Below are 114376 nucleotides of genomic sequence, written 5' to 3' on the forward strand. Positions count from 1 at the left end.
ATATGTCCTTCCCGAGAGAAGGGTGACAGTTCATACCGGAGACATGGGTTACACTTTTGGCCTTTGCGAGGAGAGCGAAGGTGCCTTGGCAGGAGTGTAACCGCATGGACGAGCGTCTCAAATTCGTTGCGCGGGTTCTGGATGGCGAGAAGATCGCGGCGCTATGCCGCGAGTTCGGCATCTCCCGCAAGACCGGCCACAAGATCATCAGCCGCTATAATGCCTGCGGGCTGGAAGGACTGACGGATCGCTCGCGGCGTCCCTACCGGCACGCCAATCAGCTTCCTTTCCAAATCGAGAAGCTGATTGTGCGTGCCAAGCAGGAGAAGCCGAACTGGGGCGCACCGAAGATCAGGGAACGACTGGCGCGGCTTTATCCGGACGTGCAAACGCCGGCGATCTCGACCGTGCATGCGGTGCTCGACCGCAACGGGCTGGTCCAGCACCGCAAGCGACGGCGCAACAGGGCGGAAGGCACGCCGCTCTCCCAACCCCGCCAGGCCAACGACCTGTGGTGCGCCGATTACAAGGGCGAGTTCATGCTCGCCGACAAGCGCTACTGCTATCCCTTGACGATCACCGACTTCGCTAGCCGCTATCTCCTGGCTTGCGAAGCGCTGCACACGACGAAGGAAGTTTACGCCTTCACCGTGTTCGAGAGCGTCTTCAAGGAGTTCGGCCTGCCCGGAGCGATCAGAACCGACAATGGCGTCCCCTTCGCCAGTCCCAACGGCTTGTTCAATCTGTCGCGACTGGCGGTCTGGTGGCTCCGGCTCGGTATCGACATCGAACGCATCAAGCCAGGCAATCCGCAGCAGAACGGCCGCCACGAACGCATGCATCTCACACTCAAGCTGGAAACCACCAAGCCGGCCGGCGCCAATTTCCTGCAGCAGCAGGCCCGCTTTGACGACTTCGTCGAAGAATTTAACACCGAGCGGCCACACCAGGCCCTCAATATGGCTTGCCCGGCAGAGCGCTACCACGCTTCATCACGACCTTATCACGGCCTGCCGGAGCTCGACTATCCGTTCCACGACCAGACCGTGACCGTCACAACATGCGGCCGCATCTGTTACAAACGAAAGAAGATCAATCTCAGCCTGGTTTTTGCCGGACAGGCCGTTGGAATCAAACAGGTCGAAGACCATATCTGGCTCGCAAGCTTCATGGATTACGATCTGGGATACTTCGATGACGAGACATGCAGGCTCGAACCACTGCCGAACCCCTTCGGCCCAAAGGTGTTACCTATGTCTCAGGAATAAACCGTAACCTATGTGTCCAGAACGGACCATAAGAATCTGGCGCACCCGACAGGATTCGAACCTGTGACCTTTGGAATCGGAATCCAACACTCTATCCAGCTGAGCTACGGGTGCATGCCTTGGGCGGTTTGAATCGCCTGTCCGATGGCTGGTTCTTAGCCCAGGAAAGGCTTGGCTTCAATGCGGAAAATTCAGGAAAGCGTGAGATCGGGCGTTTTGTTGGGATAAGGCCGCGGGCTTTGGGCGCGCGGCCTTGGTGTCATCGGCCGTTCCGGCTCATTCCTTCATCGCGCCGGGGCCGGGGGTGGCCTTCGGGGGGACCTTGCCGAGGATGATCATGCCAAGGACTTCGTCCTTGGTGACGTCTTCGGTGCGGGCGTGGCCGACGACCTGACCGTTTTTCATGACCGAGACGCGGTCGGCGAGGTCGAAGACATCGTGGATGTCGTGGCTGATGAGGAAGATGCCGATGCCTTCCTTCTTCAGCTGCTTGATCAGCTCGCCGACCTGCGCCGTCTCCTGGGGGCCGAGTGCCGCGGTCGGCTCGTCCATGATCAGGATGCGGGCATCGAAGAGGATGGCGCGGGCGATCGCGACCGACTGGCGCTGGCCGCCGGAAAGGGCCTTCACCGGCTCCTTGAAGCGTTTGAAGTTGGGGTTGAGGCGCCCCATGACCTCGCGGGCCTTGGCCTCCATCGCGACGTCATCGAGCGTTCCCCAGCGGGTCTGCAGCTCGCGGCCGAGATAAAGGTTGGCGGCGGCGTCGACATTGTCGGCGACGGCGAGCGTCTGGTAGATCGTCTCGATGCCGTATTTCTTGGCGTCGCGCGGGGTGCGGATATCGGCGGGTTCGCCGTTGATCAGGATATCGCCGCTGTCGCGCTTGTAGGCGCCGGAGAGAATCTTGATCAGCGTCGATTTGCCGGCGCCGTTATGGCCGAGAAGTGCGACGACTTCGCCGGGGTAGAGATCCACCGAGGCATTGTCGACCGCGTGGATACCGCCGAAGGAGATGGAAATGTTCTTCATTTCCACAAGCGGAGTGGTTTGATCCGTCATGGTTCAGAATTCCTTTTACTTGGCGCGCGAGCGGTAGACGATGTCGAGCCAGACGGCGATGACCAGGACGACGCCGACGACGACGTTCTGGATCGGCGTATCGACATTGGCGAGCCCCATGCCCGATTGCAGCGACTGCATGACCAGGGCGCCGAGCATGGCGCCGGCGATCGTGCCGCTGCCGCCGGCAAGCGAGGTGCCGCCGATGACGGCCGCAGCGATGGTGAAAAGCTCGTAGGTCGTGCCCTGCGAATTGGCGGCGGCGTTGAGGCGGGCCGTGGAGATAGCCGCGGCAACCGCCGCAAGCAGGCCCATCAGCGCGAAGATGCGTACCGTCACCCAACGGGTCTTGATGCCGGCGAGTTCTGCCGCTTCCGGATTACCGCCGATCGCGAAGACGTAACGGCCGAAGCGCAGGCGGGTGGCGATGAAGGTCATGACAATGCCGATGCCGACGGCGATCAGCACGGGCACGGCAATGCCGTAGGGGATATCGAGCCCGGTTTCCGGCCAGGGGATATTGTGCTCGGTCGCGTATTTCTTCGCGATGCCGACAGGCCAGTAATAGATGTTGAAGACGTAGATCGTCACAAGGACGAGGGCTGAGCCGAGGACGGCGAGGAAATATTCCGCCCAGAGCGGCCGGCGCGGGAAGTTGAAGCGCTTGCGCTGGTGGCGCCCGCCGACGATGCCGAGAACGATGAACAGGCAGGCGAGCCCGCCGAGGATCCAGCTCCATGTCGCACCGATCGAGCCCTCAGCGCCGCCGCCCATGATGCGGAAGGTGGCATCGAGCGGGGCAACCGTCTGGCCGCTGGTGACATACCAGGCAAGGCCGCGCCAGGCGAGGAAGCCGCCAAGGGTGACGATGAAGGAGGGAACATTGAAGAAAGCGATGATCACACCCTGGAAGGTGCCGAGCAGCGTGCCGACGGCGAGGCCGCAGAGCAGCGTGATGACCCAGGTCCAGGAGCTGTCGAAGCCGAGATAGGCCGGCAGATATTTCGCCTGGACGACGCCCATGACCATGGCGACGAAACCGAGCAGCGAGCCGACGGAAAGATCGATGTTGCGCGTGACGATGACGAGCACCATGCCGGTGGCAAGTACCGCAATTTCACAGGTCTGGACGGAAAGGTTCCAGAGATTTCGGGGCGTCAGGAACAGACCGCCGGTATAAAGATCGAAGCCGATCCAGATGATCAGCAGTGCGCCGACCATGCCGAGCAGGCGGGTATCGATTTCGGTGGCACGCAGGAAGCGCGTGATGACGCCTTCCTCTGCATTGCGCGGACCGCTCGATGTTGTGGAATGCGTCAGGTCGGCCATCGCTTTGCCGTTCTCCCACTGTTGGGCGCAGGCCAGCGAATGCTCTTTCTCGATCGCTGGGCAGTATCCGCGCTGGTCACAATAGACGTCATCGCTCGCCCATCCGGGTTTCCCGGTTCCACGACCGCCATCCGGCAGGCCGATCGGATATGCGATGACGCAACACATGCGGGAAGCCTTGTCCCTCCATTCTGGGTGGAGTTGCGGGCCTCTTATCCGCATTCGACGCCGCAACGGAGAGCCCCTTGCGGCGTCGGCATTATCTTCGGGTCAACCCGTCAGCCAGATGCTTACTTGCAGGCAGCGACGCTGCCGGCCTTGACGCCCTGGCAGGCTTCAGCCTTGCTGATCCAGCCGGCGTCGATGACGACGTTCAGGTTGTCCTTGGTGATCGGGATCGGGGTCAGGAAGACCGACTTCATCGCAACGTGCTTCGGGCCGCCGTTGAAGGTCTGGACGCCTTCGATCTGGTCCTGGGTCTTGCCGCCGGCAAGAGCGATGGCGATTTCAGCAGCGCGCTTGCCGAGTTCGCGCGAGTCCTTCCAGACCGAAACGGTCTGCGTGCCGAGCGCGATGCGGTTCAGAGCTGCCTTGTCGGCGTCCTGGCCGGAAACCGGAACGGAACCGGCGAGGCCCTGGGCGTCGAGTGCTGCGACAGCGCCGCCGGCGGTGCCGTCGTTGGAGGCGACGACCGCATCAACCTTGTTGTTGTTGGCGGTCAGGAACTGCTCCATGTTGCGCTGCGCGTTCTGCGGCAGCCAGCCGTCCGTGTAGGCTTCACCGACGTTCTTGATCTTGCCGGCGTCGATGGCGGACTTCAGCACTTCGATCTGGCCGGAGAAGAGGAAGTCGGCATTCGGGTCGGACGACGAGCCCTTGATGAAGACATAGTTGCCTTCCGGCTTTGCCTTCAGAACTTCGCGAGCCTGCATGCGGCCCACTTCCTTGTTGTCGAAGGTGATGTAGAAGGCGGCCGGATTTTCGATCAGGCGGTCGTAGCCGACAACCGGAATGCCTTCGTCGGCAGCCTTCTCAACGGCCGGGCCGATGGCGTCGGAATCCTGCGCCAGGATGATGAGGGCATTGGCGCCCTGCGAAATCAGCGACTCGACATCAGTCAGCTGCTTGGAAGCAGACGATTGGGCGTCGGCGGAAATATATTTGGCGCCGGCTGCTGCAAGCGCCTTCTTGATGGCTGCTTCATCGGTCTTCCAACGCTCTTCCTGGAAATTCGACCAGGAAACGCCGACGACGAGATCCTTGGCGAATGCGGCCGTCTGCATGGTCAAAACGATGGCCGCGCCCGCAGCCAGCTTGATGAAAGCTTTCATGTGATCCTCCCGATTGAATGCGACCGCACGTATCCTGAACTCCCGTCGGCCGCGGCGAAAATGCTGACAAGAAAAGCTTTGGACTTTTTTCTCGACAGTCGAGAAATTTAGTGTCAGAGATTTTTTCAGCTGTCAACACCCGCGCCGCCAGGTTTCATCGGTCGTCCGAAAAAGCTATCAGGGGCTGCGGAGGAGGAGGGTTGAATGAGCAGGGAGTTTGCCGATGCTGGCCAAATCGAGCACCGAATTGGTCCGTCAAAAGAACAGCGCCTTGGTCTTGTCGGCGCTGCGCCGGCACGGCCCGCTCGCCCATACGGAGCTCTCTGATTTCACGAAGCTTTCCTCCGCGACCGTGTCGGTCATCACGGCCGATCTCGAACGGGCGCAGATCATCGAAAAGGCCGAGCAGCAGGCGGCCAGCGGCCGCGGGCGGCCGCGTGTTTTGTTTTCACAGCGGCGTGACTGCGGCTATCTGATCGTCGTCGTCATCTCGTCGGATGCCGTGCAATATTCCCTTGTCGATTATACCGGACGCCTGATCGATCGTTTTACCGAGGATCGGCAGCAGAATGTCGTGGGTGTCGACCGTTTCGTGGCAGGATTGCGCGATGCCTTGGACCGGATCGTCACCCGTTCGCAATTGCCACGCGACAAGGTGCTGATGATCTCGATCAGCAGCAAGGGGCTCGTCGATACCTCGGAGCCGGTGCTGCGCTGGTCGCCGATCTTCGGGCGTGAGGAAATCGATTTCGCCGCCGTGCTTCGCGACGAATGGTCGGCGCAAGTCATTCTCGGCAACGAAACACTGCTGGTGGCCGCAGCCCTCGGGCGGCAGGAGGAAATCAGCACGCATGGCGGTTTCCGCGCAATGGCGGCGCTCTCGCTTGGTCATAGTATCGGGCTCGGCATCGTGCGCCGGGATCAGGAAGGCAATCATCATATATCGGCGCCGAATTTCGGGCATATGATGCATGTGCCGGGCGGCGGCCTTTGCCGCTGCGGCGCGCGCGGCTGCATCGAGGCCTATGCCGGTTTTTACGCCATGCTGCGCACGGCCTTCGATGTGCCGCTCGACACGATCCCGGCGAAGTTCGTTCCGATTGCCGAGCTGGATAAGATCGCCGCGAGCGCGCGTCATGGCGGACGCCGCAATGTGCTGGCCTTCCGTCAGGCCGGTCTGGCGCTCGGCAATGGTCTTTCGCGTGTGTTGAGCCTGCACGAGCGGATGCCGATCGTCATCACTGGGCCGGGCGTACGCTACTATGATCTGCTGATCGAGGGCATAACAGAAGGCCTGGCGGAATCGCACGTCGTGCGCATGGAAGGCATGCCGGAGCTGCGGGTCATCGCCGACGAGCCGACGCTTGTCTTCGAAGGGCATCTGAACCGCGCATTTTCGATCATCGACAATGATATCGTGAAGAGGGGAGCCTCGGTCGTCGAGCTGCGCGATCAGGCGGGTTGAGAGGTGAGGGCGGGGCAAGGCTTGGCAATGCGGCTGGCCGCAGGGTCGTCATCCCGATCAATCTGACAGGCCCAAGGGCTGTTCGTCTTCGCGGACCTGAAGAATACGGTCGATCAGCCCCCATTCCAGAGCCTCTTCCGCCGTCATGAAGTGGTCGCGATCCATGGCGCGTTCGAATTCTTCGTAGGAGCGTCCGCAATGCTCGGCATAAAGCCGCGTCATGCGATGCTTCGTTCGCCTCATTTCTTCCGCGTGGATAAAGATGTCCGATGCCTGTCCCTGGAATCCGCCCAATGGCTGATGAATATGGATGCTGGCATTTGGAAGCGCGGTGCGCTCACCCGGCTGGCCGGACATCAAGAGGAAGGAGCCCATCGAACGGGCGGTTCCCATGCATAGCGTATGCACCGGCGCGCGGATGTAATGCATGGTGTCGTACATTGCGAGACCGCTGGTCACGACGCCACCGGGTGAATTGATGTAGAGATGGATCGGCCTCTTGGGATTTTCGGCTTCCAGGAAAAGCAGTTGCGCGCAGACGAGGGCGGAGACGTCATCGTTCACCTCGCCATTCAGGAAGATGATTCTCTCGCGCAGCAGGCGGGAATAGATGTCGAAAGACCGCTCCCCTCTGCTGGATTGTTCGACAACCATGGGGACGAGTTGCATCGCTTCGCGCATCGGCGAACTCCAATGTTCTTGAGATTTGAGGTGTGGTCGATGCCGTCAGGCGGCGCGCATGACGGTCAGGCTGTTATTGTTTGCCGCAGCCTTTTCAGCCGTGCGAAGCCGTACATCATCCAGTTCGTGGATGATTCGCAGGCTCGTGCCGCCATTCGCATTCGGGGCTATCCTGAAGGTTACGGTACTTTCGAGGAATGGTGGTGCGTCGTCACGCAGGCGGTAGCGCACCTCTTTACCCGGTGTGACGGAGATTGCCTGAGGATCGGCCAGGGCTTCGTTCGGCAGCCAGTTTTCGCGAAGTTCGGGGGTGCTGACCGCGCGCCAGACCTTCTGGGGAGGCTCATCGAGATCGTACTCAAGTTGGACGCCAGGTTTTCGCAGAGCTGTCTTCAGGTCATTCATTGATCCATATCCTTCAGCAACACCTTGAGAGCTTCGATGCGGGCGGGCCAGTAGGCGCGGTATTTCGCCAGCCATTGCGCGATGAGGGCCAGCCCCTCCGGATCGACTTCATAATTCACGAACCGCCCCTGCCGTTCTTCCCTGACCAGCCCGGCGCCCCGCAGAACGGCGAGATGCTGGGACATGGCCGGTTGACTGATATCAATGCCTTCGCGCAGAGCGCTGGCGTTCATGCCGCCCGCAGCCAGCTTTTCAAAAATGGCGCGCCGGGTCGGATCCGCCAAAGCCCGGAATATCTCGTTCTCTATCATGAGAACAGATAAGCATGTACTTATGTGATTCGCAAGAAGTTTCGGTGAGGGAACGGCGCAACCTCGAAGGGCAGAGATGCTTGGGCCTTGCTGCCAAAGAAAAAGTCCGCCGCGAAGCGATTCGCGGCGGACTTTTGGGAGGATTGTATTCCTGCGGGAATAGGGGACTGCTTAGCCGATCTTTACCAGACGGCCTTCCTTTACCGACTGCAGGGCGGCATCCGCCAGCTTCAGTGCGGCAAGACCATCGGTGCCCGAGGGGGTGATGGTGGCACCCTTTTCGATCGCGGCGATGAAGCTCGCGATCTCGTTGGCATAGGCTTCGGTGTAGCGCGTCATGAAGAAATCGTGCAGAGGCGGGCGGGTGTAGCCATCGCCGTTGGCGACTTCGATCGAGAAGGGGCGCTGGTTTTCGGCCGATACCATGCCCTTCGAGCCGTGAATCTCGATGCGCTGATCGTAGCCATAGGTGGCGCGGCGGGAGTTGGAGATGATCGCCTGCTTGCCCGACGCGGTCTGGAGGATGACGGAAACGCTGTCGTAATCGCCGGCTTCGCCGATCGCCTTGTCGACCAGCACGGCGGCGGTGGCGGTGACGGCCACGGGCTCTTCGCCGAGCAGGAAGCGGGCCATGTCGAAATCATGGATGGTCATATCGCGGAAAATGCCGCCGGAGCGCTTGATGTAATCGACCGGCGGGGCGCCCGGATCGCGCGAGGTGATCGTCACCATTTCGACCGTGCCAATGCGGCCTTCGTCAATGGCCTTCTTGACGGCCATGAAATGCGGATCGAAGCGGCGGTTGAAGCCGACCATCAGCTTGCCCTTGGTTTCATTGACGACCTTGATGCAGGCCTCGACACGGGCGACGTCGAGATCGATGGGCTTTTCGCAGAAGACGGCCTTGCCGGCGCGAGAGAAGCGCTCGATGAGATCGGCATGGGTATCGGTTGGTGTGCAGATGACGACAGCATCGATATCCTTGGCCGCCTCAATCGCCTCGATGGTGCGTACTTCGCAGCCATAAGCGGCCGAAATGGCTTCCGCAGCCGCCGGAAAGGCATCCGCGACAGCGACAAGCTTGGCGTTGGCATCGCCGCTAACGGCCTTCGCATGCACCTTGCCAATGCGTCCGGCGCCGAGCAGACCAAATCTGACAGTCATTTTTACCTCCCTGGATTCGGAACAAATGAGCCGAATATCAATTTCTTCGGAATTTTCATTCCATTTTCCCGGGAAGCCGTCAAGCCGCCCGGACTTCACAATTCCGAAAATCATAGCGCCCTGCCGGCATATCCGGAATTTGCCCGCGACACCTTATTTTATCCAGGCGCTTCACAATTTTCCCGATGATGCGCTAAAGACAAGTCTTCTTGAACAGGCAAAAGAGACCCATGCAACTGATCGATCCCAGCCACCCACTCTATAAACCGCTTTGGGTACGCATCCTCATCGTGGCCGTCTGTTTTGGCTGGGCAGCCGTCGAAATCCTTGGCTCGCAGCCGTTCTGGGCGATGCTGTCGGGTGCGCTCGGCGCCTATTCGGCCTGGATGCTGCTTCTGAATTTCAAGCCGCAGCCGCCTGCGGCAACCAGCGACGCGCCCGCGCAGGATGATGCCGCCGGAGATGACGAGCCCACCGAAGACAAGAAATAATCATTGCCTGAGGCGGCGGATGGCTTCGTCGATCAGCTGATTGGCAAGCGTCATGCGGGTCGTTGCCTGTTCGCGGAACAGGGCTGCGACGCTATCGGGATGATTGGCCTTGGCGAAGCTGCGGCGTTTTTCCTGCAGGGCTTCACGTGTGTGTTCGAGAGTGATTGCGAGTTCCGCGGCGATCTCTTCCCGTGACGTCCGGCTCAGATATTCCGGCATGGTTGGCGGCTCCGGCTCTTGCGGCGCGGATTCGGGTTCCGGTTCAGGCGGGATGATCGTGTCGCCGAGATTGTCGCGATAGGCTTCGTCGGGCCGATGGGCGTCCGGCGTCTCGCCGCCCAGCACCGTCGCGGCAAAGCTGACGTTCAGGCCGCGGATGCGATGTGCGGCCTCTTCCTCTTCCGCAGGCTCCTCTTCGCTGTCGAGGCGATCGAGCACGGATTGAAACAATGATTGCTTGAACAGCATGCGTGGTCTCCACGCCACGTTTCATAGGAGCGGAAGTTGGCGCGGAGCTTATGGCGCCAGCGCTTCTTCGTTCAGCTCAGCGAGAGATGCCGGCTCTCTTCCAGGATCATGTCGTGTAGCAGCCGTGCGCTCGGCGGCATGGCGCGTTCGCGGGCGGTGATGAGGCTGTAGGGCCTTACGTCGATATCGAAATCGATCGGCAGGATAGAGGATTCGCCGGCCTGGGACGTTTGCCCGCAGATGAATTGCGCCATGTCGAGGGCAACCGGCGCGATCGCATCCGTCTTGCAGACCACGGCCAGCGTCAGCAGCAGCGACGAGGTGTTGACGACGTTTTCGGGCAGGGGCACGCCGGCGGCGAGAAAGATGTCTTCCACCTTGCGGCGAAGCAATGTGCCCGGCGGTTGGAATACCCAGTCGTAACCGGCCAGATCGTGCAGGCTGGCCACACCTTTTTCAAGCAGCGGATGTCCGTTGCGAACCACCAGGCATGCCTTTTCGACACCGATTTCGTGGGTGGTAAAGAGGCGCGGATCGAGGTCGTCGGGAATGCGGCTGATGATGAAGTCGTGACGGGCCGCCAGCAGCTCGCGCGCGAGCACATTGCTGTTTTCCACTTCGATGTTGATCTCGATGCCCGGATAGGTGCGTGTCACGCGCTGGATCGCCGGCACGACAAGGCTGATCGCCGGCGCGGTCACAGCCCCCAAAAAAACGGAGCCGCCCTTGCCCGTTCGCAAAGCGCCAAGCTCCCGACCTGCCTCGCGCAGCTCCAGCAGGATCTTGCGCGCCCGTTTCGCGAGCGCAAGGCCGAATGGGGTCAGCACGACGCCCCGGGCGACGCGCTCGTAGAGCGGACTTTTAACAATCGACTCCATTTCTGAAAGCATGCGCGAAGCCGCAGGTTGTGACATGTTCATGGACTCAGCGGCCGCGGAAATTTGCCCGTGATCCTCGATCGTAACGATCATTCGCAGGTGATTGAGCTTCAAACCGGCTTTCAGCAACGTGTCGTCGCGAAAATTGTCGGAATGAATCTCAATGCCTTCGCTCAAATAATCGTTATATATTTTCTCCATGGCGGCCAAATTTCCCCTTCATCGGCAAAAAAGTACTATTTTTTAACATTATATCAAACTTGGTATATGTTTTACCAGTTATTCTATTTGACAGTTATACGAAATCGTACGAGTTTGCCGATCGTGCGCTGGTTACAGCTCACAAACCGTGAGAGCGTGGAGGAGACCTACTTCGTTTCTCACAATTAGAAGTAAACCATTCCTTCTACGGAACCTGCCGCAGTTTCGGGCGGGCATTTTTTGTCCGCCGCATTAACAACAAGGGAGAGAGTAATGAAATCCATTATCTCATTGATGGCTGGCGCTGCGTTCGGCGTCGCTACGCTGGTGGTACCTGCCTTCGCGGCGGATAAAGGCACGGTAGGCATCGCCATGCCGACCAAGGCTTCGGCCCGCTGGATCGATGACGGCAACAATATCGTCAAGCAGCTCCAGGCTGCCGGTTACGGCACCGATCTGCAGTATGGCGATGACGACATTCCGAACCAGCTCTCGCAGATCGAAAACATGGTCACCAAGGGCGACAAGGTTCTCGTCATCGCTTCGATCGACGGCACCACGCTGTCCGACGTCCTGCAGAAGGCTCACGATGCCGGCATCAAGGTCATCGCCTATGACCGCCTGATCCGCAACAGCCCGAACGTCGACTATTATGCGACCTTCGATAACTTCAAGGTCGGCGTCCTGCAGGCAAATTCGATCGTCGACGCTCTCGGCCTCAAGGATGGCAAGGGTCCGTTCAACATCGAGCTGTTCGGCGGTTCTCCGGACGACAACAACGCCTTCTTCTTCTATGACGGCGCAATGTCGGTCCTGAAGCCGTACATCGACAGCGGCAAGCTGGTCGTAAAGTCCGGCCAGATGGGCATGGACAAGGTCGGTACGCTGCGTTGGGACCCGGCAACGGCCCAGGCTCGTATGGATAACCTGCTGTCGGCTTACTACACCGATTCCCACGTCGATGCCGTTCTGTCGCCGTATGACGGCCTGTCGATCGGTATCCTCTCCTCGCTCAAGGGCGTTGGTTACGGTTCCGGCGGCGTGAAGCTCCCGATCGTTACCGGCCAGGACTCCGAAATTCCGTCGGTCAAGTCGATCATCGCCGACGAGCAGCACTCCACGATCTTCAAGGACACCCGTGACCTCGCCAAGGTCACCGTCAACATGGTCAACGCGCTGATGGAAGGCAAGACGCCTGAGGTCAACGACACCAAGACCTACGACAACGGCGTCAAGGTTGTTCCGTCCTACCTGCTGACCCCGGTCGCAGTCGACAAGACCAACTACGAGAAGATCCTCGTCGAGGGCGGTTACTACAAGGCTGATCAGCTGAAGTAATTTTCCAACATAGCGGTCAGGGCTCGCCGAAACGCGGGCCCTGGCTTTGATATTTAAGACGATCGCGCGGTCTGCTATGTTCGATCGCGGCGTTGGATACGGACAATGGACAATACCATCCTCGAAATGCGGAGCATTACCAAGTCGTTCCCCGGTGTGAACGCCCTGGAAAATGTCAATCTGAAAGTCCGTCAGGGCGAGATACATGCTTTGGTCGGCGAAAATGGAGCCGGCAAATCCACTCTCATGAAGGTGCTCTCGGGCGTTTACCCGGCCGGCACCTATGACGGCGACATCTACTATGATGGTGCGGTTCGCCAGTTCAGGACCATCAAGGATTCCGAAGAAATCGGCATCATCATCATCCATCAGGAGCTGGCGCTCGTGCCGCTGCTGTCGATTGCCGAAAATATCTTCCTGGGCAATGAAGTCGTCGCCAATGGCATGATCAATTGGCAGGAAACCTTCACCCGCACCAAGCAGCTCCTTGCCAAGGTCGGCCTCAAGGAATCTCCGAACACGCTCGTGACCGACATTGGCGTCGGCAAACAGCAGCTCGTCGAGATCGCCAAGGCCTTGTCGAAGAGCGTCAAGCTTCTCATTCTCGACGAGCCGACGGCATCGCTCAACGAAAGCGATTCCGATGCTCTCCTCAATCTCCTCATGGAGTTCCGCAACCAGGGCATCACCTCGATCATCATCACGCACAAGCTCAACGAAGTGCGCAAGGTGGCCGATCAGATCACGGTGCTGCGCGACGGCATGGCGGTGAAGGCACTGGACTGTCACGAGGAAGAGATCAGCGAAGACATCATCATCCGCAACATGGTGGGGCGCGAGCTCGCCGACCGCTATCCGCCGCGCTCGGTGCCGATCGGAGAGACCATCTTCGAAGTCAGGAACTGGAATGCGTTCCATCAGCAGCACCGCGATCGTCAGGTTCTGCACAACATCAACATCAATGTGCGCAAGGGCGAAGTGGTCGGTATTGCCGGCCTGATGGGTGCGGGACGCACCGAATTCGCCATGAGCGTCTTCGGCAAGTCCTATGGCCACAAGATCAGCGGCGAAGTCCTGGTCGATGGCAAGCCGGTCGATACCAGCACCGTTCGCAGGGCGATCGACGCCGGCCTCGCCTATGTGACGGAAGACCGCAAGCAGCTCGGCCTCGTTCTGACGAACAATATCCTGCACAATACGACGCTTGCCAATCTGATGGGCGTCTCTAAGGGAACGGTCATCGACGACGTACGCGAGCTGCAGGTGGCGACGAATTATCGCGCCAAACTGCGCATCCGTTCGTCCGGTGTTTTCCAGGAAGCAGGCAATCTGTCCGGCGGCAACCAGCAGAAGGTGGTGCTGTCGAAGTGGCTGTTCTCGGATCCGGATGTCCTGATCCTCGACGAGCCGACGCGCGGCATCGATGTCGGCGCCAAATACGAAATTTATTCCATCATCAACCAGCTTGCCGCCGACGGAAAGGGCGTTCTGATGATCTCATCGGAAATGCCCGAGCTTCTCGGTACCTGCGACCGCATCTACGTCATGAATGAGGGTCGAATCGTTGCCGAGCTGCCGAAGGCAGAGGCAAGCCAGGAGAGTATCATGCGCGCTATCATGCGCTCAGGGGAGAAGCATCAATGAGTTCGGCCAACCCAGCCACGGAAAGCAGCCACGTCGTTTCGATCGGCGACCACATCCGCAACAACATCCGCGAATACGGCATGCTGATTGCGCTCGTCGTCATCATGCTGTTGTTCCAGTATCTCACCAACGGCGTTCTGTTCAGGCCGCAGAACCTGACCAACATCGTGCTGCAGAACTCGTTCATCGTCATCATGGCGCTTGGCATGCTGCTGGTCATCGTGGCCGGGCATATCGACCTGTCGGTCGGTTCCGTCGTCGGCTTCGTCGGCGCGGTTGCGGGCGTACTGGTCGTGCAGATGCATATGAACCTGGCGCTTGCGACGGTCATTTGTCTTCTGATGGGGGCCGCGGTCGGGGCCTGGCATGGATATTTCATCGCCTACCACCGCATTCCGTCGTTTATCGTCACGCTCTCCGGCATGCTGGTCTTCCGCGGCTTGACCTACACGATCATCAACACGACCGGCAACGGCAGCAGCATCGGTCCGTTCCCGCCGGCGTTCCAGATCGTCGCGACCGGCTTCGTTCCCGATTTCATCGATATGGGCGGCATCCGTTCGACATCGATCTTCCTGACGATCGCCATCCCGATCGTCATGTTCCTGCTTGCATGGCGCCGCCGCAGCGTTAACGAGAAGCACGGCATCGATGTCGAGCCATTCGGCTTCTTCGTCGGCCAGAATATGGTGGTTGCCGCAGCGACCATCTTCATCGGTTACCAGATTTCCTCCTACAGAGGACTGCCGAACGTTCTGGTTCTCATGCTGTTGCTGATCGCGCTCTACAGCTTCGCGACGCAGCGCACCACGATCGGCCGCCGCATCTATGCCATGGGCGGCAATGAGAAGGCGACGAAGCTTTCGGGTATCGATACCCGCCGGCTGACTTTCTACACCTTCATCAACATGGGTATTCTTGCCAGCATCGCCGGCATCATCATCGCCACGCGCCTGAATTCGGCAACGGCCAAGGGCGGCGACGGCCTTGAGCTCGACGTGATCGCGGCCTGCTTCATCGGTGGCGCTTCGGCCTCCGGCGGCGTCGGCAAGGTGACGGGTGCCGTTATCGGTGCCTTGATCATGGGCGTGCTGAACCAGGGCATGTCGATCCTCGGATACCAGACGGACTCGCAGAAGATGATCAAGGGTGCAGTCCTGCTCGCCGCCGTGTTCATCGACGTCTACAACAAGAACAAGGGCTGATCGCTCAAGCGACCAGCCGAGACTTTAAAAACCAAATCCATGACAGAGTCCGGCTCTCGCTGAGAGCCGGAACGGGAAACTGCATCCGATCTCTGTCTGTTAGGAAAGGATGAAAGACATGCTCATCTCGCAGATCAAGGGTTCGAACGGCGAGATCGTCGTTGCCGTCCGCAATGGACCCGGCGAGGCCGCCAAAACAGTCGTCAACGGCGGCAGCGTCTATGCTTTGGCTATGGAAGCTGCCGACAGCGGCAAATCGCTTGCATCGGTCATCGAGGCACATGGTCTCGGCGAAACGGTCGATCTCGAAAAGGTCTATGCCGAAGGGCGTTTCCTTCCGCCGATCACTCATCCGGATGCTGCCCATCTGCATCTGACCGGCACCGGTCTGACACATCTCGGCTCCGCAGCCACACGCGATTCCATGCACAAGAAGACGACGGAAGCGGCTGAAGAGACGCTGACCGATTCCATGAAGATGTTCAAGATGGGCATCGAGGGCGGCAAGCCGAAGGCAGGCGAGAAGGGCGTTCAGCCCGAATGGTTCTACAAGGGCAACGGCTACGGCGCTGCGGCCCCGGGCGCTGCGCTGGTGTCGCCTTCCTTCGCGCTCGACGGCGGCGAAGAGCCGGAAATGGCCGGCATCTATGTCATCGCCAGGGACGGCACGCCGTTCCGCATCGGCTTTGCCCTGTCGAACGAGTTTTCCGATCACGTCACTGAGCGGATCAACTATCTCTATCTCGCCCATTCCAAGCTGCGCCCGGCAAGCTTCGGTCCGGAAATCCGCATCGGTGTTGCGCCGGAAGATATTCGCGGCACGTCCCGCATCAAGCGCGGTGACAAGGTGATTTTCGAAAAGCCGTTCCATTCCGGGGAGGCGAACATGTCCCACACCTTCGCCAATCTTGAATATCATCACTTCAAGTACGGCCTCTTCCGTGTTCCCGGCGATGTGCATGTCCACATGTTCGGCACGGCGACGCTTTCGTTCGCGGAAGGCATCAAGCCGGAAGCCGGCGACGTCTTTGAAATCGAGGTTGCCGAATTCGGCCTGCCGCTGCGCAATCCGCTGGCCGTCGACGCAGAAGAAGAAGTGGCTGTTCGCCAGCTGTAATGCATCGAGCCCGGCTGCAAGGGATCGGCCGGGCATTTTCAATACGATCCAGGAAGGCATGACGCCATGACCATTCATCAGAACTTGATCGCCGGGGAATGGACGGGGACGAACGGCACCGAGAACATCAACCCGTCGGATACGAACGAGGTCGTCGGCCTCTATGCGAGCGCAAGCGCGCAGGATGTCACGGACGCGATCGCGGCGGCGAAGGCTGCCTTTCCGGCATGGTCGCGCTCCGGCATTCTGGAGCGCCACACGATCCTGAAGAAGGCCGGTGACGAGATCCTGGCGCGCAAGGACGAACTCGGCGCGCTGCTCGCCCGCGAAGAGGGCAAGACGCTTCCCGAGGCGATCGGCGAGACGATCCGCGCCGCGCAGATCTTCGAATTCTTCGCCGGCGAGGCGTTGCGCCTGGCAGGCGAGGTGGTGCCTTCCGTGCGCCCGAACATCGGCGTCGAGATCACCCGTGAGCCGCTTGGTGTCATCGGCATCATCACGCCCTGGAACTTCCCGATCGCCATTCCCGCCTGGAAGATCGCGCCGGCGCTCTGCTACGGCAACACCGTCGTCTTCAAGCCGGCCGATCTCGTTCCCGGCTGCTCATGGGCAATCGTCGATATTCTCCATCGCGCCGGCCTGCCGAAGGGCGTGCTGAACCTCGTGATGGGCAAGGGTTCGGTCGTCGGCCAGGCGATGCTCGACAGCCCGGTTCTTTCCGGTATCACCTTCACCGGTTCGGTCGGCACCGGCAAGCGTGTGGCACTGTCCTCGGTCGAGCACGGCCGCAAGTACCAGCTTGAGATGGGCGGCAAGAACCCGATGGTGGTGCTTGACGATGCCGATCCGACGGTTGCCGTCGAAGCGGCTGCCAATTCCGCCTTCTTCTCGACCGGCCAGCGTTGCACGGCTTCATCGCGCCTCATCGTCACCGAAGGCATTCACGACAGGTTCGTGGCGGCGCTGACGGAGAAGCTGAAGACGCTGAACGTCGACAACGCCATGAAGGCTGGGACGCATATCGGTCCGGTCGTCGACGCCAAGCAGCTGAAGACGGATACGGACTATATCGAGATTGGCCGCCAAGAAGGCGCCAAGCTCGCCTTCGGTGGTGAACTCGTCAGCCGCGACACCCCCGGCTTCTACCTGCAGCCGACGCTCTTCACCGAAGCGACGAACCAGATGCGCATCAGCCGCGAAGAGATCTTCGGGCCGGTTGCTTCTGTCATCCGCGTCAAGGATTACGAAGAAGCCTTGGCCACGGCCAACGATACGCCGTTCGGCCTGTCCTCCGGCATTGCCACGACCAGCCTGAAGCATGCGACGCATTTCAAGCGCAATGCGGAAGCCGGCATGGTGATGGTCAACCTGCCGACGGCAGGCGTCGACTTCCATGTGCCGTTCGGCGGCCGCAAGGGCTCGTCCTTCGGTCCGCGCGAGCAGGGTAAATATGCCGCCGAATTCTTCACCACCGTCAAGACGGCTTACACGCTAGCCTGATCATCGATTTCAAAGCCCAGGCGCGAACGAGGCGGCCTGGGCGACGCAAAGGGTACTGAGACATGAAAAAGAAAGCTGAATGGCCGCGCAAGCTGCGCTCATACGATTGGTTCGGCGGCACCGGCAAGAACGCGATCATGCATCGCTCCTGGATGAAGAATCAGGGCCTGCCGGCCGATACGTTCGACGGCCGTCCGATCATCGGCATCTGTAACACCTGGTCGGAGCTGACGCCCTGCAACGCACATCTGCGCGATCTCGCAGAGCGCGTCAAGCGCGGGGTCTACGAAGCGGGCGGCTTCCCGGTCGAGTTTCCGGTCTTCTCCGTCGGCGAAAGCACGCTGCGCCCGACGGCGATGATGTTCCGCAACCTGGCGGCCATGGATGTCGAAGAGGCGATCCGCGGCAATCCCGTCGATGGCGTCGTGCTGCTCGGCGGCTGCGACAAGACCACGCCAAGCCTGCTGATGGGCGCGGCTTCCGTCGACATCCCCGTCATTCTCGTTTCCGGCGGCCCGATGCTGAACGGTAAGTGGCGCGGCAAGGATGTCGGCTCCGGCACGGCGATCTGGCAATTTTCAGAAATGGTGAAATCCGGCGAGATGTCGCTGGATGAATTCATGGATGCGGAGCAGGGCATGGCTCGCTCGGCCGGCAGCTGCATGACCATGGGTACGGCTTCGACCATGGCGTCGATGGCCGAAGCGCTCGGCATGACGCTGCCCGGCAATGCCGCCATCCCGGCTGTCGATGCACGCCGCCGCGTCATCTCGCAACTGTCGGGCCGCCGCATCGTCGACATGGTCAAGGAAGACCTGAAACCATCAGACATTCTGACCAAGGAAGCTTTCGAAAACGCCATTCGCGTCAACGGCGCCGTCGGCGGTTCGACCAATGCCGTTCTGCACCTTTTGGCGCTTGCCGGCCGCGTCGGCGTCGATCTGTCGCTGGATGATTGGGATCGTCTCGGCCGCGAAGTGCCGACGATCGTCAACCTGCAGCCGTCGGGCAAGCACCTGATGGAAGAGTTCTACTATGCCGGCGGCCTGCCCGTCGTCATCAAGGCGGTTGGCGAGATGGGCCTGCTGCACAAGGACGCCATCACCGTTACCGGCGATACGATCTGGGCCGGCGTCAAAGATGTGGTTAACTACAACGACGACGTTATCGTTCCGAAGGAAAAGGCTCTGACGCAGTCGGGCGGTATCGCCGTTCTGCGCGGCAATCTCGCACCGAAGGGTGCCGTCCTGAAGCCATCGGCCGCTTCGCCGCATCTGATGCAGCACAAGGGCCGTGCCGTGGTCTTCGAAAGCATCGAGGACTATCACGCCCGCATCAACCGCGACGATCTCGACATCGACGAGAACTGCATCATGGTGCTGAAGTATTGCGGCCCGAAGGGTTATCCGGGCATGGCGGAAGTCGGCAATATGGGCCTGCCGCCGAAGGTGTTGAAGAAGGGCATCACCGACATGATCCGCATTTCCGATGCGCGCATGTCCGGTACGGCCTACGGCACCGTCATCCTGCATACGGCTCCGGAAGCTGCCGATGGCGGCCCGCTGGCGCTGGTGCAGAACGGTGACATCATCGCCGTCGACGTTCCCGCCCGCACCATCCAGCTCGAAGTATCGGATGAGGAACTGGCAAAGCGCCGCGCCGCCTGGGTTTCCCCGGTCAAGCCGCTCACCGGCGGCTATGGCGGTCTTTATGTGAAGTCGGTCATGCAGGCCGACACCGGCGCCGACCTGGACTTCCTCGTCGGCCCGCGCGGCTCGGAAATCCCGAACAATCGCGACAGCCACTAAAAACTCATCTTCTGAAATTGGAAAAGGGGCGGGACGAGAGTTCCGTCCCTTTTTCTTCCAGGAGCTGCTAGCTCTGGCTCTGACTTTGCCCCTGGCTTGCCACCGTCACCTTGACGGTAAGGGTTTCGCCGGGTGTGCCGATCCGCATGCCGGAGACGGGAGCGGCGTCACGATAGCAGAGGCCTGTCGCGATGTGGACATAACGGGCATCGGGGCAGACATCGTTGGCGGGATCGAAGCCGACCCAGCCCAGGCCGGGAATATGGGCCTCGGCCCAGGCATGCGTGGCCGCCTGCTCGTTCTTGCCATCCATCATCAGATAGCCGGAGACATAGCGAGCGGGGATTCGCAATGCGCGGGCGCCGGCGAGGAAGATATGGGCGTGGTCCTGGCAGACGCCGCTCTTGGCCTCCAATGCCTGTTCCGCCGTCGTCTCCGTGTCGCTGGTGCCCGGCTTGTATTCCACGGTCTCGTGGATTGCCCTCATCAGCGCGTGCATCTTGCTGAGTTCATTGTCCCCGGAAACGCCGCGCAACAGCTCCTTCGTCAGCTTGCCGGCCTTGGTGCGCGGAGATTCCCGCAAGTAAAGCCAAAGCGGAGCAAAACCGAGATGCTGCCCTACGACGCCATTCAGATCCCGCGTTTCGATTTCGCCTGATGCGACGATCCTCGTCGCGTCCTGCTGGCCGTCGAGCGAGACGAGCGTGATGCGATTGCCGAACTGGTCGTCGTATTCCACCTCGGGCCGGGCGCCCTCGACCGTGAGCTTCCAGTCGATGACCGTTTGCCCGACGCCGGTCAGCGGCGTCAGGCGCAGGCGCTGCAGGGAGAACTGCGCCGGCTCGTCATAGCGATATTCGGTGATGTGGCTGATCGTCAGTCTCATGATATCGCCCGCCTACTCGTAGAACCGATAGCCGTCGGAGATCTCGGCACCCAGCTTGTTATTGCTTGCAACGAAATCCTCCAGGAATTCATGCAGACCCTGATCCATGATGTTCTTGATCGAAAGCCGCTGCAGTGATTGGCGAATGACTTCGGCCGTTTCGTGCGCCGGCAGCCGCTTCTCGTATTCGGTGCCGAGATAGCCCAGATTGCTGACGATCTTCTCGTAGCAATAGGCAAGCGAACGCGGCATCTGTCCGTTCAGGATCAGGAAGTCGGCGATGTTGGCCGGCTTGTATTCCGGATCGTAAGCCCATTTATAGGCTCGGTGCGCGGAAACCGAGCGCAGGATCGATTCCCATTGCGCATTGTCGAGCGAGGAGCCGACATGGGAGACAGATGGCAGCAGGACGTAATATTTCACGTCGAGAATACGAGCCGTGTTGTCCGCACGCTCGATGAAGGTGCCGATGCGGGCGAAATTATAGAGCTCGTTGCGCAGCATGGAGCCGTGAAAGGCGCCGCGGATCAGGCCGGCGCGCTGCTTGATGACGTCGATCATCTCGGGCAGTTCCGCGGTCTTGAGCCGCCGGCCGAGCAGCGACTTCAGCTCGATCCAGCATTCGTTGGTCGCTTCCCAGGTGTCGCGCGTCAGCGCCGTGCGTACCATGCGGGCATTGTTGCGGCCATATTCGATGCAGGACATGACGCTCGACGGATTGGAGCGGTCGCGCATCAGGTAGTCGATTGCGTCGGTGCCGGTCAGCCTGCCATGCACTTCGTCATAGGCTTCGCGCACGCCGGCGCTTTGCAGGACGCCGTCCCAGTCGTCGTCAACGGCGTCGCTGCGCGTCAGCGACATGCGCTGGCCGGCGTCGACCAGGCGGGCAATGTTTTCGGCGCGCTCGATGTAACGGAACATCCAGTAGAGGCCATTCGCGGTTCTTCCCAGCATGTCCGATCAGTCCTCCAGAACCCAGGTGTCTTTGGTGCCGCCGCCCTGGCTGGAATTGACCACCAGCGAGCCTTCCTTCAGCGCCACGCGGGTCAACCCGCCGGGGATGATCCGCACCTTGTCGGAGACGAGGACATAGGGCCGCAGATCGACGTGCCGCGGCGCAATGCCCTTGTTGACGAGGATCGGCACGGTCGACAGCGAAAGGGTTGGCTGCGCGATGTAATTGTTCGGCTTGCTCTTGAGCTTCTCGGCAAAGGCCGCCCGTTCCTTCTTGGTGGCCGTCGGTCCGACAAGCATGCCGTAGCCGCCGGAGCCGTGGACTTCCTTGACGACGAGATCGGCAAGATTATCGAGCACATATTGCAGGCTGTCGGGCTCGGAACAGCGCCAGGTCGGCACGTTTTCGAGGATCGGCTTGCGGCCGGTATAGAATTCGACGATCTCGGGCATGTAGGAATAGATCGCCTTGTCGTCGGATATGCCGGTGCCGGGCGCATTGGCGATGGTGATGTTGCCCGCGCGGTAGACGTCCATGATGCCGGGAATGCCGAGCGCGGAATCCGGGCGGAAGGTGAGGGGATCGAGGAAATCGTCGTCGACGCGACGGTAGAGCACGTCGATGGCCTCATAGCCGCGCGTCGTGCGCATCTTCACCTTGCCGTCGATGACGCGCAGATCCGAACCTTCGACCAGTTCCACGCCCATCATGTCGGCCAGGAAGGAATGCTCGTAATAGGCGGAATTGTAGATGCCGGGCGTTAGCACGGCGACGCGTGGCTTGCCTGTACAGCCGGGAGGGGCGAGTGACGCCAGGCTCTGGCGCAGCAGCAGCGGATAATCCTCGACCCGCTGCACCTTGTTCTGGTGAAACAGCTCAGGGAACATCTGCATCATCGTTTCGCGGTTTTCCAGCATGTAGCTGACGCCGGAAGGGGTGCGGGCATTGTCCTCGAGCACATAGAACTGGTCTTCGCCGGTGCGTACGATATCGGTGCCGACGATATGGGTATAGACCCCGCCCGGCGGACGAAAGCCGATCATTTCAGGCAGGAAGGCGTCGTTCTTCTCGATCAGCTCGCGCGGGATGCGGCCGGCGCGGATGATTTCCTGCTTGTGGTAGATGTCGTCGAGGAAGGCGTTGAGGGCGATGACCCGCTGTTCGATGCCCTGGGCGAGCTTGCGCCACTCACGGCCTGATATGATGCGGGGAATGATGTCGAAGGGGATGAGCTTTTCGGAGGAGTCTGCGTGTCCGTAGACCGCGAAGGTGATGCCCGTTTTCCGGAAGATAGTTTCCGCATCGCGGGATTTGGCAATGAGGTGGCCCCTGTCCTGGCCCGAGTACCACTCGAAGTATTTCTCGTAAGGCGCGCGCGGACTTTCATCCGCAGTAATCATTTCATCAAATGCCAAAGGTGTGGTCCCCGTGTTTTTACCCATTTGAATACAACGGTTTTTACAATGCAAGAACTATGCGCAGTTGCCGTTGCGAATTTCGCAGCCTCTAAAAATGCCGGATTTACAGGCATTTAAGAATAGCCGGATCGTCATCCGCCGGGTTTTGCCGCAATGCTCGGATCAAAATTTGAGCATCTGCTTATCTTGCGGGCCGAACGTCTGGGTAGTGGGTGAAATTCCTGAAACCAGCAATGGCTCGTCAAACGTGAAGAAAAATTGATTGCTGTTTTCAGCAGATCGATTTTGACCGCTCCACCGCCATCGGCTATCAGCCTTCAACCTCTCCGCGCGAAACCCGAGTTCGACCAGGATTCCGGCTCCGACGCGCCAAACATATCGGTCCGATTTCCATGTCCCTCGATAAACTCGCGCCGGCGATCTTCGTCCTTCTCTGGTCCACCGGCTGGATCGTTGCAAAATATGCGTCGCAGCATGCGGGTCCTTTCACCTTTCTGATGATCCGTTACAGCCTGTCGGCGCTCGCTTTCGTGCTGCTTTGTTCGATCGTCGGCGCCCGGTGGCCGCGCGATTGGTCGAGCGTGTTCCGGGCCATCTATTCCGGCATTTTCCTGCACGGCATCTATCTGGCGGGTCTCTGGTGGGCGATCGCCGAGGGCGTGCCGGCCGGCATTGCCGGCGTTATCGCGGCGCTGCAGCCGCTGATGACCGCCATGGCCGCGCCGCTCCTCGTCGGCGAACGGTTGCAGTCGATCCAGAAGGTCGGCCTCCTGCTCGGTTTCCTTGGTATCGCCATCGCGATCTCGCCCAAGCTCCTGACGACGGATACGGCCGATCTCTGGCAGTCTGCCGTTCCTCTCATCGTCAATCTGCTGGCGATGGTCTCCGTGACCTATGGCACGCTCTACCAGAAGCGCCACCTGCAGACCGGCGATCTGCGAACCATCGCGACATTGCAATATGTCGGTGCACTGATCGTTACCGTTCCCTTGGCTTTCATCTTCGAAGGTTTGCATTTTGACGGCACGCAGACGGCGATCCTGTCGCTGCTCTGGTCGGTCTTCGGCCTGTCCATGGGCGCCGTCGGCCTGCTGCTCTATCTCATCCGCCGCGGGCAGGTGTCGCGCGCCGCGTCGCTGATCTACCTGATGCCGCCCGCCGTCGCCATCGAGGCTGCGATCGCCTTCGGCGAACCGCTGACGATGCCGATTATCATCGGCACCGTCATTGTCGTAATCGGCGTTTATCTCACCAACCGGCGCGCGGCGGATGTAGTGCCGGAATAAGCTGGGACGTCTTGCCGATGTCGATATCTCACCGCCATCGCAAGAATCTGCCATCGACAACAACCAGGCTTGAGATGATCAAGGCCAATCCAAAAAACTCATAAAGCTCCAGACGTTCGCCGAGGAACGTAGTGCTCAGGATGATTGCACTTGCCGGAACGAGGAGCGTTACCAGAGATGCATTTGTCGCGCCGGCGGAAGCGATGAGATTGAAATAGAGAATGAAGGCGAAGGCAGTCGTCAGAATTGCGAGAGTGCCGACAGCCATCCAGATCGATATATTCGAGCTTACGATATCCCTGGGCTCGTAAAGAAGAAGGACGATCGGCGTCATTAAGACGGTGGATGCGGTCAGCTGTCCGGTGGCAACGACCACCGGCTTCATATCCCGAAACTGTTTAGCAAAGACAGCTGCAAACGCATAGGAAATCGCTGCACCGATGACAGCGAACTTCGCCCATGTCGGTCCGCCGAAATTGGAGAGGAAACCGGGACCGATCATGGTGGCGGCGCCGACAATCCCGAGTGCCACGCCCGCGAGCTTGCTCGCGGAAAGCTTTTCGTCCGCCGTCAGTAGATTCGCTGTCAGGACCGTCCAGAGGGGCGTCGTTGCGTAGAGGACCGAGGCAAGTCCCGCGCCGATCGCCGTTTGCCCAATGAATATGAGAGAAAACGGAATGACATTGTTCAGCAATGCCAGGATCAGGAACGAACCCGATCTGGCCAGAGCCGGCATGAAGGAAATGCTGTTTATGCGCAACCAGACATGCAGGACAAGCGCGGCAATCGAGACCCGGTAAAGGACCAGCGCCAGAGGCGGAATTTCCGCCACCGCTATGCGCGCAAAGAAGAATGATCCGCCCCACAGCGCACCGAGAAGCAAGAGCTGGCCCCAGTGGCTTGTGGTCATCGGCTGTGTCGCCGTCCTCTGCAACGTGCGTCCCTCCAACTCCATGCACGCTCTAAGCTATGCCGGGGAGGGCCTGGTTGGAGGAAACAGTCATCCAAACATTGCTCGCTAAGCGAAATCGAAATGTCAGGCGGCCATGAAGTTTCGAATTTACACGCACGACCGCGTCGGAAGTCATGCGTACAGGCCCTATTGGCCATGGAACCGGCGATAAAAAGGGGGCCAATCGGCCCCCTCAATTCACTGCATCAGGCGCGTTCGCGGCGCTGGCCGCCATTGCCGCGGCGGCGCATGCGGCCGTTGCCGCCATTGCGTTGTTCGCCCTGGGCGCCGCGCTCTTCATTGTGGCGGCCGGTTGGACGGCCATGGGAATGGCGCTGGCCGCGATGGGCGCCGCCCTCATGCGCGGCGCCGTTGCCGCTGGACTGCCCGTTGTGCTGCTTGCGAGCGGGACGGAAGTCCGAGGTGGAGACGAGATCGTTGTCGGCTTCCGGACGCGGCGTCGGCTCGTTACGGCGCTGGCCGCGGAAATCGGCATTGCGATTGTTGTCGCGCTGCGGACGATCGTCGCGTTGGCGGCGTTCCTGGCGCTCGCCGTTCTCACCACGGGTTTCGCCGTTTTCGTTGTCGAAGAACGGACGGCGGGCCGGGCGCTGCGGGCGGCCTTCGCCGCGCTCGCGTCCCTGGCCGTTCTGGCCTCTGCCCTGGCCGCCATTGCCGCGATTACCGTTACCTTGGCCGCCGCGACTCTTGCCGCGAACGGGACGGCCGCGATCGGCCGGAGCCTCGCCGCTGGCAACGGCGATCTCGATGCCCATCAGGCGCTCGATGTCGCGCAGCAGGCGGATTTCGTCAGGAGCGCAGAAGGCGATGGCGATGCCGTCGCGACCGGCGCGCGCGGTGCGGCCGATGCGGTGGACATAGGCATCCGGCACTTCCGGCAGGTCGAAGTTATAGACATGCGAAACGCCGGGGATGTCGATGCCGCGGGCAGCGACGTCGGTCGCGACGAGAACGCGGACATCACCATCACGGAAACCCTTGAGCGCGCGCTCGCGCTGGCCCTGGCTCTTGTTGCCGTGAATGGAGGCGGCGGCGAAGCCGACGTGATCGAGGTGCTTCATCAGCTTCTCGGCGCCATGCTTGGTGCGCAGGAAGACGATGGCGCGGCCATCCGGATTGGCAGAGATGGTTTCTTTGAGGATCTCGGTCTTGTGGTTCTGGCCGGCAACGAAGTGGACATACTGTTCCACCTTGTCGGCTGCCTTGCCCGGAGGCGAGACTTCGACCTTGACCGGGTTGGTCAGGTAGTCGGAAGCGAGATCGGCGATCGCCTTCGGCATTGTGGCCGAGAAGAGCAGGGTCTGGCGCTTGGCCGGAACCATCTTGGCGATCTTGCGCAGGTCGTGGATGAAGCCGAGATCGAGCATCTGGTCGGCTTCGTCGAGGACGAGGTGGGTGACATGGCCGAGCGACAGGGCGCGGCGGTTGATGAGGTCGAGGAGGCGGCCGGGCGTTGCGACCAGAATATCGGTGCCGCGCTCGAGCTGGAGCTGCTGTTTGTTGATCGACGCGCCGCCGACCACGAGGTTGATCCGCAGCTGCGTCTTGCGCATGAAGAGACGGAGGTTATCAGCGATCTGATTTACCAGTTCGCGGGTCGGAGCGAGGATCAGCGTGCGGACGGTGCGGTTATCGGGACGCTTGGCTTCCTTCAGCAGCATCTCGATGATCGGCAGGCCGAAAGCGGCCGTTTTGCCTGTGCCGGTCTGGGCGAGGCCGATGAGATCACGGCCCTGGAGAACGAGCGGGATGGCCTGAGCCTGGATGGGCGTTGGCGTCGCAAAGTTGTTCTGCGACAGTGTATCGACGATCTGCTTGGAGAGACCAAGCGAGTGAAAATCGGTCAATTCAATACCTTTCGGGGCGCCAAAGCAAATAGGCCGGATCGCACCATGCGGTCCGGTCTGTCTCTGGCGTCAAGAACCCCGCGTGAAGTGGGAACTTGTAAGTTGGAAATAGCTTTCCCAGCGCATCGGCCGCAGCGCCTGGCGCGGCCTCATTCATAAAAGCGCTTTTGTCCTTCTCTTGCGTACAGATTGTCCCGCAGGGCACGCTCACGCGGCGGCCGGAAGGTGAAAGCTGAGGCGCATTTGGTCTTAAACGTCAGGAATGTCAAGAGGTGTAAGCGAAAGCTTTTCATCAGGCGTACAAAAATGCCGCCGAAATCCGGCGGCATCCAAGATCTGATAAGGGCGCATGCCTTCGATAAAGCAGTTCCTGATCCTAGCGGCAAACCTCGACGCGATAAGGGCGGCCCCAGCCATCGTGACGCCATGCCCAATAGCAGCTGGGGTAGGGGCGTACATAGACGCGCTCGTAGACTGGGCCGTCATAGTAGGCCGGATATGCCGGATAATAAGCCGGGTAGGCGGGCCGCGCAGCCCCGGCGATCAAGGCGCCGCCCACAACACCGGCGGCAAGACCGCCGAAGAAGGCACCGCGGCCGGACGCGTTGGCGGTAGTGGCGGTTGCGGTGGCGGCGCTGCCAAGCGTCAGCGCGATCAAACCGGCCGTCGTTAATGTGCGAAGCACAGACATTGACATCCCTTTCCCAAAACACAGGCTGGCTCCTAGCCAAACCCGAGCTTGACGTTGCGCAGGAAAGGGGGCGAAGTCGCGGCCAAAAAGGGCGGCGCGAAATTAAATTTCGTTCATGATCTGGAGTATAAAGCCTTTGATTTTCAATTAGAAATCTGTAGGGACACCGCCCTCTGCCTTGCGCTTAGCGACAAAGGCGTCGAGTTCCTCCTCGATTGCCGGATCGAGCGGGGGCCGTTCATAACGCTCGAGCGTTTCCTTATAGACACGGTTGGCATGATCGTAAGTCGTGGGCCGCCCGGCTTCCGTCCAGGTTTCGTTGTTTCGCCAGTCCGACAGGATCGGCGAATAGAAGGCGGTTTCGTAGCGGGCGAGCGTATGCGCCGTGCCGAAATAGTGGCCGCCGGGACCAACGTCGCGCACGGCGTCGAGCGCCAGCGCATCGCTGCTGACGTCGAGCGGCGTCAGGAATTCGGCGACCATCTGCAGCATGTCGACATCGAGGATGAACTTCTCGAAAGAGGCGGTAAGCCCGCCCTCGCTCCAGCCGGCAGCATGCAGCACGAAATTGCCGCCGCCCTGGGTCAGTGCCCACAGTGATAGCGCCGATTCGTATGCCGCCTGGGCGTCGAGCGTATTGGAAGCGTTCGTATTGGAGGTGCGGTAGGGGATGCCGTAGCGGCGGGCGAGCTGACCGCCCGCGATGACGGCCTTCATATATTCCGGCGTGCCGAAGGCGGGCGCGCCCGTCTTCATGTCGACATTCGAGGTGAAGCCGCCATACATGACCGGCGCGCCCTTGCGCACCATCTGTGTGAAGGCGAGGCCGCAGAGCGCTTCGGCATTCTGCTGCACCAGCGCGCCGGCGATCGTCACCGGCGCCATGGCACCAGCCAGCGTGAACGGCGTCACCACGACTACCTGGCCGCGCGAGGACATTTCGATGATGCCCTGCAGCATCGGTCCGTCGAGACGCAGCGGCGAGGAGGAGTTGATGATGGTGAAGAGCGAGGGCTCGCGCTCCATCTGCTCCATGCTGATGCCGCGGCCGATGCGGGCGATCTCGATGGCATCGAGATTGCGCTGCTTGCCGAGCGAATAGCAATGGAATGCCTTGTCTGTGAGCTTGACGATGTCGGAGAGGCAATCGAGATGGCGGACCGACGCGTGGATATCGATGGGCTCGACCGGATAGCCGCCGGTCATGTGAATGACGTCGTAAGATTGGGCGAGCTTGATGAGCTTGCGGAAATCCTCCTGATTTCCCGCCCTCCGGCCACCCTCGCGGTCGGCGACGAAGGGGGCGGAGGCAACCTGGGCGAAGACGAGATTGCGGCCGCCGATTTCGACGTTTCTCAACGGATTGCGGGCATGCAAGGTGAAGGCCGAGGGGATCGAAGCGATCAGCTCCATGATCATGTTGCGATCGAAGCGGACGCGTTCCTTGCCCGGCGTGACATCGGCGCCGGCCGCCTTCATGCGCTCGCGCGCTTCCGGCAGGATGATATCCATGCCGATTTCTTCGAGAATGGTCAGCGACGCCTCGTGAATATCGTCCAGAGCCTCAGGCGACAGGAGTTCCGTGCGAGCGAGATTGTTGACCAGATTGAGATATTTCGTGCCACTCGGCTTGCGGATGCGCTCGGCGCCGCGCCCTCCGGCCCGCCGCCGCCGTTCGCCCGTCGCAGTCGCGATCTGCGCTTCGTTCAAGGTCAGGCTTTCTTCGTCGCTCATGGCGCTCGCTCCCAATGATCTGTTGACCGATTCTTGGCAGAGTTTCCCTCCGTGTGCCGCCGTCGTTTGCGACCAAGGGATGACCGTTATAGGACAGTGCATAGTCTGAACGCGACGTTGGCGCGGCCGCCAAACATGGTTAAGGCTTTGTTAAAGCCACTTGTGCTAGAGCGTCGTTTCATGAACTATCATGCGCGGTGAAAAGAGAGGCTCCGTTTGACCCTGGACGGTGAACTGCTCGACATAGCGTGCCGCCGGATCGCCAATCTGGACAGGCCCGCCTACATCAAGAACAGCGAGCTTCGGTACGTCGCCGTCAACGATGCCTATGCGCGTTTTTTCGGTCGCGATATTTCCGATTTCATCGGCAACCGCAGCCAGGATCTTCTCGATGCCGGTGAGAGTGCCGATAGGGAGGACAAGGAGCGCCGCGCCCTCGTCTTCGGTTCGGAGGAGGTTGCGCTTTGCTTCGATGCGTCGGGCCGCCAGCGTTCGCGCGTGGAGATCGAGAGCTTTTCCCCGTCGGAAGACCGTGTCTACATATTCGGGGTGTTCTTCGCCGTACCGGCTGTCGCGCGCGATGCCTCCTCTGCCGGGGCAGTGCAAAGCGAGGCTGATGAGCCCGACTTTTTCCGCAGCATTCTGGAAGGTCTGCCGGTTGCCACATTCGTGCGCGATTCCAACCATCGACTGGTCTATGCCAATGCGGCCCATGCCGATATCACCGGGCTCGATCGCAAGGAAATGCTCGGTAAGACCGAGCATGAAATGTTCGACGTCGGCGCCGACGACTTCTTCGTGAAAAACGAAGCCGTGCTGCAGGGCGGGCAGGGCCACGAATTCGAAAGCGAAATCGTCGACCGAAAACAGGTGACGCATCCGGTGAAAATTCGCCTCAACCGAACGACGACGGCGGAGGGAAAGCATTATGCGGTGGGTTCGGTCACCGATACTTCGGCGCTGAAGCAGCGTGAGATGCAACTCATCGAGGCGCAGGCCCGTGCCGAAGCGCTGCATCAGGATCTCGATAACATCCTCCGCTCGATGCCGATCGGCGTGCTCATCCATAATAGCGACCATATTGTCGAATACGTCAACGATGCCTTCTACGACATTTGGGAATATTCGAAGGACGAGCGTTTCGGAGGCCGCCCCTATCGCGATATCATCGCCAAGCACTATTCGCTGGCACGTTTCGGCGCCGATGGCCGCAGCATCGACGACATTTATCAGGCGTGGCTGACCACGCTGCGCAAGGGCGGCGCGCATCTGCAGACGGAAGTGAATTTTGCCGACGGCAAATCCGTCATCATCGATGCGCGCCAGATTTCCAATGGCCGGACATTGATGTCCTACACGGATATTTCGTCCGTGAAGCAGCAATCCAAGGAGATCACCGAGACCCGACTGGCGCTGGAACATCTCGGCGAGTTGATGGCTGATGCCATGCAGGCCATGTCGCAAGGTCTGCTGATCGTCCAGGATGGCACGATCCTGCTGGCCAACGACCGGCTGAAAGACATGCTGAAACTCCCGGCCGAGCTCCTGGAGATCGGCAAGGACTGGTCTGCTGCGTTCGACTATTGCGCGGAACGTGGTGACTTTGGCGATGGTTCCGATGGTCTGCGGGAATCATGGGCGCAGAGCGTTGCGGCGGGCAAGCCGATCTCCTGCGTCTTCCAGGTCGTCGGCGACCGCTGGATACAGCTCGGCGCCGCGATCGGCGAGCATCGCCGCTGGACGGTGGTGTTCACCGATGTCACCGAGATGAAGGAACGCGAGGCGGACCTGCAGCTGCTGCTGGCGCGCAGCAATGCGGCGGACCGCGCGAAATCCGAATTCCTGACCCATATGAGCCATGAAATCCGTACGCCGATGAATGGAGTGCTGGGCATGGCGGAGCTGCTCGGCAAGACGGATCTCGATCCGCGGCAAAAGACCTTTGTCGATATCATCGTCAAGTCGGGCAATGCATTGCTGACCATCATCAACGACATTCTCGATTTTTCGCGCATCGACACCGGCGACATGCATCTGCGCAAGATGGCATTCGATCCCGCCGAAGCTGTCGAAGACATAGCGACGCTGCTGGCCGCCGCCGCATCGGAAAAGAATGTCGAGCTGATGGTGCACATCGCTCCCGGCGTGCCGGCGGCGATGCTCGGCGATGCCGGCCGCTTCCGCCAGATCGTGACCAATCTCGTCGGCAATGCGATCAAGTTCACTGAACGCGGCCATGTGCTGGTGGAGCTGAACAGCCAGCCTGCGCCGGACGACAACATATTGCTCGTGCTCCGCATCGAAGATACCGGGATCGGCATTCCCGCCGAGAAGCTCGATACGATCTTCGACAAATTTTCGCTGGCGGATTCTTCCTTTGCGCGGCGCCTTGAAGGATCAGGTTTGGGCCTTGCCATTACGGCAGGCCTCGTCGATCTTTTCGGTGGTTCGCTGTCGGTCGAGAGCGAATGGGGCAAGGGATCGGTTTTCACCGTCCATTTGCCCATGCCGCTGGTCGCCTTGCGCGGCAAGGCTCCGGAGCTGCCGGCCAACGTGAAGCGCGCCGGGATCCTGATCGTGGAAGATGATGAGATCCATCGGCGCATCTTGACGGAGCAATTGGTGCAATGGGGCTTCGACAGTCATGCGGCCGAGGACGGCAAGACCGCGCTTGCCATTCTGGATGCCGCGTTCAACATGGGCGTATCGGTCGACGCGATCATCGTCGACTACAGCATGCCCGGCATGAACGGTTATCAGATTGCGAGTGCGGTACACGCCGACGCACGTTTCGAATCGTTGCCGATCGTATTTCTGACATCGATGGGTGTCGCCAGTCGCGATAAGGATTTTACCGCCGTCAATGGTCAGGCGCATCTCATGAAACCCGTGCGTGCCAATGTCCTGCGCAACACGATCATTGATGTCGTGCGCGCGTCGCGACGGAAAAACGCGGGCGAACAGCCGGGCTCCACCGCCCGGCCGTTGCCGATTGAGGCGGAGGCCGCAGCCGCAATCGAAGCCGCCGACCGGATGACGCCGGCTATACCTGGCAACACCATCGACGTTCTCGTGGCCGAGGACAACGAGGTGAATCAGATTGTCTTCACGCAGATCCTGCAGGCGACGGGACTTCGCTTTCTCGTCGTGGAGAACGGCCAGGCGGCGGTGGACGCATGGCGTCAATTGCGGCCGTCGTTGATCCTGATGGATGTTTCCATGCCGGTCATGAACGGCCATCAGGCGACGCGCATGATCCGGCAATTCGAGGCACAAGCCGGGCAGGGATGGCACGTGCCGATCATCGGGGTAACGGCACAGGCATTGGACGTCGATCGCATCGCATGCATGCAGGCGGGCATGGACGACTGCCTGTCCAAACCGATCAGCCCGGAACTTCTCGAAGCGAAGATCCAGCGCTATCTCGGCGATGCCGTTTTCCAGGCCGATCGTTCCAACAGCTAGGGTTGAGATCGATGGACCCGGGAAGGTCGGCGAGCTTTCGGCCATTACGTTGGTCGGCGTTCTCAGCCATCGGTCGAAACGGTAATGGATCTCCATGCTTCGATCTCCTGTTTGAGACGCTCGATCCTGTCCGTCACAAGTCCAAGGGCGTCGCTGCCGAGCAGGAGCTGCGGCGGAGGCGCGTCGGATTCGATCAAGTCCAATACGGCGGCCGCGAGCTTGTCGGGATCGCCGAGCTGCTTGCCGCTTTTGGCCTGCCGCGCCTGGCGGATCGGGTCGAACAGCGCGTCGTAGTCGGCGATCGAGCGCTCGGTCCGGACCATCGAGCGGCCGGCCCAGTCTGTCCTGAAAGAGCCGGGGCATAGGGCGGTGACCCGAACGCCGAACGGGGCCATTTCCGCACGCATGACTTCGGAAATGCCTTGAAGGGCGAATTTGCTTCCACAGTAATAGGCGATGCCGGGCATGGTGATCATGCCGCCCATCGAAGTCACGTTGACGATGAAGCCGCTACGCCTTTCGCGGAAGCGCGGTAGGAAGGCCTTTGCGACCGCAACCGCGCCGAAGACGTTCACGTCGAACTGGCGCCGCATCTCCTCGATGGGCGACTCTTCAAGAATTCCCTCGTGGCCATAGCCGGCATTGTTGATCAGAACGTCGACTGGTCCATGGTCTTCTTCCACCTGTCGCACGACGTCGGCTATCCGGTCGAATTCCGTCACATCGCACAAAACGGACCGGGCTGCCGGCAAACGTTCTGCCAGATCTGCCCGCGACTGTTCCGAGCGGACGGTGCCGATAACCTTATGGCCGTTCCGGATCGCGGCGGCTGCGATTGCGAAGCCGAAGCCGGAATTCGCTCCGGTGATGAAGAAAGTCTTCTGTGACATGATAGATGTTCTCTTCTTGATTGGTTGATGCTTATGACTGATAATCTTCCAAATTGTTGTTAGCGATCGCGAAAACTATGACTATCTTGCCAAATCCTATGAATAAGAAGGACCAATGGTCGAGGCGTCGGGAGTTGGTGGAGCTGGCGGGCCTTCTTGCTCCTCGCCAGGGATACAACCCGACCGGGCTTGCCGGCGTGCGCCTTCTTAGAACCGAAGCGGTCCTTCATGACGTTCCCGTGCTCTACAAGCCGGGCGCGGTATTCGTGCTGCAGGGCCGAAAGCAGGGCATGCTTGAGGGCGAAGTCTATCTCTACGATGAGGAGCACTATCTGGCGATATCGGTACCCGTTCCGTTCCGCATGGAATCCTCGGCCAGCCCAGACCGTCCCTTGCTCGCGGTTTACGTCGAGTTCGATATGCTTCTGGCTGTAGAGATCGCCTCGGAAGTGGGGATGAGACGCTCCGAGCCGAAAGCCGGCAAGGTGCGAAGTCTGGTATCGAGCAGAATGGAGCCGGTTATCGAGGATGCCGTGCTGCGTATGCTGCGGGCGCTGTGTGATCCCGTCGAACTCGCGGTTCTTGGGGCAGGCATCTTGCGCGAGCTGCATTACCGGGTGCTCGTCGGCCCGCAGGGCGGCGCGATGATCTCGGCCCTGCAGCAGCGGGGCACATCCGGGAGGATCGTGCGAAGCCTGGTGCGGTTGCGCGAAACCTACGGTTCGGAGATTTCGGTCGCTGCGCTGGCGCATGAGGCGGGCATGAGCATTCCCTCCTACCACGTCCATTTCAAGGCCCTGACGGGCAGCAGCCCGATACAGTATCTAAAGGCCATGCGGCTCCACGAGGCGCGGTTGATGCTTGCGCGCCAGGACAAGACGATCGCCGAGGTCGCTACATCGGTCGGCTATGACAGCCCCGCGCAGTTCAGCCGTGACTTCAAGCGACACTTTCGGCGGACGGCCTCGGAGGAGGCCAATTGGGTTCGCCAGCATCTGGGCGAACTGGCCTGAATGCTCGCGACAATCGTCTTCCGACCTCAGGCCGGCTTGACGCCGCAGAGCATTTCGCGCTTGCCGGCGAAGCCCTTGCGCCGCTCCACGATAAATCCTGCAGCCTGCAGGTTTCGCCTTACGAAACCGGCTGCTGCATAGGTGGCGAAGGTGCCGTTCGGAGCCGTCTTGTCATGGAGTGCCTGCATCAATTCCGGCGACCACATGTCGGCGTTGCGGGAGGGTGCGAAGCCATCGAGATACCAGGCATCAAAGCCCGGTTCGGCGCGACTGACGCCTTCGAGAGCCGGGCCGCAGACGACGCTGAGGCGCGTATTTGCATCTAGCCTCAGCGACACGACACCCTGCGGGTTGTTCGGCCATGCTGCGGCAAGAGCCTGGCGCTCCCTATCGATTTCAGGCCAGTGCGACAGCGCGCGGTCGATCTCCTCTGCTTTCATGGGATAGAGTTCGAACGACATGACGTGCAGTTGTGAGCCCGGGGCTGCCTGCTGCCGCCACTGGCGCCATGTCTCGCAGAAGTTCAGTCCGGTGCCGAAGCCGAGCTCGCCGATGAGGAAATCCTGCCGCCCCTGCCAGCGGGCGGGCAGGCCGTTGCCAGCCAGGAAGACGTGCCCGCATTCCAGGCGGCCGTCGGTCTGGCAATAAAAATGATCGCCAAAAGCCGTCGAATAGGGCATATCGCCGTCGCGCCATTCGAGCTCCGGGCTTGCCACAATGGTTTCGGACGTCTCAGTCCGATCGGAAACTGGATCTGTCATGGAAAGAGCCGATAATCCCACACGACCCGTCGGTCAATCATCTGTCGATCTGTTGATCGTCGGCGGCGGGATCATGGGCCTTTGGGCGGCCGTTCATGCCGAGCGTCTCGGCATTCGCGCCCTGCTCGTGGAAGCCGGCCATTTCGGGCAAGGGGCGAGCGGCGGTCTGCTCGGTGCGCTGATGCCGCACATGCCGAACAAATGGTCTGACAAGAAGCAGTTTCAGTTCGATGCGCTCGTCTCCCTGGAAGAGGAAATCGCAGTATTGGAGGCAGAAACCGGGCTTTCGGCCGGCTACCGTCGCGCCGGCCGGCTGATCCCGCTGCCGAAGCCGCATCTCAGGCAGATTGCGCTTGGGCATTCCCGAGATGCGGAAACGCATTGGCGCCAGGATGAACATGAATTTCACTGGCATGTGCTCGATGCGGCGCCCGTTTCAGGCTGGATCGACCCCGCCGCCGGCGAAAGCGGTTTCGTCTTCGATACGCTTGCGGCGCGGGTTGCTCCGCGGGCCTTGCTGAATGTGCTTCGGAGGTATCTTGCCGGAGCCACGCACGTGCAACTTGCCGAGGGTGTGACCGTCGAAAGCATCGATCCAGCCAGAGGACTGGCGACCATGAGCGAAGGCGATATCCGCTTCGATCGCTGCATCCTTGCTGCCGGCCATTGGTCGTTTCCGATTCTCGACAGGTTGACGGAAGGCCGCAAATCCTCGCTTGGCCAACCGGTGAAGGGGCAGGCGGCCATGCTGAAGGCCGATGTCGACGGCAGCCTTCCGGTTATCTTCCGCGATGGCCTCTATATCGTTCCGCATGAGGACGGATTGGTCGCGGTCGGCAGCACGAGCGAGAATCACTTCGACGACCCGTTGTCGACCGATGGGCAGCTTGACGATCTTCTGGCGGCAGCGCGCATCATGGCGCCGGTGCTGGCCGGTGCGGAGGTGGTGGAACGCTGGGCCGGCCTGCGGCCGAAGGCGGTCGATCGCGATCCCATGGTGGGTGCGCATCCCGACCATCGGTCGTTGATTGCGTTGACGGGCGGCTTCAAGGTGAGTTTCGGATTGGCGCATCGGCTGGCCGAGGCGGCGGTGCGGCAGGCGGCGGATATGGCTTGTAGTTTCAAATTGCCGCAGAGTTTCACTTTAGCAAGTCATATTTCAGTCATATCACATAAAACGTGAAGTCACGCCCCTTTCGGGTCGTTAATCTGTCACGCAAATCACCTATCTCCTTGGCCATCGGTGCCGGTTCGGCCTGTTGGATGTTGCGCCCTGGAGGGAGATTTTATGCGCTATGCCATCTGCTTCACACCGTCTGCGAGCGATCCGCTGACGCTTGTGGCGGCGAATTGGCTCGGGCGCAATGTCTATTCCGGCGAGATGGTCGAGCCGCCTGCGGTCCGAGGGCTCGGTATTCATGAGATTGCCTTCTATACCGCCGTTCCCCGCCGCTATGGTTTCATGGGCTTGCTGAAGGCGCCCTTCCGGCTGGCGGACGATATGTCCGAGGCTGCGCTGTTGCGTGACCTCATGCGGTTTTCCGGCTCGGTCGCGCCTTTTGAAATTCCCCAGCTGGAGGTCGCGCGGCTCGGCGGAGCGCTGGGCCTGGTTCCGTCCACACCCAGCCAGCAGATGCATTTCCTGGCGGCATCCCTGGTTCAAGCCTTCGACCAGTATCGCGCGCCATTGACCGAGGCGGAGATCGAGCGGATCGATCCGGACGGCCTTTCGGCGACGCAATTCGCCAATCTGCACCGCTGGGGCCATCCGCACGTGATGGACGAATTCCGCTTCCAGATGATGTTGACGGGTACCGTCGGCCCGGCTGATCTGCAGCGCATGGAGCAGGCATTGCGCGACTTCTTCGAGCCGGTGCTTGCCGCACCGGTTCCCGTATCCAATATTGCGTTGATGATGGAAGATGGTTCCGGCGGTCCCTTCCGCGTGCATTCGCTGCATCCGATGGGAAAGATCAGTGCCCGGAAAATCGCGTAGGATAGCGCGGCGGCCCACCATTGAAGAGAAAGTGATTTTCCCACTTTCCGTCTCGACTTTCGCTGTGCGGATGCTACCGTCCGCTGATCAGAGAAGGTGCTTCAATGTCGGAAAACTATTCCCGCAATCTCATCGGCTACGGCCGTAACACGCCGGATCCAAAATGGCCCGGTGACGCCCGCATCGCGGTGCAGTTCGTGATCAACTACGAAGAGGGCGGAGAAAGCTGCATTCTCGACGGCGATCCGGCTTCCGAAAACCTGCTCTCCGAGATTGTTGGTGCGGCACCCTGGCCGAACCAGCGCAATCTCAACATGGAATCGATCTACGAATACGGCGCTCGTGCCGGTTTCTGGCGGCTGTGGCGCATGTTCACAGAGCTCAAGGTGCAGGCGACCGTCTATGGCGTGACGCTCGCCATGGCACGCAATCCGGAGGCGGTCGCCGCGATGAAGGAAGCAGGCTGGGAGATCGCCAGCCACGGCTATCGCTGGCTGGAATACAAGGATTTTTCCGAGGATCTGGAGCGTAAGCACATTCTCGAAGCCGTGCGGTTGCACACCGAACTGACCGGCGAGCGGCCCTACGGCATGTACCAGGGCAAGCCGTCGGACAATACGCTGCGGCTCGTCATGGAGGAGGGCGGCTTTCTCTATTCGTCGGATTCCTATGCCGATGATCTGCCCTACTGGGTCGACGGCTTGAATGGCAAACCATTTCTGATCATCCCCTATACGCTTGAGACCAATGACATGCGCTTTGCGACACCGCAGGGCTTCAATTCCGGCGACCAGTTCTTCATCTATCTCAAGGATGCCTTCGACACGCTCTATGAAGAAGGCAAGCATGGCAGCCCGAAGATGATGTCGGTTGGCCTGCATTGCCGCCTGGTCGGCCGCCCCGGCCGCGCTGCGGCTTTGCGGCGGTTCATCGAATATGTGCAGAAGCACGACAAGGTCTGGATTCCGAAGCGTATCGAGATCGCCCACCACTGGTATGAGAATCATATGCCCGGGGGAGAGCGCTAACATGATGTCGCGGGCCGATTTTGTCGGCCGCTTCGGCGGCGTCTTCGAGCATTCTCCCTTCATTGCCGAACGCGCCTACGATGCCGGTGCTATCTCCGAGCCTCTGACCTCGGGCGGCGTGCACGCCGCTTTAGCGCGGTTCTTCCGTGCCGCAAGCGAGACGGAGCGGCTTGGTGTGCTGCGGGCTCATCCGGACCTAGCGGGCCGGCTGGCGATTGCCGGCGAGTTGACGGAAGACAGCCGCAAGGAGCAGGCCGGCGCGGGGCTCGATCGGCTGAGCCCTGCGGAGCATGCGCGGTTCACCGAACTCAATGCCGGCTACGTGAGCAAGTTCGGCTTTCCCTTCATCATCGCGGTCAAGGGACTCGGCAAGGAGGATATCCTGACTGCCTTCGAAACGCGGATCGATAATGACCGGGATACGGAATTTGCGACGGCAACGGCCCAGGTGGAAAAGATCGCATTGCTGCGCCTGCAGGCCATGCTTCCCGAGGGCTGATAGCGCGCTGTTTCCCAAGCCGCTCATGATTGAGTATTTCACAAACTGAGGCTGTGTCATATGAGCCTGGATCGGCTAATCGCCCACCTTGATAACATGCAGCGGGCCGTGTCCGAGGCAGATCAGTTCCTTCGCGGAATTGATCAAGACGCGTTTTTCAAGAATGTCGAGAAGCAGCGCGCCGTCGGGATGACACTCCTGATGATCGGCGAGGCGGCCGCGCGCATTGGAGAGGAATATCCGGAATTTGTCGTTGACCATCCGGAGTTGCCTTGGCATGAGATGCACGACGTCAGAAGCAGAATTGCGCAGGGCTATTTCGACATCGAGGTGACGAACCTGTGGGACATCGCGCAAAAATCTCTTCCGAAATTGTTCTCTCAACTGGATTCCATTCGCCATTGGCGCGCGGAAGGCGAATGATCATCGAATGACACGGCATCTTGAAATTCTTCCACTGACGAAGGCCGCGTTCGCGCCTTTCGGCGATATGATCGAGGCCGATCCCGCAACGATGCGGTTCATCAATGGCGGTACGACGGAGCGTTTTCATGCGCTCTCCAGTGCCGAGGCCATCGGCGACGGTGCGCGGGTCATCCTGAACCTCTTTCGCGGCCAGCCGCGTGCCTTTCCTTTCACCATCGAGATGATGGAGCGCCATCCTTTCGGTAGTCAGTGTTTCGTGCCGCTGAAAGGCCGGCCGTTCCTCGTCGTCGTTGCGCAGGATGAGGGCGGCAGGCCCAGCAAGCCGCAGGTCTTCCTGGCACGTGGCGACCAGGGCGTGAACTATCGGGTCAATACCTGGCATTACCCGCTAATGGCGCTCGAAGAGCAGAGCGATTTCCTTGTTGTCGATCGCGACGGGCCTGGAAACAATCTGGAGGAATATTTCTTCGAAACGCCCTACATCATCGGAGCGCCGACGTTATGACCGGACTGACCACACATGTACTCGATACCGCTCTCGGCAAGCCGGCCGAAGGCCTGGTGATCGATCTCTTCAGGATCGAGGGCGATATCCGCACGCATCTGAAGACGGTAACGACCAATGCCGACGGGCGTGTGGATGGCGGCCCCATCCTGATCGGCGACGGCTTCGTTGCCGGCACCTACGAATTGCTGTTTCGGGCCGGAGATTATCTGAGGGCCAGCGGCGCCAAGCTGCCTGAGCCGGCTTTTCTCGATCTCGTGCCGATCCGCTTCGGTATCGCCGATACGACGGCGCATTACCACGTGCCGCTGCTGATCTCACCTTACGGTTATTCCACCTATCGCGGGAGCTGAGGCATGCGATTTGCCGCCATAGCAGACATCCACGGCAATCACCTTGCGCTCGAGGCGGTGCTTGCCGATATCCGCAGGCAAGGCATTACCGAGATCGTCAATCTCGGCGATTGCTTCAGCGGGCCGCTTACGGCGGGCAAGACGGCCGATATGCTGCTGGAACTGAATGCGCCGACGGTGCGCGGCAATCACGATCGATATCTGATCGAACTGGCGCCCGAGGCGATGCATGTTTCAGATCGAGCAGCGCATTCTGAACTGACGGAACGCCACCTCGAATGGCTGCGCGCCTTGCCCATCAGTACAGTTTATCGGGATGAGACCTATCTTTGCCACGCGACACCAGCCGATGATAATGTCTATTGGCTCGAATCCGTCTCTTCGGACGGTCAGGTCTATCTGAAGCCGATCGAGGAGATCGAGGCACTTGCCGCCGGCATCGATTTTCCGCTGATCCTGTGCGGGCATACTCATATTCCGCGCGCCGTCCGGCTCCGCGATGGCCGCCTGATCGTCAATCCCGGCAGCGTCGGCTGCCCTGCCTATGACGATGACCTGCCTTATCATCACAAGGTGGAAGCGGGAAACCCCTTCGCCTCTTACGCTATTTTGGAAAAGACCGGCAACAGCTGGCTGCCGGTCTTCCGGCAGGTGGCTTATGATCACATGGCGATGGCGACGCTGGCGGCGCAGAATGGTCGCGAGGAGTGGGCGAGCGGTCTGGCGACGGGCTGGCTGCGCTAGAGCATGTCGCGCAGAAGTGTGCAGCGGTTTTGCGGTAACGGCATGCGCTTTTAAAGGTCAGCCAAGATCGACCGATCCACCGCCTTGATATCCTGCTTGCCGCAGAGTGCCATGGAAATATCCAGCTCCTTGCGGATGATCTCTAGCGCGAGCGTTACGCCTTCCTTGCCCATGGCGCCCAGACCATAGAGGAAAGGGCGGCCAATGTAGGTGCCTTTGGCGCCGAGTGCGACGGCTTTGAGCACGTCCTGGCCCGAGCGGATGCCGCCATCCATATGCACTTCAATCTTGTCGCCGACCGCGTCGACGATCCGCGGCAACATGCTGATGGAGGAGTGGGCGCCGTCGAGTTGGCGACCGCCATGATTGGAGACGATGATGGCGTCTGCGCCGGTATCGACGGCCGCCTTCGCATCCTCGACGTCAAGAATGCCCTTGATGATCAGCGGGCCGCCCCATTGCTCCTTGATCCAGGCGACATCGCTCCAGGAGAGCTTGGGGTCGAACTGCGAATGAGTCCAGTGCGACAGCGTCGTCATGTCGGAAATATCCTTGGCATGACCGATGATATTGCCGAAGGAATGGCGCTTGGTCTTCAGCATGCCCATGCACCAGCCCGGTCGCATCGCCATCTGCCAGAGGTTTTTTGCCGTCATTTTCGGCGGCGCGGACAATCCGTTGCGGATATCGTTATGGCGCTGGCCGAGGATCTGCAGGTCTGCCGTCAGCACCAGCGCCGCGCATTTTGCCGCCTTGGCGCGATGGATCAGGTTCAGGACGAAATCGCGATCCTTCATCACATAGAGCTGGAACCAGAAAGGCTGCTTCGTGACCGAAGCGATGTCCTCGATCGAGCAGATGCTCATGGTCGAGAGCGTGAAGGGGATGCCGAACTCTTCCGCCGCCCGCGCCGCCAGCATTTCGCCATCGGCGTGCTGCATGCCGGTCATCCCCGTCGGCGCCAGCGCCACCGGCATGGAGGCCTTCTGACCGACCATCGTGGTTGCGACCGACCGACCGGACATGTCGACGAGCACGCGCTGACGCAGCTTGATCTTGGCGAAATCCGCCTCGTTCGCCTGATAGGTCGATTCGGTCCAGGAGCCGGAATCGGCATATTGGAAGAACATTTTCGGCACGCGCCGCTGCGCAAGCGTTTTCAATTCGGCGATGGTCAGCGGCACGGTCATGGCTCTTTGCCTTCCGGAAGGTTATATGGAGGTGGGTTGGGATTGCCTCATTGCAGGATGGATTTCATCGGCTTTCCAGCAACATAGGTTTCGATGACCGCCCGGTCGTCGCCCATGGTCTGAAGCAGGAACAGCTCTTCGGTAAGGCTCTTCGTCACCTCCATCTTCAGCGCCATGGCCGGCGTCGCGGCCGCGTTGAGGACGATCAGGTCGGCTTCAGTGCCGGCATCGAGCGTGCCGATCTTGTCGACGAGGGAGAGGGACTCGGCATTGCCGCGCGTCATGTAATAATAGCTTTCCAGCGGGTTCAGTCGCTCGCCGAGCAGCTGCTGGATCTTGTAGGCCTCGTCCATCGTGCGCAGCATGGAATAGCTGGAGCCGCCGCCGATATCGGTGGCGACGCCGATGCGAACGGGCTTCTCGCGACGAGCGAGCGCCTTCAGCGGGAAGAGGCCGGAGCCGAGGAAGAGGTTCGAGGTCGGGCAATGCACCGCAACCGCACCGGCCTCGCTCATGGCATCGGCTTCGCGGTCGGAAAGGTGGATCGCATGGCCGAACAGGCTCTTGGGGCCGAGCAGTCCGTAGCGGGCATAGATATCGGTGTAGTCGATCGCGTCCGGATAGAGCTCGCAGGTAAAGGCGATCTCGTCGTGATTCTCGGAAAGATGCGTCTGGATATGCAGGTCCGGAAATTCGCCGGCAAGCGCGGCCGTTGCCTCCATCTGCGCCGGTGTGGAGGTGATCGCGAAGCGCGGCGTGATGGCAACGTGATTGCGGCCCTTGCCGTGCCAGTCCGATATCACCTGACGGGTTTCGTCATAGCCCATCTCGGGCGTATCAAGGAGGCCCTGCGGGGCGTTGCGATCCATCATCACCTTGCCGCCGACCATGCGCATGTTGCGACGGATGGCTTCGGCAAAATAGGCGTCGGCGGAGGTTTTATGGACCGAACAATAGGCAACGGCCGTCGTCGTGCCGTGGCGGATCATCTCGTCATAGAAATGCTTGGCGATACGCTCCGCATGTGCGCTTTCGACGAAACGGCATTCCTCGGGGAATGTATAGGTGTTCAGCCATTCCAGAAGGTTGGCGGCGTAGGAGGCGATCACCTGCATCTGCGGGAAATGCAGGTGCATGTCGATGAAGCCGGGCAGGATGAGATGCGGACGGTGGTCGATCTCGGTTATGCCTTTCGGGGCGTGCGCCTTGATATCGGCATAGGCCCCGGTCGCGACGATCAAGCCGTTTTCGATCAGCAGGCCGCCATCGCTTTCATAAACGTAGCTGTCGGTATCATCGAGGCTTTGCGGCAGGCGCTTGAAGGAAAGCAGGCGGCCGCGCAGAAGGGTGGTCATTGGCTCTTTTCTCCGATGGAGCTTTCGAACCAGGCGACCAGCAGCTTGCGCTCCTCCGGTGTGACGTCGGTGACGTTGCCGGGCGGCATGGCATGGCTGCGGCCGGCCTGGATATAGATCTCCCGGGCATGCATAGCGATTTCCGCGTCATTTTCCAGCGTTACGCCTTTCGGCGCACGCACAATCCCCTCATAGACAGGCTCGGCCGCATGGCACATGGAACAGCGCGCGGAGACCATTTGCTTGACCGCCGGGAAATGGGCGTCCGAGGCGAACTGCTGGAAGGCGGGGGCGATCGCGTTGGCTTCCTTCTCGCCGGTCAGCACCTTCGGAACGGTCGAAAGCCACATGATGATGATGAAGAGGACGATTGTGACAATCCAGGTCCAGGTCGGGCGGCCCTTGCGAGCATGCGTTGTGTTGAACCAGTGGCGGATGGTGACGCCCGTCAGGAACACCAGCGCCGCTATCACCCAATTATAGGCCGTGCCGAAGGCCAGCGGATAGTGGTTCGATAGCATGAAGAAAATGACGGGCAGCGTCAGATAGTTGTTGTGCAGCGAGCGCTGCTTGGCGATGCGGCCGTATTTTGGATCCGGTGTGCGGCCGGCAATGAGGTCGGCGACGACGATCTTCTGGTTGGGAATGATGATCATGAAGACGTTGGCTGACATGATCGTCGCGGTGAAGGCGCCGAGATGCAGGAAGGCGGCGCGGCCGGTGAAGAGTTGCGTATAGCCCCAGGCCATGAAGACCAGGACGGCGTAGAGCACGATCATCAGCCCCCAGGTATTGTTGCCGAGCGGCGATTTACAGAGCAGATCGTAGACGATCCAGCCGCCGGCAAGCGAGGCAAGCGAGATCAGGATGGCGACGGGGACGCTGACGTCGAGCACATGCCGGTCGATGAGGAAGAGATTGGCGCCGCCGTAATAGACGATGCACAGCATCAGAAAGCCGGAAAGCCAGGTGAAATAGCTTTCATATTTGAACCAGGTCAGATGCTCCGGCATCTGCGCGGGGGCGACGAGATATTTCTGGATATGATAGAAGCCGCCGCCGTGGACCTGCCATTCCTCGCCATAGGCGCCGGGCGGAAGATGCGGGCGCTTCACCAGCCCGAGATCGAGCGCGATGAAGTAGAAGGACGAACCGATCCAGGCAATGGCGGTTATGACGTGGAACCAGCGGGCAGCAAAGGCGAGCCACTCCCACGCTATGGCGTATTCATACATTCAGTTCCCCTTTTCTTCCTCCGACTCGACACCTTGCAAAATGTTGAGAGCGTATGGAAGAGGGGTGTTTGATATGTCGGTAAAAAGCCGCGGCCTTGTCTAGCGCCCAGGATGCATTAGATCAGATTGTGGCAGTTTTTTAATAAAATGCCTTCGGCTGCTTGGAGCGGGCCGTGTCCGCGGCGGCCACCTATTTTTTTCGACGGAGAATTGCCCATGCGAGGTATTCTGGCGTTCGTATTTTTTCTTCTCTCTACAGCCTTCGCCCTGGCGCATGAGGCGCCCTCCGGCTGGACTTACGACCCTTATTGCTGCAATGGCGACAGCAAGACAGGTGATTGCGAGATGATCCCGGCGCGCACCGTTACCATCGTGCCTGGCGGCTATCGAGTGACGCTCAATCCCGGCGACCATCGCTACGTAACGCACGCGCACATCTTTAATCTGCCACAGCAGAAAACGATGCGCTCGCCGGACGGAGCCTATCATCTCTGTCTGTTCCCGGATGAAAACACGCCGCGCTGCTTTTATGCCCCCGACATGGCTTACTAAGCACTGGAAAGTGGCGCAGCTATCTCGTTATTTCCGCTGGTTTTGGAGTGATAGCTGCTGCGCGGATTTCCTGGAATTACTCCAGCGGCATGCCGAATTCGCCGAGGATCCAATCCCGGAAGGCGCGGATGCGCGGCGTATGGCGCCTGTTTTCGGGGTAGGCGATCCAGTAGTCGGTATTGTCGGATGAAAGAATATCGAAGGGCTGGATCAGTCGGCCAGAAGCCAGATCATCCGCATAGAATTCCGGAGTGAGGATAGCGACACCCTGGCCGGCCAATGCGGCGCTCGCCTCGAAGGACTGGGCGCCGAGCCTGCTGCGCGGCCGGCCCTGAAGGCCGGGGTCGGGAACGCCGACCTCCCTAAACCATTGGGCCCACCATGGATCGCCTGCGTCGATGATGCGAAGCTTCAGGAGATCTGCCGGCTCGTGAATGCCGCCAACCGTCTCAGCGAGCGCTGGACTCAGCATCGGCGTAAAATAGACCTTCATCAGCAGATGCGCGCGCAGTCCCGGCCACTGGCCACGCCCGGCACGGATGGCGATGTCGGAGGCCTCCCGGGCGAAGTCGATGAGCGAGGCTGAAGTGTCCAGCCGGACGGCGATATTCGGATGCTTGAGCTGAAACGATCCGACATGACGAGCCAGCCATTGCGAGGCGAAGGTGGGTGTCGAATGAATGCGCAGCGTCGTTTCGGCGTCGCCGCTGATGGAGGCCATCGCCTCCTGCAGCATAGCAAAGGCTTCCGCGACTTTCGGTGCGAGTTGTTCCCCGGCCTCGGTCAACAGGATCTGCCGCGGGCGGCGCAGAAATAGAGGCTCGCCCGTCGTCTCTTCAAGCAACTTAATCTGATAGCTGACCGCCGTCTGCGTCATGCCAAGCTCTTCGCCGGCGCGGGTGAAACTGCCGAGCCGGGCTGCGGCTTCGAAGACGCGCAAGGCATTCAGCGGGAAGCGCTTTGAGAGCTTCATGGATAAGTTCTCTTTATGTATCCAGACGATAGTTCGATTGGAATTTCAGCATTTTTCGCGCCAAACTGCAATTCATATCGCTGATCTGACTGAGGTGTTGTCATGGATTGCTATGTCGTGGAACAAGCAGAAACCGCAAGGCCCGGTATTCTGGCTCGTCTTCTGGAATCGTTGGCGCAGGCCCTCGTCAAGCATGCAGAGCCCTCGCTGCATCTGGATCTCGACGACATGCCGGACCGCCTAAAGCGCGACCTTGGATTTCTCGATGGGCGCGAGCCGCATTATGACGATAGGTCGCTGCTGTAAGTCATGAGTGGAGACCGTTGATATGTGGAGAGTGCGCACCCCCCTTCTCCCCAGCGGGGAGAAGGCGCCGCCAGGCGGATGAGGGGTGGCCGCCAAGACCACCAAAATTCATGAATTCAAATAGATAACCCCCTCATCCGACCCTTCGGGCCCCCTTCTCCCCAAGGGGAGAGGAGCTTATGGTGCTCGTCCGCCTCCATATGCGATAGCCCTGCCCACAAGGGGGAGATGTCAGAGGGGGCTGCGTCAAATGTAGCTCCCTCCTTTGGCGGGAGGACAATTACATCCCCTTCAGCCCCTCGACCGCCATCAGCACGCGCTCCGGCGTTGCAGGGGCATCGAGGCGCGGGCAGATGCGGTAATCCGCGACGCTGGCGACCGCCATCGATAGGGCCTCCAGCACGGATATGCTGAGCATGAAGGGCGGCTCACCTACGGCCTTGGAGCGGCCGATGGTCGCCTCCGCATTTTCGGACCATTCCGCCAGCCGGACGTTGAAGATCTTCGGCCGGTCGGAGGCGAGGGGGATTTTGTAGGTGGACGGCGCGTGCGTACGCAGCCGGCCCTTGGCATCCCACCAGAGCTCCTCGGTCGTCAGCCAGCCCATGCCTTGTACGAAAGCGCCTTCGACCTGGCCGATGTCGATCGCCGGGTTGAGGGAGCGGCCGACATCATGAAGGATGTCGGTGCGGTCGATCAGATATTCGCCTGTCAGCGTATCGATCGACACTTCCGAGCAGGCGGCGCCATAGGAGAAATAGTAGAAGGGCGTGCCGCGGCCGGCCTTGCGATCCCAATGGATCTTCGGCGTCTTGTAGAAGCCGGCAGCGGAAAGCTGAACGCGGGCGAAATAGGCCTGCTTGACGAACTCCGCGAAGGGAATTTCCACCTCGCCGACGCGCACGCGGTTGGGAAGGAACTGCACGTCTTCCGCGCCCACATCCCATTTCTCGATAGCGAAGGCGACGAGCCTTTCCTTGATTTGGCGAGCGGCATCGAAGGCGGCCATGCCGTTCAGATCCGAGCCGGATGAGGCGGCCGTCGCCGATGTATTCGGCACCTTGCCTGTTGTTGTCGCTGTGATCTTCACCCGGTCGATATCGACCTGGAAGCTGTCGGCCAGAACCTGCGCCACCTTCGTATAGAGGCCCTGGCCCATTTCGGTGCCGCCATGGTTCAGATGGATGGAGCCATCCTGATAGATGTGCACCAGAGCGCCGGCCTGGTTGAAAGCGGTCATGGTGAAGGAGATGCCGAATTTCACCGGCGTCAGCGCGATGCCCTTGCGGATGAAGCGGCTGGAGCGGTTGAACGCGATGATGGCGCTGCGGCGCGCCTGATAGTCGGATGTCTGTTCGAGCTCGTCGACGACGCGGTTGATGATGTTATCGGTGACCTCCTGGTGATAGGGGGTCAGCGTTCGGCCGGAGCCCGGCTGGCCATAGAAATTGGCGCGGCGGATTTCGAGCGGGTCCTTGCCCAGCGCATAGGCGATCTCCTCGATCATGCGCTCGCCGCCGACCATGCCCTGCGGGCCGCCAAAGCCACGGAAGGCGGTGTTGGAGACGGTATGCGTCTTGAGCGGTTTTGAGACCAAATGCACATGCGGGTAGAAATAGCTGGAATCCGCATGGAACAACGCGCGATCGGTGACTGGGCCGGAAAGATCGGAGGAGAAGCCGCAGCGCGCGGCGTAGGTGGCGTCGACGGCGTTGATGCGGCCGTCGTCGTCAAAGCCGACCTCGTAATCCACGAGGAAGTCGTGTCGCTTGCCGGTCGCGCTCATGTCCTCGTCGCGGTCGGGGCGGAATTTGACGGCGCGGCCAAGCTTCTTGGCGGCGACGGCGGCGAGCGCTGCGAACTGGTTGCCCTGTGTTTCCTTGCCGCCGAAGCCGCCGCCCATGCGGCGTACATTGACGGTGACGGCATTGGACGGGATCCCCAAGACATGGCCGACGATGTGCTGGATTTCGCTCGGATGCTGCGTCGACGACCAGACGGCGACTTCGTCGTCCTCGCCGGGGATCGCCATGGCGATGTGGCTTTCGAGATAGAAGTGCTCTTGGCCGCCGATGCGCATCTGCGCCTTGATGCGGTGCTTGGCGTTGGCCATCTCGGTTTCGGGTTCGCCGCGCTTCAGCGTCATCGGTTCGTAGACAAGCGGTGCGCCATTGACGAGCGCGCCGTCGATATCGCTCCAATGCGGCAGATCACGATAATCGATCTTGGCGAGGCGGGCGGCACGCCGGGCGGCATCTCTGGTTTCGGCGATGACGGCGAAGATCGGCTGCCCGTGGAATTCGACCTTGGTCTCGGCAAGCAGCGGTTCGTCATGCATGCCGTTGGAGCTGGTGTCATTGACGCCGGGAATATCGGCGCCCGTGAAGACCCAGACGACGCCCGGATATGCTTTGACAGCCGAGAGATCGATGCCGGCGATCTCGGCATGAGCACGGTCGGAAAGGCCGAGCGCGCCATGCAGCAGGCCGGCCGGTTCGGGAAGGTCATCGATATAATCGGCGGCTCCGGTGACATGCTTGTGGGCGGAATCATGGCGCAACGAGCCATGCATCGAACCGTTGATGACCTTACGCTCTTCGAAGGTGGATTTGTCCATGGCTCAGGCCTCCGCGGTTTCCCTTCTCCCCAGCGGGGAGAAGGTGGCCGGCAGGCCGGATGAGGGGGATGCATCGCAAAGCGATGCATGTGCCGAAACCAGATGAAAGGATGCTTGCTCTTTGCCGCGTAACCCCCTCATCCGCCCTTCGGGCCCCTTCTCTCCGAGGGGAGAAGGGGGAAGGAAGCGGCTGCCGTCGTCCGGCGAAAGGTGCCATGCCGTGTCCAGGAAATATGGTCGAATAAATTCGCAATTCGTCATCATGCCAGCACCTCGAAACGCTTCAATTCCTGCGGCGCGCCTGATGTCTCAAGATAGAAGCGGATGAGAAGGTTCTTGGCGGTCAGCTGGCGGTATTCAGCCGAGGCGCGCCAATCGGTCAGCGGCGTGTAATCGCTGTCGAAGGCATCGCGTGCGGCGGTAACCGTCGCCTCCGTCCAGGGCTTGCCGATCAATTCTGCCTCGACCGTGCGGGCGCGTTTCGGTGTGCCGGCCATGCCGCCGAAGGCGATACGGATATCTTCGACATTGCCGTCAGCATCCAATGACAGATGGAAGGCGCCGCAGGCGGCCGAAATATCCTCGTCGCGGCGCTTGGAGATCTTGTAGACGGCGAAATGCGCATCTTCGGCAGGATAGGGTACGAAGATATTCTCGACGAACTCGCCGGGATTGCGATCCTGCTTGCCGTAGTCGATGAAGAAATCTTCCAAGGGCAAGCTGCGCGTGCCGGCAGTCGAGCGCAGCGTCACCGTTGCACCGAGCGCGATCAGCGGCGGCGGCGTGTCGCCGATCGGCGAGCCGTTGGCGATATTGCCGCCGATAGTGCCCATGTTGCGCACCTGCTCGCCGCCGATGCGGTCGATGAGGTTGGCGAATGCCGGGATCTTTTCGCCGATCACAACAAAGGCGCGACTGTAGGTGACGCCGGCACCGATGGTCAGCCCTGCGTCTTCGACGACGATCTTCTGCAGATCGGTCAGATGATTGATGAAGACGACCGGGTTCAGCCGGCGCATCTGCTTGGTGACCCATAGGCCGACATCGGTCGAGCCGGCAACGACAGTTGCCGTCGGCTCGTCGGCAAGCACCTGCGCCAGTGCCGAGACGGAGCCGGGCACGATGAGGCGATCCTCGCCCTCGGAAATCTCGATGGTATCGCCGCCCTGCATGGCCCATAGACGGGCGATGATATCGGCTCTGGTCTTTTCGAGAGGATCGAAGAGCGCGCTCGGCCGCTTCTGGCTGACCTGCTCGGCCGCCTTGACGATCGGCTCGTAGCCCGTGCATCGACAGAGATTGCCCTGCAGCGATTTTTCGATCTGAGCCCGGCTCGGCTTTTCCGTCGTTAGCCAGAGGCCATAGAGCGACATGACGAAACCCGGCGTGCAGAAACCGCATTGCGAGCCGTGGCAATCGACCAGCGCCTGCTGCACCGGATGAAGCGTGCCGTTCCGGGCGGCGAGATGCTCAACAGTAACGACATGGGTCGCATGAAGCGAGCCGACGAAGCGGATGCAGGCATTGACGGATTCATAGTGCAGCCCACCATCGATCAGGCGTCCCACAAGCACCGTGCAGGCGCCGCAGTCGCCTTCCGCACATCCTTCCTTCGTTCCTGTCAGCCGCCGCTTGAGGCGCAGGAAGTCGAGCAGCGTCTCGGTGGGGCGCAGGCTGGATAGCGTGATATCCTCGCCGTTGAGGATAAAGCGGATGCTGTCGCTCATGTCGTTCCCGTTTATCATTCGTTTGTCGGGGCCGGATGCGCAGACGAATCCGGCCCTAACCGTCTATGGTTATTCCGCGGTCCAGCCACCGTCAATCGAGACGTGCGTGCCGGTCACCTGACGTGCCTCGTCGCTTGCAAGGTAGAGCGAGAGGGCGCCGATCTCTTCGGCCTTGACGAACTCGTGCGTCGGCTGGGCCTTGAGGATGACTTCGTTCTTGACCTGCTCCTCGGTCATGCCGCGGGCCTTGGCGGTATCCGGGATCTGCTTTTCGACAAGCGGGGTCAGCACGTAGCCGGGGCAAATGGCGTTCACCGTCACGCCGAATTCGGCGAGCTCGAGCGCTGCCGTCTTGGTCAGACCTAATATACCATGTTTTGCCGCGACATAGGCGGATTTGAAGGGCGAGGCGACCAGGCCATGCGCCGAAGCGATGTTGATGATGCGCCCGTATTTCTTCGCCTTCATCAGCGGAATGGCGGCGCGAATGGTGTGGAAGGAACTGGAGAGATTGATCGCGATGATCTGATCCCATTTCTCGATCGGGAAATCCTCGATCTTCTCGACATGCTGGATGCCGGCATTGTTGACGAGGACATCGACGCTGCTAAAGGTGGCGTTGGCGGTCGCGATCAGATCGGCGATCTCGGCAGGTTTCGTCATGTCGGCCGGATGATAGATCACCTTGCCGCCGCCGGAAGCTTCGAGCTTGGTCTTGATCGCGTTGATTTCCTCGGGCTTTCCGAAGCCGTTGATGACGACGTTATCGCCCTTGGCGGCGAAGGCGGCCGCGATGGCGAGGCCGATACCGCTTGTGGAACCGGTGACGACAACTGTTCTTGCCATGATCTTCTCCTTGGACAGCGCAGCTTCCTGCTGCAGTGCAAAACCGTTTCAGCCTAGTCCCAAACCCGCGGAGATGGCAATCGTAATGCTGCCGGCCCTTTGGCCACGATGCCGTGAACAGGAAAGCGCATATTTCAGCGAAAAATTTCGTTTTGCTTTCTTTTCACATTCGTTTTGCTCGCGTATCTGTTGTTTCGGGATGCAATAGGCGGGAGGAACGCATGAGCGGTTATGTCTTGGCGATCGATCAGGGAACGACGTCGACGCGGGCTATCGTTTTCGACGGCAAGATGAAGGTTGCCGGTGTCGGACAGAAGGAATTCACTCAGCATTATCCGAAGCCCGGCTGGGTGGAGCACGATCCGGAAGAAATCTGGTCCTCCGTTCTCGTCACCGTCCGCAAGGCCATTGAGGCTGCCGGCATCACCGCCAAGGACATTGCCGCCCTCGGCATCACCAATCAGCGCGAGACGGTCGTCGTCTGGGATCGCGAGACGGGCAAGCCGATCCATAATGCCATCGTCTGGCAGGACCGCCGCACGGCGGGCTATTGCGAGAAACTGAAGCGGCAGGACCTCGAAAAGCTCTTCACACGCCGCACCGGCCTGCTGCTCGATCCCTATTTTTCCGGCACCAAGCTATCCTGGCTGCTCTCCAATGTGAAGGGCGCGCGTGCCCTTGCCGCCAAAGGCAAGCTGTGCTTCGGCACCATCGATACCTTTCTGATCTGGCGGCTGACTGGCGGCAAGAGCTTCGTTACCGATGCGACCAATGCCTCGCGGACGCTGATGTACAATATCGGCGGAAACGAATGGGATGAGGAGCTACTGGAAATCCTACGCGTTCCCGCTGCCATCCTGCCCGAGGTGAAGGATTGTGCCGACGATTTCGGCGTGACCGATGCCACGCATTTCGGCGCGGAAATCCCGATCCTCGGCGTTGCCGGCGATCAACAGGCGGCGACGATTGGCCAGGCCTGCTTCGAACGCGGCATGATGAAGTCCACCTATGGCACCGGCTGCTTCGCGCTTCTCAATACGGGCGCGGACATGGTGCGGTCGAAAAACCGCTTGCTAACCACCATCGCCTACCGGCTGAACGGCGAGACGACCTATGCGCTCGAAGGTTCGATCTTCATCGCAGGGGCTGCCGTGCAATGGCTGCGCGACGGGCTGAAGGCCATTCAGCGCGCCTCGGATTCCGGCGAACTGGCGGCCAAGGCCGATCCGCTGCAGGAGGTTTATCTGGTGCCGGCCTTTACCGGCCTCGGCGCACCGCATTGGGATCCGGATGCACGCGGCGCGATCTTCGGGCTGACACGCAATACCGGACCTGAGGAAATCGTCCGGGCGGCGCTGGAGGCCGTCTGCTATCAGTCTCGCGATCTGCTGGATGCCATGCACAGGGATTGGCGCAACGGCAACGGACAGGAGACGGTACTGCGCGTCGACGGCGGCATGGTCGCTTCCGACTGGACGATGCAGCGGCTTGCCGATCTGCTCGATGCACCGGTCGACCGCCCTACGATCCTCGAAACGACCGCACTGGGTGCCGCCTGGCTTGCTGGCAGCCGCGCCGGGGTCTGGCCGGATCGCGCAGGCTTCGCCAAGGCCTGGGCGCGCGACCGGCGGTTCGAGCCCAGCATGGATGACAAGACCCGAAACGCGAAGCTCAAAGGCTGGAAGAATGCGGTGTCGCGCACCTTGAGTACACGGCAGGGGTGATCGGCCTTCATCGGCTGCTCACCCCAGGTTATATCGTGTAAGATTTCTTTATTTTGCTTATATAAGGGCACGCAGCGATACTTGTCTTGTTCGTGGCTCAGGGAGGATTCCAGGCCACATTTCGCCGGACCGCACTCCTCGAGGGCGGACGCCTTCTTAAGAGACGATAAAGCGAATAATGGCTGCTCAATTTTCTGAACTGAAGAAACATTACTACCGGCAGATCAAATATCATTTGACTCGGCCGAAGCCGCCAATGCTGGCCGAGCGGTTCGATGGGCCTGTTCTGGTCGTCGGCTCGGCGCCGGTTTCGAACAAGCCGGTGGATTTCGATGAAAGCTTCAAGGTCATCACTATTAATGGTTCACAGACGGTGACGAAGGGCTGGGGGATCGAGGCGCCCGATGTGACGCTCGTCCAGTTTAATCAGATCGAAGGTACGAACACCAATGCCGTCGAGGTGCGCCGCGTTCTGAACGGCGAACGGACCAAGATGCTCTACGTCCTGCTCTGGCGGAAAGAGCTTCAGCGGCTGGAAGAGGGGTTGCGGAGCTTCAATTACAGCTACGACAAGCTGGAGATCGTCAATCGCTACAAGCGTATGGCGCTGCTGGACCGGGTCGGCGGGGTAAAGTGCAGCGAGCTCGGCGCGGACGACAAATGCTCCAACGGCATCAACGCCGTGCTCTTCGCGCTCTATAATGGCGCGACCGAGGTCATCATCACCGGCATCAATCCCGATTCCGGCGGGCATGTCTACAATACGGAGAACCTGGCGCGGCTGCATGTGCGCAAGGACCGCGAGGTTCTCGAGCGGCTTCTCGAGCGCGGCTATCCGGTGTTCACCACAGATCCCGGCGTCTCGCAATCCGTCGGTCTGCCGCTATGGACGGGCAGGGGGAGGGCCGGTCGGACGGTGGATGCCGATGCCAAGGCCAAGCGGCCGGCACCGATAACGGCTGCGGCCGTCATCAACCCTTGAGCTAAGGGCTCGCCAACGGTCAATCTGTAGCTGACGCTGGTCGTGATTCCGTGCCAAGATCGCGGCTTAGAATCACTCGATTGCGCAGAGGTCAGTCCAATGCTGATGCCGCCGCCACTACGGCCGGGCGACAAAGTGCGCTTTGTGTCGCCCGCAAGTTCGCCCGACAGGGATATGGTTCTGAGGCATGCTGAAATCCTGAAAGGCTGGGGGCTTACGGTCGATTTCGGTGAACATGCCTTTCATAAACGAGACTATCTTGCCGGCACGGACGAGGAGCGGCTGTCGGATATCAATGGCGCTTTCCGTGACCCAGAGGTTCGGGCGGTTTTCACGACACGCGGCGGCAAGGGGTCGTATCGGATTGCCGATAAACTGGATTTCGCCGCTGTGCGGCGCGACCCGAAATTCGTCATCGGCTTCAGCGATATCACCGTATTGCATCTCAGCCTCTTGAAGAGTGGCCATCAGATCGGCATTCATGGAGCCTTCTTTTGCGGACCGAATGACGATGGTGTCAGCCCCTACACGCGTGAGGCATTATGCCGGACGATGATGACAACCGAAGATATCGTCATCGAAGCTCGTCCGCATGAACCGACGTTCGGTCTGACGACAGGCGGGACGGCCAGAGGGCGACTGATCGGCGGCAATCTGGATACGGTTGCGACTTCGGCCGGTTGGGCGCTGCCGGATTTGAATGGCGCGGTTCTTTTGCTAGAAGCCGTTCATATGTATCGCGGTCAGGTGGACCGCCAGATGACCATGCTGCGCAAGGCGGGGCATCTAAATGGTTTGGCAGGGGTCGCTATCGGCCAGTTTACTAACTTTGAATTCGACCGCCCTTATTCGGTGATCGATATCCTGCGCGAACATCTGGCCGAACTAAAGGTGCCGATCCTCGGCGGCTTGCCGCTCGGGCACGGCGATAGCCCGGCAAGCGTTTTTATCGGCGCTGTGGCGGAGCTTGATGCGAAGGCCGGTATCCTGGCGATCCGGCATGGGAACATCTGAGGTCATCTTCGATATTTTTTGACGTAGCCTGTCGGAGCAGGTGATATTCCTTCGTCTTTAAAGGGAGAAGGGAATCTCAATGCTTTACGCGATCCTATGCTACAACGACGAAGATACCGTGTTTGCCTGGTCCAAGGAACAGGAAGACGCGACGATGGCGCGGTTGATTGCCGTGCAGGAACCGCTCAGGGAGGCCGGCAAGCTTGGCCCGGTGGCACGCTTGATGCCGACGACGGCGGCTACGACCCTGCGCAAGGGCAAGAACGAACCGATCGTGATCGACGGCCCCTTTGCGGAAACGAAGGAGCAGTTGCTCGGTTTCTACGTCGTCGACTTCGAAACCCTTGACGAAGCCATTGGCTTTTCGAAGGAGCTTGCCGCGGCCAATCCCGGCGTCGGCTCCTATGAAATCCGTCCGCTTTACGTCTTCCGGCCGGGAGCTGTTGCAACATGACCGACATTGCCTGGATCGACATCGCGCTTACCAACGCCCGGCCACAGGTAATGGGCGCGCTTTTGCGCTACTTCCGCAATCTCGACACCGCCGAGGAGGCCTTTCAGGAGGCCTGCCTCAGGGCCTTGAAGACCTGGCCTGATAAGGGGCCGCCGCGCGATCCCATTGCCTGGCTGATCTTCGTCGGCCGCAATAGCGGCATCGATACGGTGCGCAAACAGGCCAGATTGCAAAGCCTGCCGGATGAAGAGGCGATCTCCGATACGAGTGATGTGGAGAGCGATCTGGCCGAACGGCTCGATGGCTCCGGATATCGCGATGATATCCTCCGGTTGCTGTTCATCTGCTGCCATCCGGATTTGCCGGCGACGCAACAGATCGCGCTGGCGCTGCGTATCGTTTCCGGCCTTTCGGTGCAGCAGATCGCCCGGGCCTTCCTCGTCAGCGAGAGCGCAATGGAGCAGCGCATAACCCGCGCGAAGGCGCGGGTCGCCGCCGCTGGAGTTGCTTTCGAGACGCCAGGTGCGGTCGAGCGCAGCGAACGTTTGGCACTCGTCAGTGCCATGATCTATCTCATCTATAACGAGGGCTATTCGGCCGGTGGAACGCATCGCGAGGCTGCCGCCTTCGCCGATGAGGCGATCCGGCTTGGCCGGCTTCTGTTGCGGATCTTTCCCTCGGAGCCGGAGACCATGGCGCTGCTGGCGCTGATGCTCCTGCAGCAATCGCGCAAGGATGCCCGGTTCGATGCCAATGGGCAGATCATCCTTCTGGAAGATCAGGATCGTTCGCTTTGGGATCGGACGCTGATCGACGAGGCGCTGGCGCTGCTCGACAAAGCGATCCGCCACCGCAAGCCCGGCCCCTATCAGGTGCAGGCGGCGATCGCAGCGCTGCATTCGCGGGCGAAGCGTGCCGAGGATACGGATTGGGAGCAGATCGACCTTCTCTACCAGATGCTGGAGCGGTTGACGCCGTCACCCGTCGTCACGCTCAATCGTTCGGTCGCGCTCTCCAAACTGAAGGGGCCGGAGGCGGCTCTGGCGCTGATCGCGACGCTGGAAGCACAGCTCGACAGCTATTTCTACTTTCATGGCGTCAGGGGTGGCCTGCTTGTGCAGCTCGGCCGCGCGCAAGAGGCGCGTGTCGCTTTTGACAGGGCGATTGCGCTCGCCCGTTCGCCTGCCGAGGCCGCCCATATCCGATATCAGCTCGACCGGCTGAGCGCGGATGCTCTTGCAGCTACAAAATAATCGAAAAATTTGCGTCTGTGCTGTCGGGAAACGGCAGGCTCGAACGTCATTCGTGTATGGGCCGAGCAGGCCGCGTCAAACAATAAAGAGGAGCAAGATATGACTGAACAGAGCCAACGCCACGAGCTTTCCCTGACCCGCGTCATCGACGCACCACGAGACAAGATCTTCCGTTGCTGGACCGAAGTGGAGCTTCTGAAGCAATGGTTCGCGCCACTGCCGTGGACGGTATCGGCAGCCAGTATCGACGCTCGATCCGGCGGCTCAAGCTCGATCACCATGCGCAGCCCCGAAGGCGAGGATTATCCGGGTAACGGCGTCTATCTGGAAGTCGTTCCCAATGAGCGGATCGTCTTCAACGACGCTTTCACCAGCGCCTGGGTGCCGTCGGCAAAGCCCTTCATGGTGGTGACGATCCAGCTCGACGATCTCGGTGGCGGCAAGACCCGTTATACCGCGACCGTCCTGCATTGGTCCGCGGAGGATCGCGAGGCGCATGAGAAGATGGGCTTCCATCAGGGATGGAGCCAGTGCGCCGATCAGCTCGCGGCACTGGCGGCCAAGATCTGAATTTCCGATTCAATTCCGGAGGATATGGCAATGTCTTATGTAGCTGATTCATCTTTGCCTTCGGTTACGCGCGCGCAGCGCGTGGCCGGTATGATCCTGAGCGGACTGGTCGTTGCCTTCCTGCTGTTCGATGGCGTGATCAAGCTCGTTCCGCTTCCGGTCGTCACCGAGACGATGGCGGGGCTCGGCTACTCTGCCGATCCGGCGCTGGCCCAGCTGCTTGGTATCATCACGCTCGGCTGCGCCATTCTCTATGCAATCCCGAGAACGTCGGTCCTTGGCGCCATCCTGCTGACGGGCCTGCTCGGTGGCGCAATCGCGACGCATTTGAGGGTCGGCAGCCCGATCTTTTCGCATCTGCTGTTCGGCGTCTATCTCGGCGTAATGGCCTGGGGCGGACTTTATCTTCGTTATGAAGCGGTTCGCAAAATGATTCCGTTCTTTGATCGAAGCTTTTGATTTCGGATTCGATTTGCTAAGGCTCGTCTCTCAATAAGTATGGAGCGCGCCATGCCACAGGTGATCATCGCGCCGGTCAAACAATCCGATGCGGACGAGCTGATCGCCGCCAATATCGCCAGCCGCGCCCATCATGTGCCCTGGGCCTATCCCTTCCTCGATCGCGATGGTTTCGACGCCTGGTTCGGCCAGACGGTGACGGGGCCGAACCTGGGTCTGGTGGCGCGCGATCCCGGCTCCGGCGCCATCGTTGGCGTCGTCAATATCAGCCAGATGGTTTGGGGAGGTTTTCGCAGCGCCTTTCTCGGCTATCACGGCATGGTAGGTTTCGCCGGCCAGGGGTTCATGACGGAGGCGGTTCGGCTGGCCGTGGCGCACGCATTCGATGCGGTGGGCCTGCATCGCGTGGAGGCCAATATCCAGCCGGGCAACCATCCGTCCATTGCGCTGGTCAAGCGGCTGGGCTTCCGGAAAGAGGGGTTCTCGCCGAAATATCTGAAGATCGGCGGCGTCTGGTGCGACCACGAGCGCTGGGCATTGTTGGCAGACGATCCGCGCTCCTGAGCTCTTTCGGAATTCGAAAGTCGCGCTATCTGGCAGAAAGCCCAAAAAGACATTGACTGCGCGAAGGGAAGGGGCGAAAGCGACCTTGAGCCTCTCGCCAAACCGCTGCTGAGAGAGCGAGAGTGCCGGAAGCCGTAAATGATCGTTTCGACCGAAGAAGAACTGACCAAGCTGAAAGATATCGGCCGCATCTGTGCCAATGCGTTGCAGGCCATGGCCGCGGCACTGGAGCCGGGCATCACCACGCTGGAGCTGGACGCGATCGGCCGAAAGGTGCTGGAGGATGCCGGTGCGCAATCGGCACCGGAATTGGTCTACAAGTTTCCCGGCGCGACCTGCATCAGCGTCAACGAGGAAGTGGCCCACGGCATCCCAGGAACGCGCGTGATCCAGGCGGGAGATCTGGTCAATCTCGATGTTTCCGCCGAGAAGGACGGCTTCTTTTCCGATACCGGCGCATCTTTTGCCGTGCCGCCGGTCAAGCCGAAGATCGAGCGCCTCTGCCGCGACGGCAAGAGGGCGCTATGGGTCGGCCTCAATCAGGTGAAGAGCGGTGCGCCGCTTGCGAAGATCGGGCAGGCCGTCGGCGCTTTCGCGCAGAAGAACCGCTATACGTTGATTGCCAATCTCGCCAGCCATGGCATCGGCCGCTCCCTGCATGAAGAGCCCGCCGAGGTTTCCACCTGGGCGGACCCTTCCGAGACGCGGATCATGGAGGATGGCCTGGTCTTCACCGTCGAGCCGTTTCTCTCGCTCGGCGCGAGCTGGGCGGAGGGAGGCGACGATGCGTGGACGCTCTATGCCGAACCGCAGGCGCCAACGGTCCAGTACGAACACACCATCATCGCCACCCGCAACGGGCCGATCATCCTGACATTGCCGGATAAGTGACGTCCTAAAGCGCATCGCGAATCCTTCAGATTCACTTCCCGCGCTTCAGGTCTTTGATTTTGCGCATGCCGTTGTCGCAAAACCGCTGCGCACTTTTGCGCGACATGCGTCGCTCAATCGTCAGCCTTCGGCTCGTCCTGGCCCTTCGTTTCGCCGCGGATGATATCGGCGGCGGCGCGCTCGAGGATTGCCGCGATGCGCGCGCCTTCAGCCTTGCTCCACGGGAATTTCGAACGAAGCGCGGAGCGCAGCAGATGGCGGGCGCGATGGACGTCACCGGCGCCGTGGCGATCGAACGGATTGTCGCGGCCGTCCTCGTCGTCACCGCCGAAAACCTCGCGGACGCGGGCCATCTTCTCGCCGATGGAGGTGAGCTTGGCGAGCGTTGCCTCGACCAGATCGCGATTGTCGTCGACGCGCTTCTGGCCGATTTCGGTGATGCGGTAGAGCTTCTTCGTGCCGCTCACCTCGACTTCAGCCTGCCCCGTCTCTTCGAGATAGGTGAGGGCGGGGTATATGACGCCCGGGCTCGGCACGTAGAAGCCGCCGGAGCGGTCCTCGAAGGTCTTGATCAGTTCATAGCCATGGCGCGGCTGTTCGGAAAGCAAAGCGAGGATGATGAGCTGCAGGTCGGCCGCATCGAACTTGCGGCCGGTGCGAAACCCGCCGCCGAACATGCCGCCCTTGAAGCCTCTCATGAAGTCTCTCCTGTGCTCGCCGCGCGATTCACGGCCTCGGCCATGTCGTAGGATATATGCCTCGACCATGTCAAAGCCATCTCCGAACATGCGATCTCTGAAGCCTCTCATATCGTTTCTCCTTGAAGGGTGAGAGTTTATATCGTTAGTCATGTCGTAAGATATATATCGTAAGATAGTTTTCTGCAAGGGGAGCTCAGTCAGAATAGAGGGTCCGAAAGGGAATGCGTTCCATATGGGGAAGGAATTCATCCAATAGGTGAAATTTCGCAGCTGAACAACTGCATCACGATCGTGGGATAAGCGATTACATCTACGTAAGAATAGGCCTCCGGCGGTTGCCGCTCCCGGCGAACTGTCCTAGGCTCGCCTCAAATTGACGTCATGTGTGGTTTTTAACCGCCCTCATAGGAAAGCTGCGCCTCCCGTGTTTCACTCGTTCTTCCCACAGCCGAAGCTGTTTTTCTCGTCCCTGCTGGTTTGGACCGTCGTTTGCCTTGCTATCTGGTATTTGTTTGGAGCGAATCTCGCGGCAAGCGTCGGCATCGTAACGCCGCCAGAGGGCAGTGAGCCGTATGACCTGACGTTTTTCTTGGTCGCCAGCAATGTGTGGTTCTACAGCTACTTCCTGCTTTGCGTGATCCTGTTCTGCGGAGCGTGGCACATTTTAGCCAGGAATCATCCCTGGAAGAACTGGTCGATCTGGGGCTCGGCGCTGATCGTTCTGGTAACTTATTTTCTGGTTCAGGCCGCAGTCGTTTTGAACAACTGGCGCCTGCCGTTCGGCAACACCTTGCAGAACGCACTCGCCAAGCAGGGCGCGACGACCGCATGGGATTTCTATAATCTGTTCATCCTGTTTGCGCAGTTGGCGTTTCTGAGGATGTTTCTTCTGGTGATGACGGATTTCTTCACCAGCCACTATATTTTCCGCTGGCGTACGGCGATGAACAATTTCTACATGTCGAAATGGGAAAAGCTCCGGCATATCGAGGGCGCTGCCCAGCGTGTTCAAGAAGACACGATGCGATTTTCGACAATTCTCGAGGGCTTGGGCAGCAGCCTGATCAATTCAGTGATGACGCTGATTGTCTTCCTGCCGATCCTTTTCGCGCTTTCGAGCTATGTCACGGATTTGCCAGTCATCGGCCAGATTCCGCATACGCTTTTTTGGCTGTCGCTGTTTTGGTCTGTCTTCGGCACGCTTTTGCTCGCAATTGTCGGTGTCAAACTGCCAGGGCTCAATTTCCGCAATCAGCGCGTCGAGGCCGCCTATCGCAAAGAGCTTGTCTACGGTGAGGATCATGCGGATCGCGCTCAACCCGCAACCGTCACGGAACTTTTTGCCAATGTGCGGCGCAACTATTTCCGATTGTACTTTCACTATCTGTATTTCAACATCGCCCGCTATTTCTATGTTCAGGCCGATGGCATCTTCCTGACCATCATGCTCGTGCCCACGATCGTGGCGGGAAAGATCACCTACGGCATCTATCAGCAGATACTGACGGCCTTCGGGCAGGTCAGCGATTCCTTCCAGTATCTCGTCAGTTCCTGGACCACGATCATCGAGCTGCTGTCGATCCACAAGCGTCTGAAAGCCTTCGAAGCTGCGATCGACGACGAGCCCCTGCCGAAGATCGATCAGACCTATCTGGAGCGTGAAGCGGGCGTCATCCACGCCGACGGCTGATGAAAAGGCTCCGTAGACTTTTCGTTGGTTAGAACATCCGGGCCATCCTCGCCCTTCGACAAGCTCAGGTGAGGATGGAGCGCGTTGTTGCGCGAAGCCAGTTCAATATCCAGCCTTGTGCAGGGGCGCCCTCATGGTGGGAAGGCCTGGAAGGCCGTCTCGAACCACGAGGGCTTAGCCCGACGGCTCCTCATCCTTGCTGGGACTTGCCTCTGGCGGCGATCAGCGGGATGGCTTCGGAATAGCTGACGCAGGCGACGTCCTGCTTGTGGCAGACGTCGCTGACGAAGCGGTCGAGCGCGCGCCAATAGGCGCCGTCGTTCATCTCGACGAAATGGAAGCCGAGCTGCAGCGGGATGCGCTCGCCCTCATATTGCTTGTTGAAGGCGGCTTCGAAGGCGTCGAAGGTGCGGTCCTCATAGGTCTTGGCGTTCGCTTTGTCCTCGGCGCCCTTCGAGTGGCGCACATAGAGATTGTAGTCCATGCCGATGACCGGACGGTGTTCCGGACCCTCTGGGATCAAGGGCAGGCCGAAGCGGTAGATGCCGTCGACCACCTGCGGCAGGGCAGGCCCTTTGGTGACGAGGCTTGCATCATACTGGAAGCCCGCCTCCTTCTCCGCCGGCACAAGGCCGTCGCTGGTGGAAAGGTAGGGCGCGCGGAATCCCCTAACGTCGTTCGTGGCGAAATCTTCCCAGCCCTGTGGTTCCTTGTCGGCAAGGCCGACATTCTTCCAGGCGTCGCGAAGAGCGATGCGCGCATCCATGAATTCTTGGCTCCAGTCGGCAGCACTCCAGCCTTTGCCGTCGAAATGGCCGCAGGCATGGCTGGAGATATCGTGGCCCTCCAGATGGGCGCCCCAGATGTTGGCGATGCGGGTGCGCACATCGTCCTCGCTCTTGGCGAAGCCGACATTCGATTTGCCTGGACGCTGTTTCGGCCCCTGATAGGCCTTGGCCTGCGCCTTGTTCATCAGGAAAGTGCAGGAAAGAAAGTAGGTGAAGTGCGCGCCGTTGCGCGAAGCGATTTCCCGGCTTCTGGTCCACAGCGCATTGTCGTGAGCGCCGTCGAAGGAAATCATGACGAGTTGCCTGGGCTTGCCGTCCGCATGGGCTGCGGCAGGAAGAACAAGAGAAAACGCAACGGAGAAACAGGTAACTAAGCGAAACATGGGCACCGAATATTGATTTGATGAGCACGGTTTTGCGAAGGTCGATCTACGATATCGATGGCGTGCTCCGGATGGCCTCCTTCCTTTCGCGCAAATGCGGCGAAGCTGCGGTGATGCTGGCATTTTTTTGCCACAGCCGATAAGGATGTCATTACAAGATCGTAGGGGGCTTCATTCATGGCATTGCTTATTCTTGGCATTGTTCTTTTTCTCGGCATCCATCTGATCCGCGTCGTTGCTCCAGGCTTGCGGAGCTCGATGATCGCAAGCATTGGCGAATCCGGCTGGAAGATCGCCTATTCGATCGCAAGCATCGTGACCCTGATCATCCTCATTTACGGCTTCGGCCAGGCGCGGGACATGACGCCGATCTGGTCGCCGCCTTTCTGGATGAGCCATATCACCATCCTGCTGATGCTATTCGCGATGATCTGTCTTGCCGCTTCGCTGCTGCCGGCGGGGCACATCGCCGTCAGGACGAAGCATCCGATGGTGCTGTCCGTGAAGATCTGGGCCTTGGCGCACCTGCTCTCCAATGGCGATGGTGCCGCGATGCTGCTCTTTGCCGCTTTCCTCGCCTGGGGCGTGATCCTTCGCATTTCGCTGAAGCGGCGCGAGCGCGCCGGCGAAACCACCCTGCGTCCGTTCGTCTCGGCGAAATACGATCTCTATGCCGTTGTCATCGGCGTCATTGCCTGGGCTTTGATCATTTGGAAGCTTCACGCGTGGATTATCGGGGTTTCGCCGCTCGTTATGTGACGATTTCTGCCGTTCCCCCTTACATCAGCCGCAAAATGGAGTAGAAGGCCCCACTAAACCTAAGCTTTGAACTATTTGGCCTGGGCCGGAGACGAGAATGGCATTCAATGACGATAGCTTCATCCGCGAGGTGAACGAGGAACTGCGTTCGGACCAGCTACGGTTCGTATGGCGCCGTTTTGGCAGGCTGATCATCGGCGGCGCCGTGCTCATCGTTCTCGGCACCGCGGCCTATAGCGGCTATCGCTATTGGGCGGGCAATCAGGCCGGCAGCGGCGGTGACCAGTTCATCGCAGCTCTGACGCTGGCCGACCAGAACAAGACTGACGAAGCGCTCGCCGCGCTGACGGCAATCGAAAAGAACGGCCCCGGCTCCTATCCGGTGCTGGCGCGGTTGCGCGCCGCGACGCTGCAGGCGCAGAAGGGCGACAAGGCAGCCGCCATCGCCGCTTTCTCCGCGATCGGCAAGCAAACGGATATCCCGGTCGTCGTCCGCGATGCGGCGCGTCTGCGTGCCGCCTATCTTCTTGTCGACACCGGCACTTACGATCAGGTTGCCGCCGAGGTGCAGGAACTGGCGGTGCCAGCCGACGCCTTCCGCCATTCGGCGCGCGACGTTCTTGGCCTTGCCGCCTATAAGGCCGGCGATTTCGCCAAGGCCCGGCAGTGGTTCCAGGCGATCGTCGACGATCCGCAGAGCCCGCGCAACGTCGCTAACCGCGCCCAGATGCTGCTCGATCTCATCACGGCATCCGGCAAGGCTCCGGTCGCAAAAGGCTGAAGGATCGTTAAATGAGCTTCACGGTCGCGATCGTCGGTCGCCCGAATGTCGGCAAGTCCACACTGTTTAACCGTCTGGTTGGCAAGAAGCTGGCGCTTGTCGACGATACGCCGGGCGTCACGCGTGACCGCCGCCCCGGTGACGCCAAACTGATCGATCTGCGCTTCCGTATCGTCGATACCGCCGGTCTTGAAGAGGCACAGGATGAATCACTTCAGGGTCGCATGCGCGCACAGACCGAGGCTGCGATCGACGAGGCGGATCTGACGCTCTTCGTCGTCGACGCCAAGATGGGCCTGACCCATATCGACAAGACGCTCGCCGAAATGCTGCGCAAGCGCGGCCGGCCTGTCGTGCTCGTTGCCAACAAATCCGAGGCGCGAGGCTCCGATAGCGGCTTCTATGACGCCTATACGCTCGGCCTTGGCGAGCCTTGTCCTATCTCGGCCGAGCACGGCCAAGGCATGATGGATCTGCGTGACGCGATCGTCGAGGCGATCGGGCCTGAGCGCGCCTTCCCGGAAGAGGAAGACGAAGCGGAGACGAATGTCAGCATTCCGCGTCCTGCCGTCGGCGAAGATGGCGAAGAGATCGACGAAGAGCCCGTCTATGACGAGACGCGGCCGCTGCGCGTTGCGATCGTCGGCCGTCCGAATGCCGGCAAGTCGACGCTCATCAACCGCTTCCTTGGCGAAGACAGGCTGCTGACCGGTCCCGAAGCCGGCATCACCCGCGATTCCATCTCCGTCGACTGGAGCTGGCGCGGTCGCACCATAAAGATGTTCGATACGGCCGGTATGCGCCGCAAGGCGAAGGTGACCGAGAAGCTGGAGAAGCTCTCGGTTGCCGATGCGTTGCGCGCCATTCGTTTTGCCGAAACCGTCGTCATCGTCTTCGATGCGACCATTCCCTTCGAGAAGCAGGACCTCCAGATCGTCGATCTCGTGATCCGCGAGGGACGTGCCGCCGTGCTCGCCTTCAACAAGTGGGACATGATCGAGGATCGCCAGGCCGTCCTTGCCGAGCTGCGCGAAAAGACCGACCGGCTGTTGCCGCAGGCACGCGGCATTCGCGCCATACCGATTGCCGGCCAGACGGGCGAAGGGTTGGACCGCCTGATGCAGGCGATCGTCGATACAGATAAGGTCTGGAACAAGCGCGTCTCGACTGCGCGTCTCAACCGCTGGCTCGAGACACAGCAGGTGCAGCATCCGCCACCGGCGGTCTCGGGCCGCCGCATCAAGCTGAAGTACATGACGCAAGTGAAGGCGCGGCCTCCGGCCTTCATGATTTCCTGCACCCGCTCGGATGCCCTGCCGGAATCCTATGTCCGTTATCTGATCAACGGTCTGCGAGAGGATTTCGCCATGCCCGGCGTGCCGATCCGCATTCATTTCCGTTCGTCGGAAAACCCCTACGAAAACAAGAAGAAGCGGTAATTTTCTCAAGCGGCGCCGGATGGATGGCCTTCGCTCAGGCTGCGTTCTTGCTGAGCGCCTCGCGCAGCATCGTGATTTCCGCCTTCAGACGTGTCAGTTCGTCAGGCGTTTGCTCCGTAGCATCCAGAATGCACGGGGGAACTGTTGCCGCCTTCTTTTTCAGCGCTTTGCCTTCGTCGGTAAGGTGGATCAGCACTTGTCGCTCATCTTCCTTGCTGCGGATGCGCTGAATGAAGCCGGCGGCTTCCAGGCGCTTCAAAAGCGGCGTCAGCGTGCTCGATTCCAGGAACAGCTTTTCGCCGATGCCACCGACGGTCTGGCCATCCTCTTCCCATAATGTCACCATGACGAGATATTGCGGATAGGTGAGATTGAGCGCATCAAGCATCGGCTTGTATAGCCGATTCATGGCGTGGTTGGCCGAATAGAGGGCGAAGCAGATGAAGTTATCCAGCTTTAACAGGTCGTCGGTCATCTCAAGTCCTCCCTGAGAAGTCTTATGTAGATCGTGCGATAAATAATTGTACACCTAAAAAGGCGCTGGAGCTACGGATTTCTTCGGGATTTGAAAAGCCGGCTTCGGATGGCGGCGCACTTCCAGCCCGGCAGCCACATCCACCCCTATGGCAGGTGCAACGAGATCCGCTGGCCAGACGCTCGGGCTTGCGATCACGGGTGGGCGCTCTCGGTTATCTGGCGCAGGATGACAAAGGATTCAATATCGAACCCAAATGAAGTGGGGGCTCAATGCTTATGAGCCCGACCCCGGTGGTTGGCGATCCGGACGTTGCCGATGAACTGTGTGGTGGCGGCTTCCCAGGAATAGCTGAGCGCCAGGGAACGGGCCGCCTCGCGCGAGCAGGAGAGGGCGGCAAGGCAGGCCGTTGCCAGATCGGCATCCACGACGCCGGCTGCCCTGTCGCCGGCGAGAATATCCGCAGGCCCGGTGACGGGATAGGCTGCAACCGGGACGCCGCTTGCCAGCGCTTCCAGAATGGCATTGCCGAACGTGTCGGTCTTCGACGGAAAGACAAAGACGTCGGCTTGGGAATAGGCATGCGCCAGTTCCTCGCCGAATTTGGCTCCCAGAAAATGCACATCGGGATAGAGCTTCTGCAGGTCCGCCCGCGCGGGACCGTCGCCGACCACTACTTTCGATCCGGGCAGGTCGAGATCGAGAAAGGCCGGCAGGTTTTTTTCAAGCGCCACGCGGCCGACGGTCATGAAGATCGGGCGGGGCAGACCGAAGGGATTGTCTTCCTGGGGCTGCGGTCGAAACAGCGAGGAGTCGATGCCACGGCTCCATGGCAGCAGATTATGAATGCCGCGCTGCCTGAGCTCGTTTGCAAGACTTGGTGTCGCCACCATGCAGCCGTAGCCGGCGTTGTGAAACCATTTGACGAAAGCATAGAGCCAGCTTTGCGGTATCGGCAGGCGGGCGGCCACATACTCGGGAAAGCGGGTATGATAGCTCGTGGAAAAGGGCATGCCGTTTCGCAGACACCAGCGCCGCGCTGTCAGCCCAAGCGGGCCTTCCGTGGCAATGTGCACATAGGTCGGCCGCATCGCCTCTATTCTCGAAGCGACCTTGCGATAGCTGGCGATCGAAAGCCGGATTTCTGGATAGGTGGGGCAAGGGATATTGCGAAAGCCGTCCGGCGTAATCATGGAGACTTCGATCCCCATGCGGGTCAGTTCGCGATTGGTGTTCTCGATCGAACGGACGACGCCGTTGACCTGCGGATGCCAGGCATCGCTGACAATAAGCAGGCGTTCGGGTACTGCGACAGGTGTCGCCGCCTGGGTCCAGGTGGTTTGATCGATGTCCGACAAGCGTTGCAACATGCCCAAAACAGTCCATCCGCACCGCATCCTCGTGATGACGGTGCCAGCGATTGCGGTGTTTCAAACATGATTCCCGCGCCCACTCTATTGTGAGGCGTGTCCATGATGGAAATATTACAGTGTCTATTTGGCGACTTTCAGCTTCTGCGGAGAAACGAGCGCGCCGTATTCCCGAATGACCTTCGCCGCGATTTCGGCGGCGAAGCCGGCGGCGGCAACCGCATCCTGATGCTGCAGATAATGCGCCAGAAATGCGCCGTTGAAACTGTCGCCGGCGCTGGTGGTATCGATGACCTTGGCGACCTTGACCGCGGGAACGAGTGTCTCGTCGATGCCATCGCCGATGGTCGCACCTTCAGCGCCATTCTTGACGACGACCATGTTGGCGCCGTACTGCCGGTAACGGCGAATGGTGGTGGCAATGGAATCGTCGCCGAAATGCACAGCCTCGTCGTCAAAGCTCGGCATGACGAGTGTTGCCGCGCGTGCGCCTTCCGCGATCATGGTGTGCATGGCATCCAGGCTCGACCATAGGCGCGGACGCAGGTTCGGATCGAAGGCGACGAGCTTGCCGGCCGCCTTGGCGCGGCGCAGTTCCGCCAGCAGGGTGAAAGCGTCTTCGCGCGACAGGATCGCCAGCGTGATACCGGAGAAATAGAGGACGTCGGATGCCTCGATTGCAGTGCGCAAGGCGTCGCCGTCGGCGGCGAGCTGGCGGGCGGCGGAGCTGTCGCGCCAATAGCTGAAAGAGCGTTCCCCGTCCTTCAGATTGATCATGTAGAGGCCGGGCGTCTTGCCGCGAAGGCGGCGGATACTTGCTGTGCCGATGCCGGCGCCGGCCATGAAGGCGATCATTTCGTCGGACATGGCGTCGTCGCCGAGTGCGGTGAAATAGTCGATCGACCAGTCTGCCGGCAGGCAGGCGCGGGCATACCAGGCGGTGTTGAACGTGTCGCCGGCAAAGCCCTTGCGCAGGTGTCCGTCATCGGCTTGCGACAGTTCCACCATGCATTCGCCAATCGATAGAAAACGCCCGCCCAAGACTGCCTCCCGCATTTTTGCCTTGGTGCTGCATACGCGCAAGCGGCGGCGGGGGCAAGGTGGACGGCGGCTGCCGCCGCCCACTTTTGCTGGATCTGCTTTACGGCCGGTCCATGTGATAGCAGGCCGCCGTCTGGCCTGGGCGCACGTGCTCGGTCGGTGGCATCTTCGTGCGGCAGATATCCGTCGCCTTCCAGCAGCGGGGCGAGAAGACGCAGCCCGGCGGCGGATTGAGCGGCGAGGGCGGGTCGCCCTGCAGGCGGATGCGCTCGCGGCCGCGCGCCAGCTTTGGATCCGGAATAGGTGCGGCGGAGAACAGCGCCTGCGTATACGGGTGGGCCGGATGATCGAAGACCGTCGCGGCTTCGCCCGCTTCCACCACCTTGCCGAGATAGAGCACCAGCACGTCGTCCGAGATCAGGCGCACGACCGAGAGGTCATGGCTGATGAAGATCAGGGTGAGGCCGAACTCCTTGCGCAGGCGGCGCAGAAGCGTGATGACCTGTCCCTGGATCGAGACATCGAGGGCTGAAACCGGTTCGTCGCAGATGATGAGCTTCGGCCGGGTGATGACGGCACGGGCGATGCCGATGCGCTGCGCCTGTCCGCCCGAGAACTCATGCGGGTAGCGGTTGATCATCTCGGGAACGAGGCCGACCGCCGCCATGATTTCGCGGACGCGATCCTGCCGCTGCGCCCGGGTCAATTTCGGTTCGAAGACGGTCAGCGGCTCGGCGATGATGTCGCCGACGGTCATGCGCGGATCGAGCGAGGCGATCGGGTCCTGGAAGATGATCTGCATGTCACGGCGTGCGGCGCGCATCTCTTCGTCGGTGAGATCGAGAAGGTTGCTGCCCTGCCAGAGGATGCGGCCCTTCTGCGCCTTGATCAGCCGCAGGATGGAGCGGCCGAGCGTGGACTTGCCGCAGCCGGATTCACCGACGATGCCGAGCGTCCGGCCGGTCTTCAGCTCGAAGCTGACATCGTTGACCGCAGTCAGGATCATCGGCGGTTTGAAGAGGGATTTCGATGGCAACTCGAATTCGGTCGTCAGATGCTCGACCTTCAGAAGCGTTTGCTCAGCCATGGACGAGGCTCCGTTCCTGATTAGCCGAAAGGGGATGGAAGCAGGCCGCGCAACGGCGTGGCGCCAGCGGATCGAGCGGCGGCGCCGCATCCAGACAGTCGTCCTGCACATGCGCGCAGCGTGGCGAGAAGGCACAGCCGCGCGGCAGGTGCATCAGGTTCGGCGGCCGTCCAGGGATGACGGTGAGATCGTCGACATCCTGGTCGGGCCTCGGGATCGCCGAGTGAAGCGCCGCCGTATAGGGATGAGCCGGACTTTCGAACAGCTCCTCCACCGGCGCTTCCTCGACGATACGGCCGGCATACATGACGGCAACGCGATCGGCGAGGCCGGCGACGACACCGAGGTCATGGGTGATCATGACGAGCGCCGTGTGCATTTCCGCCGTCAGCTCATTGAAGAGATCGAGGATCTGCGCCTGGATCGTCACGTCGAGCGCGGTCGTCGGCTCGTCGGCGATGAGCAGCTTCGGCTTGGTGAGCAGCGCCATGGCGATGACGATGCGCTGGCGCATGCCGCCCGAAAGCTCGTGCGGATAGAGGTTGAAGCGACGGGTCGGGTCGGGGATGCCGACACGCTTCAGCATGTCGAGTGCTGCTGCCGAGGCTGCGCGCGCCGTCAGGCCGCCATGGACCTCGAGCTGCTCCGTCAATTGCCGCGATATGCGCAGCGACGGGTTAAGCGCGGTCATCGGGTCCTGGAAGACCATGGCCATATCCTTGCCGCGCACATGGTCGAGTTCGCGCGGCTTCAGCGTCAGCAGATCCTTGCCGTCGAGCAGCGCCTGGCCGCTGGTGCGGCCGTTCTTGGCGAGCAGGCCCATCAGGCCGAGGAAGGTCTGGCTCTTGCCGGAGCCGGATTCACCGACGATGGCGATGCGCTCGCCGCGGCCGATCTTGAGGTTCATCTTCGAGACCGCCGCCACTTCGCCTTCAGGCGTGCGGAAGGTGATGGAATAGTCTTTGAGTTCGAGAAGGGTGTCTGTCATGTCAGCGATCCTTCGGATCGAATGCGTCGCGCAGACCGTCGCCGATGAAGAGCAGGCTCATCAGCAGCGCGACCAGGAAACCGGCCGGGAAGAACAGCAGCCAGGGCGTCGTCTCCATGCCCGCAGAGCCTTCAGCAATCAATGTGCCGAGAGACGTCAGCGGCTCCTGAACGCCGAAGCCGAGATAGGAGAGGAAGCTCTCGGTCGCGATGATTTCGGGAATGGTGAGCGTCGCGTAGATGACGACCGGACCGACGAGGTTCGGCACGATGTGTTTTAGGATGATCTTGAACGACCGCTGGCCTGAAGCGCGTGCGGCCTCGATGAATTCCCGCTGCTTGATCGACAGCGTCTGGCCGCGCACGATACGGGCCATGGTGAGCCACTCCAGTGCACCGATCGCCGCAAACAGGAGATAGACGTTACGGCCGAAGATCACCATCAGCAGGATGACGAAGAGGACGTAGGGCAGGGCGTACATGATATCGACGAAGCGCATCATGATCGCGTCGACGCGACCACCGAAATAGCCGGCGACGGCGCCGTAAAGCACGCCGATGACGACCGAGACGAGGGTCGCAACAAGTGCGACCGTTAGCGAGACGCGCGTGCCGTAGAGTGTGCGCGCCAGCAGATCGCGGCCATTGCCGTCCGTGCCGAAATAGTGGCCAGCGGCGAAGTCCGGAGCGCCGCGGAACGACGTCCAGTCCGGATCCTCATAATTGAAGGGCAGGAAATACGGGCCGAATATAGCGACCAGAACCAGCACGGCCAGTATGACCAGCGAAAGTGCTGCCGCCTTGTTGCGCAGGAGACGACGCATCGCATCGCCGGTGAGGGAACGCCCCTTGGGTGCTAGCCCCTCTGCCGAAAGCAATTCCGCTTCCAGCAATTCTCTCTTGGCGGAATTGAGGATCATCGCATTCTCACTTTCGGGTCGAGCCAGGCATAGGCGATGTCGACCAGCAGATTGAGGACCACGATCAGGACCATGTAGAAAATGACCGTGCCGAGGACCATGCCGTAGTCGCGGTTCAGCGCCGCGCCGACGAAGTAGCGGCCGACGCCGGGGAGGCCGAAGATGCTTTCGACCACCAGCGAGCCGGTGAGGAGATAGCTTGCCGCGGGTCCGAGATAGGAGACGACGGGCATCATGGCCGGCTTCAGCGCGTGGCGCATGATCGTCAGTCGCGGGCCGATGCCTTTGGCCTTGGCGGTGCGGATGAAGTTCTGGCCCATCACCTCGATCATCGAGCCGCGCATCAGGCGGGAGATGCGGGCCGCGTGCGGCAGCGTCAGGACGATAATGGGCAGGATCAGGAACTTGATCGAGCCGTCGCCCCAGCCGCCGACCGGCAGCCAGCCGAGCGTGTTGCCGAAGATGAGCTGCAGGATGGGAGCGATGAGGAAGCTCGGCATGACCAGGCCAATGAGGAGACCGCCGCCCAGCCAGTAATCGGCCGCGCGGTTTTGATAGAGCGCCCCAAGACAGCCTATGAAGATGCCGACGATGGTCGCGAGCACGAAAGCGGCGCCGCCGATGGTCAGCGTATAGGGGAAGCCGGACATGATCTGCTGGGTGACGGTGAAGTCCTGATTGGCGAAGGAGGGGCCAAGATCGCCCTTCATGACGTCGCCGACATAGATCAGGTATTGCTCAACCAGGGGCTTGTCGAGGTTGTAGTGAGCCGCGAGGTTGGCTTTGACTTCCGGCGGCAATGGCCTTTCGCCATCGAAGGGGCCGCCGGGAGCGAGGCGCAGAATGAAAAAACACACTGTCACGGCAATCCACAAGACGGGGATTGTCGACAGCAAACGACGGAGAGCATAGCCAAACATGATCTTAAACGGCCCCTCCCGATTGTGTCCGGGAGGGGCCTGTTCCCAATTATTCTTTGATCGACAGCCAGCGCGTGCGGTGGATGTCCTGGATATTGTCGACGAAGCCCTGGACCTTCGGGGCGACGATGTTCTGGGAAACGTAGTAGTAGATCGGGATCGCGGCGCTGTCGTCGAGGGCCAGTTGCTCGGCCTTCTTGTAGATTTCGGCGCGCTTCTTGAGATCGGTTTCTTCATTGCCCTGCTTGATCAGAGCATCGTAGTCCTTGTTGCTCCAGCGGCCGTAGTTCATTTCGACGCCGGTGGAGAGCAGGTTCAGGAAGTTGATCGGGTCGTTGTAGTCGGCGAGCCAGCCGGCACGGCCGATCTGCACCTCACCGCGCTGCATTTCATCGTAATGCACCTTGGTTTCGGTGTTGTAGAGCTCGATATCGACGCCGAGCGGCTTCCACATGGCGGCGATCGCAACTGCGATGCGCTTGTGGTTGTCGTTGGTGTTGTAGCGCAGCTGAGCCTTCAGCGGATGATCGGGGCCGAAGCCTGCTTCCTTCAAGAGCTTCTTGGCCTCTTCGACCTTCTGCTTGTAGGGCTCGTCCTTCCAGCTGACATAAGCCGGCGTGCCGTAATTGGCGGTGCCCGGCGGTACCCAGGAATACATCGGCAGTTCGCCTGTGCCGAGGATCTTCGGGCCGATGACTTCGCGGTTGACGGCCATGGAGAGAGCCTGACGGACGCGCTTGTCGTTGAAGGGCGGCTTGGTGGCGTTCACGACGTAATAGTAGGTGCCAAGGAACGGCACCACATGCGCCTGGCCGGGAAGGTTCTTCTGGATCCAGTCATACTGGTCGGCCGGGAAGGAGGTCAGAATATCGAATTCGCCGGCGCGATAGCGCTTCAGGGCGGCGGCCTGGTCTTCCAGCGTATAGTAGTTGACGTTGTCGATCTTGATGTCCTTGGCGCCGTAATACTGGTCGCTCTTGACCATGCTGACATGCGAACCAGGCACCCATTCGGTGGGCTTGTATGGGCCGTTGGTGACGATATTGCCGATCTTGACCCATTGGTCGCCCTTGGCTTCCACAACGTGCTTCGGCAGCGGATAGGCTGTGTAGTGCATCAAGGCGTTGAGGAAGTAGGGTGTCGGGTTTTCAAGCGTGATTTCCAGCGTCTTGTCGTCGATCGCCTTCACGCCGAGCTGGGTCGGATCCTTGATTTCACCCTTGTTGATCTTTTCCGCATTCAGGATGGTGTATTGCAGATAGGCGTATTGGGCCGCGGTCTTCGGATCCATCAGGCGCTGGAAGGCAAAGACGAAGTCCTGAGCCGTCACCGGTTGGCCATCCGACCATTTGATGCCGTCGCGAAGCTTGAAGGTATACACCTTCTGATCGGGAGAAATAGTCCAGCTTGCAGCCTGGCCGGGAATTGGGTTGTCCTTAGGATCTTCGGTCACCAGCCCTTCGAAGATATCGCCGTCGATGCGGTTCTCCCAATCGCCGGAAATTTTTTGCGGATCGAGCGAAGTCGGGTCGCCGCCGTTGTGGATATTGAGGGTCGCGGCATGCGCCGAAACGCTCAATATCGTGCTGACGAAAGCCGCAGCGATAAATTTTCTGGTGATATGCGCCATATGTTTTCCCACCTTTCTGGAGTTCTTGTCCTTGTTTTACAAGGGTGTTTTTGATCCGCAGGTGACCTGTACGTGCAGGTCAATGCGCGAAGTTATCGAAAGCGACGTCGCTTTCAAGCCCAAAAGAGTAAGGCTTGCTTAGTGTGTGAATTTTCATATTGGTAATTCTCTAAAATTGATACTGCGAATTTACCCGCCCAGGTAGCCGAGTTTGGCACGCGGCGGATTGCAGCTTGCCGCTTGCGGCGGAGTGTGCAAACTGAGGGGCCGATGCGATATCGAGGCCATTTGATGAAATCGACGAATAAAGCGGCGGGAGCCGATTGGTGGCGCGGGGCCGTGATCTATCAGGTCTACCCGCGGTCGTTTCAGGATACGGATGCCAATGGGCTCGGCGACATCAAGGGAATTACCCGCCGCCTGCCTCATATTGCCGCATTGGGTGTCGATGCGATCTGGCTGGCACCGTTCTTCACCTCGCCGATGGCCGATATGGGCTATGACGTCGCCGATTATTGCGACGTCGATCCGATCTTCGGCACGCTTGCCGACTTCGACGAGATGATGGCTGCGGCGCATGAACTCGGCCTCAAGGTCATCATCGACCAGGTCATTTCGCATACATCGGACCGGCATCCCTGGTTCGTGGAGAGCCGGGCAAGCCGCGACAATCCCAAGGCGGACTGGTATGTCTGGGCCGATCCGAAGCCGGACGGCACGGCACCCAACAACTGGCTGTCGATCTTCGGCGGCCCCGGCTGGGAATGGGACGGCGTGCGCCGGCAATATTACCAGCACAATTTCCTCACCTCGCAGCCTGACCTGAATTTCCACAATCCGGAGGTTCAGGATGCGGTGCTGGCGGCGGTGAAATTCTGGCTCGACCGCGGCGTCGACGGCTTCCGCCTGGATACGGTCAACTACTATTTCTGCGATAGGAAGTTGCGGGACAATCCGCCGGCGCTTGTCGCAACGGGCGGGCTCGATGCCCCCGAGAGCAACCCTTACGGGATGCAGAACCATCTCTACGACAAGACGCAGCCGGAGAATATCGGCTTCCTGAAGCGGTTCCGGGCCTTGCTCGACCAATATGAGGATCGCGCGACCGTCGGCGAAGTGGGGGATGGCGCGCGCTCGCTGCAGACCGTAGCCGCCTATACCAGCGGCGGCGACAAGCTGCATATGTGCTATACCTTCGATCTGCTGGGGCCGGATTTCACTCCGGCGCATTTCCGCCGTTGCGTCGGCGATTTTCAGGATAATGTCGCCGATGGCTGGGTCTGCTGGGCTTTCTCCAACCATGACGTCAAACGCCATGTCAGCCGCTTTGCGGAGACGGAGGAAGAGCAGCCGCGCGTCGCGAAGCTCGCGATTTCACTGCTATCAACCCTGCGCGGCTCGATCTGCCTCTATCAGGGAGAAGAGCTCGGCTTGCCCGAAGCGGAGCTTGCCTTCGAGGATCTGCGCGATCCCTACGGCATTCGCTTCTGGCCGGCCTTCAAGGGGCGCGACGGCTGCCGCACGCCGATGCCCTGGGAAGCCAGCCGCGCCCATGCCGGCTTCACCACCGCCGACAAATCCTGGCTGCCGGTTCCCTACCAGCACGCAGCGCTTGCGGTCGACAAGCAGGAGGCGGACGAAGATTCCGTGCTGCATCATTACCGGCAGACGCTGGCCTTCCGCGCAGAGTACGCCGCCCTGCGTGACGGCGATATGACCTTTCTCGATACCGAGGAACATGTCCTTGCCTTCACACGTTCCAAGGGCGGCGAGACGCTGCTGTTCGTTTTCAATCTCTCGCGCACGCCGGTGAAGGTCGCTTTGCCCGAGGATGTCAAGCTCGGTAAAACTATCGTCGTGCCGGGGTTCGGTACGGCGGATGCAGGATCGGCGGTGGCGCTTGCCGCATTGGACGTCTATTGCTGCAAGCTCACCTGATCAGCCGATCAATATGAACTTGTCGACATCGACCAGGCCTTTATCCGATATCTTCAGATGCGGGATGACGGGCAGGGGTAGGAAGGCGAGCTGCAGGAAGGGCTCTTCCAGCGTCGCGCCAAGGGCATAGGCTGCCTGGCGCAGATGGTGCAGCGTATCGCGCACGCTTTCATAAGGCTCGAGGCTCATCAGGCCGGCGACGGGCAGGGCGATTTCACCGGTCACGACGCCATCCTCGACGACGACGAAGCCGCCATTGATATCGCTGAGGCGGTTGGCGGCGAACGCCATGTCATCTTCATTGACGCCGACGACGCAGATATTGTGGCTGTCATGGCCTACGGTGGAGGCGATCGCGCCTTTCTTCAAGCCGAAACCCTGGACGAAACCGTTTGCGTGGTTGCCGTTCTTGCCGTGCCGCTCGATGACGGCGACCTTGATGATATCGTTGCCGAGGTCGATATCGGTCTGGTTGCCCTTGGCCGGCAGGCGATAGCGGCGATGTTGGGTGATAATCTTGCCAGGCGTCACGCCGATGACCGAGGTTTCGCCTTCCGTTACCGGCACGCCGAAATCGGCGGCGTTGATCGGGCGGGCCTTGACGCTGTCGAGGCCGACGGGGGCGACGGAATTACGGGTCGCGAAGAGTTCGGGGGCAACGCGGCGGCCTGCGGAGAAGACGATCTCGGCCTTGCAGCTTTCCAGGCTGTCGATGACGACAAGATCCGCGCGCCAGCCGGGCGCCACCAAGCCGCGATCGCGCAGACCAAAGGCGCGCGCGGCTGAGATCGAGGCGGCGCGGTAGATCGCCAGGGGCTCGACGCCGTGGGCAATCGCCGTGCGGATCATGTAATCGAGGTGACCCTGTTCGGCGATGTCGAGCGGGTTGCGGTCGTCGGTGCAGAGCGCCAGATGAGGCGACAGGCGCTCGGTTATAATAGGCATCAGCGCGTGCAGATCCTTGGAGACGGAGCCCTCACGCACGAGGATATGCATGCCCTTGCGGATCTTTTCCAGCGCCTCTTCTGCCGTGGTCGATTCATGCTCGGTGCGGATGCCGGCCGCGAGATAGCCGTTGAGATCGTTGCCGCGCAGCAGGGGAGCATGGCCGTCGATATGGCCATCCTGGAAGGCTTCGAGCTTCGCCATGCAGACGGGATCCTTGTGGATCACGCCGGGGAAGTTCATGAATTCGGCAAGGCCGATCACCTTCGGGTGGTTGCGGAAGGGCAGGAGCGTCTCGATCGGCAGATCGGCGCCCGAGGTCTCCAGATGCGTTGCCGGCACGCATGAGGAAAGCTGGACGCGGATATCCATGATGGTTTCCAGCGAACAGTCGAGGAAGTAGCGTATGCCTTCGGTGCCGAGCACATTGGCGATCTCATGCGGATCGCAGATGGCGGTGGTCACGCCATAGGGGAGGACGCAGCGGTCGAATTCGAGCGGGGTCACCAGCGAGGATTCGATGTGAAGATGGGTGTCGATGAAGCCTGGTACGACGATGCGGCCGGCGATATCGATTTCCTCACGACCGGGATAATCGCCGCAGGTCCCGACGATACGGTCACCGCAGATGGCGATGTCCGAGGCCACCAGCTCTCCCGTCACCAGATCGAAGAAACGTCCGTTCTTGAGAACAATGTCCGCAGGCTCCCGGCCAACGCCCTGGTCGATATAGCGTTCGAGTTTGGTGGTCATGGTGTTTTTCCTGCATTTGCCGTGATTCGGGATAGCCCCTCACCGTAGCCCTCTCCCCGTTGCACGGGGAGAGGGAACTCTTCGAGTTCGCCGATCGTATCGTGATCTATGAAAAGCGACCTAGATATTATTCTGTAAGATCTCGCGGAGCTTGCCGAACAGCTCGTCGATATGATGTTTTTCGATGATCAGCGGCGGGGAGAGCGCGATGATGTCGCCGGTGGTACGGATCAGCAGGCCCTTTTCGTAGGCCTTCAGGAAAGCGGTGAAGGCGCGCTTGGTCGGCTCGCCGGCGATGGGGTCGAGCTCGATGGCGCCGATCAGGCCGGTGTTTCTGATGTCGATGACGTTTGGGCAGTCCTTCAGGGAATGCAGGGCATCGGCCCAGTAATCGGAAAGTTCGGCCGCGCGCGTGAGCAGCCCTTCTTCCTTGTAGGTGTCGAGCGTCGCAAGCGCTGCGGCCGAGGCGATCGGATTGCCGGAGTAGGTGTAGCCGTGGAAGAACTCGATCATATGCTCGGGTCCCTGCATGAAGGCGTCATGGATCTCCGAGGTCACGAAGACCGCGCCCATCGGGATGACGCCATTGGTCAGGCCCTTGGCTGTCGTGATGATATCCGGCTTCACATCGTAATATTGGGCGGCAAAAGGAGTGCCGAGGCGGCCGAAACCGGTGATAACCTCGTCGAAGATCAAGAGGATGCCGTGCTTTGTGCAGATGTCGCGCAGCTTCTGCAGGTAGCCCTTTGGCGGAATGAGGACGCCGGTGGAGCCGGCCACCGGCTCGACGATGACGGCTGCGATGGTCGATGCATCATGCAGCGTAACGATGCGTTCCAGTTCGCTGGCGATATCGCCGCCATGCTCCGGCTCGCCGCGGGTGAAGCTGTTCTTGCCGGGGAGATGCGTGTGCGGCATGTGATCGACGCCAGTCAGCAGCGTGCCGAACATCTTGCGGTTGGTGACGATGCCGCCGACGGAAATACCGCCGAAATTGACGCCGTGGTAGCCGCGCTCGCGGCCGATAAGGCGGAAGCGCGAGCCGTTGCCCTTCACGCGGTGATAGGCAAGGGCGACCTTCAGGGCCGTCTCGACCGATTCAGAGCCGGAATTGGTATAGAGGACATGATCCAGGCCGTCAGGCGCGATATCGACCAAGCGGTTCGCCAGCTCGAAAGCCTTGGGATGGCCGAGCTGAAAGGCGGGGGCATAATCGAGCTCGCCGGCCTGCTGGCGGATCGCCTCGGTGATCTTTGGGCGGCAGTGTCCGGCATTTACGCACCACAGGCCGGCGGTTCCATCCAGAACCTGGCGGCCGTCATGGGTGGTGTAATACATATCCTTGGCGCTGACGAACAGGCGCGGTTCCTTCTTGAACTGCCGGTTGGCGGTAAACGGCATCCAGAAGGCGCGCAAATCATTAGGGGTGGCATTCAAACGGTCCGACATGCTGTTCTCCAACGGCCATTCGGGGGCCATTTTCCCGATCGCGGCGCTGCGCCACGTGATTATATTTACTGCCTGGTCAAATTATCAGCCGGCCTTTTTGCGTCAAGGCAAAGATGGGGCCCCAAAGAGGGAGGCTCTGGATCGATGGTACCAAGGCGGAGCCTGTTCGACAGGCTGAAGCGCGCTTGCGCGGCTACCTTGGTGCAAACATGAAAAAAGCTGGCAAGTCCGAGGACTTGCCAGCTAAAAATGGTAAAACACCTGGTAATGAAAGCAAGTCGATCTTTCGGGGTCTTTAAATGTCCCCACGGATCGTTCGTCGGCAGACGCGGAGCCCTTGAAAGCTCTTAAGCAGCCGATCTACTTTTTTCCGGCTCACAATAAATGTCTTCCAGCGTTTCAAGAACCCGGATGACGGATTCCGATGTGCTGGAGTAGTAAATCGTTTGAGCATCACGGCGTGTCTTCACCAGCTTTTGGGCGCGCAGCTTCGAAAGATGCTGGGAGAGCGCTGACTGGCTTAGTCCGACCTGATTGGCCAAAACGCCAACGGGAACTTCGCCTTTAACAAGACTGCAAAGGATCAAAAGACGCTTTGGGTTCGCCATTGCTGATAGTAATGCTGCCGCAACATTGGAGTGTTCGGCCAAATTTCTTGTCTTCATGTGTTAATCTTCCCAATGCGGAGCGTACATCAGAAATTGTGCTGTTTCTAAACCGGCACCTAACCGATATCTAACAATACCAAGACGGGTCGAAGATTGTATATACCTAAATTTAAGGTATCGAGTATGCTATTTTAGGTATGTATGTATGACGTCGCGGCAATAGCGTAAACGGCGCCTGATGTGCCCTTCACGGACTGAATGCGCCCAAAATAGGTCGATTATGAGCGCTCCCGACCGCAAATATGCCGATTTTGGTCACGAAGGGGTTGCATTCTACCAATAATGGTCGATGCCGCCCGGAGCTGCCTGCCTACTAATTCTCGCACTATTGTATGATTTTTTGCCGACCGATTTTGCTTTCGGCTCAAGGCATCAACAGGTCCTTTGAGGACAAAATATACGCCTTTCCGAAGCCTCCGTTGAGGCTGGCGTCAAGCGGAACGAGACGGAAGAAGCAGAAATCCGGAAAGTCGATATAGAGCTTGGATTTCGGGTGACGATCGAGGAAGCGGTCGCGAATGCGTTCATGCGCTTCGCTTTGGCGGTCGATGCGCTTAGCGTCGCATCGCACGGTCAAGCGAGGATGGGCGAGGGGATCTCCCCTGCCGGGTTCACCGAAAAGCACCGAAGCCCGCGGGTCCTTTGCCAGAGCCTTGGTATGCGAGGAGAGACCGGAGACCAGAATGACGGGAACGCCGTCGGTATCCATCGCAATGAGAACGCGGCTCACCGAAGGAAAGCCGTTCTCAGGGTCGATGACGGCAAGCGCCGCATGCGCGGCCGTATGCATGAGGTCGCGCGCCTGATTGCGCGCTTCCTCGTCCGTTTCCCTGATCACCGATGGCTTGTTGCTCATGAACTGCTCCGTGGATCGAGGAGCAGCCGTGAACGGGCTACTCCTTGCGCCGATGGCTGGTGAGGCCGGCCACCACATCTTGCGCCGAGATCGTTCCGATAATCGTGCCGTTGTCAACGACGCCGATATTGCCCGGCTGGCGCGTCAGAGCATCGAGAATATCGACGAGCGGCGTAGCAGCGGTTGCCGTGGCGGTGACGGAGCCGGCGTTGGCGGAATGGCCGACGCCCTGCTGCATGACGTCGCGTGCCGTCAGCATGCTGATCGGATTCATGTGCTGCACGAAATCGGCAACATACTGATCCGCCGGATTCTTGACGATCTCCTGCGGCGTTCCGCACTGGATGATGTGGCCGCTTTCCATGATGGCGATGCGGTTGCCGATGCGGAATGCCTCGTCCAGATCGTGGCTGACGAAGAGGATGGTGCGCTTCAGGCGGCGCTGGAATTCCAGAAGCTCGTCCTGCAGGCGGGTGCGGATCAAGGGATCGAGCGCGGAGAACGGCTCGTCCATCAACAGGATCGGCGCGCCGGTCGCAAAGGCGCGGGCGAGGCCGACGCGCTGCTGCATACCGCCCGAGAGCTCATTGACCTTGCGATTGGCCCATTGGGTGAGATTGACGAGCTGAAGCTGCTCGTCGACGCGCTTCTTGCGCTCAGCGTCCGGCACACCGGCAAGCTCGAGCCCGAAGCCGACATTGTCGGCGACCGTGCGCCAGGGCAGCAGCGCGAACTGCTGGAACACCATGGAGACGGTATGCATGCGCAGATCACGCAACGCCTTGGGGCTGCAGGTGTAAGGGTTGATCGGGCCGTTCTTGGTGTTGACGACGACATCGCCGCGCACGACCGGCGCAAGGCCGTTGACGGCACGCAGCAGTGTCGATTTCCCCGAGCCCGAGAGACCCATGAGCACGAGGATTTCACCTTCCTCGATCTCCAGCGAGGCATTGGCGACGCCGAGCACCATGCCTGTGGTCTTGCCGATTTCATCGCGCGATTTGCCCGCGTCGACGAGTTTCAACGCGGCATCTGGGCGATCGCCGAAGATGATGCTGACATTCTTGAAGCCGACAGCGACGGTCATGAGCGATCTCCTTCGCCGGGGGCACGGAACATGCGGTCGAGAATAATCGCCAGAATGACGATGCAGGCGCCGGAATCGAAGCTCTTGGCGACGTTGACGCTGTTCAGCGCGCGCAGAACCGGCACGCCAAGGCCCGGCGCGCCGACGAGGGCGGCGATAGACACCATCGAGAGCGACAGCATGATCGTCTGGGTCAGGCCTGCCATGATCTGCGGCGTGGCGAAGGGCAGCTCGACCTTGCGAAGCACCTGCCGCGGCGTCGCACCGAAGGATTCAGCCGCTTCCACCAGCGAAGGCGGTGTGGAAATGATGCCGAGGCGTGTCATGCGGATCGGAGCGGGAATGGCAAAGACGACGGTGGCGACCAGACCCGGCACCATGCCGAGGCCGAGCAGGATCATGGCCGGCACCAGATAGACGAAGGTCGGAATGGTCTGCATCAGGTCAAGGATCGGCCGCATGAAGGCATAAAGCCAGGGGCGCCGCGCTGCCGCGATGCCGAGAGGCACACCGACGAGCATGCTGACAAAGGTGGAGGCCAGCACCAGCGCGAGCGTTTCGGTCGTTTCCTTCCAGTAACCCTGGTTGATGGTAATGAGCAGGCCGATGAATGTCAGGGCCGTGACCGCAACGCTGCGGCGCATCCAATAGGCAATGGCGGCGAAGACGACGACGACGATCAGCGGGTGCGGTTTCTGCAGGAGGAAAAGCAGTGCGTTAATCACATGCGCGACGACGAACGAAAGACCGTCGAAGAACCATGTGACGTTGGTCGTCAGCCAATCGACGACGGCTTTGGCCCACGGCCCGATGGGAATGCGGTAATCGGTTAACCAGTTCACGTCTTTGCCCACGATTGGGGGCGGCGTTTCCGATTGTTTCTTATGATGCCGGAGGTGCCGCCGAATAACGGTCTGTCACGCCACACGGCCGTTGTCCGGGCGGTGGCGGGACGCGAAAGCAAGCAGTCCATGCGCGGAAGAGAAAGGGGCGGTTCAGCCGCCCCTTCATCCACCTATGTTACAAGCCAAGCTTGGCCTTGACCGCCGCCAGGCCGTCGCCACCGTCCTTGGTGGTGACGCCGGCAAGCCAGGGTGTGACCGCCGACGGATTGGCCTTCAGCCATTCCGTGGCAGCCGCTTCCGGCTCCTTGCCGTCGTTCAGGATCTTGCCCATGATTTCGTTTTCCATCGGCAGCGAGAAGACGAGATTCTTCACGAAGGCGCCGACGTTCGGGCATTCCTGCAGGTAGCCGGCCCGGACGTTCGTGTAGACCGTTGCGCCGCCGAAGTTCGGTCCGAAGACGTCGTCACCGCCGGTGAGATAGGTCATCTTGTAAGTGGTGTTCATCGGATGCGGGGCCCAGCCGAGGAAGATGATCGGCTTGCCTTCCTTGTCGGCGCGGGACACCTGGGCAAGCATGCCCTGCTCGGAGGATTCGACCACTTCGAAGCCCTTGAGGCCGAAGGAGTTCTTGTCGACCATATCGATGACCAGGCGGTTGCCGTCATTGCCCGGCTCGATGCCGTAGATCTTGCCGTCGAGATCGTCCTTATGGGCGGCGATGTCCTTGAAGTCCTTAATGCCGAGTGCAGCGCCCTTTTCGTTGGTCGCCAGCGTGTATTTGGCGCCTTCCAGATTGGCGCGGACGGTTTCGACCGACTTGTCCTCGGCGAACGGCTTGATGTTCTCGGCCATGGAGGGCATCCAGTTGCCGAGGAAGACATCGATGTCCTTGTTCTTTAGCGACTGGTAGGTCACCGGCACGGCGAGCACCTTGACGTCGGTGTCGTAGCCGAGAGCCTTCAGGAGGATGGAGGCGGTCGCCGTGGTGGAGGTGATGTCGGTCCAGCCCACATCGGCGAAATGTACGGTGCTACAGCTTGCCGGCTCGGCGGCGGAGGCGGCCGTGGCGCCGAGTGTCAGTGCGGAAAGAGCTGATGCGAAAGCGAATACAGTAAGGGTCTTTTTTATCATTGCGTGACTCCCAGTCTAACGTTCCCAAGCAACCATCAATAACCGACATTTTCAAGCGACCACAGTGTATTTGCGGCGGTTTAAGGGGGCTGATTGCGACGCCTGCATTTTTCAGCGCGATCGTTTTCAGCGCATTCTTAGCAAACCTATAGATCCTGAATCCTGTGGTTTTTGCCGTGGATATCTTTCCTTATCATCTCGCAGCACCCATGAAGCATTCAAGGAGAATGTCATGGCCAAGCTCTATTTCCATTATTCGACGATGAATGCCGGCAAATCGACCATGCTGCTGCAGGCGGCCTATAACTATCAGGAGCGCGGCATGCGCACCGCCGCCTTCATCGCAGCTCTCGACGATCGCGCCGGCCGCGGCACGATCGCCTCCCGCATCGGCCTTACGATGGATGCCATACCGTTCGAGATCGGCGATGATCTCTATGTCATGGTCGAAGACATGCATGCGAGCGAGCCCCTGAACTGCGTCTTTGTCGATGAGGCTCAGTTCCTGACGCGCGAGCAGGTGTGGCAGCTCGCCCATGTCGTCGATCGTCTCGGCCTGCCGGTGATGGCCTACGGCTTGCGCACGGACTTCCACGGACACTTGTTTCCGGGATCGCAGGAGCTGCTGACCATCGCGGACGAATTGCGTGAGGTGCGGACGATCTGCCATTGCGGCCGCAAGGCGACGATGGTCGTGCGGCTGGATGCCGCCGGCGAGGTCGTGCGCGAAGGCGCGCAGATCGAGATCGGCGGCAGCGACAAATATGTCTCGCTCTGCCGCCGTCACTGGGAAGAGGCGATCGTCTGCGAGTGACGGCATGTGGCCGGCGTGACGCGGCAGGAATTTAATCGAGGGGACGATGAAACTGCTTTGCCTGGCGCCGGCCGTCATCATGCTTGCCGCGGCGTCTTCGGCGCTTGCTGATGGAGATGCGGTTGCGGGTGCCATCGTTTTCAGGAAATGCGGCGCCTGCCATACGGCGACGGTGCCGGAAAACCGCGTCGGACCCTCATTAATGGGCGTTGTCGGCCGGCCCGTCGCAAGCGTGCCAGACTATGCCTATTCGCGGGCGATGAAGGCCTTCGGTGCCGATGGCAAGGTTTGGGACGAGGCCTTGTTGCGCGAATACCTGCCGGGGCCGCAATTCCTGGTCAAGGGCACCAGAATGACGTTTCTGGGCCTCAAGAGCGAGAGGGATCTCGACAATCTGATCGCCTATCTGAAGAATCCGGCGGCGGCGCAATAGTCCTTTCGAGCATTTTCCTCGCCGGCGGTACGCTCTGTGCGCTTCAAGCTCTCGGTTTTTCGCATGTTGTTACCGCAAAACCGCTACACACTTTTGCGCGACGTGCTTTAGTCTCACTCCTCGGGTAGGGAGAGATGCTTTCATGGTCAGACCTCATTCCTTCGACGGCATGCTCGACAAGGCAAGCGCGGCACTTGATGACGCCATCAACAGCGCAAACGCGGCCGTCGCGACGCTGGCCGGCCATGCCAGGGGCGAGGGACGCAGCGGCGCCATCAACTTTCCCATGGAGGAAGTGCTGGTGCGCGAGGCTGTCGAGCTGCTCGAGCGCTGGAAATCGCTCGCTTCATCGCTGGTGAAGGAGCTCGATCGCGCAACGCAAGAGGCCGATCTGCAGCATCGGCGGTTGTTCGACGAGAAGATCGGCCTTGAAGATGCGAGCCTGCTCGGCAGGAAGCTGGCGCGCGGGCCTTCGAAGCCTCAGACGATCATCACCGAGCTCGAAGTGGTTCTTGATGTTTCGGCCGAACTCGATCTCCTGTTCAAACAGGCAAGGCCCGCCTTGTCGCGCTGCTTTCATGATTGCGAGCGCCATCTCGAAGGCGTGATCGAGCATCGGCGGAAACTCGATTTCGATATAGAGGAGGTGCAGCGTCGGGCCAATGTCCTGACGGAGAAACTCATGTACCAGCGGCGCAATCGTCCTTCCTCGCGCCACGCCGATTTGCAATCCGGCTTGGAGGCGGATTATGGCGATCTGCTTGCCGAGCAGGACGATATTCGGCGGCAGGAGGCCGGGCTTCAGTCGCGCCGAACGGCCGGGCAGCGCCTGATCGATATCTATGAGGGCCTGGCGGCATCCCTGAATGTTCAGGTTGCCGCCGTCAGCGCCATGGCAGCCAAATCGGCTGTTGATATCGAGCAACGGATCGCCTTGCTCAAGGCGTTGGCGTCAAACGCGAATAGCCACACCCCCGAGGCTGCGCGAACGGCCGCGGTCGAAGACTTGATCCGGGCCTTCGAGGCAAACATACTGGCCGGGCAGGATCTGGCTGCGCGCAAGGCGCATGTCGATGCCGTGTTCAAGAGGCGGCTGGAGCCTCACCTGCCGCCCGTGTCCGAAGATGCGGGTGAAACCGCCGGCGATGCGCAACCGGAGGGATGATTCTGTCCGGCATCGAAAATTCGGCGCAGACGGTTGTTGTTTTTCTCAAGAACACATATTTGCTGAAACGCGAATGGCGATAAGGCCTATCCTATGAAAATCGAAAGGGATTTTCGGAAGGGCCGGTGTGCAGGTTCAGTGTGGTGCGTCCTTCGCGTATAGGCAGGACGCGCGGTTGCGGTTTTGGAGGCGTTGGTCCATGCTTGACTCGATCACAGCGTTCTTGAAGCGGATCTGGGCCGCCATTGCACGATGGTTGGGCTTGGTTTTCGTCGGGCTCGCATGGCCGTTTCTTGCCGCGCGCGGCTGGTATCGCCACAGCAACTGGCTGATCAAGCTGCCCATCGTCGCTTTCGTGACGCTGCTTGCTGTGCTTTACATCTATTTCATCTGGCAGACGCAGATCTGGTCCGGGTTCAATCCGGCCTATCCCGACGTCTACAAATTCTCCGAACGCAAATTCTCCGCCGGAGAGGAGTTGCCGGCGCAGGCTGCGGCTGCGGCGCCGAAGTCGTGCCAAACCTCGGCAGTCGTGGATGTCGCTGCCGATCTTACCGATTTCAACGTCAACCAGAATGCCTGGATCTCCTCGATGCTGCTCTACAAGCTCGGGTTCTTCGGCGTTTCATGGGATGACACGCCTTTCCTCGACAACAAGGCATCCTTCCAGAGAGGCGTAAACTCGGTGGTCCGCCGCACCTCGGCAGAATTGGTCGACACGCTCGGCCGTGTGCGCGGGACGTCCGGGATCAACGGCGATCTGCAAAAGGCGCGCGGCAACCTGCAGTTCGACGAATCGAGCTGGTATTTCGGCCTGCATCCGTTCGGACCGAAGACGCCAACCCCAAGCTATTATCGCGCCGCGATCACTAACCTGCGCAACTTCAATACCGATCTCAGCAACTGCAAGGTGGTTTTCGACGGACGCGCGGATAATCTTCTGCAGTTTCTCGATCATGTCGCCGGCGACCTTGGCAGCACGGCAAATATCCTGGCGGACCGATCGCAAAACTACAGCTATGGATGGTTCGACACGCGCGCGGACGATCGGTTCTGGTTTGCCTATGGCCAGCTTTATGCCAATTACGGCATTCTGAGCGCGGCCGGCGCGGATTTTCAGCAGGTGATCGCGGAACGCAACATCGGCAGGCTCTGGAACGATACGCTCGGGATGCTGCAGACGGCGCTCCGCATTCAGCCGATGATCATTTCCAACGGCCGCGAAGACAGCTCGTTCATGCCAAGCCACCTCGCGACGATGGGCTTCCACATCCTCCGGGTGCGTTCAAACCTCGTCGAAATCCGAACGGTGCTTGGAGGCCGCTAAGGGCGAGGCGGATATTGAGCGGAGCATTTCGAGAGCGGAGCCGTCTTCGGTCCGGACTGCCTAAAATAAAAAGATGAAACGTCGGCGCGATCTGAAGAAAGCAAAAAGTTGCTTAGCTGATCAACTTGAGGCGGATGGCCTTGGCGACGAGCTGCGTGCGATTAACGCAATCGAGCTTCTTGATAGCGTTCATCATATAGGCATTGACCGTATGGTCGGAGAGGGAAAGGATCTGGCCGATTTCGACCGAGGTCTTGCCCTGGGCCGTCCAGCGGACCACTTCGAGTTCGCGGGCCGAGAGCGAATGCGGCACGGCGCTATCGCTGCGCTTCAGACAATTATAGGAATCCAGCGCCTGCAGCATGATCAGCGTGAGTTCATTGATTTCGCTTTGACCGAGGCTGTTGCGATTGCCCATGAACCAGAAGAGAAGACGCTGCCCATCCGGTGAATTGACCGGAACGATCACGCTCATTGGGCAATTGTAGTTGATCAAAAGCATATGGAGCTCGCGCGGAAGATCGCTGTCGAGTTCGAGGTCTTTTTCCAACAGATGCCAGGAGCGCGGCAGCACCGAGTCCCGCGTGCGCAGCAACATCGGGCAGCGCCGCACCAGCTGCTGACGATCGAAATCACGCACGAACTGCGCCGGCACGGTACCTTCGATCAGCAGCGGCGTCATCATGGTATCGTCAGGAACCGGGGCATTCATGAATGCCATGTAGCTGAAGCCAAAAGCTAACCCCGCCTGCTCCAGCGCCAGCGCAAACGCTGCTTGTGTCCGAGCAGCAGCGAGCTCGGCAGAAAGCAGCAATTGTCTCTCGGCGGTGATGATATAGGACATATAGGTTGAAGCGCCCACAGCGTGTTATCGTTATCAAATACCGGATTTATGAGTGAATGCTAGACGCAAAAATATCACAGGACCAGAAATAATTTCATTTTCATATATTTTAATATTCGGACGTGTGTATTTACATAAATCTTCGCCCAGAAAGGGCATTAAACGCAAAAAAATGCTGTTTCGCTGATCTTATAACGACGGCGCTGTACAGATGCCGGTGTTGCGGTGTCAAGGACGGACGACCGAAGAGCGTCTCGGAATAGCGAAAATCTATCTGAAACGACCCTTCAAATGCCACGACGGCGACCGCCTGAAGGTCGCAATTTGATACAGGAGGGGGCGTCCTGCATCGCGATATTTGCCGCCTAAGTGTTGCGACGAATGGAAGAAAAGGTCGAGGTGGTGCCTGCGCAGTGTGCATGCATGGCCGTCTGCTTCCATCTTGCAGCCGTTCTCCGTCTGGCAGTTTTCGACGCCCCTGGGCCAGCCGTTTTCGCAAATGATGCGCCATTGCGCCGGCATGCCTTGCGAAGGCCCAAAGCGGTTGCTATCGGTCTTGGCAAAGCAATCGCTTCCAGGCGTATATCTCATGAATTTTCGTTTTTTCCCGCAGCTTGCGATGCGGTGCTGCCGAACGGCGTTGCGGATTGTCACGGCCGTTTCGCTTCTGCTCGTTGCGCCAGCCTTTGCCGAAGCGGCGGATGGCACCGGCGGCACGCCGATGCGCTTCCTGCTCGTCCACGGCGAGATGGGCCAATGCCGCGCCGACAATACGTGTCCGGACTGGATCTCCGCCGAGGGACAGATCATGTCCGACACGCCGAGGAAGCTGCAGAAATTCCTGAAGCAGCTTGGCAGTCGGCGATTGCCCATCGTGGTCAGTTCGCCGGGGGGCGATGTCAAGGCGGCGATGGAGATGGCGCGCACCATCCGCAAACAGAAGCTTTCGATCGCCGTCGGCCGCACCCGCTCGCGGGCATGTCCCTATGCCGAGCCGATCTGCCCGGCAGCCTTTGCCGAGGACGGTTCGATCAAGGGACAGGCCTTTTCCGCAGACGCGATCTGCTTTTCGGCATGCCCGCTGTTTTTCGCAGGCGGCGTCCAGCGTGTTTCCAGCCCCTTCGCATTGTTGGGCGTCCACCAGATCACCACGACCTATAGCGAGGTGCGCGTCCAATACCGCACTGAATATGAAATGGTGGATGGCAAGCGCAAGGTGCTTTCCAAGAAGGAGATCGGGCGGAAATTCGTCGGCAAATACGACACGACGAAGCTCGACAAGGCCCAGCGGACGCGGTTGGTCCGCTTCCTCGACACGATGGGTGTCGACAAGGGACTTGTCGATGTGATGCTTGGAACCGAGCCGAGCGGGATCCATCTGATGTCGCAGATGGAGGCGCTAAGGCTGAAATTGACGACGGAACTTGCCGATGCGGACGCGCTGGTTTCCGCGCGCAACTGCAAGGACGGGCAATCGATCTCCGATTGCGCCGCACCCCCGCCGCCGATGAGCAGCGCTTCGGCTATGGCCGGCAAATAGCCGATTTTGGCGTCAAGCGTCCTTGGCTTTGCTTTTCGCCATGATCCTTTCCAGAAGGCCCAGCAGTACCGCCGAAACGACGAAGGCGAGATGGATGATCGTGAACCACATCAGCTTGGCGTTGTCGTATTGAGTAGCGTTCAGGAAGATCTGCAGCAGGTGGATCGAGGAAATGGCGACGATCGAAGAGGCGACCTTGATCTTGAGGCTGCCTGAATCAAGCTTGCCGAGGAAGGAAACCTCACCTTCGGCTTCGTCGAAACGACTGACGAAATTTTCATAACCGGAAATCATCACCATGACGATCAGGCTCGCCACCAGGGCGGCGTCGATAAGGCCGAGGATCGCCAGGATCATGTCGGCTTCTTCATAGACGAGTGCGTTGATCGCGACCTTGTAGAACTTATAGGCGAACGAGACGGCGTAGACGGCGAGCGAGGCGGCAAGACCGAGATAGAAGATCACCAGAAGCCAGCGACTGGAGAGAATGATGCGCTCGACCAGCAATTCCAGGGATTTCATATCTTTTCCTTCTTTCTCGGTTGCATTTGGAAGCCGAAAATAGGCATGTCCCTGTCCCGCGACAAGGCGGCCTCTTTCGCAGAGGACAGTATGCCGTTGCTATTCACACTTGATACGTATTGGTTTATCCCGACAGGGAAATGACCGTATATTTGGGGCGAATATAATGGCGGCGGTGGCATCGGATATCGAAATCGCTCGTGCGGCGAAGAAACTGCCGATTATCGAGATTGGTGCCAAGCTCGGCATTCCCGCGGAAGATCTCGCGCCCTACGGCTACGACAAGGCAAAAATCGGCGCCGGGTTCATCGCATCGCTAGCCGACAAGAAGGATGGCAAGCTGATCCTCGTTACGGCGATCAACCCGACGCCGGCGGGCGAGGGCAAGACCACGACGACGGTCGGCCTCGGCGATGGCCTGAACCGCATCGGCAAGAAGGCCGTCGTGTGCGTGCGCGAGGCATCGCTCGGCCCCTGCTTCGGCGTGAAGGGCGGAGCGGCCGGCGGCGGTTACGCGCAGGTCATTCCGATGGAAGACATCAACCTTCATTTCACCGGCGATTTCCATGCGATCACCTCGGCCCATAATCTGCTTGCGGCGCTGATCGACAACCACATCTATTGGGGTAACGAGCAGAATATCGATATCCGGCGCATCACCTGGCGTCGCGCGATGGATATGAACGACCGCGCATTGCGCGATATCGTGTCGTCGCTCGGCGGCGTCGCCAACGGTTTTCCGCGCGAGGGCGGCTTCGATATCACCGTCGCCTCCGAGGTCATGGCGATCCTCTGTCTGGCATCCGACCTCAGGGATCTGGAAAAGCGGCTCGGCAATATCATCATCGGCTATCGCCGCGACCGCACGCCCGTCTATGCCCGCGATCTGAAGGCCGACGGTGCGATGGCGGTGCTTCTGAAGGATGCGATGCAGCCGAACCTCGTCCAGACTCTGGAGAACAATCCGGCGCTCGTGCATGGCGGCCCTTTTGCCAATATCGCCCATGGCTGCAATTCGGTGATCGCCACGCGCACGGCGTTGAAACTTGCCGATTATGTGGTGACGGAAGCCGGCTTTGGTGCCGATCTCGGCGCCGAGAAATTCTTCGACATCAAATGCCGCAAGGCCGGCCTTTCACCGGATGCGGCCGTTATCGTTGCGACCGTGCGGGCGCTGAAGATGAACGGCGGCATCAAGAAGGACGATCTCGGCAAGGAGAATGTCGATGCCCTCGTCAAGGGCTGTGCCAATCTCGGCCGGCATGTCGCCAATGTCCGCAAGTTCGGCGTGCCTGTCGTCGTGGCCATCAATCATTTCGTTTCGGACACGGAAGCCGAAATCGAGGCGCTGAAGAATTATGTCGCGCGGCTCGGGGCCGAGGCGATCCTCTGCCGGCATTGGGCCGAGGGCTCGGCGGGGATCGTCGATCTCGCGCATAAGGTGGTCGAACTCGCCGAATCCGGCCAGGCAAAATTCCAGCCGCTCTATCCGGACAATCTGCCGCTCTTTGAGAAGATAGAGATCGTCGCCTCGAAAATCTACCATGCCGGCGAGGTGACGGCCGACAAGGCAGTGCGCGATCAGCTTCGGTCCTGGGAGGACCAGGGCTATGGACACCTGCCGGTCTGCATGGCGAAGACGCAATATTCCTTTACCACCGATCCGAACGTTCGCGGCGCGCCAGAGGGGCACATTGTGCCCGTTCGTGAAGTGCGCCTCTCGGCCGGCGCGGGTTTCGTCGTCGTCATCACCGGCGAGATCATGACCATGCCCGGCCTGCCGAAATCACCTTCGGCCGAAAGAATTTTCCTCAATGATCATGGCTATATAGAGGGGCTGTTTTAAGTTCAGAATCTGATTCAACCGGGGTCGTTTGAACTCAGGAACTTTGCCGGTCCGACATCACCTGCAGCAGAATGCGATGCGATTGAAGGGAGAAAAACCGCGCGTTCGCTTGACGCCACCGGCAGCAGGATCGACAACGGACATCGGCATCACCGGATGGAAGAGCGGAGGCAGATCATGACTGCAGACAGCCGTGCCAGCTTGGCCGATATACGTGCCTTCCATGCGAAAATGATGGCCGCCGCCGGCAACTCGGCGGATGAAAGGCTGGAACAGGCCTTCCGCCAGGTGCCGCGTGAAGCCTTCATGGGGCCGGGACCCTGGCAGATCGTGGTCAAGGGACGCTATCTCGAAACGCCAAGCAGCGATCCCGCCTTTCTCTATCAAAATGTTCTGGTCTCCCTGGATAGATCGAAGGGCATCAACAATGGCGAGCCGTTTCTCCATGCCGCCTTCCTGGGTGCCGTCGCGCCCAAGCCTGGCGAAACCGTCGTTCAGATCGGCACGGGGACGGGATACTACACCGCCATTCTCTCAACGCTGGTGACACCGGGCGGACATGTCCATGCCATCGAGATCGATGAGGCACTGGCCGGCCGCACGCGAGACAATCTCGCCTCCTATAAAGACGTTTCCGTCATCTGTACCGATGCGACTTCGTTCGAGCTTCCGGATACGGATCTGATCTATGTGAGTGCCGGCGTGGTGGCACCGCCGAAGTCATGGCTGCAGGCGTTGCGACCCGGAGGGCGGCTCATCGTGCCCTGGCAGGCGAATGAGAAGGTCGGGCTTGCCGTGGTCATTACGCGAGAGGATATCGGTTTCAGCGCTCGTGCTTTGATGCCTGCTTATTTCATTCCATGCATCGGCGCATCGGATCCGGCCCAATCCATTAAAATTCCAAATGGTGGTGAGGCTCGGTCCATCCAGTCTATCTGGCTGACCGAGGAGCGCGCGCCCGATGAAACGGCGGTTGCGATCTACCGGGATGTCTGGTTCTCAAATGCCGGCATCCGAGCTTGATCGAGCCGGTATTTTGACAATGTCGAACCATCGATTGATCGGCGTGCTTTTCAAGCCATTCCAGGAAAAACGCGTAGTGGTTTTTGTCCTCTAGTGGCAGTAGCGAAAGCCGCCATTCCTTTCGATGACATCGAGATGGAAATGCGTTTCGTGGGCAGCGTCGCTTTCCGGGTCGAGGACAGTGGTGAAATAAAGGCAGGCAGAGGCGCTGGCTGCACGCTGGAACGCGCCTGTCAGCGTCGGATCTTCGCGGCGCGGCTCAATCGCGATGGTCTTGCCGTTTTCGAAGGTGAAGCTCGCGACATCGATGGCGTTGCCACGGGCATGTTCCGAGATCTTGCCGGTCGAGGCATTGTTGCGTAGGCGGCAGATATAGGTCGAGGCCTGATTGATGGCGACGATCTTGCCGTTGTCCAATGCGGCGGCTGATGGGAGCACGCTCTCCTTCATCCATTGGGCCAGTGCCAACGCCGCTTCGCAGCGCATCGTTCCTTGAGGTTTGAATTCGATCCCCGGCAGCGGCGAAGAAAGCGAGATCGGCTTGTCGATGCCGCAGCCGTTGCCGTCGTCAATGCGGGGAATTTCCTTGAAGATTGCTCCCATCGCGGTCAGTTCCTTCAGGCACGCCTGGTGTTCCTCGTCCGGCTCGGAGGCGACGGTCGGGGGCGGGCGAGGGGGACCTTGCATCTCGCCCGTCGTCTGCTCCTCAGGCGGAGTTGCCGGCTTGTCCTCTGGTTGGGCATCCGGCTTTTCCGGCGGAACGACAGGTTTGTCAGGAGATGCTGCCGGCTTCTCCGCCGGGATCGGCGGCGTGCCGCTCGGCTGAGCCCGTTGCTGATCCGGCTTTTGTTCTGGGAGCGGACCGGTCTGGGGAAGAGAAGCGGCCATAAGTAAAATGACGGCAGAGGTTAGTGAAATGCTTCTAAACAACATCAAGTAAATCAGCCAATTCTAATGATGATGTCATCAGAACGCTTGAGGTCGCCATTTCGTTGCAATTCAGCAACGTTCGTCTTCCGTCTTTAAACATGATAATTCTATTCATGATTATATGGATGAGATATATTGACAATAATAGTCATGTTTTTTATGCGGCAGAAAGAAGGCGAAATATTGCCGTCTCATCAACAAAACTGACCTAGCCAGCCCCTTGCCTGCATTCGACGCAGCAACCAGCCAGCCCGGTGAAGCAATTCGAAAGGAATGGTTATGGTTGTCCGGCGCTCACGCTCGGTCCTCTTGGCATGCACCGCGTTTCTGGCCCTTGGGCTGACGACGACATCTTTTGCGCAAACAGCCGCTCAAAATGAAGACGCGGCGGGTGAAGCCGCCACGGGGGATCGAGTCACCAATCTGAAGCCGATCGTCGTGAAGGGCAAAGGCAAAGCGAACAAGGATGTGCTCGCCGACTCTCCGACCACAAGCGAGACGACGGCCAAGGACATCGACGACAAGCAAATCACACGTATCGAGGACCTCGGCCGCAGCACCGAAGTCGGCGTCGGCTTCAACCGCGCTACCGGCGGCGTCAATATTCGTGGCCTCGGCGACGACCGCGTGCTGACCACCGTCGACGGCATCCAGATTCCTTTTCTTCTCGATGCCTCCCGCGAATCCGACGGTGGCATCAACAGCTTCGATTTCAACGCGCTTTCCAGCGTCGATGTCGTGCGAGGCGCCGATTCCAGCCGTGCCGGTTCGGGTGCTCTTGGCGGCGCCTTCGTGCTGCGCACGCTGGAGCCGGAAGATCTGATTGCGCCCGGCTTTACCTGGGGCGGAGTCTTCAAGTTCGGCTATAATGGTGACGATCGGAGTGTCGGCGGTGCCGCAGCCGTTGCCAAACGCATCGACAATACCGCCGTTCTCTTCCAGGGCGGCTACACGCATGGTCATGAGCTTGAGAACAACGGCGATGTCGGCGGCTATTCGACCAAACGTACCGAGGCTAACCCGGCCGACTACAATCAGAGAAGCGGCCTGTTCAAGATCCGTCAATATACCGACGCCGGTACCTTCGGCATCACGGCCGAGCACTACAACAAGGATAAAACCACCGATCTGATGACCCTGCAGAGCCCGACCGGAAACTTCCGGCCTGGCAATTACAACGGGACAGACAATGTCGAGCGCAATCGCGTGTCGCTCGATTACAAATATGAAGCCGATAGCGCTGATTCACTGCTTGATACCGCCAATGCCGTCTTCTACTGGCAGAATCTTGTGCGTGAAACCGGTACTGCGGGCTATCGGTACACGTCCGTTATCGGCGACTATTCCCGCCTCAATGAAATGGACGACCGCAGTATCGGCTTTAGCGGCAACGCGGCGAAATCTTTCGACACCGGTAACCTGCATCACCAGCTCACTTTCGGTCTCGATGTCGCCTTCGACAAGGTTCACCAGTATTCGGCCGGCAAGGATAGCTGCGCCAACCCGCGCTGGCGCGCGACTTGCGCCTTCCTCCACACCAACCAGTCCGACATGCCCGATGTCGATGGCAAGCGCGTCGGCGCCTTCATCGACGACAAGATCGAGCTAGGATCCAGCAACTTCTATCTGACGCCGGGTCTGCGCTTCGATTGGTATGATTACTCGCCGAAGAACACGGCTGCTTATCGTGACAGCGCCAACTATGATGGCCTGCCCTCTGGGCAATCCGACAGCCGCTTCTCGCCAAAGCTGCGCGCCTCCTATCAGCCGCAGGACAATGTCGAACTTTACGCGCAGTGGGCAATGGCCTTCCGCGCGCCTAATGTCAGCGAACTCTATGTGAACTACGGCGTGCCTGGCGGATACGTCAACATCGGCAATCCGAACCTGAAGCCTGAGACCAGCAACGGCATCGAAATCGGCACCAATCTCGGCGATGACGATTTCGGCGGCCATATCGGCGCCTTCTACAACAAATACAAGAACTTCATCGACACGTTGAATTATCGCGATCCCACGGGCACCTATCCGCTCGGGATTACCGAATACTTCAATCGCGCCAACGTCCGCATGTTCGGTGTCGAGGTCAACGCGCACAAGACGTTCGACAACGGCATCCACGTCAAGGGCTCGCTTGCCTATGTGAACGGCAAGGATTCCGATACCGGCCAGTGGATCAATTCCGTCGCCCCGGCCAAGGCTGCCTTCACCGTCGGCTATGCGGCCGATGTCTGGGGAACGGACCTGACCTTCATCACCGCGGCGCGCGAGGCGAAGAAGACAGGCGATACGCTGCAGACCCCTGCCTACGGCATCTTCGATCTCACAGCCTGGTGGGAACCGGAGCAGGTGAAGGGCCTCAGCATTCGTGGCGGCGTCTACAACATCTTCAACAAGACCTACTACGACGCTCTCAACGCACCGTCCTACAGCGGCACGCTGACCCAGCCTGCTTCCTATTATTCTGAGCCCGGTCGGACCTTCAAGCTGACGCTGACGCAAAGGTTCTAAGCGGTTACATCGATGCAGCAAACTTGAATCCGGCGAATTTGGGCGATGCTTCGGCATCGCCTCTTTTTTGCTCTCTCGCGTGGCATCGGGCGATCTGCGCAATTGTAAATGGCAGCGTTCGATGCTATTCGAACAATGCAGTCTTTAACCGTCGAGAAAAGAGAGGAGGACCGTATGACCAAGATAGTCTGGCATATTCGCCAGTTCGGTCCGACTCGTGCCCTGCAGATGCGTTTGCAGGGCTGATCAGAGGCTGTTTCTCACTCATTCCTTCTGGTCTGCCCTTGGGGCGACGCGAGCCTGCGCAACCGCGCGGCTGCGTCATGACATGTTTTCGAGCATTGGCCTGTTTGGGCCATCGGCATTGGCGTAGCGCGGCAAAAGGAGCCGCCGGCGATGTCTTGAGATGCTCGATCGAGACCGGAAAAGACCATGACTCTGATCAATCTTCGCAATCTGGGCGTCACCATGAGTGCGCCGTTGTTTTCCAATCTCAACTTCACTGTGGATGCCGGCGATCGCGTCGGCATCGTTGCTGCGAATGGACGCGGGAAGACCACGCTGCTCAACTGCATCACGGGCAGGCAAGAGCCGACCACGGGCGAGATCACCCGCGCCCGGGGCTTGCGCGTCGGCTATGTCGAACAGAATGTGCCGGCGAACCTGCTGGATGTCTCCTTCTATGAGGCAGTCCTGCGCGCTTTGCCCAAGGAGCAGGTCGCGAGCGAGGGCTGGCGTGTCGACGTCACTCTCGATTCACTCGATGTGCCTGATGCGATGCGGGAGAGGACGTTGGCTCAGCTCAGCGGGGGCTGGCAGCGGCTTGCCATGCTTGCACGCGTATGGGTAACCGAGCCCGACGTGCTGCTGCTGGATGAACCGACCAACCATCTCGATCTCGCCAAGATCGCGCTGCTGGAGGATTGGTTGAATGCCTTGCCGCGCGACGTGCCCGTCATCATCGCCAGCCACGACCGCGCCTTCCTCGATGCCGTCTGCGATCGCACTTTGTTCCTGCGTCAGGATCAGTCGCAAACCTATGCGCTGCCCTATAGCCGGGCGCGTGCGGCGCTGGACGAAGTCGATGCCTCGGATGAGCGGCGTTACCAGAAGGAGATGAAGACGGCGCAGCAACTGCGCAAGCAGGCGGCCAAGCTCTATAATCTCGGTGTCAATTCCGGCAGCGATCTCCTGACGGTGAAGACGAAACAGCTGAAGGCGCGGGCGGAGAAGCTGGAGGACAGCGCCAGACCGGGCTACCGCGAGCGTTCCTCCGGCTCGATCAAGCTCGTCAATCGAGGCATCCATGCCAAGGTGCTGCTGACGCTGGAGGATGTCGCGGTGACCACGCCCGACGGTACGCTGCTGTTCAAGACGGGCCAGCAGTGGATTTGTCAGGGTGATCGCATCGTGCTGCTCGGGCAGAATGGCGCCGGCAAGACGCGGTTCGTGGAGATGATCCGCAGGGCGATCGCCGATCCGTCTGTCGGTGGCGCAATCAAGCCGACGCCGTCTCTGGTGCTGGGTTACAGCGATCAGGCGCTCTCCAATCTCGGCCAGAAGGACACGCCGCTCGGCATGATCACACGCCTGTTCGAGCTCGGCGAGCAGCGTGCCCGCACGCTGCTGGTCGGCGTCGGAATCAACATCGACATGCAGGGCAAAGAGATCGGCCGTCTGTCCGGCGGGCAGAAGGCACGGCTTGCCATGCTGGCGCTGCGGTTGACCAATCCCAACTTCTACCTGCTCGACGAGCCGACCAACCATCTGGATATCGACGGCCAGGAGGCGTTGGAGGGCGAGCTGACGGCGAATGAGGCGAGCTGCCTTCTCGTCTCGCATGACCGTAGTTTCGTGCGATCGGTCGGCAACCGGTTCTGGCTGATCGACCGGAAGCGGTTGGTCGAAGTGGATGGCCCGGAGGAGTTCTTCGAGGCGGCGAGAGTGCAGGAATGAGAGAAGGATGGGCGGAGGCGAAAAATCGTTTCTGCCCATTCTCCAAGATTGCGGCTTGCGTATCCCCTCATCTCACGCTAACAATTCCCGCCATGACCACGTCCTTGAACAACATTGCAGTTTGGTGGTGGGCACGCTGAGGCGGCCTCGACCAATCGTGTTCAAAGACGACGAGTGAGCCGCCCGAGATTTCGAGGCGGCTTTTTTGTTATATTGGCCGCCTGTCATCCGGGCCCGACAACGGAGTGAGGAACAATGGTAACGATCCTTCGGGATGATGGTGCGGAAATCTACGAGACGAAGGGCGGCATCACCGTCACCCGGCAGCGCCGGCCGACGCCCTATGCGGATGCCGTATCGTCTTACATCGATAAGCTCGATGAGCGCCGCGGCGCGGTATTTTCGTCGAACTACGAATATCCCGGCCGCTATACACGCTGGGATACCGCCATCGTCGACCCGCCGCTCGGCCTGTCCTGCAACGGGCGCGATGTCTGGATCGAAGCCTATAACGAGCGCGGCGAAGTCATCCTCGGCTTTATCGCTGAGAAGCTGAAGACCGTTTCCGAAGTGGTGCTTGGCACCTCGACGCCGCGCCGGCTCGATCTCACGGTCAAGACGCCGGATCGCGTTTTCACCGAGGAAGAGCGCTCGAAGATGCCGACGGTCTTCACCGTGCTGCGCGCCGTGACCGATCTATTCTATTCCCAGGCCGATGCCAGCATCGGCTTCTACGGCGCCTTCGGCTATGATCTCGCCTTCCAGTTCGACGCGATCGATCTGAAGCTCAAGCGCCCGGACGACCAGCGCGACATGGTGCTCTACCTGCCGGACGAAATCCTGGTGGTGGATAACTATTCCGCCAAGGCCTGGATCGATCGCTACGACTTCGCCAAAGGCGACGTATCGACGGAAGGCAAGTCGGGCGAGATTGCGCCAGAGCCGTTCCGGCACACCGATGCCATTCCGCCGAAGAGCGATCATCGCCCCGGCGAATATGCCGAACTGGTGGTCAAGGCGAAGGAGAGCTTCCGCAAGGGCGACCTCTTCGAAGTGGTGCCCGGCCAGAAGTTCATGGAGCGCTGTGAGAGCAAGCCATCCGATATTTCCAAACGCCTGAAGGCGATCAATCCGTCGCCCTATTCCTTCTTCATCAATCTCGGCAATCAGGAATATCTCGTCGGCGCTTCGCCTGAAATGTTCGTGCGCGTATCCGGCCGCCGCATTGAGACCTGCCCGATTTCGGGAACGATCAAGCGCGGCGACGATCCGATCGCCGACAGCGAGCAGATCCTGAAACTGCTGAATTCCAAGAAGGACGAGTCGGAACTCACCATGTGCTCCGACGTCGACCGCAACGACAAGAGCCGCGTCTGCGAGCCGGGTTCGGTCAAGGTCATCGGCCGCCGGCAGATCGAGATGTATTCGCGCCTCATCCACACGGTCGACCATATCGAGGGCCGTCTGCGTGACGATATGGACGCCTTCGACGGCTTCCTCAGCCACGCCTGGGCCGTCACCGTCACCGGCGCGCCGAAGCTCTGGGCCATGCGCTTCATCGAGAGCCACGAGAAGAGCCCGCGCGCCTGGTACGGCGGCGCGATCGGCATGGTGGGCTTCAATGGCGACATGAACACCGGTCTGACGCTACGCACCGTTCGCATCAGGGACGGCATTGCCGAGGTGCGGGCCGGCGCGACGCTGCTCAACGACTCGATCCCCGAGGAAGAAGAAGCCGAAACCGAACTGAAGGCCTCCGCCATGCTTTCCGCCATCCGTGATGCCAAGACCGGCAATTCCGGCAAACAGCAACGCGACGTCGCTTCCGTCGGCAAGGGCGTGAAGATCCTGCTCGTCGATCACGAGGACAGCTTCGTCCATACGCTCGCCAATTATTTCCGCCAGACGGGCGCGACGGTGTCTACCGTGCGTACGCCGGTGCCGGAAGAAGTCTTCGACCGGCTCGATCCGGATCTCATCGTGCTGTCGCCAGGACCTGGCAATCCGAAGGATTTCGATTGCAAGGCGACCATCAAGAAGGCGAGGGCGCGCAACCTGCCGATCTTCGGCGTCTGCCTGGGCCTGCAGGCGCTGGCCGAAGCCTATGGCGGCGAGCTGCGTCATCTGGCGATCCCGATGCACGGCAAGCCTTCGCGCATCCGCGTGCTGGAGCCGGGTCTCGTCTTCTCCGGTCTTGGCCGCGAAGTGACGGTCGGTCGCTACCACTCGATCTTTGCCGATCCGTCGAGCCTGCCGCGCGACTTCATGATCACGGCCGAGAGCGAAGACGGCACGATCATGGGCATCGAGCATGTGAAGGAGCCGATCGCGGCCGTGCAGTTCCACCCGGAATCGATCATGACGCTCGGCGGCGATGCCGGCATGCGGATGATCGAGAATGTCGTGGCGCATCTGGCGCGGCGGGCGAAGACGAAGGCCGCCTGAGGCCAGCGTTTAGAGCGCAGAATTTGCTAGCCCCATGCACTCGGAAAAAGTGCATGGGGCTATTTTTATGCCTTGAAAGAGCCAACAAACCGCTGAAGAAATTCAGTATTGCAGGGGGCTTTCAGTCGGTGATCTCAAGAATATTCAAGGGCGTTTTCTTCTCCGTTCTTGCCGTCGTGCTCCTTGTCGGTCTCGGCATCGTCGCGCCGCGTCCGCTCTGGTATGACCAACCGGGTGCGCGCAGCGAGCGCTCACAACAAATCCTCGTGCTCAGCAACCCCATCCATACGGATATTGCCATTCCCGTTGATGGCGATCTTCTCACGCGTTTCGCCTTCCTGCGGTCGGCCGGGCTGGATCTCGGCAATCCCAACCTGCGCTATCTCATTTTCGGCTGGGGCGGCCGAAGCTTCTATACGGAAACGCGCACATGGGCCGATTTGAAGGCGGGTCCCGTCTTGAAGAGCTTTGCGTTCGACCGTTCCGTCATTCATGCGGAGCTGGCGGGCGATATCCCGCTGGAGGCGCCTGCTGTGACGGTCATCGACATCGATGCCGAAGGTCTTGAGCGGCTCAAGCAATTCGTTCTCGCCAGCTTTGATCGCTCCGATAGCAATCCGATACCCCTGCCTGGCAGCAACTATGGGCCAAACGATGCGTTCTTCGAAGCGCGGGGTTATTTCAACGCGCTGATGGGATGCAATACCTGGACGGCTGCCGCGCTGAGGCAGGCGGGCTTGACCTCCGGTCTCTGGACGTCATTGCCTTGGATGCTGCGAATGTCCTTGCGGCTGCATAATGACGACGAACGCTTTGCGGCAAGCCATACTTTGCCTTTGAGGCGGTTTGACTTGCTTCAGGTTGTATCCTAGTCTTTTCGTCGTTCCTGTGGGGCACATCGGCATCGGGCCGAAAGGGCTAGGCCTGCCCGCTGATATCACTCAGCAGGAGTCTGTCCATGCCAACCCTCGATACCTACCGTAAACAAGCCAAGCTGTTGATGCGCTGGCACCGAGAGCGCGACTATTCCATTGGTGGAAGAGTGCGAATGCTCGATCGTTTCAAGGCGCTGACGGATCGCGAGATCCTGGCGATGAAATTCCCCTTATCGTTAGCGCAGGAGATCGTCGCGGTCGAAGCGGGCCACAGGAGCTGGGCGGAATTGAAGTCCGTTGCAGCGGACGCCCCGAAGATGCCGGCTGCTGCAGCGGAGCCGCCGGTTTTCAAGAGCATCGTTCCCATCCTTTTCGTGCGGGATGTGGCTGCGAGTGCGGCCTTCTTCAGGGAGAAGCTGGGCTTCTTCGAGGACTTCCTGCATGGGTCGCCGCCGTTCTATGGGGCGGTGTCGCGCGACGGCATCTGCATCCACTTGCGGCTTGTCTATGAGCCCTATTTTGCTGCGGCGGCGGCAAAGGAGGGGGCACTCATTCTGGCTTCTATCGAAGTTTCGAATGTCCAGGGATTGTTCGAAGAGTTCAAGGCTAGGGGCGTTGATTTCGCGCAGCCGCTGACCAAGCAGGCATGGGGTGGCACCGATTTTCATGTGCGCGATCCGGATGGCAACGTGTTCTCGTTTGTCGCGTTCCGATCGTAACGCTTTGAGCCGTCGAGGGTTGCCGCGGAGCGGCGGCCCTCACATGTCCTCGCAATTCTGCCAGCCTTCCTCGAAGACAAGCTTGTCGAGCGGCAGGCGATCACGCCATCCCTTCACGGCGAGTTCCGGCATGTCATAGAGTTCGTCGACATAGCCGACGCAGAGCCAGGCGACGATCTTCACATGCTCGGGAATGCCGAGGATCACCTTGATGGCATCCTCATGGAAGATGCTGACCCAGCCGATACCGACGCCCTCGGCCCTTGCGGCAAGCCAGAGATTCTGGACGGCGCAGACGGTCGAATAGACATCGGTGTCCGGATTATGCGTGCGTCCGAGCACGACGGGGCCGCCGCGCCTGGTGTCGCAGGTGATGCAGATGCTGAGCGGCGCCTTGCGGATGCCTTCCAGTTTCAGTCGCTGATACTGCGCGCGACGATCACCCTCGAACATCGCGCAGGCTTCCTCATTGGCCTGATGGAAGGCCTGCCATACGCGCTCGCGCGTTTCTGGCTGACGGATCAGGATGAAGTTCCATGGCTGCATGAATCCGACCGACGGTGCCGAATGGGCAGCCTGGAGCAAGCGCCTGACGAGATCGTCAGGAAGGGGATCGGGCCGGAACTGGTCGCGCACGTCGCGCCGCGTCTCGATGGCACGATAAACGGCGCTGCGCTCCTCTTCAGAGAATGCGCCGGCTGCAACCAGATGCTCCGAAGCGCTGGCATGGATGTCAGCAGTGAGAGGTGAGGCGTCGGCAGCGTTTTCAATGGAGGGCATATTCAACCATGGTTTCATAAGGAGCGACGGTTCATCGGCGGTACCGGAACCTTGCACATCAGGCTGAGGCCCAGCTTAGTGCGCAATCGCGGACGAAATTACCAGCATGATTTTCCACAGGCGAGCGTGTAATCGGCTTCCTGTTGTCACGGAACGGCGGCTTGCGCCAAATCTTGCTCATGCTTCGGCCTGCATTACAAGAGCGCGCTTCGTTCCAGTCGTGCGGTGGGGGCGAATTGTCGTGCGGAAAATGGCGACCACCTTTGACAAACTCGGCATTGTGTCGCATATGGACCGTCAATAAGCCGCCTGCGCGAAATTCGCGCGGGCGGTTTTGCATTTCAACGGCGCCTTTCTTGCAATTCATTCGCATGAGCAGGCGTGGGGACATTTGGAGACGGGCATGAACAGTCAGGGAAACGATACGATCAGGCGGCTCGCCCTCTGGGGTATCCCGCTGTCGCTCGGCGTCATGGGACTGAAGATGCTGGCCTGGTGGCTGACAGGCTCGGTGGCGCTCCTGTCCGACGGGCTTGAATCGCTCGTCAACGTCGTCGCTGCCTTCATCGCCTTCTTCGTCATCCGCTACGCGCAGAAGCCGGCAGACCACGATCATCCCTTCGGGCATCACAAGGCGGAATATCTCTCTGCCGTTACCGAAGGGGTGATGATCGTCGTTGCGGCGCTGATGATCGTGCAGGAAGCGGTCGGGCATCTCGGCAATCCGCAGCCGATGCAGGCGCCTGTGCTCGGTCTCGCCATCAACTTCGTCGCCGGCGTCATTAACGGCGCCTGGGCCCTGACCTTGATCCGAGCCGGAAGGACGCACCGCTCGCCGGCATTGACGGCGGACGGCCAGCACATCATGTCCGATGTCTATACCTCCATCGGCGTGCTGATCGGCCTGTTGCTGGCACTCGGCACCGGTCAGCCGATCTTCGACCCTGTGCTTGCCATTCTCGTCGCCATCAACATTCTCTACCAGGGCTGGAAGGTCATCTCCAGTTCCATCGATGGACTTATGGACAAGGCCGTGCTGCCGGAGGAAGAGGAGATCATCAAGGATGCGATCGCCAAGAATGCCGAGGGGTCGCTCGGCGTTCATGATCTCAAGACGCGCAGGGCAGGGGCCGTGACCTTCGTCGATTTCCACATGGTCGTGCCCGCCGCCATGCCGGTGCGGGAGGCGCATCGAATCTGCGATCGCCTTGAAGATGCCATACGGGCGATCCATGCGGGCGCCGAAATAGCCATTCATGTGGAGCCGGAGGGCGAGAAGGCCCATGGTATCCGCGTTAAAGTGATCAAGGAGACTTAAAGATGCCCAAGACCGATGTGTCCGGCCTGTCGATGCTCGGCAATCAGACGGAAACCGCCAGCAATCCGGAAGAGGCCGTTCTGGAGAAGGTGCCGTCCGGCCATGCCGGCACCGATTACGTCGTGCGCTTCACCGCGCCCGAATTCACCTCGCTTTGCCCGATGACGGGACAGCCCGATTTTGCCCATATCGTCATCGACTACATTCCGAACGAATGGCTGGTGGAATCGAAGTCGCTGAAGCTTTTCCTGCATTCCTTCCGCAATCACGGCGCGTTCCACGAGGATTGCTCGATCTATATCGCCAAGCGCCTGGTGGATCTGCTGCAGCCGAAGTGGCTGCGCATCGGCGCCTACTGGTATCCGCGCGGCGGCATTCCGATCGACGTCTTCTGGCAGACAGGCAAGCCGCCGGAGGGCGTCTGGTTGCCGGATCAGGGTGTGCAGCCATATCGCGGCCGAGGCTGAATGAAAAAGCCGTCATCCGGGGATGGCGGCTTTTCTGCTAGATTCGATGAGGCTGCGGCTCAGGCGAATGAGTTGTCGTCGCCATCGTCATAGGACGAGTCATCATAATCATCGTCCTGAGCGTCTTGGGCAGCGTCCTGGGCGTAATCGGCCGCGCTCTGATCATTCTGATCGCTATTGTCGTCATTGCCGAAATAGTTGTTGTTGATGATCGTTTCCTGCACCGGCTGTTCGGCCGCATTGGCCGCCGTGCCGCCGAAGAGACCGCTGCCGGCATTGCCGCCAAAGAGGCCGCCGCCAGTCCCGCCCAGATGCGGGCTGAAGAGGCTGGAGAGCGATTCCGCCAGCATTACGCCACCCGCGACGCCGGCTGCCGTGCCAAGCGCACCGCGCAGGAAGCTGCCGCCAGCCGAAGGCGCGGCTGCCTGCTGGCTCCACGGGCCTGACGGCTGTGGTTGCGGCTGGCCAGCCCAAGGGCCGGACTGAGGCGCATTGCGGGCATAATCGTCATAGAGGCGGCCCTGCTGCTGCGGATTGCCGCCCTGTGGAGCTACGGCGCGCTGCTGCTGGCCGCCGCCGAAGAGCGAGCCGATCCCGCCGAGGAAACCGCCGCTCTGGCCCTGCGGGTGATTGTCGGCGCCCTGCTGCTCGAGTTCATGCACACGGGCCTCGAGCTGCTGGATGCGGTCAGCCGCAGCCTTCATGCCCTGTTCCTGCATGATGACGGCCTGCGCCAGGAAATAGGGCGCATAGGGCTGGTCGCGGACCGCCTGGTTGATAAAGGCCTCCGCGTCGGCGTCGCGCTGCGTGCTGGCCGCACCGCGCACGCGATCGAAGAGAGAGGCAAGCAATTGACGTTCTTCTGGCGACATGATGGCCTCCTTGGCTATCCGTGCTGTAAATTCGGGGCGCGATCTCTAACCGCGCTGACCTGACGTAGGATCAAATCTCGGCTTTTCAAAGCCATTCAAGTTACATTTCGGTAATCCGCAACCATAACACCATGTTGTCAGCCGCTATTCCCGCCTTGTCTTTTTCCGGCATTGTTTTACGCATTGAGTCGCACTATGTGCGGTGAACGACGCATCATGCTGGAGAGTTGAATGAACGACGAAGACGAACAGGAAGACAAGAAGACCGAGCAGCCCTTGGGCAAGGACGCGGAGGCGAATCTTTTCAAGTCGCGTTCGATCTTCATCTATGGCGGCATCACGCAGGAACTGGCGCAGAAGGTCTGCTCCCAGCTCGTGGCGCTTTCCGCTGCCAGCGACGATGATATCCGCATCTATGTGAACTCGCCCGGCGGCCACGTCGAGTCAGGCGATTCCATCCACGACATGATCAAGTTCATCAAGCCGAAGGTCTGGATGATCGGTACGGGCTGGGTCGCCTCTGCCGGAGCGCTGATTTACGTCTCCGCTCCCAAGGAGCGCCGTATTTGCCTGCCGAACACGCGCTTCCTGCTGCACCAACCGTCCGGTGGCACGCGCGGCATGGCCTCCGACATCGAGATCCAGGCACGCGAAATCATCAAGATGAACGAGCGCCTGAACAAGATCTTCTCGGAAGCCACCGGCCAGCCGATCGAAAAGATCGCCAAGGACACGGACCGCGACTACTGGCTCTCCGCCGAGGAAGCCAAGGCTTATGGCCTGGTCTCGCGCATCGTGACCTCGCAGGCAGAAATCTGATCTAGCGGGTTTTGCTCGATTGAATTGAGCGCCCTCGCTAGCCGGAAGGCTGGCGGGGGCTTTGTTTTGAGGTGGCGGGATTGCGTTCGCTTCGACCGAAGAGAAAGAGCTGGCAGCGAGAGAGCCGCCGCCAGCCTTCGCCACCAGGAGATTGCAACGTTTCCAGGGGCGGCGAATTGGAGTGCTTGAGCTGCGAACCCTGCGGAATTGGCCGACCACTGCCTAAGCGGTGATCTCGACCGGCGTTCCGTCCGGCATCGCGATGACGGCCTCGTAGAAGCCGTCTCCTGTCATGCGGGGCGCGGATTTCAGACAGCCGTCCGTCCGGCATCGCTCGGCCAATGCATCGACGAATGTCCGATCTCCAAGCGACACGGCGATATGATCCCAGCCGATGCGCTCATCCGGCCTACCGGCAGCAAGCCAGGGACCGGTCATCAGCTCGATCTGATCGCCCCTTCCGGGTAGATGGACGAAACGGGAGACGAAGCCAGGCCGTCGCTGGCTTCGATAGGGTTCGCCGACGGTCGCACCGAAATAGGTTTCCCAGAAATTCGCGGCGGCATCGAGATCATGCGTCCATAGAGCGGTATGAGCGATCCGCATCTGTCTCTCCCTGTGCCTGTTCGTGATTGCGGGTAACGATGCCGGCGCAAAGCGGGGTGACGCAGAGCAATAGAGCGAGCATCCAGAAGGCACCGTGCAGGCCAAGATGATCCGCCGCGAAACCGACGCCGGCGGGGCCGACGAGCACGCCCGCATATCCCGTCATGGTGATGGCCGCGACGGCAAGGCCCGGCGGCATGATCTTTTGCGCGCCGCCCATGCGGAAGAGCACCGGAACGATGTTGGAGGCGCCAAGACCGATCAGCAGGAAACCGCTCATGGCGAGGATCGCGATCGGGCTGAGGAGGAGGATGACAAAGCCCACTACCGCGACGATGCCGCCCCATAGCATGATTGCCCTGTCTCCGACCCGTGCGGTAATGGCGTCGCCGCTCAGGCGGCCCGCCGTCATCGCAATCGCAAACAGCATGTAGCCAAGGCCGCCATGACTCGTATCGACCTGGCCCTGCGTGGTGAGAAGCAGAGCACTCCAATCGAGGATCGCGCCTTCGACGAGGAAGGTGATTGCTGCCAGCGCGGCCAGCAGCAGCACGACGCCGCGTGGCATGACGAAAAGCGGCGCGTCCTCCGCGGGGACGGTTCGCAGCAGTCGGGGCCATGCGACAATCATGGCGATCACCATAACTGCCGAGCTGAGAAACGTTGCGGCAAGAGGACCGGCCTTGGCGGAGAGGAGCAGGGTGACGAGCAGGGAACCTATGAAGCCGCCGATGCTGAACAAGGCATGGAAGCCGGACATCAGCGGCCGGTCCGCGCCTTTCTCCACTTCGACGGCGTGAATGTTCATGGCGACATCAAGCGATCCAAGGCAGGCGCCGAAAGCCGCCAGCGCAAGGCCGAGTGTAAACGGCGTGCCGGCCATGGCCAAGGTCGGCAAGAGAAGTGCGAGACCAAGACCGCCCGCGATGATGATCGGCTTGCTGCCATATCGCGCGCTCAACATGCCGGTCGCAAGCATTGCCGCGACCGAACCGAGGCCAAGGCAAAGCAGCAGCATGCCCAGCACGCCGTCATCGACCCCGAGACGAGCCTTGGCGAAGGGGACGAGGGGAGCCCAGCAGGCGAGCGCGAAGCCCCCAACCAGAAAAGCAAGTCGTGTTGCCAGCCGGGTTTCCGGCCGATCCGTGGATTGCATGGTCATTTCTTATCTTTCAAAATCAGGAGGATGACGTGACTTCGCTTGCCTTCACGAGCGAGAAGCCGGCGTCGGCGACCGCCTTTTCATCAGCGACAGGCAGGTCATCCTCGACAACAAGCCAATCGATATCGTCAGCGCCGCCGATGCGGTGCGGCGCGCGTTCGTGAAACTTCTCCGAGGTGATCAAGGCGATTCGTGCTGCGCTTCTCTTGAGCAGCGTCCGCTTGAAGATCGCATCTGCATGTTCGTACACGCTGATGCCGTTTCTTGCCGAAACGGCGCAGACACCCAGGAAGCAGCGATCGATGTTCATGGCTTCGATGGCTGCTACCGCGGATGCATCGACGCTGCCGCCGACAACAGGATCGACCGCGCCACCGATCAGGACGAGCGGGATATCGCCGCGCTTCATGACGGCGCTGGCGATATCGATGGAGTTCGTCGCGATCGTCACGTCCAGGTTCTTCGGCAAAAGATCGACCATTGCGAGATTGGTGCTGCCGCTGTCGATGAACAGGAATTCGCCAGGTTCGATCATTGCGACCGCGGCCTTGGCCAAGGCTCTCTTGCGGCCGGATTCCTGTCCGACCCGCGCGGCCATGGGCTGCGAGGGCGTTAGCAAGGGAAGCGCGCCGCCATAGACGCGGCGACATTTGCCCTCTGCGGCAAGCGCCCGCAGATCGCGGCGCACGGCATCCTCGGACACGTTGAATTCGGCGGCCAAAGATGCGGCAACGATCTGCCGGCCTTCTGCAAGCCGTGCTTCGATGGCGTCCCGGCGGGACAATGGGAGTGAATTGCTCATAAATTTGCATTAACGTGCATAAATAAGAGAGTCAATATGCACGTTTACACACGATATGGCTCGCCGACGATATATTCCGCGAGCGATTTTGCTTACCGACACTGTCATTTTGCGCGAAAACAGCACTTGCACGCCCGATGCTTGTGATGCTCCATGCGCTTCAGTTGATCCTTCTGCGCTCCTCGAGTCTCCATCGCCATGCTCAAAGATTTTTCCGTTCAAAGCCTGTTCATGGGATGCCTCACGGCCTTCGTCGGCTTTGCCAGTTCCTTCGCTGTCGTCTTTCATGGCCTGCAGGTGGTGGGCGCCTCGGATGCGCAGGCAGCGTCCGGTCTGACGGCGCTTTCGGTTGCGATGGGCGTTTGCGCGATCGTGCTCAGCATGGCGACGAGGCTGCCGATCAGCATTGCCTGGTCCACACCGGGAGCCGCATTGCTCGCAAGTGCGGGGGCGATCGAAGGCGGCTTCCCGGTGGCTGTCGGTGCGTTTTTCATTTGCGGCATATTGATCGTCATTGCCGGCCTTTTTCGGCCTTTTGGCAGGGCGGTCGCCTCCATACCGGCGCCGCTTGCCAATGCCATGCTGGCGGGTGTCCTGCTCGGCCTTTGTTTCGCGCCCGTGAAGGCGATCGCCTTCAATCCGGCCTTCGGCTTGCCGATCATCCTTGCCTGGATCGTGGTCGGCTCGTTCAAGCGGCTTTGGGCCGTTCCGGCAGCGCTTGCGGCCTTTGCCCTGGTGCTGGCCTTTGGCGTGAAGATACCGGATGGTGCCTTCGCCTCGCTCGAGCATTCGTTGTTGCCTACCGTCGAATTCGTGAAGCCGGTCTTTACGCTTGCCGGTATCGTGTCCATCGCGCTGCCGCTGTTCATCGTGACCATGGCGTCACAGAACATTCCAGGCATCGCGGTGCTGAAGGTGCATGATTACGAGCCGAAACCCGGCCCGCTGTTTGCCGTGACCGGCGTGTTCTCGCTGCTTGCCGTTCCCTTCGGCGGCCATGCCGTCAATCTCGCGGCGATCACGGCCGCCATGTGCGCCGGACAGGACGCTCATGCCGATCCCAAGCGGCGTTATTGGGCAGCGATTGTCGCCGGTATCGGCTATGTGATCCTCGGATTGCTGGCGAGCGCGGTTACGGCTTTCGTGGCGCTCGCGCCGCCGATCCTCATCGAGGCTGTGGCCGGCCTGGCCCTTGTCGGGGCGCTTTCCAATTCCGCCTTGAACGCCTTCCAGCAGCCGGAATCACGCGAAGCCGCCGCCATCACGTTTTTGGTGACGGCATCGGGCGTTTCCTTCGGCGGCATCTCCGGCGCCTTCTGGGGGCTGGTCGCCGGTGGGCTGATGCTGGCCCTGTCGCGTGGGGTGCAGATGCTGAAGAAGTGAGCAGGGGGTTGCTTCTTTTTGATCCGGCGGCTATAAGCGCGGCCATGAAGTTGACTGGCGCAAAGATTTCCGAACAGATTGCACGTGGGCGCGTTGCCCTGCGTGACAATACGCGCGCCCTTACCTCGCTTCTCCTCCTCGGCCTTACGCGCGGTTGCCGGGTCCTTTGAGGAGCGCCCGGCGGCCGAAAGCCCGCTGGCCATCGCTCCTCGCGACTTACCCTAAAATCGACAGCTTACCCGCAAAGGGTCCGCATTTATCATCGCCAAGCCGCATTCGATCGGCTAAGAGGCGGGATAAAATGACGGGAAAGGAAGAGACGAGACCATGGACGCGAACAGCCATTCCCCCAAAGGCATGCCCGAAGCAGCGGTGAAATACCGCGCCTATCCCCAGATCAACATTCCCGACCGGACCTGGCCGTCCAAGACCATTACCAAGGCGCCGATCTGGTGCTCGGTCGATCTACGCGACGGCAATCAGGCGCTTGTCGATCCGATGGGTCACGACCGTAAGGCGCGCATGTTCCAGCTGTTGCTGGACATGGGCTTCAAGGAAATCGAGATCGGCTTCCCCTCGGCTTCGCAGACCGATTTTGATTTCGCCCGCTGGTGCATCGAACAGGGCAATGTGCCCGCTGATGTGTCGCTGCAGGTTCTCGTCCAATGCCGTCCGGAATTGATCACCCGCACCTTCGAGGCACTGGAAGGCGCCAACAAGCCGATCGTGCATTTCTACAATTCCACCAGCGAATTGCAGCGCCGGGTGGTGTTTGCCAAGGACGTGCAGGGCATCAAGCAGATCGCCGTCGATGCGGCCAAGATGATCACCGATATGGCGGCGAAGGCAGGCGGCGGCTATCGCTTCGAATATTCGCCGGAGAGCTTCACCGGCACTGAGCTGGACGTGGCTTTGGAGATCTGCAACGCCGTTATCGATGTCGTGAAGCCGACGCCTGATAACAAGCTGATCATCAACCTGCCGTCGACCGTCGAAATGGCGACGCCGAACATCTATGCCGACCAGATCGAATGGATGTGCCGCAATCTCGATAACAGAGGGAACCTGATCATCTCCCTGCATCCGCACAATGACCGCGGCACGGGCATTGCTGCCGCCGAGCTGGCATTGATGGCCGGCGCCGATCGTGTCGAAGGCACACTGTTCGGAAATGGCGAGCGCACCGGCAATGTCGATGTCGTCACCATGGCATTGAACATGTTCACGCAAGGGGTCGATCCGGAGCTCGATTGCTCCAACATCGAGCGCATGAAGGAAGTCTTCGAATATTCCAACCAGATGGCGATCGGCGAACGTCACCCTTACGTCGGTGAACTGGTCTACACGGCCTTCTCCGGTTCGCATCAGGATGCGATCAACAAGGGCATGAAGGCCGCCAAGGTCGCCAACGACCCGGTGTGGGAAGTGCCTTACCTGCCGATCGATCCGCAGGATGTCGGCCGCACTTATGAGGCGATCATTCGTATCAACTCGCAGTCCGGCAAGGGCGGCATCGCCTATATCATGCAGCAGGACTACGGCTTGAACCTGCCGCGCAATCTCCAGGTGGAATATCGCGAGGAGATCCAGCGTATCACCGACGAGGAAGGCAAGGAATTGCCGTCCAAGCGCATCTACGAGCATTTCATCGAACGCTATGTGACGCAGCCCGAAGCGCCGCTCCGCTTCGTCGACCACCACACCTTCGCCGATCCCGAGCACAAGGGGCAGCGTATCGTTGCGGCCGAAATCACCGACAAGGGCGAAGTGAAGCGCATCGAGGGCAGGGGTAACGGCCCGATCGACGGCTTCATCAATGCGCTCTCGATTTATCTCGGCATCCCGATGTCCGTCGAGGATTATTCCGAGCACTCGTTACAGCACGGCTCCAATGCTGCGGCGATCTCCTATGTCGAGGTCTCCTATCCGGGCGGCAAGCTCTTCGGTGCCGGCATCAACACCAATATCGTCGCAGCGTCCCTCGAGGCGATCGTATCGGCGGCAAACCGCGTGCTCGCTATCAAGGCGGCGTAAGGCTCTGGCTGGATTACGGTTGATTTGAGAAGCCCCCTCGATTGTAGAGGGGGCCTTTTGTTGCGTATCAGTCGGCTGCCGACTCATCGCCCTCGATGAAGCCGCCGGATTGGTGCGACCACAGCGTTGCGTAGATACCGTTTTGGGCGATCAGCTCCGCATGCGTGCCATCCTCGACGATGCGGCCGTGATCGAGCACGACGATGCGGTCCATGCGCGCGATGGTCGACAGGCGATGCGCGATGGCGATCACGGTCTTGTCTTCGATGATCCCATAGAGCGTATCCTGGATTTCGGCTTCGACTTCCGAATCGAGGGCAGAGGTTGCCTCGTCCAGCACCAGGATCGGGGCGTCCTTGAGGATGGCGCGGGCAATTGCGACCCGTTGCCTCTGACCGCCCGACAGCTGGACGCCGCGTTCGCCGGCATGGGCATTGAAGCCGGTCCTTCCTTCCTGATCCCGCAAGCCCGCGATGAAATCGCTGGCAGCGGCCTTCTCGGCCGCAGCGAGAACCACATCCTCCGAAAAGTGGGGATTGCCATGGGCGATGTTATCGCGAATGGAGCGGTGAAGGAGCGATGCCTCCTGGCCGACCACGGCAATCTGCCGGCGCAGGCTATCCTGCGTTACCTGCCGAATATCCTGCCCATCGATCTCGATGATGCCTGATTCCGGATCGAAGAAGCGCAGCAG

Annotated in this window: 104 protein-coding genes and 1 tRNA gene (1 of these 105 cut by a window edge); 53 read left to right on the forward strand and 52 right to left on the reverse strand. The window is 60.2% G+C overall.

Annotation, left to right across the window (positions count from 1 at the left end):
* The first annotated feature begins 80 nt into the window (after nucleotides 1–80).
* A complete protein-coding gene (locus tag DQ393_RS04310; protein WP_432421976.1) occupies nucleotides 81–1268 on the forward strand; it encodes an integrase core domain-containing protein in 1188 nt (395 codons plus the stop codon).
* A 37-nt stretch (nucleotides 1269–1305) separates the two neighbouring features.
* Here the strand turns inward: DQ393_RS04310 and DQ393_RS04315 are convergent.
* From DQ393_RS04315 to xylF, 4 genes are all read right to left on the reverse strand, one after another.
* A tRNA-Arg gene (locus DQ393_RS04315) sits at nucleotides 1306–1382 on the reverse strand.
* 162 nt (nucleotides 1383–1544) lie between these two features.
* Entirely contained in the window at nucleotides 1545–2327 is a 783-nt protein-coding gene (locus DQ393_RS04320) for an ATP-binding cassette domain-containing protein (RefSeq protein ID WP_112340578.1), read from the reverse strand.
* Nucleotides 2328–2342: 15 nt separating this feature from the next.
* Nucleotides 2343–3656 (reverse strand): sugar ABC transporter permease, encoded by a 1314-nt coding sequence (locus DQ393_RS04325; RefSeq protein WP_112340721.1) that lies wholly within the window; start codon nucleotides 3654–3656, stop codon nucleotides 2343–2345.
* A gap of 290 nt (nucleotides 3657–3946) precedes the next feature.
* Nucleotides 3947–4987: a D-xylose ABC transporter substrate-binding protein gene (xylF, locus tag DQ393_RS04330; RefSeq protein ID WP_112340579.1), complete on the reverse strand. Its 1041-nt coding sequence runs from the start codon at nucleotides 4985–4987 to the stop codon at nucleotides 3947–3949.
* Nucleotides 4988–5210: 223 nt separating this feature from the next.
* Between xylF and DQ393_RS04335 the strand changes: the two genes are divergently transcribed.
* The gene (locus DQ393_RS04335) at nucleotides 5211–6452 is read left to right on the forward strand and encodes an ROK family transcriptional regulator (protein WP_112340580.1); all 1242 of its coding nucleotides are present in this window, start codon (nucleotides 5211–5213) and stop codon (nucleotides 6450–6452) included.
* Nucleotides 6453–6509: 57 nt separating this feature from the next.
* On the opposite strand, the gene DQ393_RS04340 is transcribed toward DQ393_RS04335, so the two are convergent.
* The 4 genes from DQ393_RS04340 to iolG all read right to left on the reverse strand — a co-directional run bounded on the left by DQ393_RS04340 (nucleotide 6510) and on the right by iolG (nucleotide 9013).
* Entirely contained in the window at nucleotides 6510–7133 is a 624-nt protein-coding gene (locus DQ393_RS04340; RefSeq protein WP_112340581.1) for an ATP-dependent Clp protease proteolytic subunit, read from the reverse strand.
* A gap of 45 nt (nucleotides 7134–7178) precedes the next feature.
* A complete protein-coding gene (locus tag DQ393_RS04345; RefSeq protein ID WP_112340582.1) occupies nucleotides 7179–7538 on the reverse strand; it encodes an SRPBCC family protein in 360 nt (119 codons plus the stop codon).
* Complete coding sequence (locus DQ393_RS04350; RefSeq protein WP_112340583.1) at nucleotides 7535–7849, reverse strand: ArsR/SmtB family transcription factor; 315 nt, start codon at nucleotides 7847–7849, stop codon at nucleotides 7535–7537. Before DQ393_RS04350 ends, DQ393_RS04345 begins: the two co-directional genes overlap by 4 nt.
* A 171-nt stretch (nucleotides 7850–8020) precedes the next feature.
* The gene (gene iolG / locus DQ393_RS04355; RefSeq protein ID WP_112340722.1) at nucleotides 8021–9013 is read right to left on the reverse strand and encodes an inositol 2-dehydrogenase; all 993 of its coding nucleotides are present in this window, start codon (nucleotides 9011–9013) and stop codon (nucleotides 8021–8023) included.
* A 230-nt stretch (nucleotides 9014–9243) separates the two neighbouring features.
* Between iolG and DQ393_RS04360 the strand changes: the two genes are divergently transcribed.
* Nucleotides 9244–9504 (forward strand): hypothetical protein, encoded by a 261-nt coding sequence (locus DQ393_RS04360; RefSeq protein WP_112340584.1) that lies wholly within the window; start codon nucleotides 9244–9246, stop codon nucleotides 9502–9504.
* On the opposite strand, the gene DQ393_RS04365 is transcribed toward DQ393_RS04360, so the two are convergent.
* Together DQ393_RS04365 and DQ393_RS04370 are read right to left on the reverse strand one after the other, a co-directional pair.
* Nucleotides 9505–9972 carry a hypothetical protein gene (locus DQ393_RS04365; RefSeq protein ID WP_112340585.1) on the reverse strand — a complete coding sequence of 156 codons (468 nt, stop codon included), beginning with the start codon at nucleotides 9970–9972 and terminating at the stop codon, nucleotides 9505–9507.
* A gap of 71 nt (nucleotides 9973–10043) precedes the next feature.
* Nucleotides 10044–11051 (reverse strand): LysR family transcriptional regulator, encoded by a 1008-nt coding sequence (locus DQ393_RS04370; protein WP_112340586.1) that lies wholly within the window; start codon nucleotides 11049–11051, stop codon nucleotides 10044–10046.
* A 273-nt stretch (nucleotides 11052–11324) separates the two neighbouring features.
* On the opposite strand from DQ393_RS04370, the gene chvE reads away from it, so the two are divergent.
* From chvE to araD, 6 genes are all read left to right on the forward strand, one after another.
* Nucleotides 11325–12389: a multiple monosaccharide ABC transporter substrate-binding protein gene (chvE, locus tag DQ393_RS04375; protein ID WP_112340587.1), complete on the forward strand. Its 1065-nt coding sequence runs from the start codon at nucleotides 11325–11327 to the stop codon at nucleotides 12387–12389.
* Nucleotides 12390–12494: 105 nt separating this feature from the next.
* Nucleotides 12495–14033 carry a multiple monosaccharide ABC transporter ATP-binding protein gene (gene mmsA, locus DQ393_RS04380; protein WP_112340588.1) on the forward strand — a complete coding sequence of 513 codons (1539 nt, stop codon included), beginning with the start codon at nucleotides 12495–12497 and terminating at the stop codon, nucleotides 14031–14033.
* Nucleotides 14030–15238, forward strand: a complete 1209-nt coding sequence (mmsB, locus tag DQ393_RS04385; RefSeq protein ID WP_112340589.1) for a multiple monosaccharide ABC transporter permease — start codon at nucleotides 14030–14032, stop codon at nucleotides 15236–15238. The genes mmsA and mmsB overlap by 4 nt, the downstream gene beginning before the upstream one ends.
* A 118-nt stretch (nucleotides 15239–15356) precedes the next feature.
* A complete protein-coding gene (gene araD1 / locus DQ393_RS04390) occupies nucleotides 15357–16355 on the forward strand; it encodes an AraD1 family protein (protein WP_112340723.1) in 999 nt (332 codons plus the stop codon).
* Nucleotides 16356–16421: 66 nt separating this feature from the next.
* Nucleotides 16422–17855: an aldehyde dehydrogenase family protein gene (locus DQ393_RS04395; RefSeq protein ID WP_112340590.1), complete on the forward strand. Its 1434-nt coding sequence runs from the start codon at nucleotides 16422–16424 to the stop codon at nucleotides 17853–17855.
* Nucleotides 17856–17917: 62 nt separating this feature from the next.
* The gene (araD, locus tag DQ393_RS04400; RefSeq protein ID WP_112340591.1) at nucleotides 17918–19663 is read left to right on the forward strand and encodes an L-arabinonate dehydratase; all 1746 of its coding nucleotides are present in this window, start codon (nucleotides 17918–17920) and stop codon (nucleotides 19661–19663) included.
* Between the two features lie 67 nt (nucleotides 19664–19730).
* Here the strand turns inward: araD and DQ393_RS04405 are convergent, their stop codons facing one another.
* From DQ393_RS04405 to DQ393_RS04415, 3 genes are read right to left on the reverse strand one after another with little or no spacing between them, the layout of a single operon-like run.
* Nucleotides 19731–20549, reverse strand: coding sequence for a transglutaminase family protein (locus DQ393_RS04405; RefSeq protein WP_112340592.1), 819 nt, complete (start codon nucleotides 20547–20549; stop codon nucleotides 19731–19733).
* Nucleotides 20550–20561: 12 nt separating this feature from the next.
* Nucleotides 20562–21503, reverse strand: a complete 942-nt coding sequence (locus DQ393_RS04410) for an alpha-E domain-containing protein (protein ID WP_112340593.1) — start codon at nucleotides 21501–21503, stop codon at nucleotides 20562–20564.
* Between the two features lie 6 nt (nucleotides 21504–21509).
* Nucleotides 21510–22919, reverse strand: coding sequence for a circularly permuted type 2 ATP-grasp protein (locus tag DQ393_RS04415; RefSeq protein ID WP_069612769.1), 1410 nt, complete (start codon nucleotides 22917–22919; stop codon nucleotides 21510–21512).
* Between the two features lie 395 nt (nucleotides 22920–23314).
* Between DQ393_RS04415 and DQ393_RS04420 the strand changes: the two genes are divergently transcribed.
* Complete coding sequence (locus DQ393_RS04420) at nucleotides 23315–24208, forward strand: DMT family transporter (protein ID WP_112340594.1); 894 nt, start codon at nucleotides 23315–23317, stop codon at nucleotides 24206–24208.
* A gap of 28 nt (nucleotides 24209–24236) precedes the next feature.
* Here the strand turns inward: DQ393_RS04420 and DQ393_RS04425 are convergent, their stop codons facing one another.
* The 4 genes from DQ393_RS04425 to DQ393_RS04445 form a co-directional block, all read right to left on the reverse strand.
* Nucleotides 24237–25118 carry a DMT family transporter gene (locus DQ393_RS04425; protein WP_112340595.1) on the reverse strand — a complete coding sequence of 294 codons (882 nt, stop codon included), beginning with the start codon at nucleotides 25116–25118 and terminating at the stop codon, nucleotides 24237–24239.
* 248 nt (nucleotides 25119–25366) lie between these two features.
* On the reverse strand, nucleotides 25367–27028 hold the full coding sequence (locus DQ393_RS04430) for a DEAD/DEAH box helicase (RefSeq protein ID WP_112340596.1): 1662 nt from the start codon (nucleotides 27026–27028) through the stop codon (nucleotides 25367–25369).
* A gap of 376 nt (nucleotides 27029–27404) precedes the next feature.
* Nucleotides 27405–27719 (reverse strand): hypothetical protein, encoded by a 315-nt coding sequence (locus DQ393_RS04440; RefSeq protein WP_112340598.1) that lies wholly within the window; start codon nucleotides 27717–27719, stop codon nucleotides 27405–27407.
* A 147-nt stretch (nucleotides 27720–27866) separates the two neighbouring features.
* Nucleotides 27867–29453, reverse strand: a complete 1587-nt coding sequence (locus tag DQ393_RS04445; protein ID WP_112340599.1) for a trimethylamine methyltransferase family protein — start codon at nucleotides 29451–29453, stop codon at nucleotides 27867–27869.
* A 216-nt stretch (nucleotides 29454–29669) separates the two neighbouring features.
* Between DQ393_RS04445 and DQ393_RS04450 the strand changes: the two genes are divergently transcribed.
* Nucleotides 29670–32918 (forward strand): response regulator, encoded by a 3249-nt coding sequence (locus DQ393_RS04450; protein WP_112340600.1) that lies wholly within the window; start codon nucleotides 29670–29672, stop codon nucleotides 32916–32918.
* Nucleotides 32919–32980: 62 nt separating this feature from the next.
* Here the strand turns inward: DQ393_RS04450 and DQ393_RS04455 are convergent, their stop codons facing one another.
* Complete coding sequence (locus DQ393_RS04455; RefSeq protein WP_112340601.1) at nucleotides 32981–33808, reverse strand: oxidoreductase; 828 nt, start codon at nucleotides 33806–33808, stop codon at nucleotides 32981–32983.
* Nucleotides 33809–33891: 83 nt separating this feature from the next.
* On the opposite strand from DQ393_RS04455, the gene DQ393_RS04460 reads away from it, so the two are divergent.
* Entirely contained in the window at nucleotides 33892–34821 is a 930-nt protein-coding gene (locus DQ393_RS04460) for an AraC family transcriptional regulator (protein WP_112340724.1), read from the forward strand.
* A gap of 26 nt (nucleotides 34822–34847) precedes the next feature.
* Here DQ393_RS04460 and mnmD read toward each other — a convergent pair whose 3' ends face one another.
* Complete coding sequence (gene mnmD, locus DQ393_RS04465) at nucleotides 34848–35582, reverse strand: tRNA (5-methylaminomethyl-2-thiouridine)(34)-methyltransferase MnmD (RefSeq protein ID WP_112340602.1); 735 nt, start codon at nucleotides 35580–35582, stop codon at nucleotides 34848–34850.
* Here mnmD and DQ393_RS04470 point away from each other — a divergent pair.
* The 8 genes from DQ393_RS04470 (at nucleotide 35581) to DQ393_RS04505 (ending at nucleotide 41133) form a co-directional block, all read left to right on the forward strand.
* Nucleotides 35581–36765 carry an NAD(P)/FAD-dependent oxidoreductase gene (locus tag DQ393_RS04470; RefSeq protein ID WP_112340603.1) on the forward strand — a complete coding sequence of 395 codons (1185 nt, stop codon included), beginning with the start codon at nucleotides 35581–35583 and terminating at the stop codon, nucleotides 36763–36765. The genes mnmD and DQ393_RS04470 overlap by 2 nt on opposite strands.
* A gap of 105 nt (nucleotides 36766–36870) precedes the next feature.
* Complete coding sequence (locus DQ393_RS04475) at nucleotides 36871–37578, forward strand: DUF1045 domain-containing protein (protein WP_112340604.1); 708 nt, start codon at nucleotides 36871–36873, stop codon at nucleotides 37576–37578.
* Between the two features lie 104 nt (nucleotides 37579–37682).
* A complete protein-coding gene (puuE, locus tag DQ393_RS04480; RefSeq protein ID WP_112340605.1) occupies nucleotides 37683–38606 on the forward strand; it encodes an allantoinase PuuE in 924 nt (307 codons plus the stop codon).
* A gap of 1 nt (nucleotide 38607) precedes the next feature.
* Nucleotides 38608–39105 carry a 2-oxo-4-hydroxy-4-carboxy-5-ureidoimidazoline decarboxylase gene (gene uraD / locus DQ393_RS04485; RefSeq protein ID WP_112340606.1) on the forward strand — a complete coding sequence of 166 codons (498 nt, stop codon included), beginning with the start codon at nucleotides 38608–38610 and terminating at the stop codon, nucleotides 39103–39105.
* A 60-nt stretch (nucleotides 39106–39165) separates the two neighbouring features.
* Complete coding sequence (locus DQ393_RS04490; RefSeq protein ID WP_112340607.1) at nucleotides 39166–39528, forward strand: HepT-like ribonuclease domain-containing protein; 363 nt, start codon at nucleotides 39166–39168, stop codon at nucleotides 39526–39528.
* Nucleotides 39529–39535: 7 nt separating this feature from the next.
* Nucleotides 39536–40036: an ureidoglycolate lyase gene (locus tag DQ393_RS04495; RefSeq protein ID WP_112340608.1), complete on the forward strand. Its 501-nt coding sequence runs from the start codon at nucleotides 39536–39538 to the stop codon at nucleotides 40034–40036.
* A complete protein-coding gene (uraH, locus tag DQ393_RS04500) occupies nucleotides 40033–40389 on the forward strand; it encodes a hydroxyisourate hydrolase (protein WP_112340609.1) in 357 nt (118 codons plus the stop codon). The genes DQ393_RS04495 and uraH overlap by 4 nt, the downstream gene beginning before the upstream one ends.
* A gap of 3 nt (nucleotides 40390–40392) precedes the next feature.
* Nucleotides 40393–41133, forward strand: a complete 741-nt coding sequence (locus tag DQ393_RS04505) for a metallophosphoesterase family protein (RefSeq protein ID WP_112340610.1) — start codon at nucleotides 40393–40395, stop codon at nucleotides 41131–41133.
* 50 nt (nucleotides 41134–41183) lie between these two features.
* On the opposite strand, the gene DQ393_RS04510 is transcribed toward DQ393_RS04505, so the two are convergent.
* Genes DQ393_RS04510 through puuD form a run of 3 tightly spaced genes read right to left on the reverse strand, consistent with a single transcriptional unit; the run spans nucleotide 41184 to nucleotide 44913 of the window.
* Entirely contained in the window at nucleotides 41184–42323 is a 1140-nt protein-coding gene (locus DQ393_RS04510) for an alpha-hydroxy acid oxidase (protein ID WP_112340611.1), read from the reverse strand.
* Between the two features lie 47 nt (nucleotides 42324–42370).
* Complete coding sequence (gene guaD, locus DQ393_RS04515) at nucleotides 42371–43678, reverse strand: guanine deaminase (RefSeq protein ID WP_112340612.1); 1308 nt, start codon at nucleotides 43676–43678, stop codon at nucleotides 42371–42373.
* A complete protein-coding gene (gene puuD, locus DQ393_RS04520; RefSeq protein ID WP_112340613.1) occupies nucleotides 43675–44913 on the reverse strand; it encodes a urate hydroxylase PuuD in 1239 nt (412 codons plus the stop codon). Before puuD ends, guaD begins: the two co-directional genes overlap by 4 nt.
* Nucleotides 44914–45129: 216 nt before the next feature.
* Between puuD and DQ393_RS04525 the strand changes: the two genes are divergently transcribed.
* Nucleotides 45130–45465: a hypothetical protein gene (locus tag DQ393_RS04525; RefSeq protein WP_112340614.1), complete on the forward strand. Its 336-nt coding sequence runs from the start codon at nucleotides 45130–45132 to the stop codon at nucleotides 45463–45465.
* Nucleotides 45466–45541: 76 nt separating this feature from the next.
* On the opposite strand, the gene DQ393_RS04530 is transcribed toward DQ393_RS04525, so the two are convergent.
* Nucleotides 45542–46438 carry a LysR substrate-binding domain-containing protein gene (locus DQ393_RS04530; RefSeq protein WP_112340615.1) on the reverse strand — a complete coding sequence of 299 codons (897 nt, stop codon included), beginning with the start codon at nucleotides 46436–46438 and terminating at the stop codon, nucleotides 45542–45544.
* A 102-nt stretch (nucleotides 46439–46540) separates the two neighbouring features.
* Between DQ393_RS04530 and DQ393_RS04535 the strand changes: the two genes are divergently transcribed.
* Nucleotides 46541–46744, forward strand: a complete 204-nt coding sequence (locus DQ393_RS04535) for a hypothetical protein (RefSeq protein ID WP_112340616.1) — start codon at nucleotides 46541–46543, stop codon at nucleotides 46742–46744.
* A gap of 280 nt (nucleotides 46745–47024) precedes the next feature.
* Here DQ393_RS04535 and xdhB read toward each other — a convergent pair whose 3' ends face one another.
* From xdhB to DQ393_RS04550, 3 genes are all read right to left on the reverse strand, one after another.
* Nucleotides 47025–49361, reverse strand: coding sequence for a xanthine dehydrogenase molybdopterin binding subunit (xdhB, locus tag DQ393_RS04540; protein WP_112340617.1), 2337 nt, complete (start codon nucleotides 49359–49361; stop codon nucleotides 47025–47027).
* Between the two features lie 260 nt (nucleotides 49362–49621).
* The gene (gene xdhA / locus DQ393_RS04545; RefSeq protein WP_112340618.1) at nucleotides 49622–51088 is read right to left on the reverse strand and encodes a xanthine dehydrogenase small subunit; all 1467 of its coding nucleotides are present in this window, start codon (nucleotides 51086–51088) and stop codon (nucleotides 49622–49624) included.
* Between the two features lie 69 nt (nucleotides 51089–51157).
* Entirely contained in the window at nucleotides 51158–51934 is a 777-nt protein-coding gene (locus DQ393_RS04550; protein ID WP_112340619.1) for a 3-hydroxybutyrate dehydrogenase, read from the reverse strand.
* Nucleotides 51935–52155: 221 nt separating this feature from the next.
* Between DQ393_RS04550 and glpK the strand changes: the two genes are divergently transcribed.
* The 9 genes from glpK (at nucleotide 52156) to map (ending at nucleotide 59845) form a co-directional block, all read left to right on the forward strand.
* Nucleotides 52156–53658 (forward strand): glycerol kinase GlpK, encoded by a 1503-nt coding sequence (gene glpK, locus DQ393_RS04555; protein ID WP_112340620.1) that lies wholly within the window; start codon nucleotides 52156–52158, stop codon nucleotides 53656–53658.
* Nucleotides 53659–53836: 178 nt separating this feature from the next.
* Nucleotides 53837–54640, forward strand: coding sequence for a membrane-anchored protein (locus DQ393_RS04560; protein WP_112340621.1), 804 nt, complete (start codon nucleotides 53837–53839; stop codon nucleotides 54638–54640).
* A gap of 105 nt (nucleotides 54641–54745) precedes the next feature.
* The gene (locus tag DQ393_RS04565; protein ID WP_112340725.1) at nucleotides 54746–55654 is read left to right on the forward strand and encodes a S66 peptidase family protein; all 909 of its coding nucleotides are present in this window, start codon (nucleotides 54746–54748) and stop codon (nucleotides 55652–55654) included.
* A gap of 79 nt (nucleotides 55655–55733) precedes the next feature.
* Nucleotides 55734–56108, forward strand: coding sequence for a YciI family protein (locus DQ393_RS04570; RefSeq protein ID WP_112340622.1), 375 nt, complete (start codon nucleotides 55734–55736; stop codon nucleotides 56106–56108).
* Nucleotides 56105–57361: an RNA polymerase sigma factor gene (locus DQ393_RS04575; RefSeq protein ID WP_112340623.1), complete on the forward strand. Its 1257-nt coding sequence runs from the start codon at nucleotides 56105–56107 to the stop codon at nucleotides 57359–57361. The genes DQ393_RS04570 and DQ393_RS04575 overlap by 4 nt, the downstream gene beginning before the upstream one ends.
* Nucleotides 57362–57460: 99 nt before the next feature.
* Entirely contained in the window at nucleotides 57461–57931 is a 471-nt protein-coding gene (locus DQ393_RS04580) for an SRPBCC family protein (RefSeq protein WP_112340624.1), read from the forward strand.
* Between the two features lie 30 nt (nucleotides 57932–57961).
* Nucleotides 57962–58390, forward strand: coding sequence for a DoxX family protein (locus DQ393_RS04585; protein WP_112340625.1), 429 nt, complete (start codon nucleotides 57962–57964; stop codon nucleotides 58388–58390).
* 51 nt (nucleotides 58391–58441) lie between these two features.
* Entirely contained in the window at nucleotides 58442–58954 is a 513-nt protein-coding gene (locus tag DQ393_RS04590; RefSeq protein ID WP_112340626.1) for a GNAT family N-acetyltransferase, read from the forward strand.
* Nucleotides 58955–59092: 138 nt separating this feature from the next.
* Complete coding sequence (map, locus tag DQ393_RS04595; protein WP_112340627.1) at nucleotides 59093–59845, forward strand: type I methionyl aminopeptidase; 753 nt, start codon at nucleotides 59093–59095, stop codon at nucleotides 59843–59845.
* Nucleotides 59846–59958: 113 nt separating this feature from the next.
* On the opposite strand, the gene DQ393_RS04600 is transcribed toward map, so the two are convergent.
* A complete protein-coding gene (locus DQ393_RS04600; protein ID WP_112340726.1) occupies nucleotides 59959–60543 on the reverse strand; it encodes a PadR family transcriptional regulator in 585 nt (194 codons plus the stop codon).
* A 427-nt stretch (nucleotides 60544–60970) separates the two neighbouring features.
* Between DQ393_RS04600 and sbmA the strand changes: the two genes are divergently transcribed.
* The gene (sbmA, locus tag DQ393_RS04605) at nucleotides 60971–62236 is read left to right on the forward strand and encodes a peptide antibiotic transporter SbmA (protein ID WP_112340628.1); all 1266 of its coding nucleotides are present in this window, start codon (nucleotides 60971–60973) and stop codon (nucleotides 62234–62236) included.
* Nucleotides 62237–62426: 190 nt separating this feature from the next.
* On the opposite strand, the gene DQ393_RS04610 is transcribed toward sbmA, so the two are convergent.
* The gene (locus tag DQ393_RS04610; RefSeq protein ID WP_112340629.1) at nucleotides 62427–63407 is read right to left on the reverse strand and encodes a polysaccharide deacetylase; all 981 of its coding nucleotides are present in this window, start codon (nucleotides 63405–63407) and stop codon (nucleotides 62427–62429) included.
* Nucleotides 63408–63584: 177 nt separating this feature from the next.
* On the opposite strand from DQ393_RS04610, the gene DQ393_RS04615 reads away from it, so the two are divergent.
* The 3 genes from DQ393_RS04615 (at nucleotide 63585) to der (ending at nucleotide 66386) form a co-directional block, all read left to right on the forward strand.
* Nucleotides 63585–64166 (forward strand): NnrU family protein, encoded by a 582-nt coding sequence (locus DQ393_RS04615; protein ID WP_112340630.1) that lies wholly within the window; start codon nucleotides 63585–63587, stop codon nucleotides 64164–64166.
* A gap of 97 nt (nucleotides 64167–64263) precedes the next feature.
* Nucleotides 64264–64947 carry a tetratricopeptide repeat protein gene (locus DQ393_RS04620; protein WP_112340631.1) on the forward strand — a complete coding sequence of 228 codons (684 nt, stop codon included), beginning with the start codon at nucleotides 64264–64266 and terminating at the stop codon, nucleotides 64945–64947.
* An 11-nt stretch (nucleotides 64948–64958) separates the two neighbouring features.
* Nucleotides 64959–66386, forward strand: a complete 1428-nt coding sequence (gene der / locus DQ393_RS04625; RefSeq protein ID WP_112340632.1) for a ribosome biogenesis GTPase Der — start codon at nucleotides 64959–64961, stop codon at nucleotides 66384–66386.
* A gap of 34 nt (nucleotides 66387–66420) precedes the next feature.
* Here der and DQ393_RS04630 read toward each other — a convergent pair whose 3' ends face one another.
* From DQ393_RS04630 to DQ393_RS04665, 8 genes are all read right to left on the reverse strand, one after another.
* A complete protein-coding gene (locus DQ393_RS04630) occupies nucleotides 66421–66861 on the reverse strand; it encodes a MarR family winged helix-turn-helix transcriptional regulator (RefSeq protein ID WP_112340633.1) in 441 nt (146 codons plus the stop codon).
* 269 nt (nucleotides 66862–67130) lie between these two features.
* A complete protein-coding gene (locus DQ393_RS04635; RefSeq protein ID WP_112340634.1) occupies nucleotides 67131–68231 on the reverse strand; it encodes a glycosyltransferase family 4 protein in 1101 nt (366 codons plus the stop codon).
* Nucleotides 68232–68354: 123 nt separating this feature from the next.
* Complete coding sequence (locus DQ393_RS04640) at nucleotides 68355–69272, reverse strand: sugar kinase (RefSeq protein ID WP_112340635.1); 918 nt, start codon at nucleotides 69270–69272, stop codon at nucleotides 68355–68357.
* A 100-nt stretch (nucleotides 69273–69372) separates the two neighbouring features.
* A complete protein-coding gene (locus tag DQ393_RS04645; RefSeq protein ID WP_112340636.1) occupies nucleotides 69373–70359 on the reverse strand; it encodes an ABC transporter ATP-binding protein in 987 nt (328 codons plus the stop codon).
* Nucleotides 70352–71347 carry an ABC transporter ATP-binding protein gene (locus DQ393_RS04650; RefSeq protein WP_112340637.1) on the reverse strand — a complete coding sequence of 332 codons (996 nt, stop codon included), beginning with the start codon at nucleotides 71345–71347 and terminating at the stop codon, nucleotides 70352–70354. The genes DQ393_RS04645 and DQ393_RS04650 overlap by 8 nt, the downstream gene beginning before the upstream one ends.
* A 1-nt stretch (nucleotide 71348) precedes the next feature.
* Complete coding sequence (locus DQ393_RS04655) at nucleotides 71349–72266, reverse strand: ABC transporter permease subunit (protein WP_069612725.1); 918 nt, start codon at nucleotides 72264–72266, stop codon at nucleotides 71349–71351.
* On the reverse strand, nucleotides 72263–73186 hold the full coding sequence (locus tag DQ393_RS04660) for an ABC transporter permease subunit (protein ID WP_112340638.1): 924 nt from the start codon (nucleotides 73184–73186) through the stop codon (nucleotides 72263–72265). The genes DQ393_RS04655 and DQ393_RS04660 overlap by 4 nt, the downstream gene beginning before the upstream one ends.
* A gap of 49 nt (nucleotides 73187–73235) precedes the next feature.
* Nucleotides 73236–74816 (reverse strand): peptide ABC transporter substrate-binding protein, encoded by a 1581-nt coding sequence (locus DQ393_RS04665; protein ID WP_112340639.1) that lies wholly within the window; start codon nucleotides 74814–74816, stop codon nucleotides 73236–73238.
* 291 nt (nucleotides 74817–75107) lie between these two features.
* Between DQ393_RS04665 and DQ393_RS04670 the strand changes: the two genes are divergently transcribed.
* Nucleotides 75108–76754, forward strand: a complete 1647-nt coding sequence (locus DQ393_RS04670; RefSeq protein WP_112340640.1) for an alpha-glucosidase family protein — start codon at nucleotides 75108–75110, stop codon at nucleotides 76752–76754.
* On the opposite strand, the gene ade is transcribed toward DQ393_RS04670, so the two are convergent.
* The 7 genes from ade to DQ393_RS04705 form a co-directional block, all read right to left on the reverse strand.
* On the reverse strand, nucleotides 76755–78452 hold the full coding sequence (gene ade, locus DQ393_RS04675) for an adenine deaminase (protein ID WP_112340641.1): 1698 nt from the start codon (nucleotides 78450–78452) through the stop codon (nucleotides 76755–76757).
* 120 nt (nucleotides 78453–78572) lie between these two features.
* Entirely contained in the window at nucleotides 78573–79901 is a 1329-nt protein-coding gene (locus DQ393_RS04680) for an aspartate aminotransferase family protein (protein WP_112340642.1), read from the reverse strand.
* A 347-nt stretch (nucleotides 79902–80248) separates the two neighbouring features.
* On the reverse strand, nucleotides 80249–80566 hold the full coding sequence (locus DQ393_RS04685; protein WP_004116664.1) for an ArsR/SmtB family transcription factor: 318 nt from the start codon (nucleotides 80564–80566) through the stop codon (nucleotides 80249–80251).
* 367 nt (nucleotides 80567–80933) lie between these two features.
* Nucleotides 80934–81425 (reverse strand): HugZ family protein, encoded by a 492-nt coding sequence (locus DQ393_RS04690; RefSeq protein WP_112340643.1) that lies wholly within the window; start codon nucleotides 81423–81425, stop codon nucleotides 80934–80936.
* Nucleotides 81426–81462: 37 nt separating this feature from the next.
* Nucleotides 81463–82512, reverse strand: coding sequence for a choline ABC transporter ATP-binding protein (choV, locus tag DQ393_RS04695; protein ID WP_112340644.1), 1050 nt, complete (start codon nucleotides 82510–82512; stop codon nucleotides 81463–81465).
* On the reverse strand, nucleotides 82509–83354 hold the full coding sequence (choW, locus tag DQ393_RS04700) for a choline ABC transporter permease subunit (protein WP_112340727.1): 846 nt from the start codon (nucleotides 83352–83354) through the stop codon (nucleotides 82509–82511). Before choW ends, choV begins: the two co-directional genes overlap by 4 nt.
* A 178-nt stretch (nucleotides 83355–83532) precedes the next feature.
* Nucleotides 83533–84489 carry a choline ABC transporter substrate-binding protein gene (locus DQ393_RS04705; protein ID WP_112340645.1) on the reverse strand — a complete coding sequence of 319 codons (957 nt, stop codon included), beginning with the start codon at nucleotides 84487–84489 and terminating at the stop codon, nucleotides 83533–83535.
* A 232-nt stretch (nucleotides 84490–84721) separates the two neighbouring features.
* On the opposite strand from DQ393_RS04705, the gene DQ393_RS04710 reads away from it, so the two are divergent.
* The 4 genes from DQ393_RS04710 (at nucleotide 84722) to DQ393_RS04725 (ending at nucleotide 88228) form a co-directional block, all read left to right on the forward strand.
* Nucleotides 84722–85303 carry a thymidine kinase gene (locus DQ393_RS04710; protein ID WP_112340646.1) on the forward strand — a complete coding sequence of 194 codons (582 nt, stop codon included), beginning with the start codon at nucleotides 84722–84724 and terminating at the stop codon, nucleotides 85301–85303.
* A gap of 46 nt (nucleotides 85304–85349) precedes the next feature.
* Nucleotides 85350–85736 carry a c-type cytochrome gene (locus DQ393_RS04715; protein WP_112340647.1) on the forward strand — a complete coding sequence of 129 codons (387 nt, stop codon included), beginning with the start codon at nucleotides 85350–85352 and terminating at the stop codon, nucleotides 85734–85736.
* Between the two features lie 142 nt (nucleotides 85737–85878).
* Nucleotides 85879–86901, forward strand: a complete 1023-nt coding sequence (locus tag DQ393_RS04720; RefSeq protein WP_112340648.1) for a hypothetical protein — start codon at nucleotides 85879–85881, stop codon at nucleotides 86899–86901.
* Between the two features lie 199 nt (nucleotides 86902–87100).
* Nucleotides 87101–88228 (forward strand): DUF2333 family protein, encoded by a 1128-nt coding sequence (locus tag DQ393_RS04725; RefSeq protein ID WP_112340649.1) that lies wholly within the window; start codon nucleotides 87101–87103, stop codon nucleotides 88226–88228.
* A gap of 112 nt (nucleotides 88229–88340) precedes the next feature.
* Here DQ393_RS04725 and DQ393_RS04730 read toward each other — a convergent pair whose 3' ends face one another.
* Nucleotides 88341–89072: a helix-turn-helix transcriptional regulator gene (locus tag DQ393_RS04730; protein WP_112340650.1), complete on the reverse strand. Its 732-nt coding sequence runs from the start codon at nucleotides 89070–89072 to the stop codon at nucleotides 88341–88343.
* 589 nt (nucleotides 89073–89661) lie between these two features.
* Between DQ393_RS04730 and DQ393_RS04735 the strand changes: the two genes are divergently transcribed.
* On the forward strand, nucleotides 89662–90612 hold the full coding sequence (locus tag DQ393_RS04735; RefSeq protein ID WP_112340728.1) for a hypothetical protein: 951 nt from the start codon (nucleotides 89662–89664) through the stop codon (nucleotides 90610–90612).
* 12 nt (nucleotides 90613–90624) lie between these two features.
* On the opposite strand, the gene DQ393_RS04740 is transcribed toward DQ393_RS04735, so the two are convergent.
* Nucleotides 90625–91134 (reverse strand): TIGR00645 family protein, encoded by a 510-nt coding sequence (locus DQ393_RS04740; RefSeq protein ID WP_112340651.1) that lies wholly within the window; start codon nucleotides 91132–91134, stop codon nucleotides 90625–90627.
* 166 nt (nucleotides 91135–91300) lie between these two features.
* On the opposite strand from DQ393_RS04740, the gene DQ393_RS04745 reads away from it, so the two are divergent.
* Nucleotides 91301–92980, forward strand: coding sequence for a formate--tetrahydrofolate ligase (locus tag DQ393_RS04745; protein ID WP_112340652.1), 1680 nt, complete (start codon nucleotides 91301–91303; stop codon nucleotides 92978–92980).
* A gap of 177 nt (nucleotides 92981–93157) precedes the next feature.
* Nucleotides 93158–94003, forward strand: coding sequence for a protein-L-isoaspartate O-methyltransferase family protein (locus DQ393_RS04750; RefSeq protein WP_112340653.1), 846 nt, complete (start codon nucleotides 93158–93160; stop codon nucleotides 94001–94003).
* 90 nt (nucleotides 94004–94093) lie between these two features.
* On the opposite strand, the gene DQ393_RS04755 is transcribed toward DQ393_RS04750, so the two are convergent.
* Nucleotides 94094–94891 (reverse strand): extensin family protein, encoded by a 798-nt coding sequence (locus tag DQ393_RS04755; protein ID WP_245430256.1) that lies wholly within the window; start codon nucleotides 94889–94891, stop codon nucleotides 94094–94096.
* 321 nt (nucleotides 94892–95212) lie between these two features.
* Here DQ393_RS04755 and DQ393_RS04760 point away from each other — a divergent pair, with 321 nt between their 5' ends.
* The 5 genes from DQ393_RS04760 (at nucleotide 95213) to DQ393_RS04780 (ending at nucleotide 103439) form a co-directional block, all read left to right on the forward strand.
* The gene (locus DQ393_RS04760) at nucleotides 95213–97444 is read left to right on the forward strand and encodes a TonB-dependent hemoglobin/transferrin/lactoferrin family receptor (RefSeq protein WP_112340655.1); all 2232 of its coding nucleotides are present in this window, start codon (nucleotides 95213–95215) and stop codon (nucleotides 97442–97444) included.
* Between the two features lie 432 nt (nucleotides 97445–97876).
* On the forward strand, nucleotides 97877–99400 hold the full coding sequence (locus tag DQ393_RS04765; protein WP_112340656.1) for an ABC-F family ATP-binding cassette domain-containing protein: 1524 nt from the start codon (nucleotides 97877–97879) through the stop codon (nucleotides 99398–99400).
* A gap of 255 nt (nucleotides 99401–99655) precedes the next feature.
* The gene (locus DQ393_RS04770; protein ID WP_112340657.1) at nucleotides 99656–101845 is read left to right on the forward strand and encodes an anthranilate synthase; all 2190 of its coding nucleotides are present in this window, start codon (nucleotides 99656–99658) and stop codon (nucleotides 101843–101845) included.
* A 128-nt stretch (nucleotides 101846–101973) separates the two neighbouring features.
* The gene (locus DQ393_RS04775; protein WP_245430257.1) at nucleotides 101974–102717 is read left to right on the forward strand and encodes a TIGR02117 family protein; all 744 of its coding nucleotides are present in this window, start codon (nucleotides 101974–101976) and stop codon (nucleotides 102715–102717) included.
* A gap of 86 nt (nucleotides 102718–102803) precedes the next feature.
* Complete coding sequence (locus tag DQ393_RS04780) at nucleotides 102804–103439, forward strand: glyoxalase superfamily protein (protein ID WP_112340659.1); 636 nt, start codon at nucleotides 102804–102806, stop codon at nucleotides 103437–103439.
* A 39-nt stretch (nucleotides 103440–103478) separates the two neighbouring features.
* On the opposite strand, the gene bluB is transcribed toward DQ393_RS04780, so the two are convergent.
* Nucleotides 103479–104219, reverse strand: coding sequence for a 5,6-dimethylbenzimidazole synthase (gene bluB, locus DQ393_RS04785; RefSeq protein WP_245430258.1), 741 nt, complete (start codon nucleotides 104217–104219; stop codon nucleotides 103479–103481).
* Nucleotides 104220–104622: 403 nt separating this feature from the next.
* Between bluB and DQ393_RS04790 the strand changes: the two genes are divergently transcribed.
* Nucleotides 104623–105537: a cation diffusion facilitator family transporter gene (locus DQ393_RS04790; protein ID WP_112340660.1), complete on the forward strand. Its 915-nt coding sequence runs from the start codon at nucleotides 104623–104625 to the stop codon at nucleotides 105535–105537.
* Nucleotides 105538–105539: 2 nt separating this feature from the next.
* Nucleotides 105540–106004, forward strand: a complete 465-nt coding sequence (queF, locus tag DQ393_RS04795; protein ID WP_015340658.1) for a preQ(1) synthase — start codon at nucleotides 105540–105542, stop codon at nucleotides 106002–106004.
* A 59-nt stretch (nucleotides 106005–106063) separates the two neighbouring features.
* On the opposite strand, the gene DQ393_RS04800 is transcribed toward queF, so the two are convergent.
* The gene (locus tag DQ393_RS04800; RefSeq protein ID WP_112340661.1) at nucleotides 106064–106876 is read right to left on the reverse strand and encodes a DUF2076 domain-containing protein; all 813 of its coding nucleotides are present in this window, start codon (nucleotides 106874–106876) and stop codon (nucleotides 106064–106066) included.
* 231 nt (nucleotides 106877–107107) lie between these two features.
* Between DQ393_RS04800 and DQ393_RS04805 the strand changes: the two genes are divergently transcribed.
* Entirely contained in the window at nucleotides 107108–107695 is a 588-nt protein-coding gene (locus DQ393_RS04805; protein ID WP_112340662.1) for an ATP-dependent Clp protease proteolytic subunit, read from the forward strand.
* A 222-nt stretch (nucleotides 107696–107917) separates the two neighbouring features.
* Here the strand turns inward: DQ393_RS04805 and DQ393_RS04810 are convergent, their stop codons facing one another.
* The 3 genes from DQ393_RS04810 to DQ393_RS04820 are packed head-to-tail and all read right to left on the reverse strand — an operon-like array spanning nucleotide 107918 to nucleotide 110265.
* Nucleotides 107918–108301 carry a VOC family protein gene (locus DQ393_RS04810; protein ID WP_112340663.1) on the reverse strand — a complete coding sequence of 128 codons (384 nt, stop codon included), beginning with the start codon at nucleotides 108299–108301 and terminating at the stop codon, nucleotides 107918–107920.
* Nucleotides 108267–109457 (reverse strand): MFS transporter, encoded by a 1191-nt coding sequence (locus DQ393_RS04815; protein WP_112340730.1) that lies wholly within the window; start codon nucleotides 109455–109457, stop codon nucleotides 108267–108269. Before DQ393_RS04815 ends, DQ393_RS04810 begins: the two co-directional genes overlap by 35 nt.
* 22 nt (nucleotides 109458–109479) lie before the next feature.
* Nucleotides 109480–110265, reverse strand: a complete 786-nt coding sequence (locus DQ393_RS04820) for a DeoR/GlpR family DNA-binding transcription regulator (protein WP_112340664.1) — start codon at nucleotides 110263–110265, stop codon at nucleotides 109480–109482.
* 198 nt (nucleotides 110266–110463) lie between these two features.
* Here DQ393_RS04820 and DQ393_RS04825 point away from each other — a divergent pair, with 198 nt between their 5' ends.
* Nucleotides 110464–111648 (forward strand): benzoate/H(+) symporter BenE family transporter, encoded by a 1185-nt coding sequence (locus DQ393_RS04825; protein WP_112340665.1) that lies wholly within the window; start codon nucleotides 110464–110466, stop codon nucleotides 111646–111648.
* Nucleotides 111649–111975: 327 nt separating this feature from the next.
* Nucleotides 111976–113682, forward strand: coding sequence for a 2-isopropylmalate synthase (leuA, locus tag DQ393_RS04830; protein WP_112340666.1), 1707 nt, complete (start codon nucleotides 111976–111978; stop codon nucleotides 113680–113682).
* Between the two features lie 67 nt (nucleotides 113683–113749).
* Here leuA and DQ393_RS04835 read toward each other — a convergent pair whose 3' ends face one another.
* A protein-coding gene (locus DQ393_RS04835) for an ABC transporter ATP-binding protein (protein WP_112340667.1) crosses the window boundary here: on the reverse strand, nucleotides 113750–114376 show its end. It continues 1218 nt past the right edge of the window; the window shows 627 of its 1845 coding nt (coding positions 1219–1845); the start codon falls outside the window, past its right edge — the gene reads right to left on this strand; its stop codon occupies nucleotides 113750–113752.

Source organism: Martinezella tropici (assembly GCF_003287875.1).
GTDB classification, from domain to species: Bacteria; Pseudomonadota; Alphaproteobacteria; order Rhizobiales; family Rhizobiaceae; genus Rhizobium; species Rhizobium tropici_C.

Coding starts and splice junctions, on each gene's coding strand:
- mnmD (WP_112340602.1), bottom strand. CDS start 35,582: ATGACAGATCCAGTTTCCGATCGGACTGAGACGTCCGAAACCATTGTG.
- DQ393_RS04720 (WP_112340648.1), top strand. CDS start 85,879: ATGGTCAGACCTCATTCCTTCGACGGCATGCTCGACAAGGCAAGCGCG.
- DQ393_RS04735 (WP_112340728.1), top strand. CDS start 89,662: ATGAATTTTCGTTTTTTCCCGCAGCTTGCGATGCGGTGCTGCCGAACG.
- puuD (WP_112340613.1), bottom strand. CDS start 44,913: ATGTATGAATACGCCATAGCGTGGGAGTGGCTCGCCTTTGCTGCCCGC.
- uraH (WP_112340609.1), top strand. CDS start 40,033: ATGACCGGACTGACCACACATGTACTCGATACCGCTCTCGGCAAGCCG.
- DQ393_RS04780 (WP_112340659.1), top strand. CDS start 102,804: ATGCCAACCCTCGATACCTACCGTAAACAAGCCAAGCTGTTGATGCGC.
- DQ393_RS04660 (WP_112340638.1), bottom strand. CDS start 73,186: ATGTTTGGCTATGCTCTCCGTCGTTTGCTGTCGACAATCCCCGTCTTG.
- DQ393_RS04765 (WP_112340656.1), top strand. CDS start 97,877: ATGACTCTGATCAATCTTCGCAATCTGGGCGTCACCATGAGTGCGCCG.
- DQ393_RS04715 (WP_112340647.1), top strand. CDS start 85,350: ATGAAACTGCTTTGCCTGGCGCCGGCCGTCATCATGCTTGCCGCGGCG.
- DQ393_RS04565 (WP_112340725.1), top strand. CDS start 54,746: ATGCCGCCGCCACTACGGCCGGGCGACAAAGTGCGCTTTGTGTCGCCC.
- DQ393_RS04655 (WP_069612725.1), bottom strand. CDS start 72,266: ATGATCCTCAATTCCGCCAAGAGAGAATTGCTGGAAGCGGAATTGCTT.
- DQ393_RS04670 (WP_112340640.1), top strand. CDS start 75,108: ATGAAATCGACGAATAAAGCGGCGGGAGCCGATTGGTGGCGCGGGGCC.
- der (WP_112340632.1), top strand. CDS start 64,959: ATGAGCTTCACGGTCGCGATCGTCGGTCGCCCGAATGTCGGCAAGTCC.
- DQ393_RS04350 (WP_112340583.1), bottom strand. CDS start 7,849: ATGATAGAGAACGAGATATTCCGGGCTTTGGCGGATCCGACCCGGCGC.
- DQ393_RS04825 (WP_112340665.1), top strand. CDS start 110,464: ATGCTCAAAGATTTTTCCGTTCAAAGCCTGTTCATGGGATGCCTCACG.
- mmsA (WP_112340588.1), top strand. CDS start 12,495: ATGGACAATACCATCCTCGAAATGCGGAGCATTACCAAGTCGTTCCCC.
- DQ393_RS04570 (WP_112340622.1), top strand. CDS start 55,734: ATGCTTTACGCGATCCTATGCTACAACGACGAAGATACCGTGTTTGCC.
- araD (WP_112340591.1), top strand. CDS start 17,918: ATGAAAAAGAAAGCTGAATGGCCGCGCAAGCTGCGCTCATACGATTGG.
- DQ393_RS04585 (WP_112340625.1), top strand. CDS start 57,962: ATGTCTTATGTAGCTGATTCATCTTTGCCTTCGGTTACGCGCGCGCAG.
- DQ393_RS04325 (WP_112340721.1), bottom strand. CDS start 3,656: ATGGCCGACCTGACGCATTCCACAACATCGAGCGGTCCGCGCAATGCA.
- DQ393_RS04630 (WP_112340633.1), bottom strand. CDS start 66,861: ATGACCGACGACCTGTTAAAGCTGGATAACTTCATCTGCTTCGCCCTC.
- DQ393_RS04525 (WP_112340614.1), top strand. CDS start 45,130: ATGCGAGGTATTCTGGCGTTCGTATTTTTTCTTCTCTCTACAGCCTTC.
- xdhB (WP_112340617.1), bottom strand. CDS start 49,361: ATGGACAAATCCACCTTCGAAGAGCGTAAGGTCATCAACGGTTCGATG.
- DQ393_RS04550 (WP_112340619.1), bottom strand. CDS start 51,934: ATGGCAAGAACAGTTGTCGTCACCGGTTCCACAAGCGGTATCGGCCTC.
- DQ393_RS04620 (WP_112340631.1), top strand. CDS start 64,264: ATGGCATTCAATGACGATAGCTTCATCCGCGAGGTGAACGAGGAACTG.
- DQ393_RS04590 (WP_112340626.1), top strand. CDS start 58,442: ATGCCACAGGTGATCATCGCGCCGGTCAAACAATCCGATGCGGACGAG.
- DQ393_RS04505 (WP_112340610.1), top strand. CDS start 40,393: ATGCGATTTGCCGCCATAGCAGACATCCACGGCAATCACCTTGCGCTC.
- DQ393_RS04410 (WP_112340593.1), bottom strand. CDS start 21,503: ATGCTGGGAAGAACCGCGAATGGCCTCTACTGGATGTTCCGTTACATC.
- queF (WP_015340658.1), top strand. CDS start 105,540: ATGCCCAAGACCGATGTGTCCGGCCTGTCGATGCTCGGCAATCAGACG.
- DQ393_RS04395 (WP_112340590.1), top strand. CDS start 16,422: ATGACCATTCATCAGAACTTGATCGCCGGGGAATGGACGGGGACGAAC.
- DQ393_RS04770 (WP_112340657.1), top strand. CDS start 99,656: ATGGTAACGATCCTTCGGGATGATGGTGCGGAAATCTACGAGACGAAG.
- DQ393_RS04685 (WP_004116664.1), bottom strand. CDS start 80,566: ATGAAGACAAGAAATTTGGCCGAACACTCCAATGTTGCGGCAGCATTA.
- DQ393_RS04560 (WP_112340621.1), top strand. CDS start 53,837: ATGGCTGCTCAATTTTCTGAACTGAAGAAACATTACTACCGGCAGATC.
- DQ393_RS04440 (WP_112340598.1), bottom strand. CDS start 27,719: ATGTCTGTGCTTCGCACATTAACGACGGCCGGTTTGATCGCGCTGACG.
- DQ393_RS04680 (WP_112340642.1), bottom strand. CDS start 79,901: ATGTCGGACCGTTTGAATGCCACCCCTAATGATTTGCGCGCCTTCTGG.
- DQ393_RS04810 (WP_112340663.1), bottom strand. CDS start 108,301: ATGCGGATCGCTCATACCGCTCTATGGACGCATGATCTCGATGCCGCC.
- map (WP_112340627.1), top strand. CDS start 59,093: ATGATCGTTTCGACCGAAGAAGAACTGACCAAGCTGAAAGATATCGGC.
- DQ393_RS04755 (WP_245430256.1), bottom strand. CDS start 94,891: ATGGCCGCTTCTCTTCCCCAGACCGGTCCGCTCCCAGAACAAAAGCCG.
- DQ393_RS04510 (WP_112340611.1), bottom strand. CDS start 42,323: ATGACCGTGCCGCTGACCATCGCCGAATTGAAAACGCTTGCGCAGCGG.
- DQ393_RS04815 (WP_112340730.1), bottom strand. CDS start 109,457: ATGCAATCCACGGATCGGCCGGAAACCCGGCTGGCAACACGACTTGCT.
- guaD (WP_112340612.1), bottom strand. CDS start 43,678: ATGACCACCCTTCTGCGCGGCCGCCTGCTTTCCTTCAAGCGCCTGCCG.
- DQ393_RS04455 (WP_112340601.1), bottom strand. CDS start 33,808: ATGTCACAGAAGACTTTCTTCATCACCGGAGCGAATTCCGGCTTCGGC.
- DQ393_RS04370 (WP_112340586.1), bottom strand. CDS start 11,051: ATGGAGAAAATATATAACGATTATTTGAGCGAAGGCATTGAGATTCAT.
- glpK (WP_112340620.1), top strand. CDS start 52,156: ATGAGCGGTTATGTCTTGGCGATCGATCAGGGAACGACGTCGACGCGG.
- choV (WP_112340644.1), bottom strand. CDS start 82,512: ATGACCGTCGCTGTCGGCTTCAAGAATGTCAGCATCATCTTCGGCGAT.
- DQ393_RS04800 (WP_112340661.1), bottom strand. CDS start 106,876: ATGTCGCCAGAAGAACGTCAATTGCTTGCCTCTCTCTTCGATCGCGTG.
- bluB (WP_245430258.1), bottom strand. CDS start 104,219: ATGCCCTCCATTGAAAACGCTGCCGACGCCTCACCTCTCACTGCTGAC.
- DQ393_RS04340 (WP_112340581.1), bottom strand. CDS start 7,133: ATGCGCGAAGCGATGCAACTCGTCCCCATGGTTGTCGAACAATCCAGC.
- DQ393_RS04665 (WP_112340639.1), bottom strand. CDS start 74,816: ATGGCGCATATCACCAGAAAATTTATCGCTGCGGCTTTCGTCAGCACG.
- DQ393_RS04490 (WP_112340607.1), top strand. CDS start 39,166: ATGAGCCTGGATCGGCTAATCGCCCACCTTGATAACATGCAGCGGGCC.
- DQ393_RS04705 (WP_112340645.1), bottom strand. CDS start 84,489: ATGATAAAAAAGACCCTTACTGTATTCGCTTTCGCATCAGCTCTTTCC.
- DQ393_RS04805 (WP_112340662.1), top strand. CDS start 107,108: ATGAACGACGAAGACGAACAGGAAGACAAGAAGACCGAGCAGCCCTTG.
- DQ393_RS04730 (WP_112340650.1), bottom strand. CDS start 89,072: ATGTCCTATATCATCACCGCCGAGAGACAATTGCTGCTTTCTGCCGAG.
- DQ393_RS04360 (WP_112340584.1), top strand. CDS start 9,244: ATGCAACTGATCGATCCCAGCCACCCACTCTATAAACCGCTTTGGGTA.
- araD1 (WP_112340723.1), top strand. CDS start 15,357: ATGCTCATCTCGCAGATCAAGGGTTCGAACGGCGAGATCGTCGTTGCC.
- DQ393_RS04710 (WP_112340646.1), top strand. CDS start 84,722: ATGGCCAAGCTCTATTTCCATTATTCGACGATGAATGCCGGCAAATCG.
- DQ393_RS04575 (WP_112340623.1), top strand. CDS start 56,105: ATGACCGACATTGCCTGGATCGACATCGCGCTTACCAACGCCCGGCCA.
- DQ393_RS04820 (WP_112340664.1), bottom strand. CDS start 110,265: ATGAGCAATTCACTCCCATTGTCCCGCCGGGACGCCATCGAAGCACGG.
- chvE (WP_112340587.1), top strand. CDS start 11,325: ATGAAATCCATTATCTCATTGATGGCTGGCGCTGCGTTCGGCGTCGCT.
- DQ393_RS04610 (WP_112340629.1), bottom strand. CDS start 63,407: ATGTTTCGCTTAGTTACCTGTTTCTCCGTTGCGTTTTCTCTTGTTCTT.
- xylF (WP_112340579.1), bottom strand. CDS start 4,987: ATGAAAGCTTTCATCAAGCTGGCTGCGGGCGCGGCCATCGTTTTGACC.
- DQ393_RS04760 (WP_112340655.1), top strand. CDS start 95,213: ATGGTTGTCCGGCGCTCACGCTCGGTCCTCTTGGCATGCACCGCGTTT.
- DQ393_RS04420 (WP_112340594.1), top strand. CDS start 23,315: ATGTCCCTCGATAAACTCGCGCCGGCGATCTTCGTCCTTCTCTGGTCC.
- DQ393_RS04645 (WP_112340636.1), bottom strand. CDS start 70,359: ATGGCTGAGCAAACGCTTCTGAAGGTCGAGCATCTGACGACCGAATTC.
- DQ393_RS04345 (WP_112340582.1), bottom strand. CDS start 7,538: ATGAATGACCTGAAGACAGCTCTGCGAAAACCTGGCGTCCAACTTGAG.
- puuE (WP_112340605.1), top strand. CDS start 37,683: ATGTCGGAAAACTATTCCCGCAATCTCATCGGCTACGGCCGTAACACG.
- DQ393_RS04615 (WP_112340630.1), top strand. CDS start 63,585: ATGGCATTGCTTATTCTTGGCATTGTTCTTTTTCTCGGCATCCATCTG.
- leuA (WP_112340666.1), top strand. CDS start 111,976: ATGGACGCGAACAGCCATTCCCCCAAAGGCATGCCCGAAGCAGCGGTG.
- DQ393_RS04475 (WP_112340604.1), top strand. CDS start 36,871: ATGCGCTATGCCATCTGCTTCACACCGTCTGCGAGCGATCCGCTGACG.
- DQ393_RS04600 (WP_112340726.1), bottom strand. CDS start 60,543: ATGAGAGGCTTCAAGGGCGGCATGTTCGGCGGCGGGTTTCGCACCGGC.
- DQ393_RS04745 (WP_112340652.1), top strand. CDS start 91,301: ATGGCGGCGGTGGCATCGGATATCGAAATCGCTCGTGCGGCGAAGAAA.
- ade (WP_112340641.1), bottom strand. CDS start 78,452: ATGACCACCAAACTCGAACGCTATATCGACCAGGGCGTTGGCCGGGAG.
- xdhA (WP_112340618.1), bottom strand. CDS start 51,088: ATGAGCGACAGCATCCGCTTTATCCTCAACGGCGAGGATATCACGCTA.
- mmsB (WP_112340589.1), top strand. CDS start 14,030: ATGAGTTCGGCCAACCCAGCCACGGAAAGCAGCCACGTCGTTTCGATC.
- DQ393_RS04495 (WP_112340608.1), top strand. CDS start 39,536: ATGACACGGCATCTTGAAATTCTTCCACTGACGAAGGCCGCGTTCGCG.
- DQ393_RS04335 (WP_112340580.1), top strand. CDS start 5,211: ATGCTGGCCAAATCGAGCACCGAATTGGTCCGTCAAAAGAACAGCGCC.
- DQ393_RS04790 (WP_112340660.1), top strand. CDS start 104,623: ATGAACAGTCAGGGAAACGATACGATCAGGCGGCTCGCCCTCTGGGGT.
- uraD (WP_112340606.1), top strand. CDS start 38,608: ATGATGTCGCGGGCCGATTTTGTCGGCCGCTTCGGCGGCGTCTTCGAG.
- DQ393_RS04320 (WP_112340578.1), bottom strand. CDS start 2,327: ATGACGGATCAAACCACTCCGCTTGTGGAAATGAAGAACATTTCCATC.
- DQ393_RS04365 (WP_112340585.1), bottom strand. CDS start 9,972: ATGCTGTTCAAGCAATCATTGTTTCAATCCGTGCTCGATCGCCTCGAC.
- DQ393_RS04535 (WP_112340616.1), top strand. CDS start 46,541: ATGGATTGCTATGTCGTGGAACAAGCAGAAACCGCAAGGCCCGGTATT.
- DQ393_RS04405 (WP_112340592.1), bottom strand. CDS start 20,549: ATGAGACTGACGATCAGCCACATCACCGAATATCGCTATGACGAGCCG.
- iolG (WP_112340722.1), bottom strand. CDS start 9,013: ATGACTGTCAGATTTGGTCTGCTCGGCGCCGGACGCATTGGCAAGGTG.
- DQ393_RS04690 (WP_112340643.1), bottom strand. CDS start 81,425: ATGAGCAACAAGCCATCGGTGATCAGGGAAACGGACGAGGAAGCGCGC.
- DQ393_RS04425 (WP_112340595.1), bottom strand. CDS start 25,118: ATGACCACAAGCCACTGGGGCCAGCTCTTGCTTCTCGGTGCGCTGTGG.
- DQ393_RS04725 (WP_112340649.1), top strand. CDS start 87,101: ATGCTTGACTCGATCACAGCGTTCTTGAAGCGGATCTGGGCCGCCATT.
- DQ393_RS04740 (WP_112340651.1), bottom strand. CDS start 91,134: ATGAAATCCCTGGAATTGCTGGTCGAGCGCATCATTCTCTCCAGTCGC.
- DQ393_RS04650 (WP_112340637.1), bottom strand. CDS start 71,347: ATGACAGACACCCTTCTCGAACTCAAAGACTATTCCATCACCTTCCGC.
- DQ393_RS04580 (WP_112340624.1), top strand. CDS start 57,461: ATGACTGAACAGAGCCAACGCCACGAGCTTTCCCTGACCCGCGTCATC.
- DQ393_RS04750 (WP_112340653.1), top strand. CDS start 93,158: ATGACTGCAGACAGCCGTGCCAGCTTGGCCGATATACGTGCCTTCCAT.
- DQ393_RS04635 (WP_112340634.1), bottom strand. CDS start 68,231: ATGTTGCAACGCTTGTCGGACATCGATCAAACCACCTGGACCCAGGCG.
- DQ393_RS04445 (WP_112340599.1), bottom strand. CDS start 29,453: ATGAGCGACGAAGAAAGCCTGACCTTGAACGAAGCGCAGATCGCGACT.
- DQ393_RS04470 (WP_112340603.1), top strand. CDS start 35,581: ATGGAAAGAGCCGATAATCCCACACGACCCGTCGGTCAATCATCTGTC.
- DQ393_RS04530 (WP_112340615.1), bottom strand. CDS start 46,438: ATGAAGCTCTCAAAGCGCTTCCCGCTGAATGCCTTGCGCGTCTTCGAA.